General features: G+C 69.2%; 101 protein-coding genes and 3 tRNA genes (1 of these 104 only partly in view). 63 read left to right on the top strand and 41 right to left on the bottom strand.

What is annotated here, in order from left to right:
* The first annotated feature begins 216 nt into the window (after positions 1-216).
* From ABTW65_RS14780 to ABTW65_RS14760, 5 genes are all read left to right on the top strand, one after another.
* Positions 217-753 carry a hypothetical protein gene (locus tag ABTW65_RS14780; protein ID WP_350661242.1) on the top strand — a complete coding sequence of 179 codons (537 nt, stop codon included), beginning with the start codon at positions 217-219 and terminating at the stop codon, positions 751-753.
* 23 nt (positions 754-776) lie between these two features.
* Entirely contained in the window at positions 777-1322 is a 546-nt protein-coding gene (locus ABTW65_RS14775; RefSeq protein WP_350661240.1) for a chloramphenicol phosphotransferase CPT family protein, read from the top strand.
* Between the two features lie 59 nt (positions 1323-1381).
* A complete protein-coding gene (locus ABTW65_RS14770; RefSeq protein ID WP_350661238.1) occupies positions 1382-2449 on the top strand; it encodes a hypothetical protein in 1068 nt (355 codons plus the stop codon).
* Positions 2450-2511: 62 nt separating this feature from the next.
* Positions 2512-3177 carry a hypothetical protein gene (locus ABTW65_RS14765; protein WP_350661235.1) on the top strand — a complete coding sequence of 222 codons (666 nt, stop codon included), beginning with the start codon at positions 2512-2514 and terminating at the stop codon, positions 3175-3177.
* Between the two features lie 122 nt (positions 3178-3299).
* On the top strand, positions 3300-6329 hold the full coding sequence (locus ABTW65_RS14760; RefSeq protein WP_350661233.1) for a 3-keto-alpha-glucoside-1,2-lyase-like domain-containing protein: 3030 nt from the start codon (positions 3300-3302) through the stop codon (positions 6327-6329).
* 21 nt (positions 6330-6350) lie between these two features.
* Here ABTW65_RS14760 and ABTW65_RS14755 read toward each other — a convergent pair whose 3' ends face one another.
* Together ABTW65_RS14755 and pyrE are read right to left on the bottom strand one after the other, a co-directional pair.
* Complete coding sequence (locus ABTW65_RS14755) at positions 6351-7025, bottom strand: DedA family protein (protein ID WP_350661231.1); 675 nt, start codon at positions 7023-7025, stop codon at positions 6351-6353.
* A gap of 44 nt (positions 7026-7069) precedes the next feature.
* A complete protein-coding gene (pyrE, locus tag ABTW65_RS14750; RefSeq protein WP_350661229.1) occupies positions 7070-7606 on the bottom strand; it encodes an orotate phosphoribosyltransferase in 537 nt (178 codons plus the stop codon).
* A gap of 19 nt (positions 7607-7625) precedes the next feature.
* Between pyrE and ABTW65_RS14745 the strand changes: the two genes are divergently transcribed.
* The gene (locus tag ABTW65_RS14745; protein ID WP_350661227.1) at positions 7626-8792 is read left to right on the top strand and encodes an aminotransferase class I/II-fold pyridoxal phosphate-dependent enzyme; all 1167 of its coding nucleotides are present in this window, start codon (positions 7626-7628) and stop codon (positions 8790-8792) included.
* On the opposite strand, the gene ABTW65_RS14740 is transcribed toward ABTW65_RS14745, so the two are convergent.
* Entirely contained in the window at positions 8789-9520 is a 732-nt protein-coding gene (locus tag ABTW65_RS14740; RefSeq protein WP_350661226.1) for a DedA family protein, read from the bottom strand. The genes ABTW65_RS14745 and ABTW65_RS14740 overlap by 4 nt on opposite strands.
* A 104-nt stretch (positions 9521-9624) precedes the next feature.
* Here ABTW65_RS14740 and ABTW65_RS14735 point away from each other — a divergent pair, with 104 nt between their 5' ends.
* Positions 9625-10314 carry a TrmH family RNA methyltransferase gene (locus ABTW65_RS14735; protein ID WP_350661223.1) on the top strand — a complete coding sequence of 230 codons (690 nt, stop codon included), beginning with the start codon at positions 9625-9627 and terminating at the stop codon, positions 10312-10314.
* 72 nt (positions 10315-10386) lie between these two features.
* On the opposite strand, the gene ABTW65_RS14730 is transcribed toward ABTW65_RS14735, so the two are convergent.
* The 4 genes from ABTW65_RS14730 to ABTW65_RS14715 all read right to left on the bottom strand — a co-directional run bounded on the left by ABTW65_RS14730 (position 10387) and on the right by ABTW65_RS14715 (position 13622).
* Entirely contained in the window at positions 10387-11163 is a 777-nt protein-coding gene (locus ABTW65_RS14730) for a septum formation family protein (protein ID WP_350661221.1), read from the bottom strand.
* Positions 11164-11371: 208 nt separating this feature from the next.
* Positions 11372-11935 (bottom strand): dihydrofolate reductase family protein, encoded by a 564-nt coding sequence (locus ABTW65_RS14725; RefSeq protein ID WP_350661219.1) that lies wholly within the window; start codon positions 11933-11935, stop codon positions 11372-11374.
* Between the two features lie 68 nt (positions 11936-12003).
* On the bottom strand, positions 12004-12495 hold the full coding sequence (locus ABTW65_RS14720; protein ID WP_350661217.1) for a SigE family RNA polymerase sigma factor: 492 nt from the start codon (positions 12493-12495) through the stop codon (positions 12004-12006).
* Positions 12495-13622 carry a hypothetical protein gene (locus ABTW65_RS14715; RefSeq protein WP_350661215.1) on the bottom strand — a complete coding sequence of 376 codons (1128 nt, stop codon included), beginning with the start codon at positions 13620-13622 and terminating at the stop codon, positions 12495-12497. The genes ABTW65_RS14720 and ABTW65_RS14715 overlap by 1 nt, the downstream gene beginning before the upstream one ends.
* Here ABTW65_RS14715 and fbaA point away from each other — a divergent pair.
* The 4 genes from fbaA (at position 13621) to ABTW65_RS14695 (ending at position 18603) form a co-directional block, all read left to right on the top strand.
* Positions 13621-14808: a class II fructose-bisphosphate aldolase gene (gene fbaA / locus ABTW65_RS14710; RefSeq protein ID WP_350661213.1), complete on the top strand. Its 1188-nt coding sequence runs from the start codon at positions 13621-13623 to the stop codon at positions 14806-14808. The two genes, ABTW65_RS14715 and fbaA, sit on opposite strands and share 2 nt — an antisense overlap.
* A gap of 264 nt (positions 14809-15072) precedes the next feature.
* Positions 15073-16794, top strand: a complete 1722-nt coding sequence (locus ABTW65_RS14705; protein WP_350661212.1) for a fibronectin type III domain-containing protein — start codon at positions 15073-15075, stop codon at positions 16792-16794.
* Positions 16795-17224: 430 nt separating this feature from the next.
* On the top strand, positions 17225-17947 hold the full coding sequence (locus tag ABTW65_RS14700) for a FadR/GntR family transcriptional regulator (protein WP_350661264.1): 723 nt from the start codon (positions 17225-17227) through the stop codon (positions 17945-17947).
* Complete coding sequence (locus tag ABTW65_RS14695) at positions 17944-18603, top strand: cache domain-containing protein (RefSeq protein WP_350661210.1); 660 nt, start codon at positions 17944-17946, stop codon at positions 18601-18603. Before ABTW65_RS14700 ends, ABTW65_RS14695 begins: the two co-directional genes overlap by 4 nt.
* On the opposite strand, the gene ABTW65_RS14690 is transcribed toward ABTW65_RS14695, so the two are convergent.
* On the bottom strand, positions 18595-20073 hold the full coding sequence (locus ABTW65_RS14690) for a DHA2 family efflux MFS transporter permease subunit (RefSeq protein WP_350661208.1): 1479 nt from the start codon (positions 20071-20073) through the stop codon (positions 18595-18597). The genes ABTW65_RS14695 and ABTW65_RS14690 overlap by 9 nt on opposite strands.
* A gap of 86 nt (positions 20074-20159) precedes the next feature.
* On the opposite strand from ABTW65_RS14690, the gene ABTW65_RS14685 reads away from it, so the two are divergent.
* The 4 genes from ABTW65_RS14685 (at position 20160) to ABTW65_RS14670 (ending at position 24706) form a co-directional block, all read left to right on the top strand.
* The gene (locus ABTW65_RS14685; protein WP_350661206.1) at positions 20160-20573 is read left to right on the top strand and encodes a DUF3151 domain-containing protein; all 414 of its coding nucleotides are present in this window, start codon (positions 20160-20162) and stop codon (positions 20571-20573) included.
* A gap of 80 nt (positions 20574-20653) precedes the next feature.
* Entirely contained in the window at positions 20654-22135 is a 1482-nt protein-coding gene (lysS, locus tag ABTW65_RS14680) for a lysine--tRNA ligase (protein ID WP_350661262.1), read from the top strand.
* 135 nt (positions 22136-22270) lie between these two features.
* Entirely contained in the window at positions 22271-23251 is a 981-nt protein-coding gene (locus ABTW65_RS14675; protein ID WP_350661203.1) for a helix-turn-helix transcriptional regulator, read from the top strand.
* A 171-nt stretch (positions 23252-23422) separates the two neighbouring features.
* Positions 23423-24706, top strand: a complete 1284-nt coding sequence (locus tag ABTW65_RS14670) for an adenylosuccinate synthase (protein WP_350661202.1) — start codon at positions 23423-23425, stop codon at positions 24704-24706.
* Between the two features lie 42 nt (positions 24707-24748).
* Here ABTW65_RS14670 and ABTW65_RS14665 read toward each other — a convergent pair whose 3' ends face one another.
* The 3 genes from ABTW65_RS14665 to ABTW65_RS14655 are packed head-to-tail and all read right to left on the bottom strand — an operon-like array spanning position 24749 to position 27590.
* The gene (locus ABTW65_RS14665; protein WP_350661200.1) at positions 24749-25027 is read right to left on the bottom strand and encodes a hypothetical protein; all 279 of its coding nucleotides are present in this window, start codon (positions 25025-25027) and stop codon (positions 24749-24751) included.
* Positions 25028-25063: 36 nt separating this feature from the next.
* Positions 25064-26350, bottom strand: coding sequence for a phosphoribosylamine--glycine ligase (purD, locus tag ABTW65_RS14660; RefSeq protein ID WP_350661198.1), 1287 nt, complete (start codon positions 26348-26350; stop codon positions 25064-25066).
* Between the two features lie 25 nt (positions 26351-26375).
* The gene (locus ABTW65_RS14655; RefSeq protein WP_350661196.1) at positions 26376-27590 is read right to left on the bottom strand and encodes a DUF4032 domain-containing protein; all 1215 of its coding nucleotides are present in this window, start codon (positions 27588-27590) and stop codon (positions 26376-26378) included.
* 54 nt (positions 27591-27644) lie between these two features.
* Here ABTW65_RS14655 and purB point away from each other — a divergent pair, with 54 nt between their 5' ends.
* The 3 genes from purB to ABTW65_RS14640 are packed head-to-tail and all read left to right on the top strand — an operon-like array spanning position 27645 to position 30428.
* Positions 27645-29060 carry an adenylosuccinate lyase gene (purB, locus tag ABTW65_RS14650; RefSeq protein ID WP_502890584.1) on the top strand — a complete coding sequence of 472 codons (1416 nt, stop codon included), beginning with the start codon at positions 27645-27647 and terminating at the stop codon, positions 29058-29060.
* On the top strand, positions 29057-29470 hold the full coding sequence (locus tag ABTW65_RS14645) for an NUDIX hydrolase (RefSeq protein ID WP_350661257.1): 414 nt from the start codon (positions 29057-29059) through the stop codon (positions 29468-29470). Before purB ends, ABTW65_RS14645 begins: the two co-directional genes overlap by 4 nt.
* Positions 29471-29510: 40 nt before the next feature.
* Positions 29511-30428 carry an oxygenase MpaB family protein gene (locus ABTW65_RS14640; RefSeq protein WP_350661194.1) on the top strand — a complete coding sequence of 306 codons (918 nt, stop codon included), beginning with the start codon at positions 29511-29513 and terminating at the stop codon, positions 30426-30428.
* On the opposite strand, the gene ABTW65_RS14635 is transcribed toward ABTW65_RS14640, so the two are convergent.
* Positions 30415-30732, bottom strand: coding sequence for an antibiotic biosynthesis monooxygenase family protein (locus ABTW65_RS14635; protein ID WP_160026672.1), 318 nt, complete (start codon positions 30730-30732; stop codon positions 30415-30417). The two genes, ABTW65_RS14640 and ABTW65_RS14635, sit on opposite strands and share 14 nt — an antisense overlap.
* Positions 30733-30790: 58 nt before the next feature.
* Here ABTW65_RS14635 and ABTW65_RS14630 point away from each other — a divergent pair, with 58 nt between their 5' ends.
* Positions 30791-31369, top strand: coding sequence for a putative antibiotic biosynthesis monooxygenase (locus ABTW65_RS14630; RefSeq protein WP_350661192.1), 579 nt, complete (start codon positions 30791-30793; stop codon positions 31367-31369).
* On the opposite strand, the gene ABTW65_RS14625 is transcribed toward ABTW65_RS14630, so the two are convergent.
* Positions 31366-31698: an ArsR/SmtB family transcription factor gene (locus ABTW65_RS14625; protein WP_350661190.1), complete on the bottom strand. Its 333-nt coding sequence runs from the start codon at positions 31696-31698 to the stop codon at positions 31366-31368. The genes ABTW65_RS14630 and ABTW65_RS14625 overlap by 4 nt on opposite strands.
* Positions 31699-31783: 85 nt before the next feature.
* Between ABTW65_RS14625 and ABTW65_RS14620 the strand changes: the two genes are divergently transcribed.
* On the top strand, positions 31784-32992 hold the full coding sequence (locus ABTW65_RS14620; protein WP_350661188.1) for an MFS transporter: 1209 nt from the start codon (positions 31784-31786) through the stop codon (positions 32990-32992).
* A gap of 11 nt (positions 32993-33003) precedes the next feature.
* Here the strand turns inward: ABTW65_RS14620 and ABTW65_RS14615 are convergent, their stop codons facing one another.
* Together ABTW65_RS14615 and ABTW65_RS14610 are read right to left on the bottom strand one after the other, a co-directional pair.
* Positions 33004-33603: a nucleoside deaminase gene (locus ABTW65_RS14615; protein ID WP_350661186.1), complete on the bottom strand. Its 600-nt coding sequence runs from the start codon at positions 33601-33603 to the stop codon at positions 33004-33006.
* Complete coding sequence (locus ABTW65_RS14610) at positions 33603-34199, bottom strand: HIT family protein (RefSeq protein ID WP_350661184.1); 597 nt, start codon at positions 34197-34199, stop codon at positions 33603-33605. Before ABTW65_RS14610 ends, ABTW65_RS14615 begins: the two co-directional genes overlap by 1 nt.
* A gap of 133 nt (positions 34200-34332) precedes the next feature.
* Between ABTW65_RS14610 and ABTW65_RS14605 the strand changes: the two genes are divergently transcribed.
* The 3 genes from ABTW65_RS14605 to ABTW65_RS14595 all read left to right on the top strand — a co-directional run bounded on the left by ABTW65_RS14605 (position 34333) and on the right by ABTW65_RS14595 (position 37988).
* Positions 34333-35241: a phosphoribosylaminoimidazolesuccinocarboxamide synthase gene (locus tag ABTW65_RS14605; protein ID WP_350661182.1), complete on the top strand. Its 909-nt coding sequence runs from the start codon at positions 34333-34335 to the stop codon at positions 35239-35241.
* Positions 35242-35357: 116 nt separating this feature from the next.
* Positions 35358-36920, top strand: coding sequence for a long-chain-fatty-acid--CoA ligase (locus tag ABTW65_RS14600; RefSeq protein ID WP_350661180.1), 1563 nt, complete (start codon positions 35358-35360; stop codon positions 36918-36920).
* A 102-nt stretch (positions 36921-37022) separates the two neighbouring features.
* Complete coding sequence (locus ABTW65_RS14595; RefSeq protein ID WP_350661178.1) at positions 37023-37988, top strand: putative endonuclease domain-containing protein; 966 nt, start codon at positions 37023-37025, stop codon at positions 37986-37988.
* Between the two features lie 52 nt (positions 37989-38040).
* On the opposite strand, the gene ABTW65_RS14590 is transcribed toward ABTW65_RS14595, so the two are convergent.
* Positions 38041-38526: a YfbM family protein gene (locus tag ABTW65_RS14590; protein ID WP_350661176.1), complete on the bottom strand. Its 486-nt coding sequence runs from the start codon at positions 38524-38526 to the stop codon at positions 38041-38043.
* A 17-nt stretch (positions 38527-38543) separates the two neighbouring features.
* The gene (locus ABTW65_RS14585; protein WP_350661174.1) at positions 38544-39794 is read right to left on the bottom strand and encodes an MFS transporter; all 1251 of its coding nucleotides are present in this window, start codon (positions 39792-39794) and stop codon (positions 38544-38546) included.
* A gap of 80 nt (positions 39795-39874) precedes the next feature.
* On the opposite strand from ABTW65_RS14585, the gene purS reads away from it, so the two are divergent.
* Entirely contained in the window at positions 39875-40138 is a 264-nt protein-coding gene (gene purS, locus ABTW65_RS14580; protein ID WP_350661172.1) for a phosphoribosylformylglycinamidine synthase subunit PurS, read from the top strand.
* Complete coding sequence (purQ, locus tag ABTW65_RS14575) at positions 40135-40803, top strand: phosphoribosylformylglycinamidine synthase subunit PurQ (protein WP_350661170.1); 669 nt, start codon at positions 40135-40137, stop codon at positions 40801-40803. The genes purS and purQ overlap by 4 nt, the downstream gene beginning before the upstream one ends.
* Before the next feature lie 6 nt (positions 40804-40809).
* On the opposite strand, the gene ABTW65_RS14570 is transcribed toward purQ, so the two are convergent.
* Both ABTW65_RS14570 and ABTW65_RS14565 read right to left on the bottom strand, forming a co-directional pair.
* A complete protein-coding gene (locus tag ABTW65_RS14570) occupies positions 40810-42114 on the bottom strand; it encodes a glycoside hydrolase domain-containing protein (RefSeq protein ID WP_350661168.1) in 1305 nt (434 codons plus the stop codon).
* Positions 42115-42239: 125 nt separating this feature from the next.
* A complete protein-coding gene (locus ABTW65_RS14565) occupies positions 42240-43682 on the bottom strand; it encodes an MFS transporter (RefSeq protein WP_350661167.1) in 1443 nt (480 codons plus the stop codon).
* A 174-nt stretch (positions 43683-43856) separates the two neighbouring features.
* Here ABTW65_RS14565 and ABTW65_RS14560 point away from each other — a divergent pair, with 174 nt between their 5' ends.
* The 5 genes from ABTW65_RS14560 (at position 43857) to ABTW65_RS14540 (ending at position 47870) form a co-directional block, all read left to right on the top strand.
* Entirely contained in the window at positions 43857-44408 is a 552-nt protein-coding gene (locus ABTW65_RS14560; protein ID WP_350661165.1) for a TetR/AcrR family transcriptional regulator, read from the top strand.
* A 24-nt stretch (positions 44409-44432) separates the two neighbouring features.
* Entirely contained in the window at positions 44433-44939 is a 507-nt protein-coding gene (locus ABTW65_RS14555) for a YflT domain-containing protein (protein WP_350661163.1), read from the top strand.
* 102 nt (positions 44940-45041) lie between these two features.
* Positions 45042-45461 (top strand): hypothetical protein, encoded by a 420-nt coding sequence (locus ABTW65_RS14550; RefSeq protein WP_350661161.1) that lies wholly within the window; start codon positions 45042-45044, stop codon positions 45459-45461.
* An 11-nt stretch (positions 45462-45472) separates the two neighbouring features.
* Positions 45473-47269 (top strand): M91 family zinc metallopeptidase, encoded by a 1797-nt coding sequence (locus tag ABTW65_RS14545; RefSeq protein WP_350661159.1) that lies wholly within the window; start codon positions 45473-45475, stop codon positions 47267-47269.
* Positions 47256-47870, top strand: coding sequence for a hypothetical protein (locus ABTW65_RS14540; RefSeq protein WP_350661157.1), 615 nt, complete (start codon positions 47256-47258; stop codon positions 47868-47870). Before ABTW65_RS14545 ends, ABTW65_RS14540 begins: the two co-directional genes overlap by 14 nt.
* Before the next feature lie 38 nt (positions 47871-47908).
* Here ABTW65_RS14540 and ABTW65_RS14535 read toward each other — a convergent pair whose 3' ends face one another.
* On the bottom strand, positions 47909-49261 hold the full coding sequence (locus ABTW65_RS14535; RefSeq protein ID WP_350661155.1) for a glycoside hydrolase domain-containing protein: 1353 nt from the start codon (positions 49259-49261) through the stop codon (positions 47909-47911).
* 59 nt (positions 49262-49320) lie between these two features.
* Positions 49321-50712, bottom strand: a complete 1392-nt coding sequence (locus ABTW65_RS14530; protein WP_350661153.1) for a sulfatase-like hydrolase/transferase — start codon at positions 50710-50712, stop codon at positions 49321-49323.
* Between the two features lie 183 nt (positions 50713-50895).
* Between ABTW65_RS14530 and ABTW65_RS14525 the strand changes: the two genes are divergently transcribed.
* From ABTW65_RS14525 to ABTW65_RS14515, 3 genes are all read left to right on the top strand, one after another.
* Positions 50896-51540 carry a hypothetical protein gene (locus tag ABTW65_RS14525; RefSeq protein ID WP_350661151.1) on the top strand — a complete coding sequence of 215 codons (645 nt, stop codon included), beginning with the start codon at positions 50896-50898 and terminating at the stop codon, positions 51538-51540.
* Between the two features lie 41 nt (positions 51541-51581).
* A complete protein-coding gene (gene purL / locus ABTW65_RS14520; RefSeq protein WP_350661149.1) occupies positions 51582-53870 on the top strand; it encodes a phosphoribosylformylglycinamidine synthase subunit PurL in 2289 nt (762 codons plus the stop codon).
* Between the two features lie 81 nt (positions 53871-53951).
* Positions 53952-54986 (top strand): CAP domain-containing protein, encoded by a 1035-nt coding sequence (locus ABTW65_RS14515; RefSeq protein WP_350661147.1) that lies wholly within the window; start codon positions 53952-53954, stop codon positions 54984-54986.
* Positions 54987-54989: 3 nt separating this feature from the next.
* Here ABTW65_RS14515 and ABTW65_RS14510 read toward each other — a convergent pair whose 3' ends face one another.
* Genes ABTW65_RS14510 through ABTW65_RS14500 form a run of 3 tightly spaced genes read right to left on the bottom strand, consistent with a single transcriptional unit; the run spans position 54990 to position 58361 of the window.
* On the bottom strand, positions 54990-56492 hold the full coding sequence (locus ABTW65_RS14510) for a DHA2 family efflux MFS transporter permease subunit (RefSeq protein ID WP_350661145.1): 1503 nt from the start codon (positions 56490-56492) through the stop codon (positions 54990-54992).
* Between the two features lie 55 nt (positions 56493-56547).
* Positions 56548-57354, bottom strand: coding sequence for an ABC transporter permease (locus ABTW65_RS14505; RefSeq protein WP_350661143.1), 807 nt, complete (start codon positions 57352-57354; stop codon positions 56548-56550).
* Positions 57351-58361 carry an ATP-binding cassette domain-containing protein gene (locus ABTW65_RS14500; protein WP_350661140.1) on the bottom strand — a complete coding sequence of 337 codons (1011 nt, stop codon included), beginning with the start codon at positions 58359-58361 and terminating at the stop codon, positions 57351-57353. Before ABTW65_RS14500 ends, ABTW65_RS14505 begins: the two co-directional genes overlap by 4 nt.
* A 212-nt stretch (positions 58362-58573) precedes the next feature.
* Between ABTW65_RS14500 and ABTW65_RS14495 the strand changes: the two genes are divergently transcribed.
* A complete protein-coding gene (locus tag ABTW65_RS14495; protein ID WP_350661138.1) occupies positions 58574-59530 on the top strand; it encodes a helix-turn-helix transcriptional regulator in 957 nt (318 codons plus the stop codon).
* Here the strand turns inward: ABTW65_RS14495 and ABTW65_RS14490 are convergent.
* From ABTW65_RS14490 to ABTW65_RS14480, 3 genes are read right to left on the bottom strand one after another with little or no spacing between them, the layout of a single operon-like run.
* Complete coding sequence (locus ABTW65_RS14490) at positions 59510-60061, bottom strand: GNAT family N-acetyltransferase (RefSeq protein ID WP_350661136.1); 552 nt, start codon at positions 60059-60061, stop codon at positions 59510-59512. The two genes, ABTW65_RS14495 and ABTW65_RS14490, sit on opposite strands and share 21 nt — an antisense overlap.
* Positions 60062-60069: 8 nt before the next feature.
* Positions 60070-60846 carry a serine hydrolase gene (locus ABTW65_RS14485; protein ID WP_350661134.1) on the bottom strand — a complete coding sequence of 259 codons (777 nt, stop codon included), beginning with the start codon at positions 60844-60846 and terminating at the stop codon, positions 60070-60072.
* A gap of 9 nt (positions 60847-60855) precedes the next feature.
* The gene (locus ABTW65_RS14480) at positions 60856-61584 is read right to left on the bottom strand and encodes a hypothetical protein (protein WP_350661132.1); all 729 of its coding nucleotides are present in this window, start codon (positions 61582-61584) and stop codon (positions 60856-60858) included.
* Between the two features lie 83 nt (positions 61585-61667).
* Here ABTW65_RS14480 and ABTW65_RS14475 point away from each other — a divergent pair, with 83 nt between their 5' ends.
* Entirely contained in the window at positions 61668-62024 is a 357-nt protein-coding gene (locus ABTW65_RS14475; RefSeq protein WP_350661130.1) for a sterol carrier family protein, read from the top strand.
* A 9-nt stretch (positions 62025-62033) separates the two neighbouring features.
* The gene (locus ABTW65_RS14470; protein ID WP_350661128.1) at positions 62034-63395 is read left to right on the top strand and encodes a dipeptidase; all 1362 of its coding nucleotides are present in this window, start codon (positions 62034-62036) and stop codon (positions 63393-63395) included.
* Here ABTW65_RS14470 and ABTW65_RS14465 read toward each other — a convergent pair.
* The 3 genes from ABTW65_RS14465 to ABTW65_RS14455 form a co-directional block, all read right to left on the bottom strand.
* Positions 63392-65125, bottom strand: a complete 1734-nt coding sequence (locus ABTW65_RS14465; protein WP_350661126.1) for a GAF domain-containing sensor histidine kinase — start codon at positions 65123-65125, stop codon at positions 63392-63394. The genes ABTW65_RS14470 and ABTW65_RS14465 overlap by 4 nt on opposite strands.
* 209 nt (positions 65126-65334) lie before the next feature.
* A complete protein-coding gene (locus tag ABTW65_RS14460; RefSeq protein WP_350661124.1) occupies positions 65335-67179 on the bottom strand; it encodes a sensor histidine kinase in 1845 nt (614 codons plus the stop codon).
* Between the two features lie 47 nt (positions 67180-67226).
* On the bottom strand, positions 67227-69116 hold the full coding sequence (locus tag ABTW65_RS14455; protein WP_350661123.1) for a sensor histidine kinase: 1890 nt from the start codon (positions 69114-69116) through the stop codon (positions 67227-67229).
* A 179-nt stretch (positions 69117-69295) separates the two neighbouring features.
* Here ABTW65_RS14455 and purF point away from each other — a divergent pair, with 179 nt between their 5' ends.
* Positions 69296-70813, top strand: a complete 1518-nt coding sequence (gene purF, locus ABTW65_RS14450) for an amidophosphoribosyltransferase (RefSeq protein ID WP_350661121.1) — start codon at positions 69296-69298, stop codon at positions 70811-70813.
* 14 nt (positions 70814-70827) lie between these two features.
* Complete coding sequence (gene purM, locus ABTW65_RS14445; RefSeq protein WP_350661119.1) at positions 70828-71889, top strand: phosphoribosylformylglycinamidine cyclo-ligase; 1062 nt, start codon at positions 70828-70830, stop codon at positions 71887-71889.
* 108 nt (positions 71890-71997) lie between these two features.
* Here the strand turns inward: purM and ABTW65_RS14440 are convergent, their stop codons facing one another.
* Positions 71998-74130 carry a PhoX family protein gene (locus tag ABTW65_RS14440; protein WP_350661117.1) on the bottom strand — a complete coding sequence of 711 codons (2133 nt, stop codon included), beginning with the start codon at positions 74128-74130 and terminating at the stop codon, positions 71998-72000.
* A 288-nt stretch (positions 74131-74418) separates the two neighbouring features.
* Between ABTW65_RS14440 and ABTW65_RS14435 the strand changes: the two genes are divergently transcribed.
* Positions 74419-74610: a DUF3073 domain-containing protein gene (locus ABTW65_RS14435; RefSeq protein ID WP_160026710.1), complete on the top strand. Its 192-nt coding sequence runs from the start codon at positions 74419-74421 to the stop codon at positions 74608-74610.
* A 42-nt stretch (positions 74611-74652) separates the two neighbouring features.
* Here ABTW65_RS14435 and ABTW65_RS14430 read toward each other — a convergent pair whose 3' ends face one another.
* From ABTW65_RS14430 to ABTW65_RS14420, 3 genes are all read right to left on the bottom strand, one after another.
* Positions 74653-75969: a hypothetical protein gene (locus tag ABTW65_RS14430; protein WP_350661114.1), complete on the bottom strand. Its 1317-nt coding sequence runs from the start codon at positions 75967-75969 to the stop codon at positions 74653-74655.
* A gap of 33 nt (positions 75970-76002) precedes the next feature.
* A complete protein-coding gene (locus ABTW65_RS14425) occupies positions 76003-79440 on the bottom strand; it encodes an SCO7613 C-terminal domain-containing membrane protein (protein WP_350661112.1) in 3438 nt (1145 codons plus the stop codon).
* A gap of 125 nt (positions 79441-79565) precedes the next feature.
* Positions 79566-79639 (bottom strand) — tRNA-Phe (locus ABTW65_RS14420).
* A gap of 115 nt (positions 79640-79754) precedes the next feature.
* Between ABTW65_RS14420 and ABTW65_RS14415 the strand changes: the two genes are divergently transcribed.
* The 6 genes from ABTW65_RS14415 (at position 79755) to ABTW65_RS14390 (ending at position 84948) form a co-directional block, all read left to right on the top strand.
* A tRNA-Glu gene (locus tag ABTW65_RS14415) sits at positions 79755-79827 on the top strand.
* A 108-nt stretch (positions 79828-79935) separates the two neighbouring features.
* Positions 79936-81069 carry a MacS family sensor histidine kinase gene (macS, locus tag ABTW65_RS14410; RefSeq protein ID WP_350661110.1) on the top strand — a complete coding sequence of 378 codons (1134 nt, stop codon included), beginning with the start codon at positions 79936-79938 and terminating at the stop codon, positions 81067-81069.
* Positions 81066-81707 carry a response regulator gene (locus ABTW65_RS14405; protein WP_350661109.1) on the top strand — a complete coding sequence of 214 codons (642 nt, stop codon included), beginning with the start codon at positions 81066-81068 and terminating at the stop codon, positions 81705-81707. The genes macS and ABTW65_RS14405 overlap by 4 nt, the downstream gene beginning before the upstream one ends.
* 34 nt (positions 81708-81741) lie before the next feature.
* Positions 81742-83553 (top strand): PGAP1-like alpha/beta domain-containing protein, encoded by a 1812-nt coding sequence (locus tag ABTW65_RS14400; protein ID WP_350661107.1) that lies wholly within the window; start codon positions 81742-81744, stop codon positions 83551-83553.
* Between the two features lie 77 nt (positions 83554-83630).
* Positions 83631-83704 (top strand) — tRNA-Asp (locus ABTW65_RS14395).
* 509 nt (positions 83705-84213) lie between these two features.
* On the top strand, positions 84214-84948 hold the full coding sequence (locus ABTW65_RS14390; protein WP_350661105.1) for a hypothetical protein: 735 nt from the start codon (positions 84214-84216) through the stop codon (positions 84946-84948).
* An 84-nt stretch (positions 84949-85032) separates the two neighbouring features.
* Here ABTW65_RS14390 and ABTW65_RS14385 read toward each other — a convergent pair whose 3' ends face one another.
* Positions 85033-86082, bottom strand: coding sequence for a hypothetical protein (locus ABTW65_RS14385; RefSeq protein ID WP_350661102.1), 1050 nt, complete (start codon positions 86080-86082; stop codon positions 85033-85035).
* A 282-nt stretch (positions 86083-86364) separates the two neighbouring features.
* On the opposite strand from ABTW65_RS14385, the gene ABTW65_RS14380 reads away from it, so the two are divergent.
* Together ABTW65_RS14380 and ABTW65_RS14375 are read left to right on the top strand one after the other, a co-directional pair.
* Entirely contained in the window at positions 86365-86712 is a 348-nt protein-coding gene (locus ABTW65_RS14380; protein WP_350661100.1) for a WhiB family transcriptional regulator, read from the top strand.
* Positions 86713-86737: 25 nt separating this feature from the next.
* Entirely contained in the window at positions 86738-87094 is a 357-nt protein-coding gene (locus ABTW65_RS14375; protein WP_350661098.1) for a metallopeptidase family protein, read from the top strand.
* Here the strand turns inward: ABTW65_RS14375 and crcB are convergent.
* Genes crcB through ABTW65_RS14360 form a run of 3 tightly spaced genes read right to left on the bottom strand, consistent with a single transcriptional unit; the run spans position 87091 to position 88890 of the window.
* Entirely contained in the window at positions 87091-87459 is a 369-nt protein-coding gene (gene crcB, locus ABTW65_RS14370) for a fluoride efflux transporter CrcB (protein WP_350661096.1), read from the bottom strand. The genes ABTW65_RS14375 and crcB overlap by 4 nt on opposite strands.
* On the bottom strand, positions 87456-87932 hold the full coding sequence (locus ABTW65_RS14365) for a fluoride efflux transporter FluC (protein ID WP_350661094.1): 477 nt from the start codon (positions 87930-87932) through the stop codon (positions 87456-87458). The genes crcB and ABTW65_RS14365 overlap by 4 nt, the downstream gene beginning before the upstream one ends.
* A 16-nt stretch (positions 87933-87948) precedes the next feature.
* A complete protein-coding gene (locus ABTW65_RS14360) occupies positions 87949-88890 on the bottom strand; it encodes an ATP-binding protein (RefSeq protein ID WP_350661092.1) in 942 nt (313 codons plus the stop codon).
* A gap of 311 nt (positions 88891-89201) precedes the next feature.
* Here ABTW65_RS14360 and ABTW65_RS14355 point away from each other — a divergent pair, with 311 nt between their 5' ends.
* The 6 genes from ABTW65_RS14355 to ABTW65_RS14330 all read left to right on the top strand — a co-directional run bounded on the left by ABTW65_RS14355 (position 89202) and on the right by ABTW65_RS14330 (position 94600).
* Entirely contained in the window at positions 89202-90644 is a 1443-nt protein-coding gene (locus ABTW65_RS14355) for an NAD(P)/FAD-dependent oxidoreductase (protein WP_350661089.1), read from the top strand.
* A gap of 143 nt (positions 90645-90787) precedes the next feature.
* Positions 90788-91627 carry an alpha/beta fold hydrolase gene (locus tag ABTW65_RS14350; RefSeq protein WP_350661087.1) on the top strand — a complete coding sequence of 280 codons (840 nt, stop codon included), beginning with the start codon at positions 90788-90790 and terminating at the stop codon, positions 91625-91627.
* Entirely contained in the window at positions 91624-92574 is a 951-nt protein-coding gene (locus tag ABTW65_RS14345) for a metal-dependent hydrolase (protein ID WP_350661085.1), read from the top strand. The genes ABTW65_RS14350 and ABTW65_RS14345 overlap by 4 nt, the downstream gene beginning before the upstream one ends.
* Entirely contained in the window at positions 92571-93647 is a 1077-nt protein-coding gene (locus ABTW65_RS14340; RefSeq protein ID WP_350661084.1) for a PDR/VanB family oxidoreductase, read from the top strand. Before ABTW65_RS14345 ends, ABTW65_RS14340 begins: the two co-directional genes overlap by 4 nt.
* A gap of 61 nt (positions 93648-93708) precedes the next feature.
* Entirely contained in the window at positions 93709-94242 is a 534-nt protein-coding gene (locus ABTW65_RS14335) for a GNAT family N-acetyltransferase (RefSeq protein ID WP_350661082.1), read from the top strand.
* Between the two features lie 79 nt (positions 94243-94321).
* Entirely contained in the window at positions 94322-94600 is a 279-nt protein-coding gene (locus tag ABTW65_RS14330; RefSeq protein WP_350661080.1) for a hypothetical protein, read from the top strand.
* A 6-nt stretch (positions 94601-94606) separates the two neighbouring features.
* On the opposite strand, the gene ABTW65_RS14325 is transcribed toward ABTW65_RS14330, so the two are convergent.
* A complete protein-coding gene (locus ABTW65_RS14325; protein WP_350661078.1) occupies positions 94607-95377 on the bottom strand; it encodes an IclR family transcriptional regulator in 771 nt (256 codons plus the stop codon).
* 69 nt (positions 95378-95446) lie between these two features.
* Between ABTW65_RS14325 and ABTW65_RS14320 the strand changes: the two genes are divergently transcribed.
* The 3 genes from ABTW65_RS14320 to dmpG are packed head-to-tail and all read left to right on the top strand — an operon-like array spanning position 95447 to position 98276.
* The gene (locus ABTW65_RS14320) at positions 95447-96250 is read left to right on the top strand and encodes a 2-keto-4-pentenoate hydratase (RefSeq protein ID WP_350661076.1); all 804 of its coding nucleotides are present in this window, start codon (positions 95447-95449) and stop codon (positions 96248-96250) included.
* A gap of 2 nt (positions 96251-96252) precedes the next feature.
* A complete protein-coding gene (locus tag ABTW65_RS14315) occupies positions 96253-97251 on the top strand; it encodes an acetaldehyde dehydrogenase (acetylating) (RefSeq protein WP_350661255.1) in 999 nt (332 codons plus the stop codon).
* The gene (dmpG, locus tag ABTW65_RS14310) at positions 97248-98276 is read left to right on the top strand and encodes a 4-hydroxy-2-oxovalerate aldolase (RefSeq protein ID WP_350661073.1); all 1029 of its coding nucleotides are present in this window, start codon (positions 97248-97250) and stop codon (positions 98274-98276) included. The genes ABTW65_RS14315 and dmpG overlap by 4 nt, the downstream gene beginning before the upstream one ends.
* Positions 98277-98301: 25 nt before the next feature.
* Here dmpG and ABTW65_RS14305 read toward each other — a convergent pair whose 3' ends face one another.
* Positions 98302-99252, bottom strand: coding sequence for a ribonuclease Z (locus ABTW65_RS14305; RefSeq protein WP_350661071.1), 951 nt, complete (start codon positions 99250-99252; stop codon positions 98302-98304).
* Positions 99253-99422: 170 nt separating this feature from the next.
* On the opposite strand from ABTW65_RS14305, the gene ABTW65_RS14300 reads away from it, so the two are divergent.
* From ABTW65_RS14300 to ABTW65_RS14280, 5 genes are all read left to right on the top strand, one after another.
* Positions 99423-99665 carry a helix-turn-helix domain-containing protein gene (locus ABTW65_RS14300; protein WP_350661069.1) on the top strand — a complete coding sequence of 81 codons (243 nt, stop codon included), beginning with the start codon at positions 99423-99425 and terminating at the stop codon, positions 99663-99665.
* Positions 99649-100893 carry a type II toxin-antitoxin system HipA family toxin gene (locus ABTW65_RS14295; protein ID WP_350661067.1) on the top strand — a complete coding sequence of 415 codons (1245 nt, stop codon included), beginning with the start codon at positions 99649-99651 and terminating at the stop codon, positions 100891-100893. The genes ABTW65_RS14300 and ABTW65_RS14295 overlap by 17 nt, the downstream gene beginning before the upstream one ends.
* A 42-nt stretch (positions 100894-100935) precedes the next feature.
* The gene (locus tag ABTW65_RS14290) at positions 100936-101349 is read left to right on the top strand and encodes a DoxX family protein (RefSeq protein ID WP_350661065.1); all 414 of its coding nucleotides are present in this window, start codon (positions 100936-100938) and stop codon (positions 101347-101349) included.
* Positions 101346-102407, top strand: coding sequence for an L-glyceraldehyde 3-phosphate reductase (mgrA, locus tag ABTW65_RS14285; RefSeq protein WP_350661063.1), 1062 nt, complete (start codon positions 101346-101348; stop codon positions 102405-102407). The genes ABTW65_RS14290 and mgrA overlap by 4 nt, the downstream gene beginning before the upstream one ends.
* 106 nt (positions 102408-102513) lie before the next feature.
* Complete coding sequence (locus ABTW65_RS14280) at positions 102514-104124, top strand: AbgT family transporter (protein ID WP_350661061.1); 1611 nt, start codon at positions 102514-102516, stop codon at positions 104122-104124.
* A gap of 18 nt (positions 104125-104142) precedes the next feature.
* On the opposite strand, the gene ABTW65_RS14275 is transcribed toward ABTW65_RS14280, so the two are convergent.
* Positions 104143-104583 (bottom strand): DUF4440 domain-containing protein, encoded by a 441-nt coding sequence (locus ABTW65_RS14275; RefSeq protein WP_350661059.1) that lies wholly within the window; start codon positions 104581-104583, stop codon positions 104143-104145.
* Positions 104584-104681: 98 nt separating this feature from the next.
* On the opposite strand from ABTW65_RS14275, the gene ABTW65_RS14270 reads away from it, so the two are divergent.
* Both ABTW65_RS14270 and ABTW65_RS14265 read left to right on the top strand, forming a co-directional pair.
* Positions 104682-106157, top strand: coding sequence for an amidase (locus tag ABTW65_RS14270; protein ID WP_350661057.1), 1476 nt, complete (start codon positions 104682-104684; stop codon positions 106155-106157).
* Between the two features lie 80 nt (positions 106158-106237).
* Positions 106238-106470, top strand: the beginning of a protein-coding gene (locus ABTW65_RS14265; RefSeq protein WP_350661055.1) for a serine hydrolase domain-containing protein. It continues 1591 nt past the right edge of the window; only the first 233 of its 1824 coding nucleotides appear in the window; the start codon lies at positions 106238-106240; its stop codon lies beyond the right edge, outside the window.

The following is a 106470-nucleotide window of genomic DNA, read 5'->3' as shown; positions in this document are numbered from 1 at the left end:
TGTTCTGGGGGGGGTGGGTCCCCGCGGGGGCCCGGTACCCCTTCCCCCTCACCGGCCCCGCCCCCCCCTTCACCCCCACCCCCCCTCGACCCCCCGGTCGGCCGAGTGGGCACGCAGGCGCCCACTCGGCCGACGTACGTGACGCTTCGGCAATTGGGTTCCGCCGGCGTTGTCGCGCTGGGATGATCGGGCCCGAGTACGAGCCGAGGGAGCGTCATGCTGGACGAGCTGCTGAGCGGATTCGCCAGGGCGTACGACGATGTCGGCTACTTCCTCATCGTGATCTGGATCGGTCCGCCGCTGGTGATCCTGGCGATAGCGGCACGCACAAATTCGTTGATGCGGAAGTTTGTGAATCGGTTCGAGGAGATGTTTCCTGGCACACCGATCATTGCTGGGGACGCCGCTGAGGTGACGGACGACGATCGAGTCGGAAAGGTCGTGAAGTTGAGGTCGGGATGGCTGCAGACCACGGCAGTGATCGTGCTGGCGGACCGGCTGGAAGTGTGGAGCAAGGATGCTGAGGCTGCTGACATCGTCCTGGATCGGAGTCGGTTGGAGGTCGGTCGGGAGGGACTCTGGATCCGTTATCTGGGCGGCGACGGTTTCAGTGCCGGCCTCTGGCTCACGGACGGTGACCAATCGGTCATCATCATCCCGCACGGCCGATCTGCTCGAAGCGCCCGCCGGGCGCTTGCACAGGCGCTTCGTGACCTGGGTGAGAATCCCAAGGATCACCTCGACGCGGCCTGAGCCATGACGAGTAGGTTGGCCGCGTGCGCAACGGTCGGATCATCCTGCTCAACGGGGCATCGAGCTCGGGGAAGAGCAGCATCGGGCAGGAGTTGCTGCCACTGCTCGAGAACCCGTGGTTCCTGGTGCCGGTCGACGGGATCAGCGGGATGCGGTCGACGGTGCACACGCGGGAGCTCGACGACGCCGGAATCGCCGAGATGCTGCGGCGGACAAGGCTTGGCTATCACCGAACGGTCGCGGCGCTGGCCTCGGTCGGCAACGACGTGATCATGGACTACCCGCTCAGCGAGTCCTGGCGGCTCGAGGATCTGCTCGAGGTGCTCGACGGCTACGACGTCACCCTCGTCGAGGTCTGGTGCTCGCCCGAGGAGCTCGAACGCCGGGAGGCCGACCGCGGTGACCGCCCCGCCGGCCTGGCCCGGTCGCAGACCCTGGTCTACTCGCACGCGTACGACATCCGCGTCGACTCCACCACCGCGACTCCGGCCGCGTGCGCGAAGGAGATCGCCGAGGCTCTTCCCACTCTTACCGCGCCCAAAGCCTTCGATCGCCTCCGCGCCGAATAGGCACGTACGTCGCCCTCGCCGCGCGCGGGGTTGGCAGGGATGAGAAAATGATTCCCGACATGTCTGAAACGAAGCTTCCCCGCCCCGGTCAGGCCACCCTCGCCGGGTGGCTCATCGTGCTCGGCTCACTGCTCACCGTGGTGACGGCCTGGGACCAGATCTCCGGGCTGCGCAGCCTGGACACCCGGGAGCGGGTGGAGGAGGTGCTGGCTGAGCCGCCGCTGGCCGGCTCGGGGATCGGCCTCGACAACATCCTCGACCTCATGCACGTGATGGCGCTGGTCACCGGCGCCATGGCGGCCGCGGCGGTGATCCTCGGCTGGCACGTGCTGCAGCGCAACAAGCAGGCCCGGCTCGCGCTCACCGTCATCGCGGCGCCGCTCTTCTTCGCCGGGATGTTCGGCGGAGGGTTCTGGTCCACCCTGTCCGCCGTGGCGGTCGTACTCCTATGGATGTCGCCCACCCGCGACTGGTTCGACGGCGTCTCGCCGACCAAGCGGGAGGCGCTCGGCAGCGGTGACCCCGACCAGGAGTCGTACGTCGCGCCGGCTCCGCCTGCGGCCCCGACCGCTTCGACGGATTCGCCCTCAGCGACAGACTCGACCGCTGGTCCGGCTCGGCTCTCGCAGCAGCAGCCGCCGCCGTGGACCGGTGCGATCGCCCAGCCCGCCAAGGTCGCGCCCAAGCGCCGCCCGGGCGCCGTGATGGCCGCGGCCGTGCTCACCTGGATCGGCTCCGGGTTCACCGCGCTGATGATGCTCGCCTCGGCGGTCACGGCGACCGCCAACCCCGACCTGATCCTCGACCAGGTGCGCAAGCAGGCGGAGAGCGACCCGAACATGCGGGAGGTGGCGGGGCTCTACACCGCCGACGTCATCGTCGCCTCGGTCTGGATCATGGCCGTGCTGGTGGCGCTCGTGTGCGTCGCCGCCGGGGTGTTCGCCGCCTTCGCGATCCGCCGCCACTCGTGGGCCCGGGTCGCGCTGATGATCTCCGCGGGCGTCTCGGCGCTCTCGCTGCTCCTCTTCGCCCTCGCCTTCCCGCCGGCGGTGGTCCTCTTCGGCGCCGCAGTCGCGACCTTCTCGTTCCTGCTGCGACCCGAGGTCGCGGCCTGGTTCCGTGGCTGAAGCGGGGGCCCGCGGAAGTAAAGCAGGGCGCCTGACCCTGCGGGCCGGATAGGCTCCGCGGCATGTCAGATCAGTTCGGCTCCTTCGACAACCCCTACGGCGGCAAGCCGCCGTTCGAGGGGCAGGAGCCGCCGCCCCCGACGCCGTACGCCCCACCCCAGCCGTACGTCGCCCCGCAGCCGACACAGCCGCAGCAGCCCCAGGGATGGGGCCAGGCGCCCCCGGTCTACGGCCAGTACGCGATGGGTCAGCAGCCCCCGGCGTATCTTCGCCCTCACTATCCGCCGCCCGATCCCGACTCCCGCCCGGGGACGGTGGTCGCGGCGTCGATCATGACGATCGTGGGGTCGGTGATCGCCTTGCTGATCTCGGTGTTCATGGTGCCGGCGGGGATCGCCGACTACAACGACCCCGCGTCCACGGACAAGGGCGTGACGATGGCGATGATCATCTGGTTCGCCGTCTGCGGCGTGCTCAGCCTGATCGCGATCCCGCTCGGGATCATGGTGCTGTTCCGCTCCAAGGTGGCCCGGATCCTGCTCACCGTGGTCGGCTCGATCGCCGCCCTGCTCTCGCTCTTCGTGGTGCTCTATCCGGCGCTGATCATCGCCGCGCTGCTGATGCTGTACGTCGGCAGGGCAGGCAACTGGTTCGCCCGGCGCAAGCCCGCCGACCCCTGGCAGCCGCCGATCCCACCCGCCGGACCGCCGACCCACCAGCAGTTCTGACGACCAGCCAAGTCAGGACATTTCAAACTGACTTGCGAAAGTTCCAAAACTTCTTGACGAAGTTCATCGGCGCCTCTACCTTCTGATGTGGCACTCGTCACATCCCCCTCGTGGAGGCCTCGATGACCCGTATCCCCCCGTCCAGGGCCGTGCTCGGCTCACTCGTCGGCCTCTCGGTGGTGGCCGCACTCCTCGGCAGCGGCCCGGCCACCGCCGCTGAAGAGGCGGATCTACCACCGCAGGAGCCCGGCGTCACGCTGCGCACCTACGACATGGCTCGGCCCATCGACCAGCTGTGCACGCTGCGCGCGGGCCAGACGCCCAACGTCGACAAGCTCACCTCGCTGATCGACTACGACTCGCCGGCCGACTTCGGCCTCGCCGACCGATTCATCTCCCATGCCCTGGCCAACCTGAACATCGCGACCGCCGGGTCCTACGACTTCCGGCTGATCAGCGACGACGGTTCCCGACTGGTCATCGACGGCGAAGAGGTCATCGACCACGACGGCCTCCACGGCGAGACCGCCAAGGACGGCACCGTCACCCTGAACGAGGGCTACCACGACCTGCGCGTGGAGCACTTCGAGGACGGCGGCGGCGAGGTGCTGCGCCTGCAGTGGCGACCGCCGGGCGCCACTGACTTCACATTGGTGCCGACCGAGGTCCTGAGCACCGAGGCAGGGGTGGTGCGGGTGACCGCGCCGGGCACGAAGTACTGCGAGGGCCAGAGCGACTCCGCCGGTGACGGGATGCAGCTGGACAGCGTCCACCCGGCGTACGACCTGACCGACCTGCGGCCGGAGGGCTTCGAGCCGATGGTGGCCGCGCTGGACTGGGCGAAGGACGGCCGGCTCGCCGTGGTGACCTCCGGGTCGGTGAGCCCGTCAGGCTGGGTCGAGGACCCCGAGCCGGGCGAGATCTTCCTGCTCAGCAACCCCCGCACCGCCACCGGACCCGAGGACGTCACGGTCGAGAAGGTCGCGACCGACCTGTTCAACCCGATGGGCGTCGCCGTCATCGACGAGTCGATCTTCGTGTCTGAGCGCGACCAGCTCACCGAACTGACCGACCCCGACGGGGACGGCTTCTACGACCAGCACCGGAAGGTCGCCGAGTGGCCCTTCGGCGAGAACTTCCACGAGTTCGCCTTCGGCCTCCTCCACGACGAGGAGAGCTTCTACGTCAACCTGTCCGTCGCCATCAACTTCGGCGGCGCGACCACCGACCCGCAGCCGGCACGCAACCGCGGCACCACGCTGAAGATCGACCGCGACACCGGTGAGGTCACCTACCTCGCCGGCGGGCTGCGTACGCCCAACGGGATGATGCGCGGACCCGACGGCGACCTGTTCGTGATGGACAACCAGGGCGCCTGGCTGCCCAGCTCCAAGCTGGTGCACGTCAAGCCGGGGAGGTTCTTCAACCACTACACGAACCCGTCCGGCCCGTTCGACGACAAGCCGGTCACCGGCCCGGCGCTGTGGGTGCCGCAGGGCGAGATCGGCAACTCCCCGAGCAGCCCCATGATGCTGGAGAAGGGCGCGTACGCCGGTCAGATGATCTTCGGCGACGTCACCTACGGCGGCCTGCAGCGCGGCTTCCTGGAGAAGGTCGAGGGCGAGTACCAGGGCGCCGTCTTCCGCTACTCCGCAGGCCTCGAGGCGGGGGTGAACCGCACCCTGCTGGGTCCCGACGGATCGATCTACGTCGGCGGCATCGGCGAGGCCGGCAACTGGAGCGAGCCGGGCAAGCTCCGCTACGGACTGCAGCGGATGAGCCCCGCCGACGGCAAGGCGTTCGACATGCACCAGATGCGCGCCACCCGGAGCGGTTTCGAGATCCGCTACACCCAGGCGCTGTCCCAGGAGACGGTCGACAAGATCGCCGCGGATCCCAACGCCGCGTTCCGGATGACCCACTGGCGCTACGCCCCGCGGCCGACGTACGGCGGTCCGAAGGTCGACGAGCGACCGCTGTTCGTCTCCGGTGCGGAGGTCTCCGCCGACCGCACCAAGGTGACGCTCACTGTCGACGGCCTGGAGGAGGGCCGGGTCGTGCACCTGCGCTCGCCGCGCCCGTTCACCGGCGTGAGCGGTGAGGAGCTGTGGAACACCGAGGCCTGGTACACCCTCAACGAGATCCCCGGGTACGTCTCGCCCGCCGATCGCAACTACCTCGAGGCGGAGCAGGCGACCCTGCGCGGCAGCGCCAACGTCGCGGTCGAGCACAACGGCTACTCCGGCTCCGGGTTCGTGGACGGCTTCGGCAACGTCGGCGCTTCGGTCACCTTCGACGCGCAGGTCGCTCGCGCCGGGACGTACCCGGTCCGGCTGCGCTACGCCAACGGCCCCGACCCGGCGCCGGGCACCAAGCGGGTCTCGGTCCACCTCAACGGTACCGAGGTCGAGCCGTGGGCGCTGGAGTCCACCGGCGACTGGCAGACCTGGGGCACCGCGACCCGGTCGATGAGGCTGAAGGCCGGCGTCAACCGGATCACCGTGAGCTACGAGCAGGGCGACGAGGGGAACGTCAACCTCGATGCCCTCAAGATCGGCGGCGGCGAGGACATCTGTACGCCGCAGCGACCCGCTCCGGGCTACAAGTCGCTCTTCGACGGCACCCTGAGCTCACTGGCCTCGTGGCGGATGGCCGGGCCGGGCTCGTTCGGCCGGCAGGACGACTGCTCGCTGCGTACGACCAATGGCCTCGGCCTGCTCTGGTACGCCGAGCAGGAGTTCAGCGAGTACAGCCTGAAGCTGGACTGGAAGCTGGTCCGCGACGACAACGGCGGCGTCTTCATCGGGTTCCCCAACCCCGGCAACGACCCGTGGGTCGCGGTCAACCAGGGCTATGAGGTCCAGATCGACGCCAGCGACGCCCCGGACCGCACCACCGGCGCCATCTACACGTTCCAGGGCGCCGATCCGGAGGCCGTCGCTTCAGCTCTCAAGCCGGTCGGGTCGTGGAACTCCTACGACATCCGGGTCGAGGGCTCGACCGTCAAGATCTTCCTCAACGGGAAGCTGGTGAACGACTTCACCAGCACCGATCCCGCCCGCGACCTGGCCGGCTTCGTGGGCATGCAGAACCACGGCGTTGGCGAGACCGTCTACTACCGCAACGTCCAGATGAAGGAGCTCACCGACTGACGTGCGATCCCGACAGCGGGGTCAGGAGACGAGCGAGTCGTCCTTGGCCCCGTTGTCGGATCCGCGGACGATCTTGTAGATGCGCAGGCCGATCCAGGCCACGACGGCGACGGCCACGACCACGATGACGACGTTCTGGAAGCGGCCGACGATCGGCTCGACCTTCTCCCAGTTGTCGCCCAGCTGGTAGCCGGCGACGACGAAGATGGTGTTCCAGATCGCCGAGCCGACGGTGGTGAGGAGCAGGAACTTCCAGATCGGCATCCGAGTGACCCCGGCCGGCACCGAGATCAGCGACCGGAAGATCGGGATGAAGCGGCCGAAGAAGACAGTCCAGGCACCGTACTTCTCGAAGAACGCCTCGGTCTTCTCCAGGTCGGAGGTCTTGACCAGCGGCAGCTTCTCGCCGATCCAGTAGACCCGCTCACGGCCGATGGCGGCACCGATCAGGTAGAGCACCAGCGCGCCGACGACCGAGCCCAGCGTGGTCCAGATCAGCGCCTCGGCGATCGTGAACCGGCCCTGCGCCGCGGTGAACCCGGCCAGCGGCAGGATGATCTCCGAGGGCAGCGGCGGGAAGAGGTTCTCCAGCGCGATGCCGAGCCCCGCACCCACCGGGCCGAGCTTGTCCATCAGGTCGACCGCCCAGCCGGCGACGCCGGTGAGCTCCTCGGGCTGGGTGGCGGTGAGGATCATGATGCTCTCTTCGAAGTATGTGGGTGGGCCAGGCGGCCCGAAGCCTATGAGGCCGCGTTGACCGCGTCCAGATCGGCCCGGGTCAGCACCGACCGGATCTCCAGCTCGACATCACGCAGGGACTCACCGGGTTCGGGCGACCGGTCGATCGCACACACCACAGTGTCCACGACCGCACCAAGCGGACGGAGCGCGTTGACGGCGTCGCGTACGGCACCACCGGAGGTGATCACGTCCTCGATCAGGGTCACGCGCTTCCCGTCGAAGGAGGGACCCTCGGCGAGCTTGGCGGTGCCGTACTCCTTCGCCTTCTTCCGGATGAAGATCGCCGGGATGCCGGTCTTGGCCGACACCATGGTCACGATCGGGATGCCGCCGAGCTCGAGGCCGCCGAGCAGCTCGGTCCCCTCGGGAAGCAGCTCGACCATCTGGGCCGCGACCCGGTCCAGAAGAGCCGGGTTCGCCTCGAAGAGGTACTTGTCGAAGTAGGTGTCGCTGACCTGCCCCGAGCGGAGCGTGAACTCCCCGTGCAGGCGGCAGGTGGCGTCGATGTCGGCAGCAAGGGTCTGGTCCGTGGTCACGGGCCCTAGCCTAAGTCGTATGACGGCACGACGACTCCACGGCATCCCGCCGACGATCTTCTCCGAGATGTCCGCCCTGGCCGCCGCCACCGGCGCGGTCAACCTCGGCCAGGGCTTCCCCGACGTGGACGGCCCCGACGAGATCATCAAGGAAGCCGTCGCTGCGTTGGAGGGCGGGCGAAACCAGTACGCCCCCGGCCCCGGCATCCCGGCGCTGCGCGAGGCGGTCGCGGCTCACCAGGAACGCCACTACGGCCTCACCTTCGACCCGGCTCGCGAGGTCGCGGTGACCACCGGCGCCACCGAAGGGATCGCGGCGGCGATCCTCGCCCTGGTCGACCCGGGCGACGAGGTGGTCCTCGTCGAGCCCTATTACGACAGTTACCCGGCCATGGTGCAGTTCGCAGGAGGCGTACGCCGCCCGGTGACGTTGAGCCTGGACGCGTCCGCGTCCGGCGGGAGACTGCCCCGCGAGGCGCTGGAGGCGGCCGTCTCCTCGAAGACGAACGTGCTCCTGCTCAACTCCCCGCACAACCCGACCGGCACCGTGCTCACCCGCGAGGAGCTCGAGACGGTCGCCGCCTTCGCCCGCGATCATGACCTGACGGTCGTGTCCGACGAGGTCTACGAGCACCTCACCTTCGACGGGGTGGAGCACATCCCGATCGCCACGCTTCCGGGGATGCGTGAGCGCACCCTGACCCTGTCGAGCATCGGCAAGTCCTACTCCTTCACCGGCTGGAAGGTCGGCTGGGCGACCGGCCCCGAGCACCTGGTCCAGGCGCTGCTGGGCGCCAAGCAGTGGCTGACGTTCACCTCCGGGGCGCCGCTGCAGCCTGCCGCTGCGTACGCGCTCGAGCATCTCGACCACTGGCCCAAGGAGCTCGCCCTCGATCTGCAGGGGCGGCGCGACCTGCTCTGTGGCGGGCTGAAGGAGATCGGCCTGGACGTGACGATCCCGGAGGGCACCTACTTCGCCGTCACCGACATCACCGGCCTCGGCTGGAAGGACGGGCTCGAGTTCTGCCGGGCGCTGCCCGAGCGCGCCGGCGTCGTGGCCATCCCGCTGCAGGGGTTCTACGACAGCGATGCCGGGAAGCACCTGGTCAGGTGGACCTTCACCAAGCAGCGCGAGGTGATCGAGGAAGCCCTGGACCGACTCGCCCGAGGGCGACTGGCGCGTTAGCGGTCGGCCCGGGTCTCGGCGTCGTCGTCGGCCGGCGTGCGCGGCGGCACGGCCATCCCGAGGATGTCGCGGTCGGCATGACCGTCGTGGTCGAGGTCCGTAGCCAGTCGCGAGGCCGTACGCCGTCGGCGCCACCACTCCACCATCGCCGGCAGGAACGCGAGCGCGAAGAGCAGCAGGACCAGGTAGTCGATGTTGTCGGCCAGCCAGGGCCAGCGAGATCCGACGAAGAAGCCGAACAACGTCACCGCGAGCACCCACAGCACGCCGCCGACGAGGCTCCAGAAGTAGAACCGTCGCCGGTCCATGTGGGTGACCCCGGCGACGACGGTGACATAGGTGCGTACGAAAGCGATGAACCGGCCGATCACCAGCGCCTTGTTGCCGTGCTTGTCGAAGAACTCACGGGTCTGGTCGAAATGCCTCTTTTTGATGAACCGGCCGTCGCGTTCATAGAGCCGTGGACCGATCTTGCGGCCGATCTCATAGCCGGTCACGTTGCCGGCGAATGCCGCCACGACGAAGAAGAGCATCGCGATGACGATCTCGACGCCGGGAGGCCCGGGAAAGATGTCGATCTTGCCGGTCGCGATGAAGATCCCGAGCGCGATCAGCAGACTGTCACCGGGCAGGAACGGGAAGAAGAGGCCGCACTCGATGAAGATGATGATCAGGCTGATCCAGAAGAGCGGCTCGCCGAAAGTGGCCAGCAGAAAGTCCGGACTCATCCATTCCAAACCGGCCATCATCGGCGCAAAATTCCCCGCACCTGTCACGGCCCCTACGGTACCCATAGGTAACAACTATTGTTATCGAATATTCTGACTCGTCGATGAACGAGACACGACCGTCCGAGGCTGAATCCAGAGCGCCCTACGACCCGATGCCCCATGGGCAGCCGGAGGTCGGACTGGGCCCGTGGCAGGGTGATTGGCCCGCGGGGGAGCAGTGGGATCCTGAGCTGCTGGCCAACGGCGACCGCCGCAACGTGGTCGACCGCTACCGCTACTGGACGCTCGAGGCGATCGTCGCCGACCTCGACCAGCGCCGCCACGGCTTCCACGTCGCCATCGAGAACTGGCAGCACGACTTCAACATCGGCACCATCGTCCGCACCGCCAACGCCTTCCTGGCCGCAGAGGTGCACATCGTCGGCAACCGCCGCTGGAACCGCCGTGGCGCGATGGTCACCGACCGCTACCAGCACGTCCATCACCACCCGGACGTGCCCGCGCTCGCGGCGTACCTCCATGAACGAGACGTACGCCTCCTCGGCATCGACAACCTGCCCGGCTCGCTCCACCTGGAGACCATGGAGCTGCCGAAGTCGGTCTGCTTCCTGTTCGGGCAGGAGGGCCCCGGTCTGTCCGAGCAGGCCCGCGAGAGCGTCGACGGCACCTTCTCGATCGCCCAGTTCGGCTCGACGCGGTCGATCAACGCCTCGGCCGCGGCGGCGATCGCGATGCACTCCTGGGTTGTCCAGCACGCCGATCTGGGTTCCGACGAGGCTTGGCGCGGCTGACCGAATCACCCGAAAACGCGTCGATCCCCGGGGCGCACCCCGGGGATCGACGCGTCGTGACCGATCAGCGGATCAGTTGGTGTTCCGCTCGTAGCAGACGACCCAGTGGTCGCCGGTCTGCCACTCGTACTTGCTCGGCTTGCTGTAGGCCCTGGTCCGGGCCGGGCAGTTGAGGCCGACGGCCCGCTCGAACGAGGCGGTGGTCGGGTAGGTCGTGCCGGCCTTCTTGAAGGCGGAGATCGACTTGTAGGTGTGCGAGCTCAGGCAGGAGTACGGCCCGGCGTAGGTCGAGCTCATGCAGCCACGGGTCCGCTGGGTGAGCGATACGCCCTCGAGGAACCTCGCCCGGTTGGTCGGCAGGTTCTTGAGGGTGTCCTTGCCCGGCAGCACGACGTCGCAACGGAACCAGCGCTGGCCGGCGTTGAACTGCTCGACGTTCGGCACGAAGAACGCGGTGGTGTACGCCGACTGGTTGCGCTTCGAGTAGGTGCTGCCCAGCTTGTCCCGGAGTGCGCGGACGCACGTCTTGACCATATGAGAGTAGTTGGCCTCGCGGGTGAGGGACGCCGCGGTGCGCGTCGTACCGGCGACGAGGGTGCCCAGCGCGATGGTCTTCGCGGTGTGGGCACTGCTGCACGAGACCTTCTTGCCCGTCTGTGACATGGCGTTGTAGGCGGTCCAGCCGTAGTTGTAGCAGGTGCCGACCGTGGGCTTGGGCGGCACTGCCGCGTCGGCCTTGGTGGCGGTGAGTCCGATGAGGGAGAAGACACCGATGACGAGCCCGAGGATGAGGGCGGCCGTCATGGGCTTCTGCGCAGGCGCGAGCGCGCCGGCACGAAGACGAGACATGATCGTGCTTTCGAATGGGTGGGATGTGGCGGGCTGAATCCTCGCAGCGAGATGCCCAGTGGGGCATAGTCAATTCGGGTGGTTGTAAAGCGGTTACGACCCGGTGTCACCAGCGATGACCGGATCCGCTAAAGTTAACTTCCGGGTCGCCCGGATGTGCCCCACTTTCGTGGGTGCGTGGCCTCGGGGCCGGGCGGCAGCGGGGCTTTCAGTGCCTCTCGATCCGGTAGCGGATCTGCACCTGCTCGCCGGTCTGCAGGACGTCGATGACGCGCATCCGCTTGCTGGTGATCCGGCGGGGGAGCAGTGGCGCCCCGGCGCCGAGGGTGACCGGACAGATCCCGGCGACGACCTCGTCGAGCAGACCGGCGTCGTCGAACTGGCCGACCAGGTCCCCACCGCCCACGAGCCAGATCCCGCCGTCGACGGTGGCCGCGATCTCGTCGTAGACGGGCTTCACGTCGCCCTGCACGAAGCGCACCTGCGTGCCCTGGACCTCCGGCAGGTCGGTCGCGTGCGTGAACACCCACACCGGCCGCTCGTCGTAGTACTCCCGCCACTTCTCCGGCCCGGTCAGCATCACCGGATCGTGGTCGATCATCCAGCGGTACGTCGTGCCGCCCATCACCAGTGCCGCCGACTCCGCCATCAGCCGCTCCCAGGAGCTCTCGTCGTCGCCGTGCGGCGTCTCGAAGAGCCAGTCCAGCGAGCTGTTCTCATCGGCGATGTAGCCGTCCAGCGACGTTGCGGTGAAGTAGGTGACCTTGGGCATGCCCCTGACGCTAGGCGCGTCAGGGGCATGCCCGCCCGACCGTTCTTGCTCCGTCTCCTGCTGGTCGGTCACGTCCGGGAGGCGTCCCCCCACTCCAGGCAGGTACGCAGCGCGGCGAGGCCGCGCGAGGAGTGGCTCTTGACGGTTCCCTCGCTGATCCGCAGCTCGCGCGCGGTCTCGGCGACCGACAGCTGCAGCCAGTGGCGCAGGACGACCACCTTGCGCTGCATCTCCGGCAGGGCCTGGAGCGCCGCGAACAGCTCGGACCGCTCCTCGAACCGTGCGGCGGGCATGGGCCGCTCCGGGATGTCGCCCGAGCGTTCCCGCTTCCACCACGGCCGCCGGGTCTGGTCGATGTGGGCGCGGACCAGGATCGTCCGGACGTACGCCTCCTCCGACCCCGACTCCACCCGGCGCCATGAGGCGTACAGCTTCAGCAGGGACGTCTGCACCAGATCGTCCGCCCGGTGCCAGTCGCCGCACAGCGCGTACGCCACCCGTACCAGGTGCGGCCGCCTGGCCGCGACGAACGCGGTGAAGGCCTCGTCGTGCGCGCTCATCACCACAGCCCCGATCCGGGAGTCATGCGACGGTCGACCATTTCCGCGAACTCGTCGAGCGTGAGCGGTCTGCGGTCCTCTGCTCGCGGCGCAGGGAGCACGGAGAAGGAGTAGGCCTGCGTGACGCCGTCCTTCTCGCGGACCAGCACGTATCGCTCCTTGCTGCCGACCGTGATCCGGGCGGCCGCGGTTCGCGATGTCCCCGTGGCGAACGAGTGACCGATGTCCGGGTCGGCGACCTGCTCGACGATCTTCACCCGGTCCTCGGTGGAGACGACCTCGGAGCCTGATCCGAACTCGACCGCCTCGGTCGGTTCGATGCTGAAATCTACGTTGCCGGGACGGTAGTCCTTGCGGTCCGTCGCGACCTGGACGGCCAGCCATTCCTCGATGGTCTGGCCGGGGATGGCATAGACCGCGTCCAGCCCGCTCGACTCACCGCCATCTTTCGGACGGTTGCCGCTGTAGAGGATCCACTGCTCGACGCCCTCCCGCTCGACGACTGCGCCGACCGAGTCCCAGGGTGCTGCGTAGCCGAGCGGGTTGGGAATCTCACGGACGATCTCCCAGCCGTTCTGCTTCACGCGGAGCTTCCCACCTGCGTTCCAGGTTGCACTCAGGTGATGGGTCCGCACGTCGTCGACCCAGGCTCGGAAGCTCGTGGCGCTCGTGCGAGAGGCATCGGTGTAGGAGATCTCGGTCGGATTCATGAAGTGCGCGTAGACGGTCCTGTTGCCCTTGGTCGCCGCGACCGCCAGCGCGTTCCCGGAATCGAGCGGACCGACCTGGTCGGTCTCCTTCCAGCCTTGATAGAGGGTCACCTCGCCAGTGCCGTGGTCGTACGCGACGGGCGCGAGGTCGCTCAACGGGATGTCGGCCTCGGGCGGCCACTCGTCCTCGGCCGTCGACTGGGTCGCGATCGGCGGGTTCGGGGTGGCGCTGTCGCGCGAGGGAACGACGGCCGCACCGATACCGACCACGGCGACCACCGCGGCGGCGGTGCCGGCGACCACGGCGAGCCGCCGGCGGCGTACGAGCTTCTTCCCGTCTGCCACCAGCGCAGCCGGGTCCGAGTGTGTCGGCGGGGGTTGGGGGATCGCCCGCTCGAGGGTTTCCTGCCAGTCCATGATGGCCTCCAAGTTCAGTCTCACCCCTGGATACGGATCTCGCGGCAGATCGGTTGTCCTGCTTGATCGATCCAACTCCGAGCGTTGGCAACGGGTGGTCAGGGGCGCATTACGCTGGCCACCAGCGCACCGGTCGACAACGGATCTCAAGGAGAACCTCCAGATGCCCATCGCCACGCCCGAGAAGTACGCCGAGATGCTCGCGACCGCGAAGGAGAAGGGTTTCGCCTTCCCCGCGATCAACGTCTCCTCGTCGCAGACGCTCAACGCGGCGCTGGCCGGCTTCGCGGAGGCCGGCTCGGACGGCATCATCCAGATCTCGACCGGCGGCGCGGAGTACCTCTCCGGCCCCACGGTCAAGAACATGGTGACCGGCTCGGTGGCCTTCGCCGCGTACGCGACCGAGGTCGCCAAGTCCTACGACGTCAACATCGCGCTGCACACCGACCACTGCCCCAAGGACAAGCTCGACGGCTTCGTACGTCCCCTCCTCGAGCTCTCCGCCGAGCGCGTCCAGCGTGGTGAGGCGCCGCTGTTCCAGAGCCACATGTGGGACGGGTCCGCGGTGCCGCTTGCCGAGAACCTGCAGATCGCCGAGGAGCTGCTGGCAAAGGCCAAGGCCGCCCACATCGTGCTCGAGATCGAGGTCGGCGTGGTCGGGGGCGAGGAAGATGGCATCGTCGGAGCGATCGACGACAAGCTCTACTCGACCCCCGGGGACGCCATCGCGACCGCCGAGGCGCTGGGCGTCGAGGGCTACCTGACCGCGCTCACCTTCGGCAACGTGCACGGCGTCTACAAGCCGGGCAACGTCAAGCTCCGTCCCTCCATCCTGCGTGACGCCCAGGACGCGGTCGTCGCCAAGCTCGGCCTGCCGGCCGGTGCGAAGCCGTTCGACCTCGTCTTCCACGGCGGCTCCGGCTCGAGCGCCGAGGAGATCGCCGAGGCGGTCTCGTACGGCGTAGTCAAGATGAACATCGACACCGACACCCAGTACGCCTACACCCGCGCGGTCGCCGGCCACATGCTCGCCAACTACGACGGCGTTCTGAAGGTCGACGGCGAGGTCGGAAACAAGAAGCAGTACGATCCTCGCGTCTGGGGCAAGCTCGCTGAGGCCGGTATGGCCACTCGGGTCGTCGAGGGTGCCCAGCATCTCGGTTCTGCGGGCAATTCCATCGGCTGAGCGACACGCCGGGGATGGGCCAATGGTCCCGGTTCGGAAAACGTTGTGGCACACGGCATAGCAAACTCGGGCTTATGTCGTTGTGCCGGTCATTGGTAAAGCGATTCAATGCCCTAGCTGGACGGCGACCCTCGGGTAACAAGGTCGGACCGTCCCTTCGGCGTTGATCTTGGGAGGGACATCCTCGGTATGGAAACCACTGCGCGAAACCGCACAATCGGCGGAATCGTCATAGGCGCGATCATTCTGATCCTGCTACTCGTCTTGTTCTCGTGCACCGTAAACAGCGATACACAGAGCTCGCCGAAGAAGGATCCGACCACCGGGGAGTCTTCGCTCCCCAGTGATCCGGACACTCTTGAGCCCGACGACAAGCCCTCGGAGAAGGACTCCGACGAGCCGGAGGTCGTCGACGACGACATCGTCCCGGCCGCCAACACCGGCGTGACCTTCATCCCCGCGGGCAACGTCCCGTCGGGAAGCACGCCCACCTGTGAGCTCGACCCGAGCGCCTGCGAGGACACTCGTCCCCCGGGCGCCGGTGTGGACATCTGCGAGATCCGCCCGGACCTGGCCCAGTGCCAGCCGCCGACTCCGCCGACCACCCCGCCGGGTGACGGTGAGCCGACGACCCCGCCGGACGACTGCCTGCTCCCCTTCGGCCTGCTCTGCCCGGAGGACCCCGGTCCCGAGGACCCGGGCCCGGAGGACCCCGGCCCCGGTGACCCGGAGGACGAGACTGCTCCTGACGCGGTCACGGTCAGCCCCTGCGTGGTGAACAGCAACACCTCCGCGACGATCGACTGGTCGGCGGCGCAGGACAAGAGCGGGATCAAGCACTACTCGGTGACCTCGCGTCCCAACGCCGGCGAGCCGGGTGACACCGACAGGACCTCGGCAACCTTCAACGACCTTCGGGCGGGGGAGACCTACACGTTCTGGGTCACCGCGACCGACAAGGCCGACAACGAGTCCCGGGACAGCAACGAGGTCGACTGCGTCATGGACGTCACGGCGCCTGAGGTGCCTGCGGACCTGACCGTTGAAGAGGGCGACCCGAGCGACAGCACGCTGAACGTGAGCTGGTCCGACTCCGAGGACAACGAGGGCGGCGTCGGCGACGTCTCCTACAACCTCTACCGCGACGGCGACCTCATCGCGTCCGGCAACGACACGTCCTTCGAGGACACCGGCCTGAAGGCTGGCACGGAGTACACCTACTCCGTGGAGGCCGTGGACGGTGCGGGCAACGAGTCCGCGCGCTCCGCCGGGGTCTCGGGTAAGACCACGAAGATCGCGCCGACGGTCCCGACCGGCCTCGACGCGAGCAACGAGGGCCCGCTCGGCTTCACCCTGACCTGGAACCCCTCGAAGGACGAGGACGGCGTCACGCCGCCCGCGGAGATCGACTACCGGATCAGCGTCAACGGTGGACTGTGCTTCGGTGGCACGGTCACCGGTGAGACCACCTTCGAGGCGAGGTGTGTCCTGCTGTGGGACACGACCGAGGTCACGGTGACCGCGATCGACGGTGACGGCAACGAGTCGGCTCGCAGCCGGACACTGACGGTGAACTCCGACGGCAGCGAGGCCCGTGAGCTCAAGGGCAACAGCGCGCTCCGCTCGAACACCCCGGGCGAGGACAAGTCCGACGCTCCGGGTGAGAGCCCGGTTCCGTCCGACGCCCCGGACGTGAAGGCTCCCGACGTGGAGGCTCCGGTCGAGGAGCCGTCCGAGGAGAAATCGCCGCTGCTGCCGGGTCTGGATGACATCCTCCCGGGTGGCGAGGACACCGCTGAGGCTCCTGCTGAGGAGCCGGCCGAGCCGGAGGCGACGCCGAGCGAGTCGGAGTCCCCGGCCGCGCGGCCGACGACCGAGGAGCCTGCTGACGAGGCGACCGAGGAAGCTCCCGCCGAGGAGGACGAGGGTGGCCTGCTGGACAACATCGGTGACGCGCTGACCAGCGCCGTGGCCGCGGTGTTCTAGCCGACACACGCCGAGAAGCAAGAGCGGGGAGAGCCGAGAGGCTCTCCCCGCCCTTCGTCGTATGCGGAGGCAGCTGCGAAGCCGCCGGATGCTGACCGAGGTAACTCGGTCGGCAGTCACTTCCATCGTGGAGTTCCGCGCGGGAAGTGCCCACTCACCGAGTTACCTCGGTGGGCATCCATCCGCACAGACGGCCGAAAACCAAGGAGTCGGATGCCCAGCGCCCCCCACAAGCCCTGGACATCCGACGATCTTGGGTGACCGACACCAGTGTGCGTCAGCCGTGCGCACAGGTTAGGCATAGAAACGCCCATGGATCCAGATGGTTAAGACGAAATTCATGAAGTTTCTGTGCGCATTCGAACAGATTCGAACAGATCTGGGGGCCGAATCATCTAGATCCATACATTACGATTTCGGTGTGCGTGTGATGACCTCCCGAGCTCGCGCGGCGATCTTCGCCCCGATCGGCGACGAAGGCCGGGCTGCCCGCGTCGAGAATCGGCTCGCCGAGGCGATCCGCTCCGGCGTGCTCGCGCACGGCGAGCGGCTCCCGAGCGAACCCGAGCTGGCCCAGATGCTCGGCGTCGCGACGGTCACCGCACGCGAGGCGTTGGTCGCACTGCGCGCCAAAGGTCTGGTCGTGACGACCCGGGGTCGTGGCGGTGGCTCGTTCGTACGTGCCCCGGAGAGCGGCGACCTCGTCGAGGACCGGCTCGCCTCGATGTCGCGGGTCGAGCTGCGCGACCGGGCCACGGTCTACCTGGTGGTGCTCACGGGGTGTGCGGAGATCGCGGCGGAGCGTACGGACCCTGACGAGGTCGAGGACCTGCGAGACCTGCTGATCCCGCTCAACGTCAGCGACGTGGCCCGCTGGCGCAGCGCCGACAGCGAGCTCTACCTGTCGGTGGCCGCGCTGACCCAGTCGGCCCGGATGACCCGCGAGGTGGTGCGCCAGGAGGCCGACTTCGGCGCGCTGCTCCGGATCCCGCTCAACGAGCCGGGCTTCCGGGAGGCCACGGCGACCCGGCATCAGGAGCTTGTCGAAGCCCTCGCAGCAGGAGATGCTGTCAGGGCACGGGAGAGCGTACGTGAGCATGTCGCCCACTCCCTTGAACGCTTGGCTGAGATCCATGAGGCGGTGCGACGATGACGAAGACGATGACTCCCATCGACTGTGTGGCTCAGGTCGAGCAGCATTTCGGGCCGATCGTGACCGAGCTCGAGCGCGTACGCGACGAGGTGGCCGCCCTCTTCGAGGCCGGCCCGGTCACCACCGCATCCCTGCGGGAGCGGCTCGAGCCCGGCTCGCGGGAGTTCCTGCGCAACCCCAACCTCATCGGTGGTGGCTTCGTCGTGGCCCCCGGCGTGCTCAGCGACCGCCGGCTCTACCTCGTCTGGTGGCAGGGCGAGGAGCGTGACTTCCTCGGTGAAGCCGATGCGCCGGGCACCGGAGAGGCGATCGACTACACCCGTCAGCCCTGGTATCGCTCCCCGGAGCGCACCGGCGAGCTGACACTCGTCGGGCCGTACGTCGACTTCGTCTGCACCGACGAGTACGTCATGACCACGACGATGCCGGTCTACGCCGGCGGTCGCATGGTCGGCGTCGCGGGGGCCGACACCTTGGTCGAGACGCTCGAGACGATGCTGCTGCCCGGGCTGCGCGAGGCCGGCGCGACGCTGGTCAACGGCCATGGCAAAGCGATCGTCTCGGCCGACCCGCAGCTGGCCACCGGCGCCCCGCTCACCACTGCCCGGGACATGATCCCGTGCCGCGGGCTGCCGCTCTCCGTCGCCTTAGGCTGACGGCTTCACCATGTGACGCGGGGTGGTGAAGAAGAGCACCGCCACGAAGCCGACCGCCAGCGCGACCGCCGGCAGCAGCATCACCTCCGACATCGCCTCGGCGAACTTCGAGGCCACCTCGGGCGGGATCGAGGAGCCCGCCGCGGTCTCGTGGCCGCCGGCCAGCGATCCGCCGAGGCCGTGGGCGTTGAGGCGGAGGTCGATGAGCACGGCGACGGCGGCGGAGCCGATCACCGAGCCGACCAGGCGGGTGGCGTTGTAGACCCCGGCACCCGCGCCGGCCATCCGCATCGGCACGTTGCGGGTGGCGGTCGCCGCTAGGGGCGCCCACACGGCGGCCGAGCCGAGACCGAAGACGGCCATCGGCACCAGCAGCTGCCACAGCTGGGAGTCGACGGTCATCGGCACCGCGAGCCAGAAGAGCGAGACGGAGCAGAGGAAGAAGGCCACGCCCGTCAGCAGCCGTGGATGCATCCGGTCGCTCAATCGGCCGACAAGCGGCGCGGCGACGAGGGAGACGAGCGCCATCGGAACCATCAGCAGTGACGCCTCGAGCGCGGTGTAACCGCGGACGAGCTGGGCGTAGAGCATCAGCGGGAAGCCCTGCGCGACGGCCGCGAAGCCCATGCAGGAGATCGCCAGGCTGGAGACGGAGAAGTTGCGGTCGGAGAAGATGGACAGCGGCACCAGCGGCTCCTTGCGGTTGCGCGCCTGCCACCAGACGAAGAGCGCCATGATCGCGATGCCGCCGGCGACGAGCGCCCAGGTGAGGGTGTCCCAGCCCCGCTGCTCGCCGTTCTGCAGGCCGAAGACCACGCAGAACATCCCGACGCCGCTGAGCGCCACACCGAGCCAGTCGAAGACGTGCGCGTGGGTCTCCAGCTCGGGAACCATCAGCCAGTTGAGGACGATCGCGATGATGCCGATCGGCACGTTGACGAAGAAGATCCACTCCCAGCCGCCGATCGCGACCAGCGCCCCGCCCGCGAGCGGGCCCACGAGCGTCGCGATGCCCGCCGTCGCGCCCCACAGCGCCATCGCCGAGCCACGCCGCTCGGGCGGGAAGATCCGGGTGATGGTCGCCATCGTCTGCGGCGTCATCATCGCCGCGCCGAGGCCCTGCACCGCCCGCGCGGCCACCAGCGACTCGATGCTGCCGGCGAGCCCGCACCACAGGGACGAGGCCGTGAAGACGGCCAGGCCGGCGATGTAGACCCACTTGGGCCCGAAGCGGTCACCGAGCCTGCCCATGATCAGGATCGGCACTGCGTACGCCAGCAGGTAGGCGCTGGTCACCCACAGCACCGCGTTGGCGCTCGCGTCGAGCTCGGCCATGATGTCCGGCGTCGCGACGGTCACGATCGTCATGTCGACCAGCAGCATGAAGAAGCCGATGCACAGCGCGAACAGCGCCCGCCACGGGTGCTCGGTCGTCGGCGCTGCGGTCGTCTGCGTCACGGGCTGGGTCATGGCCACAGTCAACACCCGCGCGCCGACATCTCCCTGATCGTCTGCCCGGCGAAAGACGGTCGGTGGCTGCGGGCACAATGGTGGGCATGACCCACCAGGACCTGATGGCCGGACCGCCGCCGACCCACCTTCCCGCCGACCCCGCGTCCGACGAGCTGGCCGCCGGCACAGACCCCGCCGAGGTCGTACGCCGCCACCCCGCCTCGCCCTCTGCCTGGGCCGCGCTCGCCACGGCGGCCAAGGAGGCCGGCGCCGAGGACGTGACCATCTACGCCTACGCCCGCGTCGGCTACCACCGCTCGCTCGACATGCTGCGCCGCAACGGCTGGAAGGGCCACGGCCCCGTGCCGTGGGAGCACGAGCCCAACCGTGGCTTCCTGACCAGCCTCGCCCTCCTCGCCGAGCAGGCCAAGGCGATCGGCGAGACCGAGGAGTGGGAGCGCTGCAGCGAGTTCCTGCGTGACAGCAGCCCGACGGCGTACGACACGCTTCTGGGGTGAATACCGAATCGCGTCGGACCAGCGATTTCGCCTAGCCTTGACCCGTGACTGAGCAGACCGCCAACGCGCCAGAGCCCCACCTGAACGAGCCCACTCTCGATGAGCAGAGCATCGTTCGGCGCGAGAAGCGGGAGCGCCTGCTGGCCGAGGGCAAGAAGGCGTACGCCATCGGGATCGGCCGCACCCACACGCTCGCCGAGGTGCGCGAGGCCTACGAGGACAAGCTCGAGGCCGGTGACGAGACCCAGGACGTGGTCACCGTCGCCGGTCGGGTCATGTTCGTCCGCAACACCGGAAAGCTCGCGTTCGCGACGCTGCAGGAGGGCATCGGCACCCGGCTCCAGGTGATGCTCTCGCTCGCCGAGGTGGGGGAGGAGTCGCTCGCGGAGTGGAAGAGCCTGGTCGACCTCGGTGACCACGTCGCCGTCACCGGCCGGGTGATCTCCTCGCGGCGCGGTGAGCTCTCCATCATGGCCTCGAGCTGGGAGATGGCGTCCAAGGCGCTGCGGCCGCTGCCGGTGCTCCACAAGGACCTCTCCGAGGAGGCTCGGGTCCGGCAGCGCTACGCCGACCTGATCGTGCGCCAGGAGGCGCGCGACATGGTGCGTACGCGCGCGAAGATCACCCAGGCGATCCGCCGTCGCCTCGAGGACGACGGCTACCTCGAGGTCGAGACGCCGGTCCTGCAGCTCATCCACGGTGGTGCGCACGCGCGGCCGTTCAACACCCACATGAACGCGTTCGACCAGCCGATGACGCTGCGCATCGCGCTCGAGCTCAACCTCAAGAAGGCGATCGTCGGCGGCGTCGACAAGGTCTACGAGATCGGCCGGATCTTCCGCAACGAGGGCGTCGACTCCACGCACAGCCCCGAGTTCACGATGATCGAGGCCTACCAGGCCTACGGCGACCAGTTCACCATCGCCGAGGAGATGCGCCAGATGTATCTGGCTGCCGCCGACGCGGTCGGCTCGCGCCAGGTCGAGACGGACGCCGGTGTCATCGACCTCGACGGCGAGTGGAAGTGGCTGCCGGTCTACGAGGGTGTCTCCGAGGCCGTCGGTGTCGAGGTCACCCCCGACACCGACGTCGACACGCTCAAGGCGCTCGCAGACAAGCACGACGTCGAGCTCGACCCCGCCTGGGGCGCCGACAAGATCGTCATGGAGCTGTGCGGCGAGCTGGTGGAGCCCCACCTGATCCAGCCGACCTTCCTGTGCGACTTCCCGGCGATCGCCCAGCCGCTGGCGCGGATCAACGACGAGGAGCCGGGCAAGGTGCTCGCCTGGGACCTGATCATCGGCGGTGTCGAGCGCGGCACCGGATTCACCGAGCTGATCGACCCGGTGGTGCAGCGCGAGGTGCTCACCGCCCAGTCCCTCCTCGCCGCCGGCGGCGACCCCGAGGCGATGCAGCTCGACGAGGACTTCCTGCGCGCGCTGGAGTACGGCGCCCCGCCGATGGGTGGCCTCGGGCTCGGCCTGGACCGGGCGATCATGCTCTTCACCGGCGCCGGGATCCGCGAAACGATCCTCTTCCCCTTGCTCAAGCCGGAGGCCTGACGCGGCGGCTCGTTCCTTCGTCAAGGTATGCAGCCGAAGGCACGCTTCCCTTGCGGAACTCCGCAAGAGGAGCGAGACCTCGTCTGCATACCTTGATCAAGGTCCACCTCGATACCTGGCATTAGAGTGCCAGGTATGGAGAACGGCCGGTCGCAGACGTTGATGACCGCGCTCGGGTTCGACCCGGGCGCGGCACAGCTCTACAGTCGCCTCCTCCCGCTCAACGGGTGGCCGTTGGTGGTCGTGGCGGCGACGTTGTCCTCCTCCGAGGAGGAGCTGCTGGAGGAGGCCGCGCCGCTGGTCGAGAGCGGTGTCGTCTCCATCGGCGAGACCTTGACGGTGCTCAGCCCGACGGCGGTGGTCGCCCACATGCTGGAGCGGGCGGCGACCAGGGCTCAGGACGCCCACGACCATCTGCTCAAGATCTCCCAGTCGGTCCCGTACGTCGCAGGCACCGCCGCACGGCTCCCGGCCCAGATCGGCGAGGAACACCCGATCGAGGGCGAGGTGATCGCGACCGAGTTCACGCCGGAGACCTTCGAGCGGCTGGTCTCGGCCACCTCGGGCGACATGATGTGGCTGCGCCCGGCGGTGACCGTGCATCCCTCGGAGATGCGGTTCATCTCGGTCATCGAGTCCACGATCAAGTCGGGTCGCCGGTGCCGTGGCATCTACCCGGTGGCGGCGCTGAAGCACTCACCCGACGTGCTACGGATGCGGGTCGAGATCGGTGAGGAGGTCCGGATCCTGCCGCGCGTGGGCACCCACCTGATGGTGGTCGGCAGCACGCACGCGATGTTCCCGGACCCGCTTGGCCCGGTGGAGCAGCCGATCATCAACGTACGCCAGCGGGGCATCGTCGAGGTGGTGACCAGCTACTTCGAGGAGCTGTGGCGACGCGCCCTCCCGGCGGCCGAGCTCGACGACCTGCCGAACGCCGAGCGCCGCCTGCTGCTGGCCGAGCTGGCCAGCGGAGCCCAGGACGAGCAGATCGCCAGGAGGCTTGGGGTATCGCTGCGTACGGTCCGCCGTCGGGTCGCGGAACTGCTCGAGGAGCTCGGCGCGACCTCACGGTTCGAGGCAGGTGTCGAGGCCGCGCGGCGAGCCTGGCTGTGACGTACGGGCGTGAATTTGCTAGCGTGTGGTCGCAAGAGCCCTGGTCTTGCCAGGGTTTTTTGCGTTCTAGATGGGTCCAGCGTAGGTGGATCCAGAACACACTAGATATTGGTGCGTTGAGCAGCCGCCGCACGGCGGAGGGACTCCGTCCGGAGCGAAGGAGCGACACACATGCCCGCGATCACGATCATCGGTGCCCAATGGGGCGACGAAGGCAAGGGCAAGGCGACCGACCTGCTCGGTGAGCACGTCGATTACGTCGTCAAGTTCAACGGCGGCAACAACGCCGGCCACACGGTTGTCATCGGCAAGGAGAAGTACGCCCTCCACCTGCTGCCCAGCGGCATCCTGACCGCCGGCGTGACGCCGGTGATCGGCAACGGCGTGGTCGTCGACCTCGCGGTCCTCTTCGAGGAGCTGACCGGTCTGGAGGCGCGCGGAGTCGACATCTCCAAGCTGAAGCTGTCCGCCAGCGCGCACGTCATCGCCGACTACAACCGCCAGCTCGACAAGGTCACCGAGCGCTTTCTCGGCTCGCGCAAGATCGGCACCACCGGCCGCGGGATCGGCCCGACCTATGCCGACAAGGTCAACCGCATCGGCATCCGCGTCCAGGACCTCTTCGACGAGTCGATCCTGCGCGGCAAGGTCGAGGGCGCGCTGGAGCTGAAGAACCAGCTGCTCTCGAAGGTCTACAACCGTCGTGGCTTCACCGTCGACGCGGTCGTCGAGGACCTGCTGTCCTACGCGGACCGGATCGCGCCGATGGTCTGCGACACCGGCCTGCTGCTCAACCAGGCACTCGACCGGGGCGAGACCGTGCTGCTCGAGGGTGGCCAGGCGACCCTGCTCGACGTCGACCACGGCACGTACCCCTTCGTGACCTCCTCCAACGCCACCTCGGGCGGCGCCTGCACCGGCTCCGGGATCCCGCCGACCCGGATCGACCGGGTCGTCGCGATCGTGAAGGCCTACACCACCCGCGTGGGAGAGGGGCCGTTCCCGACCGAGCTCTTCGACGTGTCCGGCGACTACCTGCGCGACAACGGCCACGAGTTCGGCACGACCACCGGACGCCCGCGCCGCTGTGGTTGGTACGACGCGGTCATCGCCCGCTACGCCGCCCGCGTCAACGGGGTCACCGACTTCGTCCTCACCAAGCTCGACGTGCTCGACGGACTCGAGGAGATCCCGGTGTGCGTGGCGTACGACGTCGACGGTGTCCGCCACGACGAGATGCCCGTCAACCAGTCCGACTTCCACCACGCCAAGCCGATCTTCGAGATGCTGCCGGGCTGGAAGGAAGACATCTCGGGCGCGCGGTCGTTCGCCGACCTCCCGGCCAACGCTCAGGCGTACGTGAAGTACGTCGAGGAGATCTCCGGCGCCCCGATGTCGGTCATCGGCGTCGGCCCGGCCCGCGACGAGACCGTCATCATCAACTCGCTGACCTGACGTGGTGAGGCTGAGAGTGGCCGATCGGTCACTCTCAGCCTGTCAGGAACGGCGGATGGTGACCCGTCCGGCCTTCAGGTCGACCCCGTACGGCGGGTCATCGCCGTCGGGCGAGGGGACCACGTGACCGATGTTGTCCTGCTCCTTGAGGTCGCGCGCCGCGCGGGCGTTGCCGGGGTCGAAGACGTCGATGAAGTTGCCGAGGCCGTCGCCGATCCCGGCTGAGACGCCACGGCGCGATGAGCGCAGGGCCCTGTTGCACGCCGCGATGATCAGGCCGAGCACGACAACGACGGCGACGCCGAACACGACCCAGGTCATGTTCGGCAGAGTACGCCGATGCTCAAACCATTCGGGTTAAAGCAGCGAGGCGCCCTCGACGACTCCGAGCGGCTCGGCCGCGATGTCGGAGCGCCGCTGGAGCCCGTCGAAGGTGATCAGGTCGGCGGCGGCGTACGCCCGCGAGCGCGCGTCGTCGATGTCGTAGCCCTTGGCGCGGACCGCCAGGACGCGGCCTCCCGCGGTGACCAGGTGACGGTGGTCGGGCTCCTCGGGCGTGGAGGCGTCCACGATCGCCGTGCCCGCGTGGATCACGTCCACGTCGTTGATCGAGTTGGCGTTGCCGGCGCCGGTGATGACGTCGCCCTTCGAAGACGACTCCGGGTAGCCGGCCGAGGCCAGCACGACCGTCACCGAGGCGCCGTCGGAGAAGGTCGGCGCCTCGACCGTGTCCAGCGCGCCCGTGGCCGCCGCGAGGAGCAGGTCGCCGAGGGAGGACTCCAGCAGCGCGAGGACCGGCTGGATGTCGGGATCACCGAAGCGGCAGTTGAACTCGATCACCTTCGGGCCCTTGGCGGTCAGCGAGAGCCCGACGTAGAGGCACCCGACGAACGGGGCGCCGCGCTTCTCCATCTCGACCAGGGTCGGCTGGACGACCGTCGCCAGCACGACGTCGGCCAGGTCCGGCTGCGCCCACGGCAGCGGCGAGTAGGCACCCATCCCGCCGGTGTTGCCGCCCTTGCCGCCGTCGAAGATCCGCTTGAAGTCCTGCGCCGGCTGCAGCGCGTAGGCCCGCGTCCCGTCGCAGATCGCGAACAGCGAGACCTCGGGGCCGTCGAGGAACTCCTCGATGACGACCCGCTCGCACGCAGCCGCGTGGGCCAGCGCCTCCTCGCGATCGCGCGTCACGACGACACCCTTGCCCGCGGCCAGAGCGTCGTCCTTGACCACGTACGGAGCGCCGAACTCGTCCAGCGCGGCGGCAGCCTCCTCGGGGGTGGTCGCGACGCGGGAGCCCGCGGTCGGCACGCCGGCCACGGACATCACGTCCTTGGAGAACGCCTTCGACCCCTCGAGCTGCGCGGCAGCCCGGGACGGTCCGAAGACCGCGATCCCCGCCTCGCGAACGGCGTCGGCGACCCCGGCCACCAGCGGCGCCTCGGGCCCGACGATGACCAGGTCGACGCCGAGCTCGCCCGCCAGGGAGGCGATCGCGGGACCGGACATGATGTCCACGTCCCGGAGCGTGGCGAACTCCGCGATCCCGGGGTTCCCGGGCGCGGCGTACACCTCGTTCCCTTCCTGGGAGAGCTTCAGAGCGAGCGCGTGCTCACGACCACCGGTGCCGACGACGAGGATCTTCACGTGGCCACCTTATGACGAGCCCGGCTCACTCCTCGGCGGGCGGGGTGACGGCCTCGTCGGGGCGGTGCTGGATGACGTCCTCGTAGTAGGACTCGGCGGCGTTGATGAGCTTGACCCACTCGCCGGCGAACTGGGAGAGCACCCAGCGGTGCTCGAGGATCTCGTGGAACATCTGCGCCGGGGTCAGCTTGGCCGCCGCGCCGGGCGGGCGCATCGCGACGATGGGCTCGTAGATCTCGCGCAGCCAGCGGCTCGCGGCGACCTCGATCGGCAGGTCGCCGAGCTCGCGGGTGGCGCGGTAGGCGGAGATGTCGTTGAGGATCCGCCGTGCCTGAGCGTCCTGGACGTCCAGCCCGGTCAGCGTACGCAGCTCGCGGCGGTGGTGGCCGAGCTCGACCACCCGCGGGCGGAGGGCGACGGTGTCGCCGTCCTCGCTGGTGGTGATGTCGAGCTCCTCGACGTCGAAGCCGAGGTCGTGGAGGCGCTCGATGCGCTGCTCGATGTGCCACATCTCCTCGGCGGAGAAGACCTGCTCCTCGGTGAGCTCGCGCCACAGCGCGTCGTAGCGGCTCTGCAGCCGCTCGACGATCGCGTCGATCGGGAAGGCCTCCGGCAGGGACTCGCTCGCCTGCAGGTCGAGCAGCTCGCCGTAGATGTTCTGGTAGGCGACATCGAGGTCGTACTCCCGCAGCCGGTCGGAGAGCTCCGGCTTCAGCTCCCCGGTCTCGGCATCGACCAGGTAGGCGGCGAACCCGGCCGCGTCGCGCACGAACAGGACGTTCGACAAGGACACATCGCCCCAGTAGAAGCCGGCCAGGTGGAGGCGTACGAGCAGGACGACGAGCGCGTCGATCAGGCTCGGGAGCCGGTCGGCGGCCAGGCCCCGCTCGAAGAGTGCGCGGTAGGGGAGCGAGTAGGTGAGGTGCTCGGTCATCAGCGCGGCGCCGAGCTCGTTGCCGTCGCGGTCCGTGCGACCGGTGACGACGCTCTTGGCGACCACTGTCGGCAGGCCGAGGCGCTGCAGCTCGCGCAGCATGTTGTACTCGCGCCGGGCGATGTCGGCCTGGGTCTCCTTGACGGCGTAGATGTTGTTGCGCACCCGCACGATGCGTACGACATGGCGACTGAGCCCGCGGGTCAGTGGCACCACGACATCATCTGGCCACTCCTCCAGGGGGAAGGACCAGGGCAGGGTGTAGATCGCCGGATCGGGCCGGCTGGCGAGGATCCGCAGGGCCATACCGCCACGTTAGTGGGGGTGGGCACGGAGCATGGGAGAATATCCGCCGTGACTGTGGTGCCCAACGTTCTCGCCAACCGCTATGCCGCGGCCGACCTCGCCGGGATCTGGAGTCCCGAGCACAAGATCGTCCTGGAGCGTCAGCTCTGGATCGCGGTGCTCAAGGCTCAGAAGGATCTCGGCATCGACGTCCCCGACGGGGTCGTGGAGGCGTACGAGAAGGTGATCGAGGACGTCGACCTCGACTCGATCGCGGCCCGTGAGCGGGTGACCCGCCACGACGTGAAGGCGCGGATCGAGGAGTTCGCCGCGCTGGCCGGTCACGAGCACATCCACAAGGGCATGACCTCGCGGGACCTGACCGAGAACGTCGAGCAGCTCCAGGTGCTCTCGTCGCTGAAGGTGATCCGCGACCGTGCCGTCGCGACGCTGGCCCGCCTGGCGCGGCTCGCGGCCGAGCACGAGACGACCGTCATGGCCGGCCGTTCGCACAATGTCGCCGCCCAGGCGACAACGCTCGGCAAGCGGTTCGCGACCGTCGCCGACGAGATGCTGGTCGGGCTCCAGCGCGTCGAGGAGCTCATCGCCCGCTACCCGCTGCGCGGCATCAAGGGCCCGATGGGCACCGCGCAGGACATGCTCGACCTGCTCGATGGTGACGCCGGCAAGCTGGCCGCGCTCGAGGAGCGGGTCGCGGCCCACCTCGGGTTCGAGAACGTCTTCACCAGCGTCGGCCAGGTCTACCCGCGCTCACTCGACTTCGACGCCGTCTCCGCGCTGGTCCAGCTGGTCTCCGGCCCCTCCAACCTCTCGACCACGATCCGGCTGATGGCCGGCAACGAGCTGGTCACCGAGGGCTTCAAGGAGGGCCAGGTCGGCTCCTCGGCGATGCCGCACAAGATGAACTCGCGCTCCACCGAGCGGGTCAACGGCCTCTCGGTCGTGCTGCGCGGCTACCTCTCGATGATCTCCGAGCTCGCCGGCGACCAGTGGAACGAGGGGGACGTCTCCGACTCCGTCGTGCGCCGCGTCGCGCTCCCGGACGCGTTCTTCGCCGCCGACGGCCTCTTCCAGACCTTCCTGACCGTGCTCGACGAGTTCGGCGCCTTCCCGGCCGTGATCCAGCGCGAGCTCGACCGCTACCTGCCGTTCCTGGCGACCACCAAGGTGCTGATGGCCGCCGTCCGCAACGGAGTTGGCCGCGAGGAGGCCCACGAGGCGATCAAGGAGGCCGCCGTCGGCACCGCGCTGTCGATGCGCAAGGGGCAAGCCGAGAACGACGTCTTCGCCAAGCTCGGCGCCGACTCCCGTCTCGGTCTGACCGAGGACCAGATCCAGTCGCTGGTCGCCGAGCCGATCGAGTTCACCGGTGCCGCCGTAGCGCAGGTCCAGGAGGTCGTACGCCGCGTGGAGGCCGTCACCGCCCGCCACCCCGGGGCCGCCGCCTACGTGCCGGGAGAGATCCTCTGAGCCCGAACGCCGGGCCGGTCATCACCGTCGCGGCCGTCGTCTTCCGCGACGCTGACGGGCGGATGCTGACCGTCCGCAAGACCGGCACCGCGAAGTTCATGCTGCCCGGCGGAAAGCTGGAGCCGGGGGAGTCGGCCGCGGACGCGGCCGTCCGCGAGGTGGCGGAGGAGCTCGGCGTACGGCTTCGGGTCGAGGAACTCGTGCTGCTCGGTGAGTTCGAGGCCGACGCCGCCAACGAGCCGGGTCACCTGGTGCGCTCGACGGTCTTCACCTGGGCCGGCGAGGTCACCCCGGACGCGGCCGCCGAGATCGCGGAGCTGCGCTGGGCGAGCCTGGGTGAGATCACCGACGGCGCCGACTTCGCCCCACTGACCAGGGAGTACGTCGTCCCGGCTCTCGAGCCCGCCTGAACCCTCGCGGCCGGCCGCCGCGCGGTGGCAGACTGGCGGTATGTCCGGGTACTTCGCCGCAGACTCGATGGTCGTCCGTGCCATGCGTCAGCGGGTCGTCGGGCTGAGCTGGGGACAGCGGGCGCTGGTGATCGGCGGCCTGCACCCGCGGCTCTTCGTCGGCACGGCGCAGCACACGGTGCACCGCGCGACGCCCTACACGCGGCTCGCGCTGACCGCTCGACTGATGGAGACGGTCTTCCTCGGCACCAAGGAGGAGGCCGACCGGGCGCTCGCCTTCACCGCGAAGCGGCACGCGCCCGTCGAGGGGACGATGGAGGTCCCCGGCGGTCCCGCGCACCCCGAGGGCTCGCCCTACTCGGCCGCCGACCCTGGGCTGATGTGGTGGACGGCGGCGTTCGCGCTCGACTCGGTCGAGTTCATGTACGACGCCCTGGTCCGCCCCCTCCGCCCGGACGAGCGCGAGGAGCTCTTCGACGACTTCGTGACCTGGGCCGGTCTCTTCGGCATGCCGGCCTCGGCCGCGCCGGCGTCCTATCCCGACTTCCGGCGCCGCTTCGACGCCTGGCTCACTTCGGACGAGCCGTATCTCGTGGACGAGGCCCGTCTGGTCGGCCGCCACATCGCCGGCACCGCCGGCTACCACCTCCCCGGCGGGCCGCCGACCTCCGAGACGCTCCGGACCGTCGTCCAGGGCAGCCTCCCGGCGCTCGTCCGCGAGCACTACGGCATCCCGTGGTCGGCCGCCGCCGAGAGGAGATGGCGGGCCGTACGCACCGCCAGCCGTCTCGCCCACGGCCGTCTCTCGCTCCTCGGGCCCACGCCGCTGCTGCGCGGGCGGAGCGAGCACTTCTACAAGTTCGTCCAGCAGGGTGAGCAGTCGTTGGTGCGCCGAGGAGGCGTCAGCATCCCCGGCGTCTCGGACGTCTCCGACGTCTCCGACGTCACGCCGGCTTGACGTCCAGCACGACCTCGAACTCCAGCAGGTCGGCTCCGGTGGCGACCGGCTTGCGCGGCGCCTCACCTGGCGGAGTCGCGTGTGCGGCTCGGGCATCCCCGTCGCGCCAGGCCGCGAAGGACTCCTCGGAGTCCCAGTGGGTGACGACGAAGTAGCGGTCGTCGCCGGCAACCGGGCGCAGCAGCTGGAAGCCGAGGAACCCCGGCGACTTCTCGACCGCCCCTGCCCGCGCCGCGAACCGCTTCTCGAGCTCGGCGCCCGCCTCGGCCGGAACCTGGATTGCATTGATCTTCACCACAGACATGCAGCAAACCTATGCGAGGGCTGGGGAGGCGGCGTACGTGCCTGCGACGATGGACGGCATGTCCGAGCCGGTAACCGTGACCATCGCCCGTCGAGTCTCCGTGGAGCGCCGTGACGAGATGGTCGCCTGGATGCAGGCGGGGATTCGGCTGGCCAGCGAGTTCCCCGGCTTCCTCGGCGCGGGCTGGGTGCGGCCGTCACCGGACTCCGACCAGTGGCACCTGCTCTACCGCTTCGACTCCCACGAGACCCTGGGCAGCTGGGACAACAGCCGCCAGCGCGGCTGGTGGCTGGGCGCGGGTGAGCCGTTCGTGGAGGAGACCCGGATCGAGCGGCGTACCGGCATCGAGGGCTGGTTCGACCCGCCGAGCACGTACGACGTCGAGCAGGTCTCCGGGGTCGCGACGGCCCCGCCGCGGTGGAAGCAGACGATCACGATCTTCCTGATGTTCTACCCGGTCAGCCTGCTCGCCAACTGGCTGCTCGGGCCGGTCGTCGTGGACTGGGCGCTGCCGCTGAAGGTGCTGGGCGTGATGGTCGTGACGCTGCCGTTCATGACGTACTTCGGGCTGCCGTGGATCACCCGCAACATGGAGTGGTTCCTGCACGGCCGGCCGGCGCCCTGGCGCCGCAGCTAGGACTTCGAGGCGCCTTCCTCGGCGGAGAGCACGGCGTCCAGGAGCCCGGGGAACCGCGCGTCGAGATCCTCGCGACGCAGCGAGAGGCGCCGGGCGCGGCCGTTGGCCTCGTTGCGGACCACGCCCGCCGTGCGCAGCACCTTCATCAGGTGCGACTTCGTCGACTTCGGTACGTCCGGGTTGCTCAGGTGGCACTCGGCCATGTCGAGAGGCCCGTCGACCAGCTGACGGGCGATCGCGAGCCGCTCGGGGTCGCTGAGCGCGAAGAGCACGGTCGTCAGTGAGAGCTCTGACCGATCAGGATGCGGGAGGTCCGGGGAAGAACTCATGGTTCGATAATAGTTGCACAGTCAGCGGAAGGCACGTACTCTCCATAAAAGGTTCGAAATAATTCGAACGATGGATGGAGTGGTGATGTCGGTACAAACGGTGGGCGCGACGACGACGGACGCCGTCGCCGGGCGGCGACTCGGCGCGGGCGTGGCCCTGGTGGCGGTCGTGCTGATGATGGCCGGGGCCAGTGCGCCCTCGCCCTTCTATCCCGACCTCCAGGTGGGCCTCGGGCTCGAGCCCTGGGTGATGACGGCTGTCTTCGCCGTCTATGCCGTCGCGCTGCTCGCCACCCTGCTCGTCTTCGGCTCGGTCTCCGACCACGTCGGCCGGCGCCCGGTGGTGACCGTCGGGTTCCTCTTGCTGGCGGCCAGCTTCGCGCTCTTCCAGGGCGCCGACACCGCCGCCGTCCTCTTCGAGGCGCGGATCCTGCAGGGGATCGCGAGCGGCCTGCTGCTCTCGACCCTGTCGGCCGCCATCGCAGACTTCGAGCGGCCCTCGCGGCCGGGCTCCGGGGCGGTGGTCAACGCCATCGCTCCGATGGTCGGACTGGCGATCGGCGCCATCGTCGCCGGCGTGGTCCTGCAGGTGGCGGCGGACGCGCAGCTCATCGTCTTCGACGCCCTCGTCGTGCTCTCCCTCCTTCTCGCGGCCGGCGTGTGGCTGGTCCCCGAGACCGCGCCCCGTCACGAGGGTCTGCTCGCCTCGCTGCGTCCGCGGATCGCCGTGCCGCCGGCCATCCGGGGCCTGCTCGCCCGCAGCGCCCCGGCGATCTTCGCCGGTTGGGCGACCGGTGGGCTGTTCCTCTCCCTCGGCGCCGCGATCGTACGCACGGAGCTGGGCGCCACCAGCCACGTCATCCAGGGGCTGGCGATCGGTGCCCTCGCCGGATCCGGTGCGGTGGCGGCGTACGTCTTCCGCAACCGCTCGGCCCGCGCGACGACGCTCTACGGCACGGCCGCGCTGGCCAGTGGGACGGTGCTGAGCCTGCTCGCCCTCCCGACCGGCTCGTCGGCGGCGTACCTCGTCGCCGTGGTCGTCGCGGGCTCCGGCTTCGGGACCGCCTTCTTCGGCATCCTGCGCTCGATCATGCCGCTTCTCCCGGCCCACGAGCGGGCGGAGGTCTTCGCGGTGATCTTCATCGTGTCCTACCTGGCCTTCGGCATCCCGGCCGTCGTCGCTGGGCTGCTGACGCCGCAGATCGGGCTCACGACCACGACGTACGTCTACGGCGTCACCGTCGCGGTGCTCTCCGCCGGGGCCGGGTTGCTGCGCTGGCGCAGCGGCGACTGAACAGGCCCTGGTCAGGGGTGCGCGATCGCGCCGCCACCCTTCCTCTCCTGGTACGTCGCCGAGAGCTCGTCGTAGGTCCGGGTGATCCGGGCGAGCTGCTCGGGGTCGGCGAGCGGGGCCAGGCCGGTGCTCACGAAGTAGGCGTTGGCGCGGTTGTAGAGGTCGCGCCCCGGGGCGACCTCGTCGCGGTCGGGGTCCGGGACGGCGTAGACGCCCTTCAGGATCGCCAGGTCGTAAGGGATCGCGAAGGAGTCGGCCGAGTCCTGGTGGCTGAAGAGGTAGGCGAACTCGGGGAACCCTGACCAGGCGATCCCCGACAGGCACAGCGAGCACGGCTCGTGAGTCGCCAGCAGCAGGCAGTCGGCGGGCGCCGGCCGGTCCTCGGCCGGAAGTTCGAAGAAGCGCTTGATGGCATGGATCTCGCCGTGCCACAGCGGGTTCTCGGTCTCGTTGTTGGTCTCGGCAACCACCGTCGAGAGGTCCGCGCGGCGCACGATCGCGGCGCCGAAGATCTTGTTGCCCGCGGCCACACCGGCACGGGTCAGCGGGACGATCTCCTGCTCGATCACGTCCAGCAGACGGCGTACGTCTGCCTCGTCGGTCAGATCCATCAGACCAGCGCCTCGCCGCCGTGGGTGGCGAGCTTGCGGGCGACCTCGGCGAGGTCGGCGCGCCAGATCTCCTCGGGGCCGGGAGGGAGGATGTCGTCCCAGTCGGGCGAGAAGCTGCCGCGTACGGAGAGCAGGTCCTTCGGGCGGGCCAGGAACCACATGTGCAGGTGCTCGGCGCCGTCGCCGATCCGCATCGCGTGGCAGCGGGCGATGTTGGGCAGGCTCTCCACGATCCTGGCGAGCCGCACGGTGAGGATCCCGAACTCGGCCGCCTGGTGCTCGTCGAGATCCGGCAGGTCGTAGTGCTCGAGCGGCTCGAGGATCAGCACCAGCGGCAGCCCGGACTGCTCGAGGTGCTTCACCCGCCAGCTCTCGTCCTGCCAGATCACGTTGGGCCTGTCGGTGCTGCACAGGTTGCATTCCACGCCGCCCTCGCCGCTGCGGGGTTCCTCGGGGGCCGGGGGAGCGAGCGGCTTGGGGGCGATCTCGCCGTCGCGTACGACCCACGGGAAGACATCCCACTCGGTCACGCTCGGGGCGGGCAGGTCACCGCCGGCCTGGACGCGGGCATAGATCTGATCAGCTGTCTCGGCCATGGCTCGAAACCATGCCACAGCGGGCGGAGGTGTAACACGCTGTTCGTCGGACTACCCGGTCGTTCGCATAGGGCGAGTAGTCCTACGAACGACGTGTTACAGCCTGCGGCCGCCCATCTCTTAGGCTGATCCCGTGGCTGAACTCAACATCCCGCCGGCGCCGGCGATCCCGGGCGCGAAGCACCTCCACTCCGGCAAGGTGCGCGACCTCTACGAGCTGGAGGAAGGTCCGTACGCCGGCCAGCTCCTGATGGTCGCCAGCGACCGCATCTCGGCCTTCGACCATGTCTTCGACACGGTCATCCCGGACAAGGGCGAGATCCTCACCCGGTTGTCGCTGTGGTGGTTCGAGCAGTTCGAGGACCTGGTGCCGACCCATGTGCTCTCGACCGACGTCCCGGAGTCGGTGGCCGGTCGGGCGGTGGTCGCTCAGAAGCTCCACATGCTGCCCGTCGAGTGCGTCGCGCGCGGCTACCTGACCGGCTCGGGCCTGCGTGAGTACGACGCCACCGGCGAGGTCTGCGGCATCCGGCTCCCGGCCGGTCTGGTCGACGGCTCCCGGCTCACCCCGCCGATCTTCACCCCTGCCACGAAGGCGGAGCTCGGCGACCACGACGAGAACGTCACCTACGAGTACATCTCCAAGCTGATCGGCGAGGACGACGCCGCCGCGGTCCGCCGGCTCACCCTGGCGGTCTACCAGCGTGCCGACGAGATCGCCCGCGGCTGCGGCCTCATCCTGGCCGACACGAAGTTCGAGTTCGGCGTACGCCAGGACGACCTGGGCATCCGCACGATCGTGCTCGCCGACGAGGTGCTCACCCCGGACTCCTCCCGTTACTGGGACGCGAGCCAGTGGCACCCCGGCGCCGCGATCCCCAGCTTCGACAAGGACGTGATCCGGCGCTGGCTGCTCTCGCCCGAGTCCGGCTGGGACCGCGCCGCCGGTGGTCCGCCGCCGGAGCTGCCCGAGGAGATCGTCGCGCGCACGCGGGCGAAGTACGTCGAGGCGTACGAGAAGCTCACCGGCCACCGCTTCTGAAGAACAGCAGGCAAAGTTTCAGGGACACGTGTCGCAGTAAAAACCGAGACCGTGTTCCGCGAGAAGCTACGCGCGGGTAGGTTGTGACGGGTAACACGCACACCACTGGAGGCCATGTGTCCACGTACAACCTCGCTTCGCTGCTCGAAGACTCCGCGGCGAACTATCCCGAGCGCACAGCGATCGTGCTGGGAGACATCCGTCTGAACTACGCCCAGATCAACGGTGCCGCCAACCAGGTCGCGAACCTGCTGGCGAGCAAGGGCATCGGCGCGGGCGACCGGGTCGCCCTGATGAGCCCGAACCTGCCCTACTTCACGATGGTCTACTTCGGCATCCTCAAGGCCGGGGCCACCGTCGTGCCGCTCAACGTGCTGCTCAAGGGGCGCGAGGTGGCCTACCACCTCAAGGACTCCGACGCGAAGGCCCTCTTCGCCTTCGAGGGCACCCCGGAGCTCGCCATCGGCGCCGAGGCGCACGCCGGTGCGCAGGAGGCAGGGGTCGAGAACCTCTTCCTGATCACCGCCGACCCGACCGCCGCGTCGCCGATCGAGGGCGTGACCACGCTCGGCCAGGGCATCGGGACCCAGCCGCCGACCTTCGACACCGTGGCCACCGACGAGGACGACACCGCGGTCATCCTCTACACCTCCGGCACCACCGGGCAGCCCAAGGGCGCCGAGCTGCGTCACCGCAACATGCGCGACAACGCGCTGGCCGGCGCCGACCTCTTTGGCGCCTCGGCCGAGCGGCCCGACACCTACCTCGCGGTGCTGCCCCTCTTCCACGCCTTCGGCCAGACCGTGGTGCAGAACGGCGCGATCGCCTTCGGTGGCACCGTCGTGCTGCTGCCCCGCTTCGACGCCGCGGCCGCGCTGGCGACGATGCTCAAGGAGAGCGTCACGTTCTTCGCCGGCGTACCGACGATGTACTGGGGCCTGCTCGGTGCCCTCGCCGAGGACACCGACGTGGACACCCTCGCCAAGAACCTGCGCGTCGCCGCCGCCGGTGGCTCGGCCCTCCCGGTCGAGATCCACAAGGAGTTCGAGAAGCGCTTCGGCGTGACCATTCTCGAGGGCTACGGCCTCTCCGAGACCTCGCCGGTGGCGTCGTTCTCGCTCTACGGCCAGCCGGTGCGCCCGGGCTCGATCGGCGTCCCGATCCCCGGTGTCGAGATGCGCCTGATCGACCCGGCGTCGTGGGACGACATCGAGTGGACCCCCGACGCGATCGGTGAGATCGCGATCAAGGGCCACAGCATCTTCAAGGGCTACTACAACCGTCCCGAGGCCACCGCCGAGGTGCTCACCTCGGAGGGCTGGTTCCGGTCGGGCGACCTCGCCAAGCGTGACGAGGACGGCTGGTACTACATCGTCGACCGCGCCAAGGAGCTCATCATCCGCGGCGGCTTCAACGTCTACCCGCGCGAGATCGAAGAGGTCCTGCTGACCCACCCGGCCGTCTCGCTGGCCGCCGTGATCGGCGTCCCGCACGACTCCCACGGTGAGGAGATCAAGGCGGTCCTCGTGCTCAAGCCCGGCGCCTCCGCGACCTCCGAGGAGATCGTCGCCTGGAGCAAGGAGCAGATGGCGGCCTACAAGTACCCGCGCATCGTCGAGATCGTCGACGCCCTCCCCATGACCGCCACCGGCAAGATCCTCAAGCGCGAGCTCAAGTAGGACATTCCGTACGCCGGCAGCAGCCGTAGCTCGAAGATCGCAGTCACCCGGTGGCTGCGATCTTCGAGTTTACGAAGGTCCGATCTGGGGTAGAACGGTTTCGTGGAGCACTCGGGCGAAGCGAAGAAGCCGTTCGACCATCACGGCATGGTGCGACTGCGTGACGAGATCCAGGGCGGTGTCATCTCGCGGCGACAGTTGCGTGACCTGCATGCGCAGGATCACGACATCCGTCGCCTCGTACGAAACCGCGAGCTCACCGCGATCCACCCGGGGGTCTACGTCGGTCACACCGGCAATCCGACCTGGGGCCAGCGTGCGTGGGCTGCCGTGCTCGCCTGCTGGCCGGCAGCTCTCACGAGTCGCTCTGCGCTGCCGAAGCCGCCGGAGCGTTCGCCGATCGAGGTGATGGTTCCGATAGGCCGTACGGTGCGTGCGCCGAAAGGTGTGCTCGTGCGGCGCCGGGCTCGCTTCGACGGGTATGTCGACTGGGCTGCCTATCCGCCTCGGCAGCTGCTCGCGGAGGCGGCGATCGACGCGTCGGCTGGAGCTGGTGATGCCAGCGAGGCGTTCTCGCTGCTCGCCGACCTGGTCCAGACCAAGGTGGTGCGAGCGTCAGCACTGGTCGAGGCGCTGGGTCGCCGCCCGCGGATGCGCGACCGGCGCCTCCTCGGTGAGCTGCTCGACGACCTCATGGCCGGCGCCTGCTCCGTCCTCGAGCGCGAGTACCTCCGGCGCGTCGAGCGCGCCCACGGACTGCCCGCAGGAGAGCGCCAGGTCGCCGACTCGGTCGCGGGAGTCTCCGTCGAGCGCGACGTCACCTACGCGGCGTACGGCCTGGTCGTCGAGCTGGACGGCCGCGCCTTCCACGGCAGCGCTGCGACTCGGGACGCCGACCATGCTCGTGACCTGGATGCGGCGGCTGTGCGGGGCCTGCGGACCGTCCGGCTCACCTACGGCCAGGTGCTCGGGGGCCCGTGCCGAACGGCCACCCGCATCGGTGAGCTGCTTCGGCTCGGGGGTTGGGAAGGTGAGGTCTGCTCGTGCTCGGTGTGCGCTGATCCATAAGGTCGAAGATTGCAGTCACAGGGTGGCTGCAATCTTCGACCTTATGGATGGGCTAGGTGATCTGCTGGATGACCGAGAGGCCCCTTGCGGCGGCATACGCGTAGAACGCTCGGAGGCCAGCCAGATGGTCGAGCGTGTACTCGTGGCCGTCTTTCTCCCAGATGCCCACTGGATAGAGCTCGGCCGCATTCATAGCGGCGCCGTCGTAGCGAGACATCAGCTCGGCGTCGTCGAGTGCCGATAGGGCCGCATGCACCTTGGCGGTGCAGTCAGCGCAGAGATGACGTGGGCGGCCGTAGCCGTTGTCCTCACCGAACTCCTCTCCGCCGAAGATGGCGTCAGCAAGAGGCCGTTCGCCCTCCCCGACGCTGCCCGTCAGCAACCAGTGGATGCCGTGCCATGCCTTGTCCAGGTCGACAAGGCGTGGGTCGTTCTCTTCGGCGAGCTTCTCTTCGAGGTCCCATAGCACCGCTGGGTCGGTCTTGATGCCCTCAGCCGTGGCCTCGTCGACCGCCAAGGCGATCCAGATCATTCCCATGGCAGGAGCATGCGCCATCAACTCTGGGGGCGCACCAGTTTCTCGGCCGCGTCTGTGCGGAAGGCGAGCATCGGCCGGGAGGTGGCGCCGACAGCGGCCAGGGCGAGCAGGCAGGTGATGCCCCCGCTGACCAGGGCGAACGGACCCGAGGTCAGCTGGGCGACGGCGCCGCCGCGGAGGTTGCCGACCTCAGGACCGCCGGCGCCGACGATCATCTCGATCGCGGCGGTCCGGCCGCGCAGGTCGTCGGGCACGGCGAGCTGGATCAGCGTGCCGCGGGTGACCACGCTGACCGAGTCGGCGGCACCGGCGACGGCGAGCAGGGCGAGGCACAGCCACGGCGAGGTGACCAGCCCGACGGCGCCGAGGCTGGCGCCCCACACGGCGGCGGCGCCGATCGTGATCACGCCGGGCCGGCTGCGTCTGGTGAACGAACCGGAGAAGAGCGAGGCCGCCACGCCGCCGACGGCGATCGCGGTCAGGAACAGTCCGAGGGTGCGTGGGTCGCCGCCGAACCGGGTCTCGTTGACCAGCGGAAACAGGCTCACCGGCATGGCCAGGACGGTGGCCGCCAGGTCGACGAGGAGCACCCCGCGTACGACCGGCTGGGTGGCGGCGAAGCGCAGGCCTTCGAGGACTCCGCCGCCGCTCGTCCGGGTCGCGGGCGCGAGAGCCGGAAGGCCGACGACCCCGATGAATCCGGCGGCGAAGGAGGCTGCGTCGACGGCGTACGCGATCTCGAGACCGGCGTAGCCGATGATCAGCCCGCCCAGTGCGGGGCCGAGGAGCATCGAGCCCTGGAAACTCAGCCGGTTGAGGGCGAGCCCGGCGGCGACCTGGTCGGTGGTGAGGAGGCGCGGGATCACGCCCATGCCGGCAGGGGCGGCGACCGAGCGGGCGGCGGCCATGAGCGCGACCATCACGAGGACGAGTCCGAGCGAGGACGGCGAGGTGCCCAGCCAGAGGGCCTGCGCCATCAGCAGCAGCGCCAGCACGAGCTGGGTGATGTTGGTGACCAGCAGGATCGAGCGCCGGTCCGCGCGGTCCGCCACGGCGCCGCCCCAGAGCCCGATCGTGAGCATCGGGACGAGCTGCGCGAGCGCGACGCTGCCGGACCAGAACGGGCTGTGCGTCGCCTCCCAGACCTGGTACATCACCGCGACCACCGAGATCTGCCCACCGAGCCCCGACACCGCCCGCCCGATGAAGAACCGGCGGAAAGCGGGAGACGTACGCAGCGGGGTGATGTCGATCAGCAGATGGCGCACAAGGAGCGATCGTAAAGACCGGCTCGGGCAGGGTGCCAACGGTTTAGGTGAGCGGCGTATGGCCCACCTAGACTGCAGCCATGCCTCGCGTTGTCGTCGACGTCATGCCCAAGCCCGAGATTCTCGACCCGCAGGGGAAAGCCGTACTCGGCGCCCTGCCGCGGCTCGGGTTCACCGGGGTCACCGAGGTCCGTCAGGGCAAGCGGTTCGAGCTGGAGATCCCCGAGGTCACCGACGACGCGCTCGCCCAGATCGAGAAGCTGGCCGAGACCTTCCTGGCCAACACGGTGATCGAGAACTACGTCGTTCGGGTGGAAGAGCCAGCCCAGGAGACGGCCAAGTGAAGATCGGCGTCATCACCTTCCCGGGCACGCTCGACGACGTCGACGCGCAGCGCGCCGTCCGTGTCGGCGGCAACGAGGCCGTCGCGCTGTGGCACGGCGACCACGATCTGCAGGGCGTCGACGCGGTGATCCTGCCGGGCGGCTTCTCCTACGGCGACTACCTGCGCTGCGGTGCCATCTCCCGCTTCGCGCCGATCATGACCGAGGTCATCGAGGGCGCCCAGAAGGGACTGCCGGTGCTCGGCATCTGCAACGGCTTCCAGATGCTCGTCGAGTCCCACCTGCTTCCCGGCGGCCTGCTGCGCAACGACCACCTCAAGTTCATCTGCCGCGACCAGAAGCTGCGCATCGAGAACATCTCGACCGCCTGGACCTCCGCGTTCACCCAGAACCAGGAGATCGTGGTCCCGCTGAAGAACGGCGAGGGGCAGTACGTCGCCGACGCCGACACCATCAAGCGGCTCGAGGACGAGGGCCGCATCGTGGCGCGCTACCTCGACGTGAACCCCAACGGCTCGGTCAACGACATCGCCGGCATCACCAACGAGGCCGGCAACGTCGTCGGCCTGATGCCCCACCCCGAGCACGCCGTGGAGACGCTCACCGGCTCCGGCACGGACGGGCTCGGCTTCTTCACCTCGCTGGCCGAGAAGGCTTTCGCCTGACCTCTCTCAGCGCGCGTGGGCGAGGTCGTACCAGGTGGTGGCCGTCGCCATGCCGTTGGTCGTGCGCCCGAGCCGCCGCTGATAGGCGACCAGGCCGACGTGGGTGGTCCAGTCGAGCACCCCGGTGACCTTGACCCGCTCCTCGGTACGGGTGGTGGAGTTGAGGGCCCGCTGAAGGTCGCGGACCTGGTCCCCGGCGGAGCCGCGCTTCAGGATCGGGTGCCGGTTGGCGGCCCACAGGGTCTTCCAGGCGCCCCTGGTCCACAGGTCGCGTACCGCCAGCCCGTGCGTGCGCTGCCAGTCGTGGACCGCGGCCCGTAGCCCGGAGCCGTACGTCCCGCTCATCACGCCGTCGAAGGTGCCGCGGGTACTGAGCATGCACTTGAGTGCCTTCACGTACGCCGCCGGCGGTGTGTAGGTCGTGGTCGCCGGCTTGAGGTCGGGGTAGTAGTCGAAGTCGACGCGTACGCCACCGCACCGGACCACCGCCGGGGCGTAGGAGCCGCGGCCGACGTCGAGATAGTCGGAGTCGATGTTGATCGTGACGCCACCGTGGGTCTCGTCGTGGCCGCCGCGGTACTGCTTGACGCGGTCGTGGTCGCTCCATACCGAGTCCGGGATGTACGTCGTCGAGGTGTTCGCCTTGCCGTCCCAGTCCGCGATCCACAGGTCGGAGGGATAGGTGAACCCGCTCGGCTGGGCTCGCCAGACGTCGTAGATCGCCTTGATCCCCGATGCCGCGCTGGAGTACATCGCCGAGCGGTAGCCGAGCACCTTGATCCGATAGCTCCACGCGGAGATGAACCACATCGCCGACTCGCGGCAGACCCGGTTGGTGAGGTCGAAGGCCTCGAGGTCGTAGAACATGGTGCTGCCGGCGGAGATCCCGTAGCCCTTGGCGGCGGTGACCGCCGTGTTGGCCTCGTTGATCGCCTGGCGCCTCGCCGCCGCATAGCCGTCGGCCGGGTCGGGGTTGATCCGCGTGTCGTCGCCATAGCGCGGGTAGCGCGGGTTGCACGACGCCTGCGGGCCGAGCGTGATCGGCAGCAGCCGCCAGCCACGCGCCTGCTGGTTGCGCACCCAGGTGGCCGAGAGGTGCGTCTGGATGCGGCAGGCACGTGACCTGCCGGAGATGTAGATGCCCACGCCGGTGAAGTTCGAGGCCTTCCACCATTGGTCCATCGCGGTCTGTGACGGTGCCTGGCACTGGTCGAAGCCGAAGCCGGTGAAGTTGCCCGGAGTGACCGGGTTTGCAGCCGTCGCGGGGCGGGCCGAAGCCAGCCCCGCGACGACCAGGATGCTTGCGATCACGCCGGCGCCGAGTGCGCGCCGGGTGCGCCTGAAACTGATACCCCCCATGGTTCAGTGGAGCACCGGGCATCCCCTTGCGCCATAGCCCAGGTGACTCATCCCGAGGGGCCTCTGTACGCGTTGATTCAGTCGATCTCGACCGCTGCCCGTCCGGGGGTGAACGACCGCGTTCCGGAGGGTCGGCGGAGCACCACGGTGAGCGAGGCGATGACGCCGAGCGCGCCCAGTGCGGCCGCGGCGTAGAAGGCCTCGCGCATCCCCGGGACGACCTCGCCCGGGGTGCCGTTGGCGACGTAGACCGAGGCGATCACGGCCAGTCCGATCGAGCCGCCGAGCTGCTGCATGGTCTGCACCAGACCCGAGGCCGAGCCGGCGTGGGCGGCGTCGACACCCTCCAGGCCGAGGGCCGTGGTGGAGGTGAAGACGAGCGAGGCGAAGGCGCCGTTGAGGAGGAACGGGGCCAGGACGGCGCCGGCGTACGTGCTGGTCTCCGTGAGCGTGCTCAGCCACAGGAACGACACCGTGAGGCCGGTGGCGCCCAGGACCAGCACCCGCGACATCCCGATCCGGGCCGCGATCCGAGGCGCCACCCGCGACATCGCGAAAATCATCAGGGTGAGCGGCAGGAACGCCAGCCCGGAAGCGAGCGGCCCCATGCCCAGGACACCCTGCAGGTAGATCACGGTCAGGTAGAAGGTCGCGAACTGAGCCCCGACCAGCCCGACCGCGGCGATGAAAGCGGCGACGCGGCGGTGGCTGTTGAAGAGGTGGAGCTGCAGCAGCGGGTGGGCCACCCGGCGCTCGGCGAGCACGAGGGCGACCAGCAGGAGCAGGCCGACCGCGATCCCACCGATGGTGCGCGCGGACGTCCAGCCGTGCTCCGGTGCGCCGATCAGCGACCAGACGATCGCGGCCGCACCACCGGTGGCGGTCACGGCGCCGACGATGTCGAAGCGTCCCGGCCGCGGCGCGGTCTCGGCGACGAGGCGGCCGACGAGGGCGAGCACGACGAGCCCGATCGGTACGTTGATGAACAGCGTCCAGCGCCACGACGCGATGTCGGTCAGGATGCCGCCGAGGATCAGACCGATCGAGGCACCGCTGGAGGAGACGGCGGAGAAGAGCGCGATCGCCCGGGCACGGCCGGCCTCGTCCTTCGCCGACGTGGTCAGCAGGGCGAGCACCTGAGGCGCGGCGATCGCGGCACCGAAGCCCTGCAGGGCGCGGGCGATGACGAGCAGGTCGTCGGTCGGCGCGAACCCGCCGGCCAGGGAGAAGAGGGTGAAGACGGAGAGGCCGGCGACGAACATGCGCCGCCTGCCGAACACGTCGCCGAGGCGGCCGCCGAGCAGCAGCAGGCCGCCGAAGGCGAGGGTGTAGCCGTTGAGCACCCAGGTGAGTGCTGCCGGGGTGAACTCGAGGTCGTCGGCGATCCGGGGGAGCGCGACGTTCACGACTGCCGCGTCGAGCACGATCATCAGCTGGGCGACCAGGACCAGGGCGATCCCGGCGCCGGCGGCGGCCTTGGTGGCCGCGGGTGGCTTGGGTGGTGCCACGGTGGATGTCATTCGAGAGCTCCTGTTGGAGACGGAAGAGGAGTACAGTGAAGCGGAGGAAGCCTCCGCTTGATGAAGACACTACCGGAGGGTGTCTCCGGTTAGCAATGCATTTAGCTGCCGCGGCGGGGGCTGCTGTTAACCTGAGGCGCCCGCAGCGAGGCGGGAGCCACTGAGGAGGTCCGGATGAGAGCCGACGCGCAGCGCAACCGCGAGCGGCTGATCGAGGTCGCCCATGCGGTGTTCAAGGAGCGCGGTCTCGACGCACCTCTGGACGAGGTGGCTCGACGTGCGGGCGTCGGTCCCGGCACCCTCTACCGCCACTTCCCGACCCGCGAGGCGCTCCACGAGGCGATCATGGCCACCTGGATCGAGGAGGTCGCCGCCCACGTCGAGAAGGCGATGGCGACAGAGGGCGGGTGCCGGGAGAAGCTGCTCGCCTGGTTCGAGGAGTACGTCTCGCTGCTGACCCGCCACCAGGGCGCCGCCGCCAAGATCACCGCCTCCCTGGGCTGCCAGGACTCCCCGCTGCGCACCAAGTGCCAGACCTACGCCGACGCCAACGAGAGCGTCCTGACGGAGATGGCCGAGCACGGCGTGCTCCGCGAGGGTGTCGACAACCTCGACGTGTGCCGCCTCCTCGGCGGCGTCGCGACCATGGCCGACCACTCCTCGCTCGAGGCCAAGGACGTACGTCCCATGCTCGACGTCATCGCGAACGGCGTCCTCAAGAACTGACCCCGGCTGGGGCACACTGGGCGTATGTCCTTCACCTCGCCGGTCAGCGGCCCGCAGAGCCCGCTGAAGCTGGAGTTTCCCCAGTCGCTCGCGACCTATGACGACTACGCCGCCGCGCAGAAGACGGTCGACTTCCTCTCCGACAAGGAGTTCCCGGTCGAGAACTGCATGATCGTCGGCACCGAGCTGAAGCAGATCGAGCGGATCACCGGCCGCCTCACCTGGAGCAAGGTCGCTCTCGCCGGCGTGCTCTCCGGCGCCTGGCTCGGTGTCTTCGTCGGCCTGATCATGTCGCTCTTCGGCAACGAGAACTTCCTCTTCATCCTGCTGTCGACAGTGCTCCTCGGCGTCGTCTTCGGCCTCATCTGGTCGCTGATCGGCTACGCCGCCACCCGCGGCACCCGCGACTTCTCGAGCGTCAAGGTCATCGTGCCGACCAAGTACGAGGTCCTGGTCGAGCACAAGGTCGCCGGCCGCGCCCGCGAGCTCCTCGCCGACCTACCGGGTGCCCTCCCCAACCCCTTCTCCTGACGGTCCGCCACTCACCGGCGTCTCGGATGGTGAGATAGGCGCGGCGTTCGCGTGTAGCCACGCGTCTTCCGGGGAAGAACTCCGTTGGAGAGGGAGGCCCCGATGTCATCTCAGATCAACGTACGTCCTGACGAGCTCGTCAAGCTCGCCGACCGCTGCATCGACTGGGCGATGGACCTGACCGGCGCGACCACGGACAACGCCGGCGCACTCGTGGTCGCCTCACGCGATGCCGGCAACACCCAGGGCGGCTACGACACCACGGCTGCCCACGGGCCGCTGGTCGAGGCCGCGTCCAGTGCGCTCGAGTCGTTCGCGGCCGTCTTCGAGGCGGACGCCGACGCCCTCATGCTGTGTGCGTTCGACATCTCCGCGACCGACGAGGAGATCGCCCGGGCCGCACAGTCCAGCAACTCGCTGGAGCCGGGTCCGACGCCGCGGCCCCCGGAGCCGACTCCGGGACCGCCGCCGCCCTCGCCCACTCCGAGCCCGTCTCCGGGCCCGTCCCCGACCCCGCGCTGAGAGGCACCGAGATGTCCGAAGGCACCTGGAAGCTGTGGGACGACGCGTCGTCGATCGACGACGCGTCGCGTGGCTGGACGTCGATCGCCAAGGCGCTCGACAGCGTCACCGAGTCGTTCATCAGCGGCTCCAAGGACGTGGTCGCCGACTGGGAGGGCCAGACGGCCGAGTCCTACGAAGGGCATCGCAAGACGCTTCTGACCGACCTCGACAAGGCGCGTGACCTCGCCGACAAGGCAGCCTCGGCTACGGCCCGGATCGCCGGCACCGTACGCATCGCCCAGGGCCACCTCGACCAGTCCTGGGCGACGGTGGCGCACATCCCGCACCAGGGCAGCCCCTCGGGCGACATCCGGTTCCAGCCCGAGACCCCCGAGGACAGCAAGCTGGTCACCGACGCCATCGCGCGTGCCTCCGAGATCAGGACCGGACTCGACCGCGACCTCAACGCCGACCGACAGGTGCTGGTCGACACCACCGCCGCCTGGCAGGACCTGTCGACGAGCATGGCGGCGATCGCCGAGGCCGGACAGGACCCGTTCCACCTCCCCGCCGACGTGGACTCGGTCGGCATGATCAACGTCGACGGCAAGACCTACATCAACACCGGCAGCGGCGACGACGTGGTCACGGTCGGGATCAACCCGTTGACCGGAAGGCAGGTCGTCACCGTCAACGGTCAGATGTACGACGTACCTCCCGGCAACGAGATCGTCATCCGCGCCGGCGAGGGCAACGACGAGATCAACGTACCGCAGGGCACCAACGTCAACCTCTCGCTGCTCGGTGGCAGAGGCGACGACCGGCTCAACGGCGGCAGCGGGAGCGACCGCATCCTCGGTGGCCAGGACCGCGACCACATCTTCGCCGGCGACGGCGACGACCGGGTCTCGGGCGGCACCGACCGCGACTACATCGACGCCCAGGGTGGCAACGACCTCGCCACCGGAGCGGGCGGCGACGACACCGTCTACGGCATGGCCGGAAACGACCGGATCAGCGGTGGTCGCGGCCAGGACTACCTCGAAGGCGCCGATGGCGACGACCTGCTCGTCGGCGGCGACGGCAACGACATCGCCTCCGGCGGTGATGACAACGACCGGATCCATGGCGGCGCCGGCGCCGACGTGACTTACGCCGGCCGGGGGACCGACACCACCTACGGTGGCTCGGGTGACGACAAGGCCCACAGCGAGTCCGGCGACACCGACGAGGACGTCGAGCAGCACGTGACGGTCCAGATCACCGAGGTCCCGGAGTGGATCAAGATCGAGGGTTCGCCGGAGTTCGTCGCCCGGACCCGCGCCGACCTCGAGATGCTGGCCGCGTCGCCGACGGGCCAGCAGATGCTCGCCGCGTTGGACCGGAGACACGACGACTCGGGTGTATTCGGGATCGGGCAGGAGAACCTGACCATCCGCGAGTACGTCGGTGACACCCCGAACAGCTCGGCGTCCAACGGGCCGATGGGCGGCAACGAGATCGAGTACATGCCGGACATCGACACGATGAACACCGGCAACCGTGCTCCTCAGACGCCCGTCGACGGCCCGCCGGTTGCGGTGCTCTACCACGAGATGGCGCACGTCTACGACTACATGCACGACACGCTCGAGCCCGGCGAGTATCACGGTGACGACCCCGAGAACCAGGGGACGAACAACCGTGAGCGCGAGGCTGCCGGTCTTCCCGTCGATCACGACAACGACCCCAGCACCCCGGAGCAGATCGACCCGGACCATCCGTACGTCTACACCGAGAACGGGCTCCGCGACGAGATGGGAGCTCCGCACCGTGACCACTACTAGGTTGATGCTCCTGGCATCGCTGCTGACGGCGGGAGGTCTGGTGATGAGCGGCTGCGCGAAGGTCCCGGAGGGGGAGCGCGAGATCGAAGGGGTCCGGTTCGATTCCGAGATCACCCAGGCGGGCGGAGCGCTCGAGGTCAGCTATCGGGTGATCAACGACGCGGACACCGACGTCTACGTGGTCGACTCGGTGCCGACGTACGCCAACGGGGCGCTGCAGCCCGCGTCGGCGGACACCGTCTACGTCCTGGGCAGCGGCGGGAGCCGGGCCGAGGTCAGCAAGCGGGTCTTCGCGCTGCCGGAGGACAAGTCGTTCGCGCAGATGCCGGCGGTCGGTTGGGTCAAGCTGGCGGCGGGCGAGGAAATGAGTCGGGACGTACGCGTGCCGTTGCCGCTCGAGGAATACCGACCGTTCGACGACGACTCCGTCCCGGAGCTTCCGGACCCGGTCGAGGAGGTCATCTTCTGCGTCGGTGTCCTCGACCTCCGCGACCTCTACCCCAAGGGCGTCCCGGCAGAGGTGACCGGTCTCGCCCACTCCGACTCGGCCGCGGAGTCGCAGCAGATCCTCTGCTCAGAGCCCATGGAGTTGCGAAGCTGAGCGTGGTTCATGGGCCACGCTCAGCTTCACGACCTCGATCAGCGGCCGTGGGCCAGGTCGTACCAGGTGACCTCGGTGGCCATGCCGTTCGCGGTGCGGCCGAGGCGCTTCTGGTAGGCGACGAGGGCGACATGGGTGTTCCAGTCCATGACGCCGGTGATCTTCGGGCGCTCCGGCGCGGAGGTGGCGCTGAGGGCGCGCTGGAGGTCGCGGACGCTCTCGCCTGCGGAGCCACGCTTCAGGAGTGGGCGGCTGTTGGCCGCCCACAGCGTCTTCCAGGCACCCTGGGTCCAGGTCTTGCGCACCGTCAGGCCGTGCGAGCGCTGCCAGGCGTTGACCGAGCTCACCAACCCCCGGTCGTACGTCCCGTCGATGGGGCCGCCGAAGTTCCCGCGCTCGCGGAGCATGCACTCGAGCGCCTTGGTGTAGATCGGCGAGGGGGTGTAGGAGCTGGTGCGCGGCTTGAGGGCGGGATAGCTGGTGAAGCTGACCGGCACGCCGCCGCAATGCGTCACCGGCCGCGCGTAGGAGCCCCGGCCGAGGTCGACGAAGTTGGAGTCGATCTCGATGGTGGTGCCGCCGTGGGTCTCCTTGTGCGGGCCGCGGTACTGCTTGACGCGGCGGTGCGGGTTCCATGGCTTGTCCGGGATGTAGCGGGTCGAGGTGCCGGCGCGGCCGTCCCAGTCGGCGATCCACAGGTCAGCGGGGTAGACGAACCCGCGCGGCTGGGCGTGCCAGACGGCGTACATCGCCTTGATCCCGGACGACGCGCTCGAGTACAGCGCCGGGCGGTAGCCCAGCTTCTTGATCCGGTAGCTCCAGGCCGAGACGAACCACATCGCCGACTCACGACAGCGCTTGTTGCCGATGTCGAAACCCTCGAGGTCGTAGAACATCGTGCTTCCGGCGGCGATGCCGTAGCGCTTGGCTGCCTCCACGGTCGCGCCGGCCTGGGCGACGCCCTGGCGCTTTGCCGTGGCGTACTGGTCGGTCGAGCGGGCGCTGATCCGCGGGTCGTCGCGGTAGCGCGGGAAGTGCGGGTTGCACGAGGCCTGCGGGCCGAGCGTGATCGGCAGCAGCCGCCAGCCACGGGCCTGCTGGGTGCGCACCCACGTCGCGCTCAGGTTGGTCTGCGTGCGGCAGCCGCGCGAGTTGCCGGCGATGTAGATGCCGACCGCGCCGAAGTTGGAGTGCTTCCACCAGCGGTCCATCGCCGCCTGTGACGGCGCCTGGCACTGGTCGAAGCCATAGCCGGTGAAGTTGCCCGGAGTGACCGGGTTCGCGGCCGCCGCGGGGCTGGGTGTTGCCAGCCCCGCGACGCCGACGACGCCCGAGATCAAGCCCGCGCCGAGTGCCCGTCTGACGTACTTGAGCCTGGTGAAGTCCCCCATATTTCGTCACGGTAGTCACAACCGTCACTCAGTTACCAGTGGACTCGCCCAGCCGCGGGTCAGGAGTACGCGAGCAGGGTCTTGTCGATCTTCTCCCAGGCCGCACGGAGCTCCGCCAGGTCCTCGGGCCGCTTCCGGGCCAGGTCGGCCTGCTCGCGTACGTCCTCGCTCAGGTCGTAGAGGTGGTCGGTGCCATCGAGCTGCAGGTACTTCAACGAGCCGCGGCGCAGCGCCCGCTGTCCGCGCATGCGCCAGAACAGGTCCTGGGTCTCGCGCGGCCGGCCGCCGAAGAGGAGCGGAACCAGGCTGGTGCCGTCCAGCGGATAGTCCGCCGACGGCGTCGCGCCGGCGAGCTCCAGGAAGGTCGCGGTCCAGTCGGTCGTGACCGCGGGCTCGTCGCTGACCTGGCGGCCGGGCAGGGTGCCGGGCCAGCTCAGGATGGTGGGCACCCGGATGCCGCCCTCGTTGAGGCCCGACTTCGCTCCGGTGAACGGCCACACGTTGGAGAACCGCTCGCCGCCGTTGTCGCTGGCGAAGAAGACGACGGTGTCGCGGAGCTGGCCGGTGCGCTCGAGTGCCTTGATGACCTGGCCGATCGACTGGTCGAGATCCTCGACCATGGTCTTGTACGTCGCCAGCGAGCCGCCGTCGTTGTGGAAGAGCACGCCCTTCTCGCCGCTCTCGATGCGGGCGGTCAGCTCATCGCTCACCGCCTTGTCCTCGGGGCCCTCCCAGGGCCAGTGCGGGGTGGTGAAGTTGAGGTTCAGGAGCCACGGGGCATCGTGGTCGCGCTCGATGAAGCTGACGGCCTTCTCGGTGACGATCTCGGTGTAGTAGCGAAGGTCCTCGACCTCCACCTCGTCCTCGTAGAGGTCGTACGCCCCGTTGTGGCTGAACTTCGAGAAGTAGTCGATCCCGCCGGAGAAGTTGCCGAAGAACTCGTCCCAGCCGACCCGGGTCGGGCTGTACCAGGGCAGGAAGCCGCAGTGCCACTTGCCGAAGAGGGCCGTCGCGTAGCCCTGCTCCTTGAGCAGCGAGGCCAGTGTCGGGTGGTCGACCGGGATCCCGTGCAGCTCGTTGGGAGACGAGATCGGCTCCGGCAGTCCGCCCGCGAGGCGACCGGGGTAGCGCCCGGTGTAGAGGCCGAAGCGGGTCGGAGAGCAGACCGAGGAGGCGGAGTACGCATCGGTGAACCGCACGCCCGAGGCCGCGAGCCGGTCCAGGTTGGGCGTCTCGATGTCGGGGGAGCCGTAGGCGGACAGATCGGCCCAGCCGAGGTCGTCGCCCAGGATGACCAGGAGGTTGGGCTTGCGCTTGGGCCGGTTGACCTTGCGGGCCTTGAACGGCACCTCGGTGGCTGCGTTGGCGGGGCTGGCGAGGCCGGTGGCGGCGACCGCGCCGGCCCCGCTGGCGAGGAGGCTGCGTCGGCTGAACGTGCTGGGGGAGGACACCGAATGCCCTTTCTTTAGTGAATAACTACGAATAGAAGACTAGGCGCTGGTCCAGCCCGCGGGCAGAGGTCTCGGTCGGCGGGCGCGACGGGACGTTGGTCCCGGTATATATGGGCCCTAACCAAACCCGCCTGGCGGCGTTACCTTGGTAAAGGAATGGTTTCGCCGAGGGGGTGGGGGCCTGTGCAGAAGCGACGCGATCGGGTGACGCCGGTCCTCTTCGCGATCACGGTCATGCTCGCCCTGACGGTCGCCGGGATCATCCACGTCGCACACGGCGGCGAGGTGACCGGGCCGTTCGCGGTCGCCGACCAGGTCAGCTCGACCACCAAGCAGACCAACACGCCCTACGTCTGCTGGGACGGCAACGGCTCCGGCTCCCTGACCCGGTGCCCGGACCCGCGCGGCGCGGACGGCATGAGATGGGTCTTCCCCGGCTACGAGGACGCCGCCCGGAGCGCTGAGTGCGCCCCCGGCGAGACCGGCCCGCGCGACCTCTTCGTGGAGTGCTCGATGTCCTGGCGCGGCAGCCACGTCCACCTCCACTACGCCTACTGGAGCGAGTGGCACACCGGCCAGAGGAAGTACGCCGCCATCGGCTCGACCCCGAGGATCGAGCAGCGTCTCGACGGCGCGATGTCACTCTCCTGGCGCCCGCGCCGGTTGCCCACCCCGCACGGCGAGGCCTCGTGGGTCACCGCCGAGATGGTGGAGGGTCACGGCTGGAGCGTCGCCGCCTACGCCGGGGACGGTGAGGTCGCCCGGCAGGCACTCGAAGAGTTCGGTGAGATCCGCGACCTGCGGGAGTGGCGCGGGCTGCCCCGCTGACGACTAAGGGGATTGGGCACTTCTGACGTAGATTTCTGCCCGTGACCGAGACTTCGTCCGCTGCCGTTGCGTCCGATCTTCCGCTCCTGGACACCGTGCACCACGCTGCCGGTGACCCCGACCGCGAGCAGCCCTGGGCCGAGCTCGGCCTGAAGGAGGACGAGTACGCCGAGATCAAGCGCATCCTCGGCCGCCGGCCGACCGGCGCGGAGCTCGCGATGTACTCGGTGATGTGGTCGGAGCACTGCTCCTACAAGTCCTCCAAGGTGCACCTGAAGCAGTTCGGCGAGATCCCGCAGGAGACCCCGGCCGGCAAGATGCTCGCCGGCATCGGTGAGAACGCGGGCGTGCTCGACGTCGGGCAGGGCTACGCGGTCACCTTCAAGGTCGAGTCGCACAACCACCCCTCCTACGTCGAGCCCCACCAGGGCGCCGCGACCGGCGTCGGCGGCATCGTCCGCGACATCCTCGCGATGGGCGCGCGGCCGGTCGCCGTCATGGACCCGCTCCGCTTCGGCCCGCTGTCCGAGAAGGACACCCACCGGGTGCTGCCCGGGATCGTGTCCGGCATCGGTCACTACGGCAACTGCCTGGGCCTGCCCAACATCGGTGGTGAGGCCGTCTTCGACGCCTCCTACCTCGGCAACCCGCTGGTCAACGCGCTCTGCGTCGGCGTACTGCGCCACGAGGACCTCCACCTCGCCAAGGCGTCCGGCGCCGGCAACCTGGTGATCATGTACGGCGCGCGCACCGGTGGCGACGGCATCGGCGGCGCCTCCATCCTCGCGAGCGTCGAGTTCGACGAGGACGGTCCGGCCAAGCGCCCGAGCGTCCAGGTCGGCGACCCGTTCATGGAGAAGCTGCTGATCGAGTGCACCCTCGAGCTCTTCGCCGCCGGCATCGTCCGCGGCATCCAGGACTTCGGCGCGGCCGGCATCTCGTGTGCCACCTCCGAGCTCGCCGCTGCCGGTGACGGCGGCATGCACGTGCACCTCGAGCGGGTGCCGCTGCGCGACTCGACGCTCGCTCCGGAGGAGATCCTGATGAGCGAGTCCCAGGAGCGGATGATGGCCGTCATCGCGCCCGAGGACGAGGCGACCTTCATGGACATCTGCGCCAAGTGGGACGTCGAGGCGGCCGCGATCGGCACCGTGACCGGCGAGGGCCGGCTGCGCGTCGACTGGCACGGCGAGACCATCGTCGACGTCGACCCGACCACCGTGGCCCACGACGGCCCGGTCTACGAGCGCCCCTACGCCCGCCCGTCGTGGCAGGACGCGCTGCAGGCCGACGTGGCCGAGAAGCTCCCGCGCGCGGCCTCGGCCGACGAGCTCCGCTCGACCGTGCTCCAGCTGGTCGCCTCGGAGAACCTGTGCGACAAGTCCTGGATCACCGAGCAGTACGACCGCTACGTCCGCGGCAACACCGTGCTCTCCCAGCCCGCCGACGGCGGCATGATCCGCGTCGACGAGTCGACCAACCTCGGTGTCGCGCTCGCCACCGACGCCAACGGTCGCTTCGCCAAGCTGGACCCGTACGCCGGTGCCCAGCTCGCGCTGTCCGAGTCCTACCGCAACGTGGCCTCCGTCGGCGCCAAGCCGCTGGCCATCTCCGACTGCCTCAACTTCGGCTCCCCGGAGGACCCGGACGTGATGTGGCAGTTCGCCGAGGCCACCCGTGGTCTGAAGGACGCCTGCCTCGAGCTCGGCATCCCGGTCACCGGCGGCAACGTCTCCCTCTACAACCAGACCGGCGAGACCGCCATCCACCCCACGCCGGTGGTCGCGACGCTCGGTGTGATCGAGGACGTCACCACGCGTACGCCTTCGGACTTCCAGGCTGCCGACGAGGTCGTCGTCCTGCTCGGTGAGACCCACGAGGAGCTCTCCGGCTCGGAGTGGGCCCACGTGGTCCACGGCCACCTCGGCGGGCTGCCGCCCAAGGTGAACCTGGCGGCCGAGAAGGCGCTGGCCGAGCTGCTGCTGGAGGCGCGTTTCGTCACCTCCGCCCACGACCTCTCCGACGGCGGCCTGATGCAGGCGCTGGCCGAGCCGGCGATGTCGTCGGGGATCGGCGTCTCGGTGACGCTCGCCGGCGACCCGTTCGTCGCGCTCTTCTCGGAGTCGGTCGCCCGCGCGATCGTCACCGTGAAGTCCGCCGACGTCGAGCGGCTCACCTCGCTGGCCGAGCGCCACGGGGTCGCGGCCACGCAGCTCGGTGTGACGGGTGGTGCTGCGTACTCGATCTCCTACGACGGTGGCAGCGTCGAGATCCCGCTCGAGGAGCTCACCGGCGTCTGGCGCGCGACCCTGCGGGACGCGCTGGCCTGACGCTCGGTGCGCCGGCGAGGCCCACATCGAGCGCCACCTCGGGCGCAGCACTCCCAAGTAAAGGTCGATACCCTGGCGGGGATGTTCCCCCACCTGCATCGCCCCGTGTCCTATGTCCTCGCCCTTTTGTTGGCGGTTGCCGCGCTGCTCGTCAGCGCTGGTCCGGCCTCCGCGGGGGAGGGCGGAACGATCAAGCGGATGGCGAACTCCGCTCGTGCCGACGCGGGCCTGGACGCGCTGACGCGCGACTCCGCCCTCGACGGCCTGGCGCGGAAGTGGGCCTACAAGATCGCCGCCGACGGGCAGCTCTCGCACAACCCGGACCTCGCCGAGCAGGTGCCGGAGGGATGGCAGGGGGTCGGGGAGAACGTCGCCATGGGCTACCCGACCGGCGCGGAGATGCACCGGGGCTGGATGAACTCCGACGGGCACCGGGCCAACATCCTGGGCGACTACACCCACATCGGGATCGCCTTCGTGGATGTCGACGGCACCACCTGGGGCGTCCAGGTATTCGCGAAGTACCCGCCGGGCACGCGGCCGACCGAGAAGCCGAAGGCCACCGCCGAGCCTGCGCCGACCGCGCCGGCCTCGACCAAGGCCGCGACTCCTCGTCAGGCCCCGAAGCCCAAGAAGTCGGCGACGGCGTCGCCGGCACCGTCGCGTACGCCTTCTGCTTCCGCATCGCCGTCGACGTCGCCCTCGGCGTCACCGTCCGAGTCGGAGTCTTCGTCCGCCGCGCCCATGGGCGACTCGGAGACGGCGGGCCCGGTGACGTTCACCGACGCCTCGGGCGGTCCGGCTCCTGCCTCGAGCGGGCTGTTCGGGATCGGCTTCGTCGAGATCGCCGTCGGCCTGCTCGCGCTGTCGGGTCTGGGGCTCCTCATCGCCCTGCTCCTGGCCCGGCACCGGCGCCGCGAACCGCCTCGGCGCGACCTGCAGGGCCCGCGGCACGTCCGGCCCGTCGGTCCGTACCCCGGCGGCGGGCCGGTCTATCGGGGCCAGGTCCATCCCGCCGCACCCGGCCCCGGTCACCCCAACCCTGGTCCTCCCAACATGGGCCGCCCCGGCCCGGGCCGTCCCAACCCGTACCCCGGCGACCGCCGCCCCTGGTAGGACCTAGTCGGCAACCGCCGCGGCGACCGGCCGCGGGGTGTCGGTGGAGATGCGCCCGGCCGACGGCGTACGCCGGAAGACGAGGAACGCGACCACGGCCGAGATCGCCATCATCGTGACCGGCAGCCAGAACGCGACCTGCAGGGCCTCAGCGGCCAGCGGCGCGACGGCCACCCGCTCGGCGGGCGAGAGGGCGCTGAGCGCTCCGATGCCGTCGCTGCCCAGTCCGGGTAGGCGGGCGGAGAGTGCGGCGGCCAGGAGCACCGAGACGCCGGCCGTGCACAGGGCGGTGGCAACCTGGTTCAGCACGTTGATCATCGTCGAGCCGGCCGGGATGGCGCTGTCCTCGAGGAAGCGGGTGGCGATGGTCATCGTCGGCAGCATCACGAACCCGGCCCCCGCGGTCGCGATGGCGTGGGTGGTGGCCAGGGCCAGCATCGGCGCGTCCGCGCTCAGCTGGAGTGCCAGGGCGCCGAAGCCCAGTGTGGAGATCACGATGCCGGAGCCGATCACCGGCAGCGGCGGGAAGCGGTCGATGAGGCGGCCGGAGACCTGGATCATGATCCCGGCCGCGATGCCGGCGGGAGCCATCAGCAGTCCTGCGGTGGTCGCGGACTCGCCGCGTACGACCTGCCAGTAGAGCGGCACCAGGATCATCGAGCCGAAGTAGCCGCCGGCGAAGCAGACCAGGAGCGCGGCACTGCCGCCGGTCAGGGGCCGGGCGAGGAGCCGGATGTCCAGCAGGGGAGCGGCGGCGCGGAGCGCGTGCCGGACGAAGAGCGCCACCAGGACGATCCCGGCCCCGATCGGAACCAGCACCTGGGCGGCGAGCAGCGTGCCCTCGGCGAACGAGGTGCCCAGCACGAGAAGCGCCATCGCGGGCGGAAGCAGGAGCAGGCCGCGTACGTCCAGACGGGCGCTCGGCCCGCGCTCCAGGCGTGGAAGGTTCCGCATCCCGAGGAAGAGGCCGAGCAGGCCTAGCGGCAGGTTGATCAGGAACATCCACCGCCACGACATCGTGTCGAGCAGCCAGCCGCCGAGCACTGGTCCGAAGACGGGGCCGACCAGCACCGGCAGGCCCATCAGGGCCATCAGGCGGCCGCGCTGCTCGGGCGGTGCCGAGCGCAGCGTCAGGGTCATTGCGGCCGGCATCACGAAGCCGCCGCCGAGCCCCTGCAGCACCCGGAACGCGATCAGCGACTCGACGTTCCACGAGGCCGCGACCAGGCCGGACCCGATGGTGAAGACGCCGATCGCGGTCAGGAAGACCTGGCGGGCGCCGAACCGGCTGATCGCCCAGGCCGCGGCCGGGATGACCGTTGCCAGGGCGAGCGTGTAGCCGGTGGCGACCCACTGGATCACCGGCAGCGAAGCGCCCGTCTCCTGGGAGAGACGGGCGATCGCTACCGCGACGATCGTGATGTCGATCGGGATCATCACCGTGCCGGCGATGACGGTGAGCACGATCGTTGTCGGGCTCGGGGCCGTGCGGAGTCGGGGTGTCATGCGTCCAGTGTGGAAGTTGAAGTGAACTTGAGGTCAAGCGGGTTCTGGCCCGACTTCAGCTCGACCTCTCCATGGTCCGTACGCCGACGAGCACCCCGCCCACCGCGACGACAGCTGCCGCGACGAAGCCCCCGATGACGACATCGGCCGGGAACTGACCGGCGAAGAGCGCCCGCTCCGCCTCCACGACGTACGTCATCGGGTTGATGTCGCTGAGGAACCGCAGCCAGCCGGGAGCGCCGTCGAGGGGGAGGAGGACGCCGGAGAGGAGCAGCAGCGGGAATATCAGCATCTGCTGGACCGTCCAGAAGACCCAGTCCTGCTCCTTCGCGGCGGTGGCCAGGGCGAAGCTGAGCGCACCCAGGCCGATCGCGAAGAGCGAGACGATGACGGCCCCGACCAGGACCCCGCCGAGGTGGAGGTCGAAGCTGAACGGGGTCACCACGGCGAGGATGACGGCCGTCTGGAACAGCACCGGCACGACCTCCTTCAGGGCCCGTCCGACCAGGAGGGACGGCCGCGACAGGGGTGAGACCAGCAGCCGTTCGTGGGAGCCGGAGCGGATCTCGGCGGTCAGGTCCGCGCCGGTCATCGAGGCGCCCATCAGTGCGGTCATGACGACGATGCCCGGCACGAACCACTGCAGTGCGCTGCCGCTCTCGACTGCCGGCAGGAGCGGCGCGAAGAGGCCCAGGAAGACCAGCGGCTGCATCATCGCGAAGAGCATCGAGGCGGGCTGGCGCAGCTTGGGCGTGAGCTCGCGGAGCAGCACGGTCCAGGTGTCGGTGAGGAAGCCGGTCGGGCGGCTCGGCACCGGGGTGGTGCGCCGGACCTGTGCGGTCGGGACGGTGAGGGTGGTCATGCTGCTGCTCCTTCGGTCTGGGTGGCGGACTGGGCCGACTCGCGCAGGCTGCGGCCGGTCAGGTCGAGGAAGACGTCGTCGAGGGTGGGGGTGCGGACCTCCATGCGGATCGCGGGAGTGCCGTGGGCGACCAGGTCGATGGCCATCGCCGGCGCGCTGTCGGCGCCGCGCGGAGTGCGGATCGAGACCTGTGTCCCGGTGCGCTCGATGACGGTCGGACCGGACAGCGCCGACTCGGCGCGAGCCGCGGCGGCCGTGGCATCCGCCTCGCTGCCGAAGCCGAGGAGCACCAGGTCGCCGAGCCTCTCCTTGAGCCGGGTGGCGGTGTCGTCGGCGATCACCACGCCGTGGTCGATGACGATGACCCGTCCGGCGAGTGCGTCCGCCTCCTCGAGGTAGTGGGTGGTGAGCACGATCGTGGTGCCGTCCTCGTGGAGCCGGCGGATCTGCTCCTGCAGGTTGGCGCGGTTCTGCGGATCGAGGCCGGTCGACGGCTCGTCGAGGAACAGCACCTCGGGGTGGTTGAGCAGCCCGATCGCGATGTCGAGCCGGCGCCGCTGGCCCCCGCTGAGCGTCTGGACCGGGCGGTCGGCGTACTCCTGGAGGTCGAAGGCCACGAGCAGCTCCTCGATGCGCGCCTTCGCGGCGGCTCGCGGGATGCCGTGGGCGCGGGCCTGGGACATCAGCTCGTCACGGCCACGCTGGATGAACGCGGCGGCGTTGCCCTGACCGACGTAGCCGATCGAGCGCCGCACGGCGCCGCGTGAGCGGACGACGTCATGGCCGGCGACCTCGGCGGTGCCGGAGGTGGGCGGGATGAGGGTGGTCAGCATCCGCAAGGTGGTCGACTTGCCGGCTCCGTTCGGGCCGAGGAAGGCGACGAGCTCACCTTGGTGGATCTCGAGATCGAGCCCGCGTACGGCCTCGACGGTCTTCTTGCTTCGGGTGAAGTGCCTGGTCAGCGCCTGAGTGCGGATCACCGGCCGCTGGTTGCTGTGGTTCGTCATGTCTCCAGCCTCTGACCTCTTCCGGTCAGCTTCTGTCCGCTTTTGAAAGTTTCTTCCGAGATGCGGTTTAGAAGTCTGGCGAATGGGTAAGAGAGAGGTAGCGCGGCGACGGTCGGCTCGAGGAGGGGGCGAGCCGACCGTCGCGCGGGCTCGATCCAGGTTCACCGGAATCAGGCCACGAACTGACCGCAATGGCGCCTAGGGTCAGTGTCATGAGCACGAGCGCCCGGATGCTGCAGCTTCTCTCCCTGCTGCAGACCCATCGTTTCTGGCCAGGCACGGAGCTGTCCGTACGCCTCGAGGTCAGCGACCGTACGCTGCGGCGCGACATCGAGCGGCTGCGCGATCTCGGCTATGACGTGGACGCCACCCGAGGGGTGGCCGGCGGCTACCAGCTCCGGGCCGGCAACGCGCTGCCGCCGTTGCTGCTCGACGACGAGGAGGCGGTCGCGATCGCCGTCGGGCTGCGCACCGCGGCTGCCGGCATGGTCGCGGGGATGGGGGACATCTCCGCCCAGGCGCTGGGGAAGGTCGTCGCGCTGATGCCGCCGCGACTGCGACGGCGGATGGACGCGGTGACCTCGCAGACCGACTCCATCCCCTGGGGCGGCCGGGTGCCGCTGGACGCCGGCGTGCTCGGGATCTTGGCGCAGGCCTGCCGCGACGACGAGGCGCTGACGTTCACCTATCAGGCGCCCGAGGCCGAGCCGACCCGGCGCCGCGTCGAGCCCCACCGGCTGGTGACGCTCGGCAACCGCTGGTACCTCCTCGCCTACGACCGGGTCCGCCAGGACTGGCGCTCCTTCCGCGTCGACCGGGTCAGCGACCCGGCGACCACCGGACAGATGTTCCGCCCGCGGGAGATCCCGGGCGGGGATGCGGCGACGTACGTGCAGGCGGGGATCCGCGCCCGCCCGGCGGCCCACGACGTCTGCGTGCTCTTCGGCGTCGAGCCCGACGTGGTCGCGCAGCGGGTGGGGCGCTGGGGCGAGGTCGAGCCCGCCGAGGGTGGCTGCCGACTGCGGATGCAGGTCGACGATCTGGGCTGGCCGATGATGATCCTGGCCGGTGTGGAGGCGGACTTCACCGTCGAGCAGCCCGCCGAGCTGGCCGAGCTGGTCAAGCAGGCGGGGGAGCGGTTCGTCCGCTCAGGCGCGGTCGCGCCCTAGCCACTCCTCGCGCAGGAGCCCGTAGACCACCAGGTCCCGGCGCTCGCCGGGGTAGGCCTGCGCGCCGCGCATGGTGCCCTCGTGGGTGAAGCCGAGACGCTCGGCGACCGCACGGCTGCGCTTGTTCATGACCGAGGTGTCGATGATCGCCCGGGCGATGTCGTACTCGTTGAAGAGCGTGTCCAGCATCGCCGAGACGGCCCGGGTGATGAGGCCCCGGCCCTCGTACGCCTCGCCCAGCCAGTAGCCGATCGTGGCCGACTTCTCGTAGAGGTTGATCCGCGCGGTCGTGGCGCCGGCGACCTGGCCGTCCTGGCGGATGACGCAGGGGACCGCCTCGCCCTTGACCCACTGGCCCAGCAGGTAGGTGCCGAACCCGGCGACGCTGAGCATGGTCTGCTGCCCGTGAGCCCACGGCTCCCACTCGCGGAGGTGGTCGAGGTTGGCGTTGATGAGCTTGTGGACGGCGAAGTCGGTCGATCGGTCACGCAGGACCATCTCCGCGCCGTACCCGAGGTCGATGCTGAACAACTGATCTCCTACCGTGCCGGACCGGGGCCTGAAGCGTCGCCGTCCTGCAACGCATCCAGGATCAGGGTGCCGTACGCCCTCATCTGAGCCAGCACCGGGATGACCTCACCCTGGAAACGGCAGATGACCGCGTACGCAGCCTGCCGGCCACCGACGTCGAGCAGCCCGACCTCGGCGCGGACCCCGTCGTCGGTGCCGGTCTTGCTCCAGACCCGCAGGTCCGTGTCCTGTTCGATGTGGGCCAGCGGGTCTAGGCCGAAGGCGGCGGAGACCATCGACAGGTCGGTGGACGGGGCCAGCCAGGACAGGACGGTGGGGTGCGGCGTACGGAAGTAGGCGACCCAGTCGGCCGCACAGCCGATGGAGAGCATCGGCGGGTCCTCGGGCCTGCGTACGTCCCGGACCGAGTCGTTCAGCATCGACCCGCCCGCGGCCAGCCGCCGCGCGACGGCCTGGACCGGAGCGAGCCCGACATGGTCGAGGAGCACGTTGGTGGCCAGGTTGTCCGAGACCGCGCCGACCAGCCGGGCACAGTCGTTCATGGTCAGCGCGGGGACGTCGAGGTATTGCCACAGGCCGCTGTCGGCGACCGGTGCGACGCTGTCCTTGCGCAGCATCAGCTCTCCCAGCGATGGGTCCTCGTCGAGCAGCTCGGCGAGGTGGTGCAGCAGGAAGATCTTGGCGACGCTGGCCGTCGGCAGCAGCAGGTCCGGGGCGGACTCGACGAGGGTCTCACCGGAGCCGGTGTCGACCGCGAGGATCGACCATTCCGTCCGTGAACTCATACAACGGACCTAAACAGATGAGGAGGACTGGTCCTCACGCAGCTCGCCGACGACCTGGATCTTCTGCCAGATCTTGCGGGAGAGGTCGACGGTGAGGCCCTCGACGGTGCTGACCGTGTCCAGGACGACGTTGTCCTGGGAGTCCTCGGCACACAGCGCGGCCGTCTTGCCGACGAGGCTGAGCAGCTCGGAGCAGTACTCCAGGTAGTGGATCAGCTGGTCGGCATCGAGGGTGAACTTCACGCTGGCCGAGGTCTCCTTGAACCCCGTACGCAGCCGCTCGGGGTCCTTGGTGAGCTGGTGCATGTCGATGATGTGGGCCAGCGAGCGCAGCCGGTGCAGCAGCTTCAGCGCCCGCGACCGCAGCAGCCGCTCCGGGATCGTGTAGAGGAAGAAGACCGCGACCGCGGCGAAGATGAGGTCGTTGACGGTGCTCTCCATCAGCGGCAGCCACTGGACGCCGGTGAGCGTCTCGTCGCCGAACGCCGTCGCGAGGCCCCAGATGATGGCGACCAGCGTCAGCGCGAGGACGGCCAGGATCAGCACGCGGGAGACCGCGCGCGTCCACACCAACCGTTGCCGGAGCCGGTCCCCGGCACCCGAGGACTCCCGGATCAGGCCGGCCAGCTCCTCGGCGACCTTCACCAGGCCCCGGTCGGGGAAGCGTGCCGCGATCCGTCCGTGCAGCGTCTCGACAGTCTTCAGCACCATCTCCGACTCGAGTCTCTCCAGTCCCACGTCAACGGAGCGTAGTGGTCGCGCGCCGCCGAGGTGGGCAACTGCCGAAGATGGTGGGCAACTGCCGAAGATAGGGTGAGGACGTGCCAGCTCGACTCAAGCCCGCGGCCGCCGCCGACGTGGCCGAAGCTCTTGGTCGCGTACGCGCCGAGGAGCCCGCCAAGGCCGACCTGCGGCTGCTGACCAAGCACTTCCTCGCCGTGCTCGAGGAGCGCGCGCCGGGCAGGAGCGTGGAGGTCCGCGTCCCGCCGTACGCCGCGGTGCAGTGCGTCGAAGGTGTCAGGCACACCCGCGGCACTCCGCCGGCGGTGATCGAGACCGACGCGGTCACCTGGATCGCCCTCGCCACCGGGGCGATGACCTGGTCAGATGCCGTCGATCAGGCCCGGGTCAGGGCCTCGGGGGAACGCACCGACCTGTCGGCTTATCTACCCTTGTAATCTCACCCTATGAGCCACTCCACCGAAGACATCAAGGCCCGTGTAGACGACCTCTTCCCTGCGATCCGCAAGGACCTCGAGGACCTGGTGCGGATCGAGTCCGTGAGTGCGGACCCGGAGCGCCTGAGCGAGGTCGAGAAGAGCGCGGAGATGACCCGCGACCTCTTCGCGGCCGAGGGCTTCGACGTGGAGATCGTGCGCGCCTTCGACGGCGCCCCGCCGGCCATCGTCGGTGAGAAGAAGGGCCCCGAAGGTGCCCCGACGGTGCTGCTCTACGCCCACCACGACGTCCAGCCGGAGAACGACCACGCCGACTGGAACACCCCGCCGTTCGAGCCCACCGAGGTCGGCGACCGGCTCTACGGGCGCGGTGCGGCCGACGACAAGGCCGGCATCGCGGCCCACATCGGTGCGGTCCGGGCTCTTGCCAGCCTCGACGAGAACGGTGAACTCCCCGTCACCGTCCGCCTCTTCATCGAGGGCGAGGAGGAGGTCGCCTCCGCGACGCTCCCCGAGCTGCTCGGGAAGTACCAGGACAAGCTGCGCGCCGACGTCATCGTCATCGCCGACTCCGGCAACTGGGACATCGGCGTCCCCGCGCTGACGACGTCGCTGCGTGGTCTGATCCGCGTCGACGTCGAGCTCCGCACCCTGGGTCACGCGGTCCACTCCGGCATGTGGGGCGGTCTCGCTCCCGACGCGATCATGGCTCTCGTACGCCTCCTCAACTCCCTCTGGGACGAGGACGGCGCTCCTGCGGTGGACGGGCTCGTCTCCGGCCCGGCGGCCGACGTCGACTACCCCGAGGAGCGGCTCCGTGCCGAGTCCGGCGCTCTCGCCGGCCTGCAGTGGGTCGGCAAGGGCAGCGCCGTCGAGCGGATGTGGACGCAGCCGGCGATCACGATCACCGGTCTGGACGCACCCAAGGTCGACGGCGCCTCCAACACGCTGTCCCCGACCGCACGCGCCAAGGTCACCATCCGGATCGCCCCCGGCGACACCGGCGAGAACGCCGTCGCCGCCCTGACCCAGCACCTGGAGAAGCACGTCCCGTGGGGCGCCGAGCTGACCACCAAGGTCGTCGACACCGGTGAGCCGATCGCCCTGGACGCGACCGGCCCGGCTTACGACGCCGCCCGTGCCGCCTTCACCGAGGCCTGGGACGGCACCGCCCCGATCGACATGGGCGTAGGCGGCTCGATCCCGTTCATCGCGGAGTTCCTCGAGGCGTTCCCGCAGGCCAGCGTGCTGGTCACGGGCGTCGAGGACCCCGACACCCGCGCCCACGGCGCCAACGAGGGCCTCCACCTGGCCGAGTTCCGGAGGGTCGTCGTCGCCGAGGCGTTGCTGCTCCAGAAGCTGGGAAGCTAGACACCGAAGAGCGTCACTGCCACCTGGGTGCCTCCACCCGGGGGTGAGCCGATCTCGAGAGCTCCATGGTGGCGCTTGATGATCTGGTCGACCAGCGTCAGCCCGAGCCCAGCTCCGCGCGAACCACCCAGCGCGGAGTTGGTGCCTCGGAAGAATGGCTGGCAGACCTCAGACAGCTCCTCCTCGGCGATGCCGACACCGGCGTCGGCGACGACGATCGTGACCTCGCTGCCGGCGCTGTAGAGCATCACCTGCACCCGCGAGCCGCGGTAGCTGTAGGTCAGTGCGTTCTTCACCAGATGCAGGAAGGCCGCGCGCAGCTCGCGCGGGTCACCGACGACGTACGCAGGCCCGGTCGGGGTCGTCAGGACGCACTCGATGTCCTTCTGAGCTGCGTCGGGATCGAGCTCGTCGAGCACGTCGTCGAGCATCTCGGAGACCTCGATCGTGGTCTCGCCGGGAGCGTTGGCTGGGTCGCGGATCCGGGAGAGGAGCAGCAGGTCGCTGACGATGCCCTCGATCTGGGCGCTGCGTACGGTCAGCGTCTCCACCTGGACGATCCACGGCAGGGTGTTCACGTGCTCGCTGGCCAGCGCGTTCAGCGAGGTGCCGAGCGCGTTCACCGGGATCCGGAGCTCGCGGGCGACGGCCTCGATCAGCCGGTTGCGCTCGCGGTCGGCGTAGGCGAGCTGCTGGGCGAGGTCGCGCTCCTGCGTGTAGGCGTTGGCGGTGAGCACGATGCGTCCGAAGTCGCGGCCCAGCTCCATCGCGAGCCGGCCCTCGGCGTCGGTCCAGGTGGGCCGTCCGGGTGAGCGGAGCAGGACGATGTGGCCGAGCCACTCGTGGTCGGCGCCGACCGGTACGACCAGAGCGCTCTCGGCTCCCAGGGTCTCGAAGAACTTGTTGGCGATGTCGGCCTGCTCGCTCCACTCCGAGGAGCTGGGGATCCGCTCGCGGCACAGGATCGAGTAGGTGCCCTCCGCCCAGTAGCGGGAGGTGTTCCTCGAGGTGAGCGCGGCCAGGCCCGGGTCGGGGTCCCAGTTGAGGCCCGGGGTCGCGTGCACGACCATCTCGTTGTGGGGGCCCTTGGTCGCCATCCAGATCCCGTCGGCGCCCAGGCCGCGGATCAGCGCGTCGTGGCTGGCGTCGAGCACGTCGGCGAGGCTGAGCTTGGAGCTGGCGTCGCGCAGGAACTCCTTGGCGGTCTCGAGGTTCGCGGCGCGCTCGTAGAGCCGCTCGCGCTCGAGGTAGCCGCGTACGACTCGCTGGGCACGTTTCGCGAACCGGTTGAGCACTCGACGCTGGGTGAAGTCGGGCCGGCGGCCGCTGACCGGCATGTCGACCGAGAGGCAGCCCTGGATGGAGCCGTCGTCGCCGAGGATCGGCGCGATCAGCATGTCGTGGGGGTGCCAGGCGTCGTCGGCGTCGATCATGTTGGTGGTGGAGACCCAGCTGCCCTCGTGAAGGTTCACCCGCTCCTGGGGGATGAATCGCCAGGCGCCCCAGTTCTCGCCGCGGGAGAGGTTGTCACGCAGGTCGGAGAGGGCCCACCGGGTGCCGAGGATCTCCTCGGCCGTCTGCCGTCGCCCGTGCGCGTTCAGGCCGCTGGTGAAGCCGTGGACCGCGACCACCTCGAGCTCGTCGCCACGGACCACGTTGATCGCGGAGATCCCGAAGCCGAGCAGCTCGCAGATGCCCTCGGAGATCATCTGGAGAGCGGGATCTGCCACCGGCAGCGACGTCCTGCTCGGCGTGCTCGTAGGCACGTCGAGGGCATCGACTGACTGTGGTGGGGGCATCCTTGCTCTCGGGTAGGTCGGTCAGGGAGGGTGTTGCAACTGCGTGGCAGTCCTGAGGACCTGGGCACCACGGAGTGTTGCACGAAACGCGCGCGCTGTGCAGCCGTAGGCGTCCGTCTCGACCAGATTGTGACCGTTGGTTAACCAAGCGAGGTGGCGTCGTTGGCCAGCGGAAGGACGAGGGAGACGCGGGTGCCGGTGCCGGGCTCCGAGCGCAGCGTGACGCGGCCGTCGTGGCGGCGCGCGACCCGGTCGACGATGCTGAGACCGAGGCCGACGCCCTTCCGGCCGCCGATCGCCTGGCTGGACCCGCGGTAGAACTCGGTGAAGACCTGGATCTGCTCGGCCGCGGGGATGCCGACGCCGTTGTCGGTCACCGAGATGGCCGCCTCGCTCGCGCTCTCCACGATGTAGAGCCGCACGTGGCCGCCGCGGTGGGTGTAGACCAGCGCGTTGTCGACCAAGCGGAGGATCGCCGCCTTGATCTCGCTGCGGTCGCCCAGCACATAGACGCTGCGCGGGGGCACGTCGATGCTGACCTCGATGCCACGCTTCTCGGACTCGTACGTCCTCTGCTCGAAGATCTCCTGCAGGAGAGAGGTCAGGTCGACGTGGGTCAGGGACGGCCGCGACGACGGGTCGGAGAAGCGGGAGAACAGCAGCAGGTCGTCGACCATCGAGACCAGCTGGTCGGACCGGCTGATCAGGTTGCCGACCTGCTGGAACCAGGTCGGCGATCCGCGGTCCTCGTGACGCATCGCGTCGATGCCGGTGGTCAGGGCGGTGAGCGGGTTGTGCAGCTCCTGCGCGACGGCCTCGATGAGCCGGCTGTGCACCTTGTCGGCGGTGGCGAGCCGCTGGGCGAGGTCACGCTCCTGGGTGTAGGCGTTGGAGGTGAGCACGATGCGCCCGAAGTCGCGGCCGAACTCCATCGCGAGGCGCCCCTCGGCGTCGGTCCAGCGCGGCCGTCCCGAACCTCGCAGTAGCACCAGGTGGCCGAGCGCGGTGGTCTCGACGCCGATCGGCACGACCAGGAGCGAGTCGGCGTCGACCGCGTCCAGGAACTCGAGGCCGATCTTGGCGAACTTCTTCTGCTCCGCATCGCCGTGGTGCAGCGTATGCCGGAGCAGCTCGCGGTTGACGATCGCGTGCTGGGCCTCGTTCCACAGCCGGGTGGCCTGGTAGGCCTGTCCTGCCGCGATGTTGCCGGTCTCGGTGGCGTTCCAGCTGAGGCCGGGGGAGGCATAGACCACGGACCCGCCCTCGCCGTCCTGGGCCTGCACGTAGAGACCGTCGGCGTCGAGACCGCGGCTCATCGCCTCCTGGGTGGCCTCGAGCACCCCGGTCAGACCGAGCTGGGAGTTGGCCTCGCGCAGGAAGCTCTGGGCCTCGAGCAGGTTGTTGGCCCGCTCCTCGAGGTATTCGCGCTGCAGGCTCAGCAGCACCGCGCGCCGCGCCTGGCGGGCGAACCGGTTGAGGATCCGCTGCTGCCGCCGACCGGGCCTGCGGCCGTTGGTCGGGCGGTCGATCGACAGTACGCCGACGAGCTCGCCGTTCTCGTCGTAGAACGGCGCCAGCAGCTCGTCGAGCCGGTGCCAGTCCTGCGGGTCCTTCAGGATGTCCTCGTCGGTGTCGGGGACCCAGTAGCCCTCCGCCTCACCGATGGTGTTCTTCTCGTGGGGGACGAACTTGATGTCGCCCCAGTCCACGGACATGTCCAGCAGGTCGGTGACCACCGAGACCGGGAACCGGGTGCCGAGCATCTCGGCGACGGTCATCTCGCCCTCGACGGTGTGGCCCGTCTCGTCGCCGTAGGCGGCGACGATCTCGAACTCGTCCCCGCGGCGGATGTTGATGACGGCGGCGCCGAAGCCGACGAGCTCGGTGACCCCCTCGGCGATCAGCTGCAGACCGGGATCAGGGCTCGGGTACGCCTCGGAGGCGCCGCTTGGCGCGTCCGGACCCTCTGAGGGCGTACTGGTCATGAGTTCTCCGCCGAGATGGAAATGCAACCCGTTACCGGTGCGTAAGGTTAAACAATGGGAAGCGTCACACGGAATGTGCTTCCCACACCAGGGGTCGAGTCGACGGATATCAGTCCGCCGCGGCGACTGACGATTCGGGACACGATCGTCAGGCCGAGGCCTGTGCCCGGCTGCTTGAGGGCTGTGGGGTTGGTCGAACGGAAGAACTCGGTGAAGAGCCGGTCCTGGTCCTCCGGGGAGATCCCGAGGCCGTGGTCGGTCACCCGGAGCTCGAACCAGCCGGGGCTGGTGCGCGTGCTCACGATGACCTGACCACCCTCGGGGCTGTATTTGATCGCGTTGGTGACCAGGTTGATCACCACCCGGTCCAGATCGCCCGGAGCCAGAGTCACGTAGACGTCGTTGGAGGGCATCTCGAAGACGAGCTCGTGGGCGTCGCTGGTGGGCATCTCGGCGTTGAGCTGGCTGTGGATCTCCTCGAGCACGGGCGCGACCTGGATCGGCACGGTGGTCGGCAGGTGGTCGGGGTCGGAGACCTTCGACAGCATCGCCAGGTCGGCCACGATCTTCTCGGTGCGGTCGCGGTTGCGCGTCAGTGCGGTCAGCACCTCGGCGTACTCCTCCTCGGACTCCGCGTAGGGCAGCGACTCGATGTTCCACCGGAACGCGGAGAGGGGGTTCTTCAGCTCGTGGGCGACCGTCGCGATCAGCCGGCTCTTGTGGGCCTCGAGCTCACGCAGGGAGTCGACCGCCGCCTTCTGGCGCAGGTAGGCCCTGGAGTTGTGGACCACACGGCCGAAGTCGCGGCCGAGGTCGGCGGCGGTGATCAGCTCGAGCTCGCTCCAGTGGGGCTTTTCGGGACCGCGGCCGAGGAGCATCGCGCCGTACCACGTCTGGCCGGAGCCGATCGGGACCCCGACGATCGAGCCGACCTTGTAGTGGCGGATCCACTCGGTGATCAGCCGCTGCGCCTCCGCGTCGGGGTGGGGGAGCCGCTCGGCGCCGTCGGGGGTCTGCACGGTGATGCTGCGCTGGTCCCAGAGGTATTGCCCGTAGTCGACCATGAACGGGCTGGTCAGGTCATCGATCGGGAGCTTGAAGTCCTCCCGGTAGACCTTGGTGCGGATGCCGCGGCCGCCCGGCTTGGACATGTGCAGCCAGAAGTCGGTCAGGTCGAGCACGTCGACCAGCCCGGTGCTCAGCGAGTTGAGGATCTCGTCGGGATCCAGCTCGCGCCCGGCGCGGCGGATCACGTCGCGAGCGGCCTCGGCGAGGCGTACCTGCTCGGAGAGCTCCTCACGCTCCAGGGCGAGCAGGATGGCGCGCTGCGCCTGCACCGCGTGGCGGCCGAGCACGGCGCGCTTCTCCGGGTTGGGGCGGAGGCCGTCGGTCGGTACGTCGACGATCAGGGTCCCGCGGAGCTTGCCGTCGTCGTCGCGCAGCGGTGCGACCAGCAGGTCGAGCGGGTTCCAGGCGCCGGCGGCGTCGACCGTCGTCATCGTCGGGATCCAGCCGTACACATCCGCGGTCGGGTCCAGCCGCTCCGCCGGCACGAACTTGAAGATGCCCCAGTCGTCGGCCCGGGCGAGCTCAGCCTCGAGCCGCTCGATCGGGGTCACGGTGCCGAGCAGGTCAGCGCGGGCGGAGTCCTGGCCCGAGACGACCACCATGTGGAGGTGGCCATCGGCCCGCGCAACGCTGATCGTGGCCATCTCGAAGCCCGCCAGCGCGGTCAGGCTGTCGGCGATCAGCTGGAGGTCGGAGAGATCCTCACCGGGGGTGAGCAGACCACCGATCTCGGCCAGATCGGTCGTGATCGTGGTCATCGTCGTGGTGAGGTCGCTTCTGGCGCGTTTCCCGCCCAACGGTGGTGGGGCGAATCCCGGTGGCACCGTCAGTCGGTGACCGCCGGCGGGCTTGGGCGCTGGAGAAGTCATCGGATCGATTATCCGGGATGTCGGTCCCGGGCGGTAGGGCAGACGTGGATCGTTCTTTACATTCATGATTCCGAGACGTTCATGTGACCACCCTTACAGGACTGTCAAGGGTTCGGTGATCGCCTGCGTACGCCCTTACACTCGATGCCGTGGTCAACCTCACCAGCTCAGGTAGGCACGTGTCCCGACGCAAGGGTGGCGACGGCCGGCTCACCGCCGCCCTCGACCCCCACGACCAGGGTCCCCAGGACCACTGCGGTGTCTTCGGTGTGTGGGCGCCGGGCGAGGACGTCGCGAAGCTGACGTACTTCGGCCTGTACGCGCTGCAGCACCGCGGCCAGGAGTCGGCGGGTATCGCGGTCAGCAACGGACGCCAGATCCTCGTCTACAAGGACATGGGCCTGGTCAGCCAGGTCTTCGACGAGCCGACCCTCGAGTCGCTCAAGGGCCACGTCGCCATCGGCCACGCCCGCTACTCCACCACCGGTGCCTCGGTGTGGGAGAACGCGCAGCCGATCTTCAAGCCGACGCCGGACGGCTCCGTCGCCCTCGGCCACAACGGCAACCTGATCAACGTCGCCGAGATGCGCTCCGCCGTCGAGGCGCTGCCCGAGCACTCCGAAGGCCGCCACGCCCCGGTCTCGACCAACGACACCTCGCTGCTCACCGAGCTGCTCGCCTTCCACCCCGACTCCTCGCTGGAGGCGCGCGCGCTGGAGGTGCTGCCGACGATCAACGGCGCCTTCTCGCTGGTGTGGATGAACGAGGACACCCTGTTCGCCGCGCGTGACCCGCAGGGCATCCGCCCGCTCGTGCTCGGCCGCCTCGACCGCGGCTGGGTGATCGCGTCCGAGGACGCCGCGCTGGCCACCGTCGGCGCGAGCGTGGTCCGCGAGGTCGAGCCCGGCGAGATGATCATCATCGACGAGTCCGGCCTGCGCTCGGTGCGGTTCGCCGAGGCCGACCGCAAGGGCTGCGTCTTCGAGTACGTCTACCTGGCCCGCCCCGACGCCAACATCGCCGGCCGCAACGTCCACGAGTCCCGCGTCGAGATGGGCCGCGAGCTGGCTCGCGAGTTCCCGGTCGACGCCGACCTGGTCATCCCGGTGCCCGAGTCCGGCATCCCCGCCGCGACCGGCTACGCGCTGGAGAGCGGCCTGCCCTTCGGCCAGGCGTTCGTGAAGAATGGCTACGTGGGGCGGACCTTCATCCAGCCTTCCCAGACCCTGCGCCAGCTCGGCATCCGGCTCAAGCTGAACGTGCTCGAGCACATGGTGCGCGGCAAGAAGGTCGTCGTGGTCGACGACTCGATCGTGCGCGGCAACACCCAGCGCGCCCAGGTGCGGATGCTGCGTGAGGCCGGCGCCCTGGAGGTCCACGTGCGGATCTCGTCGCCGCCCGTCAAGTGGCCGTGCTTCTACGGCATCGACTTCGCCACCCGCGCCGAGCTGATCGCCAACGGTCTCTCCGTCGACGAGATCGCCGCCTCGGTCGGTGCGGACTCGCTCGGATACATCTCCCTCGACGGGATGATCTCCGCGACCCGCCAGGAGCGCACCTCGCTCTGCACGGCCTGCTTCACCGGCGAATACCCCGTAGAGCTGCCCGACGAGAGCATGCTCGGCAAGCACCTCCTCGAGGTCTCGCTGCAGTCCCCGACCGAGGGCAAGGCCCTTCCGGTCCTGAACAACCCGTGATCGGAGATCTTGACGTGACCCAGAGCCATAACGCGTACGCCGCAGCAGGTGTCGACATCCACGCCGGCGACCGCGCCGTGGATCTGATGAAGGTCTGGATCGAGAAGTCCCGGCGCCCCGAGGTGCTCGGCGGGGTCGGTGGGTTCGCCGGTCTCTTCGACGCGAGTGCCCTGAAGGCGTACGAGCGCCCGCTGCTGGCCACCTCCACCGACGGTGTCGGCACCAAGGTCGCGATCGCGCAGGCGCTGGACAAGCACGACACGATCGGGTTCGACCTGGTCGGCATGGTCGTCGACGACCTGGTCGTCTGCGGCGCCGAGCCGCTGTTCATGACCGACTACATCGCCACCGGCAAGGTCGTCCCGGAGCGGGTCGCGGCGATCGTCAAGGGCATCGCGGAGGCCTGTGTCGAGGCCGGCTGCGCGCTGGTCGGCGGCGAGACCGCCGAGCACCCGGGGCTGCTCGGGGCTGACGAGTACGACGTGGCCGGCGCGGCCACGGGCGTCGTCGAGGCCGACAACCTGCTCGGCGCGAACCTGGTCAAGGAGGGCGACGTCGTCCTCGCCATGGAGGCCTCCGGCCTGCACTCCAACGGCTTCTCCCTGGTCCGCCACGTGCTGCTCAACTCCGGCGCCTACACGCTCGATGCGGAGGTCGCCGAGTTCGGCCGTACGCTCGGCGAGGAGCTCCTCACCCCGACCCGCGTCTACGCCAAGGCCTGCCTGGATCTCGCTCGTGGGACCAAGACCCACGCCATGTCCCACGTCACCGGGGGCGGGCTCGCCGCCAACCTGGAGCGGGTCATGCCGCCGGAGCTCTCCGCGCGCATCGACCGCACCACCTGGACCCCGGCCCCCGTCTTCGACCTCGTCCGCCGCACCGGCTCCGTGGCCCTGCAGGACCTGGAGATGACCCTCAACTGCGGCGTCGGCATGGTCGCGCTGATCGACCCCGAGGACGTCGACGAAGCCGTACGCATCCTCGCCGGCTACGACATCCGCGCCTGGGCCGCCGGTGAGGTCACCGCCACGCCTGGCGGCAAGGTCGAGCTCACCGGGTCGTACGCGGGCTGGTGAGCTCGTAGGGATACCCGGTTAACCGGGTATTCCTGCACTTCTCTGGCATTGCATCACCTGAGAAGTGCAGGTTTCACCGGTTAACCGGGTATCCCGTCCCGAGGACGATCAGGCCTTGAGCACCTGCACGACAGACGGCCGCGGGCCGGCGAACTCGCCCTCGCCGGCGGTGCCCTCGACGTAGTCGGGGAAGAGGGAGTTCGGCGCGTCCCAGGTCCCCTCCTCGCCCGGGTGCTGGACGGCGACGAAGACCGAACCGTCGCGGTCATGGATGACCGGGCCGCAGGTCTCGGCGTCGCGAGGCACCGCGAGGAACTGCTGTACGTGGCCGCGCTCGCGACCCTCCAGCGGAACCTTGAACAGCCCGTCGAGCTTCTGGATCGAGCTCGGCTGGCCGTCGGTGGAGATCCACAGGTTGCCCTCGGAGTCGAAGGCCAGGTTGTCCGGGCAGGAGATCGGCGAGACCTTGTCCTTCGGGTAGCCCGCGAAGTAGGTGGACGCGTTGGTGGCCGGGTCGCCGGCGACGATCATGAGGTTCCACCGGAAGACGCGCGAGGTGTGGTCGCCGTCGTCCTCGGTGATCTCGATGACGTGGCCGTCGCGGTTGGTGTTGCGCGGGTTGGCCTCGTCCACGCCGGCCTTGCCGGTGGTGCCTCGCTGCGAGTTGTTGGTGCAGGCGACGTACACCTTGCCGGTCTTCGGCGAGGGCTCGACGTCCTCGCAGCGGTCCATCTTGGTGGCGCCGGCCTTGTCGGCGGCCAGGCGCGTGTGGACGAGGACCTCCTCGACGCTCATCCCGGAGACCTTGCTGCGGCCGTTGACCACGAGCGGGATCCACTGGCCGTAGCCGTCGAACTTGCCGTCGCTGGGCAGCTTGCCGGTGCCGTCGATCTCGGTGGCCGGGGAGTCGCCGTGGAAGCGGGCGACGTAGAGGCTGCCCTCGGTGAGGAGCTCGAGGTTCTTACGACGGTTGTTCTTGTCGTAGCGGCCCTTGGAGACGAACTTGTAGAGGTAGTCGAACCGCTCGTCGTCGCCGGTGTAGGCCACCACGTGACCGTTGTCGGCGATGACGATGTTCGCGCCCTCGTGCTTGAGGCGGCCGAGCATGGTGTGCTTGCGCGGGGTCGAGGTCGGGTCGGTCGGGTCGATCTCGACGATGTAGCCGAACCGGTTCGGCTCGTTGGCGTAGTCGGCCGAGCGCGCGTCGAAGCGCGGCTCGATGGCCTCCCAGCCGTACGTCGAGGCAGCATCGGTCAGGCCGTAGCGCTTCTCCGCCGCCGAGGTGCCGGTGGCCCGGAAGTAGCCGTTGAAGTTCTCCTCGCCCGACAGGATCGTGCCCCAGGGCGTGGTGCCGCCGGCGCAGTTGCCGATCGTGCCCAGCGCGACGGTGCCGGTCGGGTCGGCCGCGGTCTTGAGCAGGTCGCTGCCGGCCGCGGGACCGGTGAACTCGAACGGGGTCGAGGCCGTGATGCGACGGTTCTTCGGAGCCGACGGCACGTAGTTCCACTTCTTGCCCGGCCCGGAGCGCTCGAGCTCGACGATCCCGAAGCCGTGGGCGGCCATCGCGATCTCGAGCTGCTCGGTGGCGTCGAGGTCCGGCGGGAACATGATGTCGGCGTTGACGTACTCGTGGTTGCAGCACAGCAGGCCCTTGGTGCCGGCCTTGTTGGTCACGATGACGTCGGTGTAGTCGTTGTTGTAGCCCCAGGCGAGCGCCTGCTTCTCGGCGGTCTGGCTGTTGACGTCGAAGGGGACGCCGCCGGGCAGGATCGGGTCGCCCCAGCGGATGATCGGCTCCCAGGTGTAGCCCTGCGGCACCACGAAGGTGTCCTCGGTGGCCGCGACCGGGGTGATCGCCTTGAACGGCAGGTTCGTACGCCCGCCGTGGCCGCGGCCGGCGGCGAGACCCGCCTGGACGGGGCTGGCGGCGGCCGCCAGGCCGCTGCTGCCGACGGCGAGGGCGACCGCGCCCGCACCGGCGAGGCCGAGCGCGTGGCGGCGGCTGAGCGCCTTGCCGGCGATGTCGCGGAAGTAGCCGTTGTCTGAGGTGTTGGGCGCGGGCTTGGCGCAAGCGCTGTCGCACTTGAGGGCGCAGGTCACCGCGCTGCGCTTGCCGCGCGTGTGCCCGGCCATGGGAAGCAGGGACAACATGGAGCGCCGGCCGTCGGTGGCGGCGGGCGCAGCCTCGTCGCTGCACGAGGGACAGGCGGTGTCGGTCTGGATGTCGCTCAGTTCGGTCACTGCATTTCCGTTCAAGACGCGTTGTTGTCAGGTCTCCCAAGAATCGGAAGGGAGGCTATGCGCGGCGAGACAACCGTCTGACCCCGCAATCTGTCGTCAGGGTGAACGGCGAATGACGAGTCGTCAGGCTCAGATTCGTGTGACCTCAGTAACATTCGCTCCTAGCGAACGGATTTTCGACACCCCGGCGTGCGGTTTCTTGGCATGAACCGGTAGCGTTATCCCTACGAGAAACCTGTGAACAGCCCGGGACTATCCCGGCCAAGTGCGACGAGGGGGCTGGACCCTATGGGGCGCGGCCGAGCGAAAGCCAAGCAGACGAAGGTCGCACGCGACCTGAAGTACCGGACCTATGAGACGGACTTCGGGGCCCTTGCGCGCGAACTTCACGGTGATGAAGACACCAGTCAGAAGTCCGATCCGAAGCCGGACGACTACGACGACTGGTCGGATTACGACGCGGGATCCTCGCGCGACTAGGGCTTGTCGGCCAACGGCGGCAACGTCCTGGTCGACATCCCCTCAGACCGATCGGTCCCTGATCGATCGGCTCAGGACAACCTCCCCGTGAGTGCCGTAGCCGGTTAGCCGGCCGCCGTGAGGCGTGCCGTCGAAGGCGACGTGCAACCACTCGTCCCCCACCGGGATCAGAGTGGGCCACGGAAGGTTCGAGACGTACTCCGACCGGAGCTCTGCGACCTCGTTGAGGTCCAGGTCGAAGATCGGGTAGTGAGCACGGACGCGACGCGGGTTGTCGCGACCGTCGCTGGCGCCGACGACGACTGTGCCGCCCAGCGGGACAAGCGTGGTGCCCTCGGTGGCTGTCCGGTCGGGTCGCGCTGCCCGCAGGCTGAGCGCGTCCAGACTCGGTCCGCTGGCGAGCACGGTATGGAAGTCGAAGTACTTCCTGGCGCTGACGTAGCCGACCAGCCACTCGCCGTCGCGGCGTAGGACGTGGGGATCCCAGACTCCGACGGACGCGAGCCCGTCGGTCGGCAGCGCGAGCGGGGTCGCGTCGAGGACGTGTTCCCCTCGGGTCAGATCCGTACGTGAGCGGGCGATCGTGACCCCGACCGGGTTCCACGGCTTGCTGGGGTCGGTCTTGTCGGGCGCCTTGAAGCCGCCCCACGTGCTCGTCGTGACCAGCCACTCGTCGCCGTCGCGCACCACGTGGGTGGCGTGGTCGCCGTAGACCAGGCCGTCCCGGCGGAAGTAGAGCGCGCCGCGATGGACGAGGTCGTACGTCACCGGGTCCAGCGCCCACACCGAGGTGTGCGCCGTGGGGAAGAAGCCCGGCCCGGCGCTGGTGGCGGTGAGTAGCAGGGTGCCGTCGTCCTCACGGAACGGCGAGCCGTCGGCGTACGTCACCACCCGGATGTCGCGCAGGCCGAGCTGCCCGAAGGCGCCGGTGCGGACGTCCTCGGCCGAGCCCTCGTGGCCGGCGGTCAGGCCGCGGAGCCACGACTCGTCACGCGGCTCGATCCCGACCTCGGTGAGATCGACCCGTGCTCTGGCCACCCACGCGCCGTCTTCACAGGTCAGCGCGGTCAGCATCGTCCCGGTCAGTGTCAGTGCGAACCTGCCGACCCCACGTCCGGCCCTGCCGTGGCGCCGGCTCGCGTGAGAGGTACGTCCCGACCCGGCGGTCGTCTCCAGCCACACCCGCCGCCCGTCGTAGCTCCCGGTGAGCACATCCCCACCCGAGGTGAAGCTCAGCGAGACCGGGCCGTCGCAGGCCGCCTCGATCGCGGCGTTGGCCGCGGGCCGGGAGAAGGTGCTGGACTCGACCGCGATCGTGACGGGGCGCTGGCGACGTACGATCTTGAATTCGGGGAACATCGGCTCCAGTCTTCCGGGCACGTGGGCAACCGCCTAACGCAGCCCCCGCACATAGGCGGTGGCCCGGCGCAGGTCGTGGAGACGTGCCTCCCAGGTGATGCCGAGGAAGAGCAGCAGGAGTCCGGCTGCACCGAGCACCCACCACTGCTGCAGCGTCTGCGCCGACGGCATCTGCGCCAGGGCGAGGACCGAGGCGACCAGGGCGCCACCGATCAGCGGTGCTGACCACCGCAGCCAGGCGCCGCCGAGGATGAAGACCAGGCAGGCGATGCCGAGCAGGGCGGTCCGCATCGAGACCGGATCCTGGAGGGCTGCCGGGACGGACGGGATGAGCGCGAGGAAGACACCCGGCCCGAGCACCGGCAGCGAGGCGACTTCCCGGTCAAGGCGGAGCTTGACCACGCCGTAGATGACCAGCGCGATCGCGGGCGGCAGGGTGTAGTACTCCCAGGTCGTGGCCGAGGTGTCGGCCAGCCGGATCCACAGCGCGATGGTGGCCAGGCTGGCGCCGGCCCAACCCAGCCAGCGTCGCTCGTGATGGGCGATCGCGTGCGCGGAGACCGCGGCGCCGGCGAGGGTCAGCAGGATGCTCAGCCAGGGGAGATCGACTCCGCGCGATCCGACCGCGGTCGGCCCGTCCGGGGTCAGGACGATCTCGGGACCGAGGGTGACCGTGCCGACGACGATGGTGACGGCCGCGGCGACCGCCGCGGTGATCTCGGCGGAGGGCAGCAGCCGGAAGATGGTGACGACGGTCAGGATGACGATGATCCCGGCCGCGGCGTACGGCTTGGGGATGTCGTTGAGGTTGGCGAACATCCAGCAGAACGCGGTCAGCGTGATGATCCAGTAGGGCGCGGTGACGGCCTTGGTCTGCAGCTCCTGGGTGAGCCGGTCGACGGCGACCGCCGCGGCGGTGAGCACACCGGCGACCACGAGTGCCAGCAGCTCGTTGCTGAAGGCCGCACCGAGCGATCCCAGGCCGAGCAGACCGGCGATCGTGAGCCGCGGTCCGGACTGCTGCGGCTCGTGGCGCAGGATCGTCGCGATGCACATGACACCGGCGATCAGCAGCAGGATCGCCAGCCAGTCGGTGTCGAGCCCTCCGGCCTCGCTGAAGGAACCCAGGCCGATCGATACCGCGGCACCGGTGGCGGCCGCGGCCTCGATGGCGGGGCTGCGGCGTACGAGCACGATCACGCCCATCGCGACGACCACCACCACCGCGGTGTAGGGACGCTCGATGTCGGCCAGCCGGGCCGCCTGCCAGACGGCGGCGGTCAGGGCGAGGATCCAGTAGGCGGTCGCGACCTCCCTGGTCGTGCCGGACTGGACGCGGTCGACGATGAGGGCGAGGGCGGTGAGGATGACGGTCACGGCCAGCGCGAGCACGTCGTTCGAGAGGACTGCGGCGGTGGCAGCGCCGAGCCCGACGGTGCCCGCCACCGCCAGCGCGGCAGGCTGGCGGTGGTGCAGGCCGATGGCGGCGGCGAGGACGGTGGCGATGCTCAGCATGACCGCCGCCCAAGTGACGTCGACCGCCCCGATGCCGATCGAGATCGCGGCACAGCCCACGGCCGCCCACCAGCCCGAACCACGGAAGCGGAAGAGCGTGATCAGTCCGAGGACCGTCACGATCACGCACGCGGCCCACTGGCGCTCCACGTCGACCAGCGGCGCGAGGGACCACAGACCGAGGGTGAGCGTCGTGACCGAGTAGCTGGCGACGACCTCGCGGTCGGGGCCGAGCAGACCCTGACCCGCGTACGCAGCCACCGCCGCCAGCGCGAGCGCGACGACCACGGTGAGCAGGTCGCTAGGCAGTGCGGCGGCCAGCGCGACCAGCCCGAAGATGCCGGCGGCTAGCAGCCGCGGCCACCGCTCCGCCCACCAGGCCAGCGCGACGGCGACACCGAGCAGCAGCAGGGCCGGGAACAGCAGCGGGGCGCCGTAGCAGGCGGCCGTGATCGCGAAGCCGGAGACACCGCCGGCTAAGGTGATCCAGCCGACCGTGGGCCGGTAGGTGCGGAACGCGGGCGGGTTGAATCGGTAGAGCCAGGCGGTGCCGAGGGCGAGGATCGCGAGCAGCGACGGCAGGGTCAGCCAGCCTGGCAGCAACGGCTCCGGACCGGTGACCGGGGAGAACGCGGACTCGGTCCACGGCACGGCCGCGAGCCGTACGGCGGCCGAGACCGTCAGGATGAGGACGGTGATGCCGAGGCCCACGGCGTACGGCGTCAACGCGGTGGCGGCCCAGCGCCAGGGCCGGGGGAGTGTCATGAGCGCGCCGGCGGCGACCAGGGTGACCACCACGGCCACGACCGTCAGGGTGACGGCGCCGTCATCGAGGGCGGGCTGGGTGAAGGTGTAGGCCGCGATCAGGAGGGACACCCCGACCATCGCGACCTTCGCGTCCTTGGGCAGCGGGAACAGCAGCGCCACGACCGTCAGCACCGCGGCGGCGCCGAGCAGCAGGGGCAGGGTGCCGCCTCGCAGCAGCTCGGAGCCGGTCAGCGCGGGATCGGCCAGGCCGCGGACGAGCAGCATCAACCAGAAGCCCGCCATCACGACCATCGAGCCGAGGGTCAGCGCCTGCAGGTCGGTCTTGCTCGCCACGATCACCACGACGAGGGCGATGACCGCTGCGACCAGCGGGAACCAGATGAGGTCGGAGATGAGCTCGAGGCCGATCAGGGCGGTGAGTACGCCGCCGGCGGCCGCCACCTGTGGCCCGATCACCGCGGTGAGCTTCTCGCTGCGCGCGCCGATCAGGGACATCGCGAGGCCGGCCAGGAAGACGACCAGACCGACGATGACCAGGAAGCCACGGTCCCAGTCGACTCCATCGAGCCAACCGGCGTACTTCATCCCGGCTATGTCCAGGGCGAGCAGTCCCAGTGCGAGTGTCCAGACGCCTTCGGTGCCGGCGCGCAGCTCGAGATGCATCAGCACCGCGCCACCGATCGTGAAGAGCGCGGTGAAGACGACCAGCATCGTGGTGCGGCCGCCGACGCCCATCGTGGCCCAGGCGACCGCGAGGAAGACGACGCCGGCAACCAGCAGGAAGAGCACGCCGACGCCGACCAGGATCAGCGGCACCGTGATCGGCGCCCGCCGGGCGACCGGAGCGCCGGGGAACGGCGCCGGTCCGGCCATGGCAGTTGCGGCCGGGGCCGGTGCAGGGGCCGCGAGCGGTGTGGCGTCGGGCTCGGGCTGGATATGCGCCGGCGGCGCCGCGGGCGGCGCGCCGACCAGCAGGGGAGCGGGCGGCGGGGTCGGGCGAGCGGCCCGGCTCGCCTCCTCCCGGATCGACCGCAACCGGGTCATGAGTACGTCGGCCCGCAACAGGGTGCCGTAGAGCTCTTGCGCGACGGCGTTCTCCAGCGGCAGCCCGCAGTGCGGGCAGGGGCTGGTGCCGGGCTCGAAAGCCTCCCGGCAGTCGGGGCAGCGACCAGGATCGGCGTACTTCACAGCCAACCATCCTTGCGTAGATCCGCCGAAGCGCGTGCGGGAAACGCAGGGTGTGCGCTGAGACTTGATCCAGAATGACAACCGGCTTCGACCCATAACAGCAGGTCGAAGCCGGTTGTTGCTTGTGGGCAGGGGCGGGGTCGAACCGCCGACCTATCACTTTTCAGGCGATCGCTCGTACCAACTGAGCTACCTGCCCAAGCGAGGTGAAACATTACCGGAAGCGACCGCGACGTTCCGAATCGGGACCCGAACCCGGACGTGTGGCCTCGCTTTGGCGGCCTCGGACGCAGGCCTCTAGGATGTCCCGGCAGGCCCCCTTCGTCTAGCGGCCCAGGACCCCGCCCTTTCACGGCGGTAGCGCCGGTTCGAATCCGGTAGGGGGTACACAGTCTTTCCATGTCTCGAGTCTCGCCGGGCGACAGCCCGGCCGGCATCCGCACGGATACTCATATCCAGGACGCACCGGGTCGCGCGGATGCAACACTTCCGACTGTGAGTGCGTGGACGTCGCCAGCGGCGATCGAGGTCGAGAGCCGGCTCTTCCGGGCTCTCGCGGTGTTGCGAGTGGTCGTGCTCATCAACGCGCTCGGGCTGACCATCTACCGAGCCGCCAACTTCGACCCACCCGCGGCCGCGCTGGTCTGCGCGCTGGTCATGGTGGGGTGGACGGCCTTCGCCCTCTGGGCGTACGCAGCACCCGCCCGCCGCACGGCGGTGCTCGTCGGCGCCGACCTGGCGATCGCGCTCGGACTCCTGCTCGTGACCCCGCTGGTGAAGGGGCCGGGATTCCAGGCGAGCGTGCCGGGGTTCTGGGTGAGCGGCGCGCTGCTCGCGTGCGCGATCCACTACCGCTGGATCGGCGGCTTGCTGGCCGGGTTGGCGTTGGCGGCCGTCGACCTGGGGCTGCGTCAGGAGATCGACCAGTCGATCTACGGCAATGCGTTCCTGCTGGTCATCGGGGGCCCGGTGGTCGGCTACATGTGCGAGTCGGTGCAGCGGATGGCGCAGGAACGGGACGAGGCCGAGCGCGCCGCGGCCCGGGCCGAGGAGCGGGCACGACTCGCCCGGGCGGTCCACGACGGGGTGCTCCAGGTCCTCGCGCTGGTCCAGCGCCGCGGTGGCGAGCTGGGTGGTGACGCCGCCGAGCTCGGCAGGCTGGCGGGGGAGCAGGAGCGAGAGCTGCGCGCGCTGATCCGTGGCGAGCAGCCCGGCCGGGGACCCGCTGTCGGGATGATCGACCTGGCCGCCGCTCTCGCCGAGCTCGAGACCGGCACCGTGACCGTGTCCGGACCCGCGACCGCCGTCGAGATGCCCGCACGCCCGGCCGAGGAGATCGTCGCTGCGACCCGCGCGGCCCTGGACAACGTACGCCGCCACGTCGGTGAGGACGCCCGCGCCTGGGTGCTCCTGCAGGCCTTCCCCGACCACGTCGAGGTCTCGGTGCGGGACGACGGGCCGGGCATCGCGAACGGCCGGGTCGTCGAGGCCGGGGCACAGGGCAGGCTCGGCATCAGCGAGTCGATCCGTGGCCGGATCGAGGACCTCGGCGGCAAGGCAGAACTGATCACCGGAGCAACCGGGACCGAGTGGGAGCTCACGGTCCCCCGAACAGGAGTGGATGTATGAGCACAGTGATGGTGGTCGACGACCACCCGATGTGGCGCGACGCGGTCGAGCGAGACCTTGCCGGTGCGGGCTTCGAGGTCGTCGCCACCGCCAGCACCGGGCGTGAGGCGATCACCCGGTTCGCCGCGACCCGGCCGGAGGTGGTGGTGCTCGACCTGCACATCCCCGAGCCCGACGGTGTCCAGGTCACCACCGAGATCATCGCGCTGCACCCGGTGGCCAAGGTCCTCATCCTCTCCGCCTCGGGCGAGCAGAACGACGTGCTCGCCGCGGTCAAGGCCGGCGCGACCGGCTACCTGGTCAAGTCCGCCTCCCGCGACGAGCTCCTGGAGGCCGTACGCCGCGTCGCCGCCGGCGACCCGGTCTTCACGCCCGGCCTGGCCGGTCTGGTCCTGGGCGAGTTCCAGCACAGCGCCGCCACGGAGGTGCGCGGCGACAAGCCCACGCTCACCGACCGCGAGACCGAGATCCTCAAGCTCGTCGCCAAGGGGCTGAGCTACCGCCAGATCGCCGACCGCCTCGTGCTCTCCCACCGCACGGTCCAGAACCACGTACAGAACACCCTGCGCAAGCTCCAGATGCACAACCGCGTCGAGCTCACCCGCTACGCCATCGAGCAGGGCCTGGACGCCGACTGATACCGCCATCCAAATAGGCGGAGTGGCGCCCGGCATGGGGGAGAATCGAGAGGTGGTCTCGCTCCTCTACCTTCACGGCGTCGGCAACGGCGACCCCCGCGACGCCTGGCGCCGCGCGCTGGACAGCTCGCTGCGGGCTGCCGGCTACCCGGGGCTCGACGAGGTCGAGGTGATCGCGCCGAAGTATCCCGACGTGCTCCGCACCGACGACGGCGACAAGACCATCAAGATCCCGCCGGTCACCGCGCCGAGGCTGAGTGCCGCCGACCAGCGGGACGTACGCCGCAGGGTCGAGCGCGCGACCGCCGAGCTCGAGTCGATCCTCGGCGAGCCCGTCCCCGCCTCGCCGGTCGGCGTCACCGACTCGCTGGCACCGATCGTGCTGCGCGTGCTCCGCCAGGCCCACAACTACGTGACCAAGCCAGGCATCCGGGCACGGACGCTGCGGATGGTCCTCGACGAGCTCCCCGAGGAGGGGGAGATCGTCATCGTCGGCCACAGTCTCGGCTCGATCATCGCGATCGACCTGCTGCGCCGGCTCCCGCCGAAGCTGACGGTCACCGGGCTGGTGACGATCGGCAGCCCGGCCGCCCATCCGAACCTCCACGAGGACTCCGATCGTCTCGAGATGAAGGCGCCGGTCGACCACGTCGGCTGGTGGGTCAACGTATGGAGCAACGGCGACGCGGTGACGGGGCTGCGCGGCATCTGGCGCCACTTCCCGTGGGCGCTCGACCTCCAGGTCGGGCTCGGCCTCGACCACCGCACCACCACCTATCTCCGCTCCAAGCCGGTCGCCACCGCGATCGGGCGCGGCCTGTTCGGCTCCCTCACCAAGGAGCTCGCGATCGTCGAGGGCACTCCCGACGTCGCCCTGAACTCGCTCGAGGTGCGCCTGGCGCTGTGGCTCGCCTATGCCCAGTTCCTCCGCGACCACCTCAAGGGCGCCACCCAGGAGCGCTTCGGCGCCGCCCTGCGCGTCGTCCAGCACGAGGTCCTCGAGCGTCTGCTCGAGAACTACCGCAACGACGGCGTACGCATCCCGCAACAGCTCCTCGACCTGCGCGTCTCACCAGACACACCCAGCGACCGGGATCTGCCCCGGCCCAAGCCGCTGACCCAGCTCTCCAAGGAGGAGGCCGTCCTCGCCCTGGTGGCGCTGGCGACCGCCAACCCGGTCCGGCCCTATGAGATCGACGTGCCCGACGACGTACGCCGCCAGGCATTCCACGACCTGACAGTGTGGATGGGGCTCGGGGGTGGGCTCGGCGAGAACCTGCACATCGCGATGCAGTCCGCTTCGAAGGCCGTCTACCCGGTCGACCAGTGGAAGCTGTGGGTCGGCATCGGCATCGGCGCGGCCGTGCTGGTCGCCGGACCGATCGGGCTCGCCCTCGCCGCCCCCGCCGGGCTCGCCGGGGGAGCGGCGATCATCGGCGCGCTCTCCGCCTTCGGCCCCGGCGGGATGGTCGGCGGACTCGTCACCGCCGGTGCGATCACCACCACCGGCGCCGGCACCATCGCCGCCACCCTCGTCTCCAGCTCGTCCACCGCCGAGGACGTCGAGGTCACCGTCATCCAGCTCCTCACCGCCGCGATCCTGCGCTCCCGCGAAGGCCTCGAGCAGGACCTCGGGGTCTGGCTCGCGATGTCCGAGATCCAGCGTCAGACCGGGCGCGAGGTCGCCCGGCTCGCGGCGTACAGCGACGAGAAGGCCCCCGGCGTCGAGGCTCTCCGGCGCAAGGCCCGCGCGGCCGAACGGGCCATGGCCTACATGGTCAAGAACCGGCTCGTCGCGGGCCTCACCGACGAGGAACCCAAGGGCGAGGAGCCCTTCGAGGAGTAGGACCCCTCCCCGATTGTGAATCCCCCTCACCCATGGGCTATGTTTTTCCCGTTGCCGCACACAGCGGAAACAAACAAGGCCCTGTAGCGCAGTTGGTTAGCGCGCCGCCCTGTCACGGCGGAGGTCGCGAGTTCAAGTCTCGTCAGGGTCGCGGAACGAATCAGAGAGGGCGTGTGTCGCAGAAATGCGACCACGTCCTCTTCGTTATTTACATGGCGCGCTCCGCGCGCGGCGGGGGATATCCCCCGCGCCCCCTTAGGTTTTTTCGGGGGAGCGTTCGCTCTTGCGGGGGCCGATCTCGTGGAGATCCTTCGGCTTGCGCTGGCTTGGGGCTGTGGCTGGAGAGGCTTGTTTCTTCCGGTGTGACTTGTGGGTCGGGTGTTGTTCCCGGAGCGGGGGACACGCCGGGGTGTGGCGAGCGCGGGGGGCCTCGAGCGTGGGAGGGTGGTCGTCCTGCTTCGGCAGGAGTCTCGGGCCAGAGGTCGTTTGATCTCACCCCCGGTTCGGGCCGTTCGTCCCTGTGGGATATAAGCCGATTTGGCGGTAACGTGCGGGCTGCTGTCCTCTCGTGAGAGGATTCTGCCGCTTGTGTCGACGTCGCAATTCGGCAGGGCACGGGGGAACGACTAAGACGTTCGGTATTCAGGAGGCAACACCACCATGTCGTCGTACTACCCGCATCGGCCGCCCCATGCGGCGAGTGCGGACGAGCTTGCGTCACGGATGCAGACGAACGGTGCCTACCGCACCCCGGCCGCCCCCGCGCAGCAGCAGCCCCCCGCCCTTGGTTGGGACCAGCGTCCGCAGCAGTCTCAGGCCCAGCCTCAGTACCAGGAGCCGGCGATCCAGCAGCCGGCCGTGATGGCGCAGACCACCGGAACGCACTGGCCGCAGTTCGTCAACAACAACCGCCTCATCGGCGCGCTCGTTGCCGGCTTCGGTGCCACCCAGCTCGCCACGATGTTCGGCTACTGGATCTACGGCCTCGGCATCATGGAAGGCCCGCTGGACTTCGCGTTCTTCAACGGCGTCATCCTGACCCCGAACGCCACCGCCAACGAGGCCGGCTTCGCCGTCTCGCAGTGGTTCGCCGGTATGGGCTTCCACTACTTCAACGGCATGGTCTTCGCGCTCGCCTACGCTCTGGTGATCTTCCCGTGGCTCGGCAAGACCCACACCACCTCGAGCAACCTCGCGCGTTCGCTCGGCATGGGCATGTTCCTCGCCACCGCTTCCTGCGGCTGGTGGATCCCGGCCCTGCACCCGGAGGACGTCATCGGCGTCGACCCGGGCTTCTTCTCGATCAACCTCGGATGGGGCACCGTCCTGGGTGTCTACCTGTGGCACCTCGTCTGGGCGGTCGCACTCGGCCTGTTCTTCAACCCGCAGGACTGATACCCCGCTTCACGCACGAGAGCCCCAGCCGATCGGCTGGGGCTCTCGTCGTATGTAGAAGCAGATCTCGTACGCCGCGACCGACTACTCGGGCCAGGCGTCGAAGACCTGGCCACCGTTGGTGGTCAGGTGGTTGTGCAGCTGCTCGCCGGCAGCGGCGTCGCGCAGCGTACGAAGCACGAGGCGGCGCCGGTCGGACGGGTTGGCCGTCGGCGGTCCCGGGGTCAGCGCCATGGTCTCGGTGACCCGGTCGGCCAGCAGGCGCAGGTGGCTGCGCTCGCCACCGGCGTAGATGACGTGGGTGTGCTCCAGCGGGGAGGCCCACAGGATGTTGCCCTCGACGACGATCAGGCGTGACTCGGTGGCCATCACCTTCATCTCGACGTCGGTCATGTTCTGGATCATGTCGGCCCCGGCGAGGATCGACTCGCCCTCGTGCAGGAAGGCGGGGAGCGCGTGGGCGAGGTTGGCCTCGATCATCGCGGCCTCCTCGCGGGCACGCTGCTGAGCTCCCTGCTGACCGACGTACGGGCCGTTGCCGACGGTGCGCTGGGCACCCGTGTTCGGCGCCTGGCCGTAGGAACCGGTGTTGGTGCCGTACGCGCCCTGGTTGGGGTAGTAGGAGCCTGTGTTCGGGTAGGAGCCCGGGTTCGGGTAGGACCCCGGGGCCGGCGCGACGCCGTAGTTGTTGGGCGGCGCGGTCTGGCCGTAGGGGGTGCCGGTGCCGTACTCACCACCCCAGCTGGCGTCGACGTTCACCTGCGCGCCGGCGGCTCGCGCGGCGTAGTCGAGGGTCGGGAAGAAGTCGTGGAAGGCGTCCTTGTCCCGGATCTTCATCGTCGTGGAGTAGGACGATCCGGGGACCAGTGCCTCGATGATGAAGTCGCCCAGGCTGGGCGGGGGAGGGACGCCGATGAAGGTGAGGACGGCCAGGTTGACGGAGAAGACGCGCTCGTGGAACTCGAACATCACCCGGCGGTCGGTCAGGAAGGCGTGACCCGAGGCGTTCCCCTCGTGGGGGAACTTGACCGCGACCCGCGCCCACTGGACCTCACCGGGCTGCAGCAGGGACTTCACCAGAAGCCAGTCGCGGGTCTCCGAGGCGATGGCCCGGCTGTTGGGATCATGCGCCATCCGTCGGTGAAAATCCTCCACCGGTCGGTGGCCCACGGTGATGGACGCCGAGGCCCTTTTCATTGAGCGCATGTTCGCAAACCCTAGCCCTTCCTCCCTCTAGTGTGGACAGTTTGTACCAGCAGGGTCGCGATGTTGTGGAATCCCCTGATGTAGATGACAGCTCAACTCTGCGTGGCGGCTCCAAGCACCTACCTATTGACAGAAAACTGACAGGCCATCAGACCACCCTCTTCGGTGGGTATCCCTGACGACGGGGATCAGCGAGGGGATGGGGCTGTGATGACTGGTTCGCCTGTGGCGACGGCAAGAGAGACGACCGGCGTGCACTGGAGCGAGCTGCCGTGCGCGATCGAGGACGGCGACCTGTGGTTCGCCGCGACCAGCACGGATGCGGACCGCGCCAAGGAGCTGTGTCGTACGTGTCCGCTGCAGCGCTCCTGCCTGCAGGGCGCGATCGCCCGGCAGGAGCCGCACGGCGTGTGGGGTGGCGAGGTCTTCTACGAGGGGATCGTCGTCGCTCGCAAGCGCACCCGCGGCCGCCCGCGCAACGGCGAACTCCACCAGCGGGACATGGAGCGCCAAGCTCGTGCAAATCTGCGGAAAAACACGTCAGTGGGAGCGGCGTAGCCTGTCACCCGGCAGAATGTCCCCTGTGGGGATTGAGATAAGCCCAGAGCGCTTCGACGAACTAGTGGAACAGGCGCTCGACGCCATTCCGGATGAGCTCGCCGCTCAGGTGCACAACCTCGTCGTGCTCGTCGAGGAGTGGCCGCCCGAGGGCGAGCCTCGAGACACCCTCGGTCTCTACGACGGCGTTGCGCTGACCGACCGCAACGACCTCTACGGCCTCACGCTGCCGGACCGGATCTTCATCTTCCGCCAGCCTCTCCAGCAGATGTGCGTGGACGAGATCGACCTGGCCGCCGAGATCCGCATCACCGTCGTCCACGAGATCGCCCACCACTTCGGCATCGACGACGAGAAGCTCCACCAGCTCGGCTGGGCCTAGAACGTAGATCCGATCAGCCAACCGAGGCTGACCGCGGCGGTCCCGACGGCGAGGGAGCCGAGGACGTTCAGCGCGGCTGATCGCCACCGGCCGTTCTCGGCCAGGCGGACGGTCTCGTAGGAGAAGGTCGAGAACGTCGTCAGGGCCCCGCAGAAGCCGGTGCCGGCCACGGTGAGCACCCACCCGGGAAGTACGCCGCTCGCGGCCGCCCCGGCCAGCAGGCCGAGCACGAGCGAGCCGACGGCGTTGACCACCATCGTCCCCCACGGGAAGTCCGCGCCGGTCCACTCCTTGACGTAGAGGTCGGTCAGGTAGCGAGCCGGAGCGCCGATCGCGCCGCCGAGCACCACCAGGAGCGCGGTCATCGGTCCCCTCCTCGGCCCTGATCGGGGGCAGGGTCGGGTTCGAGGTCGGGGTCGATGCCGTCGACCACGACCTCTCGGCCACTGTCGAGCACGACCACCCGGCCGAGCGTCAGCCCGAGCCAGGCGGCTCCGATCCCGGCGACGACCGAGGCGAGCAGGTAGAGCATCGCGAGTGCGGGCGCATGCCCGACCAGGACGTACGTCTCGAGCTCATAGGTCGAGAAGGTGGTGTAGCCGCCGAGCATGCCGACCCCGAGGAACGGGCGGAGGTAGCGGGTCTGGGACCACGGGCCCAGGACGAAGGCCATCAGCACGCCCAGCAGCAGGCAGCCGGAGACGTTGGTGAGGAAGGTCGCCCAGGGCCAGGAGTGGCCGCCGTGGGGGAGGACCGTGGTGAGGCCCCAGCGGGCCAGCGAGCCGAGCGCTCCGCCGGCAGCGATGGGGGCGAGCAGGTCGCCATGCTCACGCAGCACGCGGACAGCGTACGGGTTAGCGAAGCCCGGTCATGTGAGCCGCGCTCCACCTGGTGGGGCGGCCGCCGGCGGCCTGGGTGAGGTATTCGCCGAGGAACCAGCGCTGGAAGGTGACCTGCTCGGGCGAGCGGGCCAGGACCAGCAGCCGCTCCTGGCGGCAGAACTCGTCGATGAGGTCGAGCATGTCGAGGAAGCGGCGCATCGTCTCGGCCGCGGACCGCGGCATGCGTACGTGCAGGTCCGCCGTCTCCCGGTCGCGGCCCGAGCTCGACCCGATCACCCCGGAGAGCTGGCCGTGGCCGAGGCCGTCGAGGAGCTGGCGCTCCAGCGAGCCGAACAGGGCCGAGAGGCTGGCGGCGAGGGGGTAGTCATTGGCGTGGGCGAGCGAGAGGAGGCGTACTTCGCGCCGCAGCTCGCGGAAGTGATGCTGGAAGCCCTTGTAGAGGGCGAGAGGTACGCCGAGGATGCTGACCTCGACCGCCTCGGAGCCGAGGCGCTCGGGCCTCGGGGGTGCGCCGGGAGGTCCGGTGATCACGCCCTCGACGCCGTCACCCTCGTCGATCTCGGCTGCCGGGGTGAACCAGACGGTCTTGCCGGACACGTCGATGTCGGCGCCCCAGGCCTCCGAGACGCTGGCCACGATCGAGAGGCCGCGCCCGACCGTCAGCAGGACCTCGTCCTCGTCGTCGAGGGCGAGCGGGACCGGCAGCAGTGGCGGCTCGGTCGAGCCGTCACGGATCTCGACGCGGGGGTGGTCGACGGTGCCGCGCATCCGGATCGTGACCGGTGCCGTGCCGTGGAACAGCGCGTTGGAGACCAGCTCGGAGACCCCGTACTCGGCGCAGTCGACGAGGTCGGTGCGCTCGATCTCCTCGCAAGCCGCTCGGACCCAGACGCGGGCGTCCTGAACGGCGCGGGAACCGGTGCGGAGCAGGAGAGCTGGCCGGCTCAACGGCATGTTCTCCTCCTCCGATCTCGCGGGTCGGGACACACGGTCTCGTTGTGTGGTGTTCGTTGAAAGAATTTTCCGCACTTGAAGGTGTCTGATCCGGGCCATGGACCACTAGGGCACAAGGTCCCGGTCGCCCTCACAGATTAAAGTCAAGGGGTTCCGGCGGGGCGACGGACACGCGGTCGGAACGCATACTCGGCGGCCGTCCGGCAACTGTGACGAAGTAGTCGCGCCCGGGAATGAACAGATCCGCCGGAATGGTTCAGAATATGAGGTGGAACGTTCAAAAGGTCTCGTTTGAGGTAGGGGATTAGTCAATGTCAGCGGACCAGGCAAAGCACCGGGTCGTCATCATCGGTTCCGGCTTCGGGGGTCTTTTCTCCGCGAAGGCGTTCAAGGGCCGCGACGACGTCGAGGTGACCTTGATCGCGAAGACGACCCATCACCTGTTCCAGCCGCTGCTCTACCAGGTGGCGACCGGGATCCTCTCGCAGGGCGAGATCGCCCCGCCGACCCGAGACATCCTGCACCGGCAGAAGAACGCCACGGTGCTGCTCGGCGAGGTGACCGAGATCGACACCGAGGCCAAGAACGTCTCGGCGCAGGTGCTCAACCAAGAGATCAATGTCGAGTACGACTCGCTGATCGTCGCTGCCGGCGCCGGCCAGTCCTACTTCGGCAACGACCACTTCGCCGAGTTCGCCCCCGGCATGAAGTCGATCGACGACGCGCTCGAGCTGCGTGGCCGCATCTTCGGTGCCTTCGAGATCGCCGAGCTGACCGCCTCGCGCGGCGAGCCGATCGGCGACCTGCTCACCTTCGTCGTCGTGGGTGCCGGCCCGACCGGTGTGGAGATGGCCGGCCAGATCGCCGAGCTGTCCAACCGGGTGCTGAAGAACGACTTCACCCACATCTCCTCGGAGAAGGCGCGAGTCGTGCTCGTCGACGCGGCCCCGCAGGTGCTGCCGCCGTTCGGGGAGAAGCTCGGTGCCAAGGCGGAGCAGGCGCTGGAGAAGGCCGGTGTCGAGGTCGTCCTCGGTGCGATGGTCACTCACGTCGACGAGTTCGGCATCGAGATGAAGTTCAAGGACGGCAGGACCGAGCGGATCGGATCGATCGCGAAGATCTGGGCCGCCGGCGTCCAGGCCTCCGAGCTGGGCAAGACGCTCTCGAAGCAGACCGGCGCCGAGCTCGACCGCGCAGGTCGGATCGCCGTCAACCCCGACCTGACCTTGCCGGGTCACCCCGAGATCTTCGTGGTCGGCGACATGATCAGCCTCGACCACCTTCCCGGTGTCGCGCAGGTCGCGATCCAGGGCGGCAAGCACTCGGCCAAGACGATCAAGGCCCGTCTGAAGAACAAGCCGGAGCCCGGCAACTTCAAGTACTTCGACAAGGGCTCGATGGCCACCATCTCCCGCTTCAACGCGGTCCTGATGATGGGCAACTTCAAGCTGACCGGCATCCTCGCCTGGTTCGGCTGGCTGGTCGTCCACCTGGCCTACATGACCGGGTTCCGCAACCGGCTCACCGCGACGCTGCACTGGATGATGTCGTTCATCGGCAAGGACCGCTCCGAGCGCACCACAACCATGCAGCAGATCTTCGCCCGGGAGGCGCTCGAACGTGTCCCAGGCGGCATGGCCGCTCTCATCGACGACCCTGCCGATGTCGCTCTGCAGGTCGAACGCCGCCGCAAGGAGCTCGAGGAGCAAGCCGCCGAGGAGTCGCGCCTGGCCGACTCCCACAGCGCCTCGTAGTCACCGCTTCCTGACCGACCCGCCGCAGACCTTGTCTGCGGCGGGTCGGTCCATTTCCGGGATCCAAGACCGGTGCTTGCTATTGTTCGCGGACACGGTGTCTCATTAAACTGTTGGTGAGCGCCTGCGACGGAGGAGGACACGTGACCGAGGTGACCAAACGGCTGGTCGAGACCACCGACGGGCTTACGCTCGCGGTCTACGAGCAGGGATCGGCCGATGCCGAGACCGTGGTACTCATCCACGGCTACCCCGACAACCACTCCGTCTGGGACGGGGTCGCGAAGGTGCTTGCTGAGCGCTTCCACGTCGTCGCCTATGACGTACGCGGCACGGGGGAGTCGGGGGTTCCCGACTCGACCGCCGGCTACCGGCTGGCGCAGCTCTCCGCGGACTTCAAGGCGGTCATCGACGCCGTCTCGCCCGACGCGCCGGTGCACGTCGCGGCGCACGACTGGGGCTCGATCCAGACCTGGGAGTCGGTGACCGACCCGGCCCTGAGCAGCCGGATCGCGACGTACGTGTCGATCTCCGGGCCTGACCTCGGGATGGCGACCACGTGGCTGCGTGAGCGGTCGCACCCCAAGAGCTCCCTGCGACAGTTGGCCCACTCCTGGTACGTCTTCGCCTTCCAGCTGCCGCTGCTGCCCGAGGCGATGGTGCGCTCGGGGCTGCTCGCCAAGTTCGTCGGCGGCGAGGAGCGACCGACGAAGGACCAGGTCAACGGGGTCGAGCTCTACCGGGCCAACTTCCTCGGCAAGCTGCTCCGCCCGGAGCCGCGGCCGACCGACGTGCCGGTGCTGGTGATCGCCCCGCGCGACGACGCCTACGTGACGGTGCCGCTGCAGACCGAGGCACCCCGGGCGTACGCGACATCGCTGGTCACACAGGTCATCGACGGCGGACACTGGGTGGTGGCCGCGGATCCGGAGCTGGTCGCGGGCGAGATCGCGGCCTTCATCGAGAAGGAGCGTGTGCGATGAGCAAGGAGACGAAGGAGAGCAAGCGCGGGCACGAGCCGGCCAAGGTGGCCCTCCACCCGCGGAACGTGAAGTTCGACTGGAGCAAGCTGCCGCTGGTCTGGATCCCGGGCGAGGTCTTCGCCTCCCACTACGTCAACGTGCTGCACCTGCTGCTTCCCGAGGGCGAGCGCTGGTTCGTCAAGGTGTTCTCCGAGATCCTGCCGCTGATCGAGGACGACCAGCTGCGCGAGGACGTGATCGGCTTCATCGGCCAGGAGGGCGTGCACGCCGCCGCCCACCAAGAGGTGCAGGACTACTTCACCGACAACGGGCTCGACGTACGTCCGTTCGCGGCCGAGATCGAGGCGCTGTTCCGCAAGATCCTGGGCGACCGTGACCTGACCGGCCGGGCCAAGGAGGAGTGGCTGATCGAGCGTGCCGCGATCATTGCCGGCCTCGAGCACCTCACCGCGGTCCTCGGCAACTGGGTGCTCAATTCGCCGGCGCTCGACGAGGCCGGTGCCGACGAGACGATGCTCGACCTGCTGCGCTGGCACGGTGCCGAGGAGGTCGAGCACCGCAACGTGGCCTACGACGTCTTCCAGCACGTCGACGGGCGCTACCTGCGCCGGGTCCGCTCCTACCTGCTCGGCGGCACCGCGTTGCTCGTCCTGTGGTGGCGAGGCGCGGGCTACCTGATGGACAACGACCCCACCCCGCTCGATCCTGCACAGCCTGATCCGGCGAAGCGGCCGAAGGCAGGGTTGTTCCAGCTGATCGACGCCGAGCGCCGTGGGCTGGTGCCCGGTGTCGTACGCATCGGATGGGCGACCTGGAAGTTCTTCCTGCCCAACTACGACCCGTCCAAGGAGGGCTCGACCGCCCAAGCGGTGAGCTACCTGGCCAAGTCTCCGGCGGCGCTGCGGGCCGACGCCATCGCGGAGGCACAGATCGCGGAGGGCCAGTGAGCAAACCGGCGCACTACACGGTCCCGGACATCCCCGGCTCGCGGCTCTACCGGGGCTTCGAGGCGATCGTCGGGGGCTACTGGACCAAGGCCGCCTACCGTTCCTGGCGGCGCCGCAAGCCGCTCGGCCGGATCGACCGCGACCTGCACGTACGCGTCAGCCGGATCGACGAGGAGGGCCTCGACGTCAGGGCGATCTGGTTCGAGCGCGAGGATGGCAGCGAACTGCCTGCCTGGGACCCGGGCGCGCACGTCGACGTGGTGCTGCCCAGCGGCCGGCTGCGGCAGTACTCGCTCAACTCCGACCCCGACGACCTGTCCGCCTACCGGATCAGTGTGCGCCGGATCGATCCGTCGGCCGGTGGGGGTCTCGGGTCCGTGGAGGCTCACCACCTCTCGGTCGGTGACCGGCTCGTCCTGAAGGGGCCGCGCAACGCCTTCCCATTCGTCGACTCGCCCGCCGGCTACCTCTTCGTCGCCGGTGGCATCGGGATCACCCCTATCCTGCCGATGCTGCGCGACGTGGTGCGGCGAGGCGTGCCGTACGAGTTCGTCTACACCGGCCGCTCGCGCGAGACGATGCCGTTCCTCGCGGAGATCCGAGAGATCGTCGGCGACCACGAGATCCAGCTGTGGCCTGACGACGAGATGGGCATCCCGGATGCCGCCAAGATCATCGCGCTGGCGCCGGAGGGCGCCGCGCTCTACTGCTGCGGGCCGATGCCGATGATCGACGCGATCCGCGCGCAGATCCCCGACCCGCAGATCGACACGCTGCACTACGAGCGGTTCTCGCCGCCGCCGGTGCTCGGCGGCCGCCCGTTCCGGGTACGCCTCGAGGACTCCGACGTCGAGGTGCAGGTCGGCGCCGAGGAGTCGGCGCTGACCGCCGTGCGCCGGGTGCGGCCGACCCAGGCGTACTCCTGTCAGCAGGGCTTCTGCGGCACCTGCCGGGTGCGGGTCCTGGAGGGCGAGGTCGAGCATCGCGACCACGCGCTGGCCGACTACGAGCGTGACGGCCACATGATCCTGTGCGTCTCACGCGCGAAGGGGACCGTGGTCATCGACGGCTGAAGCCCGGTCGTCCGGAGTTAACGGTTTGTCCCGGTGGGCCGTGGGCTGGTCTGCTTGCGCCATGACAGCACTTGCCTCCCCCTCGCTCGATCTCTACGACTCCTGGGCGGCCACCGTCGTCGAGTTCGACGGGGCGCACCTGGACGGCGCCTCGATCCCCGACGAGGAGGCCTCCGACGTGAGCCGGGAGGCGTGTGAGCGGGTGGTCGCGAGGACTTCGCGGGACCGGGACGTCTCGTTGCCGCCGGCTGCCGGACGGGTGCATGCCTCGGCCTTCTGGATCACCGACGACGGCGACGTCGTGGGGTTCATCCAGCTGCGGCACGCGCTCAACGAGTTCCTCGAGAACGTGGGCGGGCACATCGGCTACTCGGTGCGGCCCTCGTCCCGTCGCCAGGGGCACGCCCGGCGAGCGCTGGGCCTGGTGCTCGACGAGGCCCGGGCGCTGGGCATCGAGCGCGTCCTGATCACCTGCGACGAGGACAACGGTGCCTCGGCGCGCACCATCGAGTCCCAGGGCGGCGAGCTCCAGGACGTCATCGACGCTGCTGCGTACGGCTACGGGCTCACCCGGCGCTACTGGATCAAGCTGTGAGCGAGCGCCAGCGAGCGACCATCGAGTACGTCACGCGGCCGCCTTCGTATTCTGGCGCTTGCGCTACGGAGGTGGCCGCGTGAGCGAAGACAGTGTCGCCACTGAGGGTGAGGTGGAGTGGGCGCTGGCGGGTGATCCCGCCGCGCCCGCCACGCTGGTCGAGGAGGTGCTGACGGCGCTGCGCACCACCGGACGAACGCCCGAGGTGGGCGTCGACGTGCTGCGGGCCGCTGCCTTCAAGCTGGTCTCCGAGGACAGGCTCGACGAGGTCGGGCGGGGTTGGCTGGAGCTTCTCGACGCGGTCCGGGCACATCCCGACGCTTCGTTGGCCGACCTCCCGCCGGCCCGCACCGACTGATCCGCCTCAGCTCGACAGGGAGCGGCGGCGGGAGACGAGGCTGGAGAGGCCCTGGGCAGCGGCCCGGACGATGGTCACCTGAGCCTCGGGGCGGAAGCGGCTGACCGGGCCGGTGATGCTGATCGCGGCCAGCGCCTTGTCGCCGCCCTCGGCGAGGACCGGGGCCGCGATGCACTGCAGCCCGATGGCCGACTCCTCGCGCTCGAAGGCGACGCCGTTCTCGAGCACGGCGCCGAGCTGTCGCTCCAGCAGTCCGGGCGCGACGATCGTGTGGGGCGTACGTCGTTCGAGCGGGCTGCTGAGGACCTCCTGCTGCACCTCCGGGTCGGAGAAGGCGAGCAGGACCTTGCCGATGGCGGTGCAGTGGACAGGCATCCGCCCGCCCGGCCGGGAGGGTGACTTCGCCTGGCGGTGGCCGCCGATCTTGGCGACGTAGACGACGTCGTGCCCCTCGCGTACGCCCAGGTGGACGGTCTCGTGGGTGCGCTCGTAGAGGTCCTGGAGGAACGGCATAGCCAGCTCCAGGAGCGAGCGCTCGACCGAGGCGCGCATGCCGAGCTCGAAGAGGCCGCCGGAGAGGCGGTAACCGAGGTTGGTGCGGTCCAGGAGCCGATTGGTGACCAGGTCGCCGGCGACGCGGTGGGTGGTCGCCTTGGGGAGTCCGGTGCGGCGGACCAGCTCGGCCAGCGAGAGCACCTGGTCGTCGACCGTGAAGGCTCGCAGGATGGTCACCGCCTTGCCGAGCACGGTGTCGAGATCGGCAGGCTCGTGTGGCATGAGATCACCGTACCGGTCAGCGGGACGCCTACCCCGCTTCTTTCGCCCATGTGCTGAGACCGTGGGGATATGAACGAAGTGACCTCTCCGTCCGATGCTGCAGTCGATGCCGCGGCAGATCGGCTGCTGACCGCCTCGGTGACCGGCACCCCCGTGCCGCCGATGCGGGACCTGCTGGACGCGACCGACCTGAAGACTGCGTACGCGATCCAGGAGCGCCTCACCGCCACCCGGCTCGCAGGCGGGGCGAAGATCGTGGGCCGCAAGATCGGGCTCACCTCCAAGGCGGTGCAGGAGCAGATCGGCGTGGACACCCCCGACTTCGGCGTGCTCTTCGACGACATGGCGTACGCGTCCGGGGACGTGATCCCTGACGGCGCCATCCTGCAGCCGCGGGCCGAGGCCGAGATCGCCTTCGTGCTGGCCGCTGACCTGGCCGACGGTGACCTCTCCTATGACCAGGTCAGGGAGGCCATCGACTACGCCGTCGCCGCGATCGAGATCTGCGGCAGCCGGATCGCGGACTGGAAGATCGCCTTCGGCGACACCGTCGCGGACAACGCCTCCGCGGGGGCCTACGTCCTCGGGACCGAGCGCAGGGGGCTGGACGAGTTCGAGCCCAAGGACGTCTCGATGTCGATGTCGATCGACGACGAGGAGGTCTCGACCGGCACAGGTGTCGCCTGCCTGGGTGACCCGGTCAACGCCGTCCAGTGGCTGGCTCGCTATGCCCGCGACTTCGGTGAGCCGCTGCGCGCCGGCCAGCTCATCCTCTCCGGCGCGCTCGGCCCGATGCGGCCGATCGCCCCGGGCAACACCGTTCGTTCCACCGTGTCGGGCCTCGGCTCGGTGGCCTTCAGCGTAGGGAAGTGACCATGCCAGTGGAAAGCACAGCCAAGACCAAAGTGGCGATCATCGGGTCGGGCAACATCGGCACCGACCTGATGATCAAGGTGATGCGTACGTCGCAGCACCTGGAGATGGGCGCGATGGTCGGCATCGACCCGTCCTCCGACGGGCTCGCCCGGGCGGAGCGGTTCGGCTTCGCGACGACCGCCGACGGGGTCGAGGGCCTGATCGGGCTGCCCGGGTTCGACGACATCGAGATCGTCTTCGACGCGACCTCGGCCAAGGCACACGTCGCCAACGCGGCCGCGCTGGAGCCCTACGGCAAGCGGCTGATCGACCTCACCCCCGCGGCGATCGGGCCGTACGTCATCCCGGCCGTCAACATCGACGAGCACATCGACGCACCGAACGTGAACATGGTGACCTGCGGCGGGCAGGCGACGATCCCGATCGTGGCCGCGGTCGCGCGGGTCGTGCCGGTCGCCTACGGCGAGATCGTCGCCTCGATCTCGTCGCGCTCCGCCGGTCCCGGCACCCGGGCCAACATCGACGAGTTCACCGAGACCACCTCGGGAGCGATCGTGCAGGTCGGCGGTGCCAAGCGCGGCAAGGCGATCATCATCCTGAACCCGGCCGAGCCGCCGCTGATCATGCGCGACACCGTGTATGCGCTGGTCGAGGGCGGGTCGCGCTCCCTGGAGGAGCTGACCGCGGAGATCACCGAGTCGGTCGAGAAGATGGTCGGTGACGTCGCTGCGTACGTCCCCGGCTACCGGCTCAAGCAGAAGGTGCAGGTGCAGGAGATCCCCTCGGATCAGCCGGTCGAGACCTTGCTGGCCGAGGGCGAGACGACCCGGCCCACCCATCAGGTGTCGGTGTTCCTCGAGGTCGAGGGCGCCGCGCACTACCTCCCTGCGTACGCGGGGAACCTCGACATCATGACCTCGGCCGCGCTGCAGATGGCCGAGCTCGTTGCGGTAGCGACAAAATCGCAGAGCGCCGCTTCCAAGGAGGCCACCAAGTGAGCACGCCCATCTACGTCCAAGAGGTCTCGCTGCGCGACGGCATGCATGCCGTACGTCACCGGATCACGCCAGAGGACGTCAAGCGGATCGTCATCGCCGCCGACGAGGCCGGCGTCGACGCCATCGAGGTCGCCCACGGCGACGGCCTGACCGGCGGCTCGGTCAACTACGGCCCCGGCTCCAACAGCGACTGGGAGTGGATCGAGGCCGCGGCCTCGGTCATCAAGAACGCCCGCCTGACGACCTTGCTGCTTCCCGGTGTCGGCACCATCCACGACCTCAAGCGGGCCTACGACCTCGGCGTCCGGTCGGTGCGGGTCGCGACCCACTGCACCGAGGCCGACGTGTCGGCCCAGCACATCGCCGCCGCGCGCGAGATGGGGATGGACGTCTCGGGCTTCCTGATGCTCTCGCACATGGCCCCGGCCGAGCAGCTCGCCGAGCAGGCGAAGCTGATGGAGTCCTACGGCGCGCACTGCGTCTATGTCACCGACTCCGGCGGCCGGCTGACGATGAACGACGTACGCGACCGGGTCCGCGCCTACCGATCCGTGCTCGATGACGAGACCGAGATCGGCATCCACGCCCACGAGAACCTCTCGCTGTCGGTTGCCAACTCGGTCGTCGCGGTCGAGAACGGCGTCTACCGCGTCGACGCCTCGCTCGCCGGTCACGGCGCCGGTGCCGGCAACTGCCCGATCGAGGCGTTCATCGCGGTCGCCAACCTGTCGGACTTCAAGCACAACTGCGACCTGTTCAAGCTCCAGGACGCCGCCGACGACATCGTCCGCCCGCTCCAGGACCGCCCCGTCCGCGTCGACCGCGAGACCCTCACCATGGGCTACGCCGGTGTCTACTCGTCCTTCCTTCGCCACGCCGAGAACGCGAGCGCCCGCTACGGCGTCGACACCCGCGACATCCTCATGGAGTGCGGCCGCCGGGGCCTGGTGGGCGGCCAGGAGGACATGATCGTCGACATCTGCCTGACCAAGCTCGCGGAGCAGGAGGCGACGGCCGGCGCCTGACCGGCTCGGCCGACGAACGTGGGAGCTATCTCCGGGGAGGAACAGGCACCTGGTCGAGGTCGCGCGCGATGGTGAGCTGACCGTCGTACGCCTTGCGCGCCTCGGCCTCGAAGACCCGCTCGAACTCGCCGTCGCCGGAATCGGGGTAGCGCTGCGAGAAATGAGTGAGGACGAGGTGGCGTACGCCGGCAGCAGCCGCGATCTCGGCTGCCTGTAGCGCGGTGAGGTGACCGTACTCGGCAGCAAGGTGGCGATCGGTATCGAGGAAGGTGGACTCGATGACCAGCAGATCGACGCCGTCCGCGAGCTCGCCGGCGGCGTCGCAGGACCGGGTGTCCATCACAAAGGCCATCGACTGTCCCGGGCGCGGAACGGTCACATCTGCCAGCCGTACGACGCGGCCGTCCAGCTCGATCACGCCGTCCCGTTGCAGTCGGCCGACGGCAGGTCCGCTCAGACCCGCCTCGGTGAGCTTCGTGGTGTCGAAGGAGCGGGCATCGGGCTCGTCGAGTCGATAGCCATAAGCCTCGATGGTGTGGTCGAGACGTCGTGCGGTGAGCGTCGTGCCGGACTCGCCGGGGAGCCGGTCCAGGGTTCCATCAGCCACGAGACCTTGAAGCGCCAACTGCTCACGGTGGTGGAAGGCGGTCGAGTCGCACAGGTTCCGCACCCATTGCTCCCCGGAAGCCGGGAAGGAGATCGGCACCACGCGAGGTGAACCGTCGAGGCTGATCCGTTGCACCACACCGGCCAGACCGAGGCTGTGGTCACCATGAAGATGGGTGATCGCGATCCGGGTGAGATCCGAGGCGGCGACGCCGGCATGCGTCATCTGCCGTTGAGTGCCCTCGCCGGGGTCGAACAGGATCGTCTCGTCGTCCCAGTGGAGTACGTAGCCGTTGTGGTTTCGGCGCTTGGTCGGCACCTGGCTCGCCGTGCCGAGAACGACCAGCTCGCGGGCAGAGGTGCGTGGCAAGATTGGGATCCTTTGTCGTGGTGAAGCCGTTGCGGACAACACTAGGTCGCTCGCCGCTCGCGGTGCGATGGGTTTCGGGCGACGGAAGTATCGCGATTTCACGATAAGCCGCGTGTATCGTGAAATCGCGATACAGTGGTGCTATCGCGATTTCACGATAGGAGACCGGCGTGACGAGGACGAGCCTGCGGGTACCGGCCGACTTCGGGCTTGCTCTTCAGCAGGCTCGGTTGGCGCGTGGAATGACTCAAGCCGATCTTGCCGGTGAGGTCGATGTCCCGCAGAGCACCATCAGCGAGATCGAGGCCGGGAAGTCGACGATCTTCATGCGCCGTCTTCTGGACCTGATGCAGGCGACCGGAGTCGAGCTCACCGCGACCTGGGAGGACGAGGCAGATGCGCCTCGCCGTTGAGCTCTACGGGACCGTCGTGGGCGGCCTGACCGGTCAGCCCGCGACGTACGACTTCGTCCCGAGCGCCGAAGGGATCGATCGCTTCGGCGCCAACAGCCTGATCCTGTCGGTCGTTGCACCGCTGGTCGGCATCTCGCGCAAGCACCAGGCCGCCCGCCGCCGCAACTGGTTCGGCGAGCTGCTCCCGGAGGGCGACCAGTACGACTACATGCTGCGGCAGGCTGGGTTGCGACGCGGGGACACGCTCGGATTCCTTGCCCGCTACGGACGTGACGTCGCCGGTGCGCTGCAGATCTGGGATCTCGACGACCCGACCGAGCCGAAGACGCCATCGCGTCGACCGGTCGATGACGTGCAGATCAGGCGTCTGCTCGAGGACCCGGTGGGGTCACCGCTCGCCAACGAGTCGTTGCTCGGCAAGTCTTCGTTGGCAGGTGTGCAGCCGAAGGTGGTTCTCGTGCGCGACGGTGCCGGATGGGCGCAATCGCTGGGTGGATACCCGACCACACACATCATCAAGCCGATGCTGGAGCGACGTCCGAGCGTGGTCTTCGATGAGGAGTACGGCGCCCGAATCTCGCGTGCCTTGGGTCTCGCCGAGCACAGTGCATGGATCGACGACTTCGACGGTCTGTCGGCACTCGTCATCGAACGCTTCGACCGGGCTGCTGGAGCACGGGTTCATCAGGAGGACTTCAGCCAGGCACTCGGTGCCTCGGGCGACCAGAAGTATCAGGAGTACGGCGGCCTCGTGAGCCTGCGACGGATCGCCGACACCTTGCAGCGGACCACTCGGTCCTCCGACCTGGTCAACCTGGCGCGGATGGTCGTTCTCGCCGTCGCGATCGGCAATCTCGACATGCACGCCAAGAACCTCGGCATCCTCCACCCGCTCGACGACGAACCTCGGCTCGCGCCGGCGTACGACGTCGTGCCGCAGTCTCACCTGTCAGGGATCGACGGGAGGATGGCGCTCGCTGTGAACGGAAGCTACCGGCACGCCGGCCTAGCGGCCTCGGACCTCAAGGCCGAGATCGCGAAGTGGGGCGTACGTCGTGCCGACCGCATCGTCGATGACTGTCTTGCCGAGATCGCTGAGGTGGTCGCGAAGGAGACTCCGTTGTCCGGTGCTCACCTCGCGCTTCAGGAGGACATCGCAACCTTCACGGAGAACCTGCGGGAGGGAAGGCCGGTAGGGCGACCGGGGAGTTCTGAGGCCACTGGGTGACTCGGCGGCTCCCACGTTGGGCGAGCGTGACAGAGTCGTCCCGTGAGCACTGAATCTTCTTCCTCGCGGCTCGATCTGCCGCTGGCCGGGTTGGCCGCACTGTTCCTCGGGTCGGGGACCCTGCATCTGGTGAGGCCGCAGGTGTTCGAGCCGATCGTGCCGTCGGCGCTGCCGGATGCGCGCAAGGTGGTCGAGGTCTCCGGGGTCGCGGAGATCGTCTGCGGTCTGGGGCTGCTGCACCCGAAGACCCGCCGGATCGCGGGGCTCGCGAGTGCCGCGCTGCTGGTGGGTGTGTTCCCGGCGAACGTGCAGATGAGTGTCGACGCGGGGAAGCGGGCGAACCGGAAGCGGACCCCGAAGTCGGCCGGTTTCTTCGCCGGTACGGTCGCGCGGCTGCCGCTGCAGTGGCCGATGATCAAGGTGGCGCTGCGCGCCGGAAAGGGGACCGGGGCATGACGTACGTTCCTGCGGAGTCCCGTTACGACGCGATGCAGTATCGGCGGACCGGCAACAGTGGCCTGGATCTGCCGGCGGTCAGCCTCGGGCTGTGGCACAACTTCGGTGACGACCTGGCGTTCGAGCGGCAGCGGGCGATCCTGCGTACGGCCTTCGACGCGGGCATCACCCACTTCGACCTGGCCAACAACTACGGTCCGCCCTACGGCTCCGCCGAGGAGAACTTCGGCCGCCACCTGCGCGAGGACTTCGCCGGGCTGCGCGACGAGCTGGTGATCTCGACCAAGGCCGGCTGGGACATGTGGCCGGGGCCGTACGGCAAGATCGGCGGCTCGCGGAAGTACCTCATCTGCAGCCTCGACCAGTCGCTGAAGCGGATGGGGCTCGACTATGTCGACATCTACTACCACCACCGCCCCGACCCCAGCACGCCGCTGGAGGAGACGATGGGCGCCCTCGACCAGATCGTGCGGTCCGGCAAGGCGCTCTACGTCGGGCTCAGCTCCTACTCCTCGGCGCTGACCCGTGAGGCGGCGGCGATCCTGCGCGATCTCGGTACGCCGCTGCTGATCCACCAGCCGTCCTACTCCATCCTCAACCGCTGGCTCGAGACCGACGGCCTGTTGGACACGCTCGACGAGGTCGGGGCCGGTGCGATCTCCTTCTCGCCGCTGGCGCAGGGCATGCTGACGAACAAGTACCTCGGTGGTGGCGGCATCCCGGAGGACTCGCGCGCCGCCAAGGCCCGCTTCCTGACCCCGGAGGCGCTCACCCCCGAGACGCTCGCCGGCATCGAGTCGCTCAACGCCCTCGCCGTCGACCGCGGCCAGACCCTCGCCCAGATGGCGCTCGCCTGGGCGCTACGTGATCCGCGGATGACCTCGGTCGTCATCGGCGCCTCCCGCCCCGAGCAGGTGACCGACTGCGTCGGCGCGCTCTCCGGCCCGGAGTTCACCACCGAGGAGCTGGCCAGGATCGACGAGTACGCCGCTTCCACCGGCATCGACCTGTGGAAGCGCGACCGCGTCGAGGGCGACCACCGCGAGATCTTCAACTGACCAACGGCCCCACCACATCGCGCCGGCCCGCGACGCTGATTTGCTAGCGTCGCGGGGCCTTCGTTGTTGCAGGCGACCCCACGCTCCGACTCGGTAGGAGAGCTGTATGTCCGCAACCACTGAACAGAACGCATCGACGCGAGGCGACCGGGTGCTCGCCTGGGTCGAGAGGACCGGCAACAAGCTGCCGGACCCGTTCATCCTGTTCCTGATCCTGTTCCTGGTCGTCGGGGTGATCTCGACGCTCCTGGCCGCCATGGACACCCAGGTGACCCTCCCCGGCGCCGACGAGCCGCTCGTGATCAACGGGCTCTTCACTGCCGAAGGGTTGACCTGGCTCACGGTCAACATCGGCGCGAACTTCATCGGGTTCCCGCCGCTGCTGACCGTGGTGACGATCCTGCTCGCCGTGACGGTCGCGGAGCGGACGGGGCTCCTGGCGGCGGCGATCCGCCTCACCCTGGCCTCCGCGCCGCGGTGGCTGCTGCCGTACGCCCTCGGGGTCGTCGGCGTCACCGCGAGCGTGATGGCGGACGCGTCGATGATCGTCATCCCGCCGCTGGCCGCCGCGGTGTTCAAGGCCGCCGGGAGGCACCCGATGGCGGGGCTCGTCGGTGGGTTCGCCGCCACCGGCGCCGGTTACTCGACCAGCCTCGTGGTGACCAGCCTGGACGCGCTCTTCTCCGGGATCACCAACTCCGTGACCGCGACGCTCCCCGACCCGGGTGCCGCGGTGACGCCGGTCTCCAACTACTACTTCAACGTCGCCTCGGCGATCGTGCTCGCGCTGGTCGCGGGCTTCATCATCGACCGGGTCCTCGAGCCTAGGATGGTCCGCCAGAACGTACCGACCGACGAGGTCGACGGCGACGCGGACGACAGCTTCCAGAGCAACGACGAAGAGGTCGCTGCGGCCCTGAGGAGCCACCGTCAGCCGCTGGATGCCCAGCTCACGCCGCAGGAGCGCAAGGCGCTCCGGGCCGCGATCGCGACCGGCACTGTCATGGCGGTCGCGATGGTCCTGGCAGTGCTCCCACAGGGCTCGCCCTGGCGCAACGACGACGGGAACTTCCTGCCGGAGTCCGCGCTGATGGACTCGATCGTCTTCATCACCTTCGTGCTCTTCCTCGCCCCGGGGATCGTCTACGGATTCGTCGCGGGCACCCTGAAGACCGCCGCCGACGTGCCGAAGGTGATGGGTGAGGGGATCAAGGAGATGGCACCGTTCCTGGTGCTGGCGTTCATGCTCGGGCAGTTCATCGCGCTGTTCAACTGGTCCAACGTCGGTCCCGCGCTCGCGAAGGTCGGCGCCGACGGGCTGCAGGCCACCGGCCTGACCGGCTTCCCGGTGATCATCGGCTTCATCATCCTGTGCTCGATCCTGAACCTGTTCATCATCAGCGGATCGTCGATGTACACGATCATGGGCGCGGTCTTCGTGCCGATGTTCGCGCTGATCGGCTTCGAGCCCGGCTTCACCCAGGCCGCCTTCCGCATCGGCGACAGCGCGACCCAGGTGATCACTCCGATGAACCCCTACATGTTCGTCGTGCTGATGATGATCAGGAAGTACGAACCGGCAGCAGGTCTCGGCACCCTGATCTCCCGCACCCTTCCGTTCGTGGTCCCGTTCTGGGTCGCCTGGCTGCTGGTGCTGGTGGTCTTCTACTTCGCCGGGCTCGACGTCGGGCCGGGAGTCAGCCCACGGATGGACTGAAATGCCCTAGCCTGGCGATCAACCGTCACGCTCGTCGTCCCAGGCGGCAGAGCTGATCCGCCAGCCGTCGTCGGTGCGTACGAACGACATCGTCTTCATGCCCCGGCCGGTGTGGATCTCGCCTCCCGCGCGCCAGCGTTTGCCGTAGGCGCCCCACCAGTGGGCAACGTCGCCGAAGACATCGATGCGGCCGGGCTCCGGCCACTCCTCGAACTCGGCGATCTCGCCGCTGGTCAGTAGCGCGAGGCGCGGGGCGATGAAGGACTCGACGTCGTAGACCTCGACCGGCAGCCCGCACGTGCGCACCACGGTCGCGCCGGGAAGCATGATCCGGCGCAGATCGTCCAGGCGTGCGGCCGCGTCCGGTCCTGAGGTGAAGGCGGAGAAGAACGCTTGCACCAGGGCCTCGATCGCGGTCGCGTCCGCCTTCGAGGCGGCTTCGCCGATAGTGATGGCCATGCCCGGAAACATAGCCACGCACCCCGGAAGTGGCACCTCATTTGGATCGACTGACTCACATCGGCCCGCATGGCCCGTCTGACGGCTAACCTGCGCTCATGCGGGTCGATGAGTATCTGACGTACGACGCCACCGGGCTGGCGCAGCTGATCGCTGCCAAGGAGGTGACCGCGGCCGAAGTGCTGGCCGCGGCGCGGGAGCGGGCAGAGGCAGTGAATCCGCGGATCAACGCGATCGTCGCGGACATCCCCGAGGCCGACGCCCAGGTCGCCGGCGACGGCCCGAGCGGGCCGTTCGCCGGGGTGCCGTTCCTGGTGAAGGACCTGGCTCAGGAGTACCAGGGGCACCCGACGACCTACGGCTCGCGGTCACTCGTCGGCGACGTCGCCGAGGAGCACTCCTACTTCACCCAGAGCGCCCTGGACGCCGGCCTGGTGATCTTCGGCAAGACGAACACCCCGGAGTTCGGGTCGAAGGGGATCACCGAGCCGGAGCTGTTCGGCGCCGCGCGCAACCCGTGGAACACCGACCACACGCCCGGCGGCTCCTCGGGCGGCTCCGGTGCGGCCGTCGGCGCCGGGATCGTCCCAGCCGCCGGCGCCAACGACGGCGGCGGCTCGATCCGGATCCCGGCGGCCTGCAACGGCCTGGTCGGGCTCAAGACCACCCGCGGTCTGCTGCCTTTGGGCCCGCAGAGCCTGGATGCCTCCAACGGCTTCGTCGTCCAGGGCGTGGTGACCCGCACGGTCCGCGACGCGGCCGGGCTCTACGACGCACTCGTCGGTGACCAGCCGATGGCGATGATCCACGCACCGCACCCCGGTGCGGCCTTCTCCGAGGCCATCGCGAGCCCGCCGCGCAAGCTCCGGATCGGGTTCACCTCGACGTCCTCCATCACCGCCCCCGACCCGGAGGCGATCGCGGCCGTCGAGGATGCGGCCAAGGCGCTGGAGGCGCTCGGCCACGACGTCGAGGAGGTCGAGGCGCCCTACGACGCCGCCGAGCTCGGCCGCGACTTCCTCACCATCTGGTTCGCCTCCGCCGCTGCCGAGGTCGCCGAGGCCAAGCTCCGCGTCGGAGCCAAGAACGCCGACTTCGAGGCCGACACCCTGGCCGTGGCCGAGCTCGGCCGGGCCGGGGGAGTGGTCGCCGTCGAGCTCGCGCACATCAACCGCCGCAACCACGTACGCCGCCTGAGCGGGTTCCACGAGACGTACGACCTGCTGCTCACCCCGACGCTGGCGAAGCCGCCGCTGAAGGTCGGCCAGCTGACCACGCCCAAGGCGCTCCAGACCGCGGCACGGGTGCTGCACAAGGTGCACGGCGGGAAGGTCATGCGCGCGACCGGGATGATCGACCAGCTGGTCGACGAGAACCTCGGCTGGGTGCCCTACACCCAGCTCGCCAACATCACCGGACGCCCGGCGATCTCGGTGCCGACCTATCGGACCGCCGCCGGTCTGACGCTGGGCATCCAGCTCTCCGGGCAGCTCGGTGACGACGGCCTGCTGCTGCAGGTCGCTGCTCAGCTGGAGCAGGCGAAGCCGTGGGCGGAGCACTGGCCGACGCTCTGAGACCGGAGCTGAGTCCGGCGACGTGAAAGAAAATTTCCTTTCACGCACGAAGACGGGTCCCGGAGCGGCAGTATCGGGGTATGACACCGTCTCCGGACATGCTCATGACCTCTCGGCGCATGCTTCTCGGCAGCACCCTGGGTGGAGTCGCGATGACTCTCCTCGGTGGTGCCGCGGTGGCCTCGACCCCGGAGGATCCGACCAAGGCAGCCAGGACGCTCGCCTCGCTGGCCGGCCAGCCGCCGACGATCACGCCCGAGGAGCTCACCTTCACCCCGGGCACCGTCCTCCGGCCGGGTCACGCCCGCCAGGT

Source organism: Nocardioides sp. NPDC127503 (genome assembly GCF_040302165.1).
In the GTDB taxonomy this organism is placed as follows: Bacteria; Actinomycetota; Actinomycetes; order Propionibacteriales; family Nocardioidaceae; genus Nocardioides.
The sequence above is the reverse complement of the archived record's forward strand: the minus strand, read 5'-3'. Positions and strand labels throughout refer to the sequence as shown.

Excerpts from the sequence above, each read along its gene's own strand:
- ABTW65_RS14435 (WP_160026710.1), top strand. The coding sequence starts at position 74,419 with ATGGGGCGCGGCCGAGCGAAAGCCAAGCAGACGAAGGTCGCACGCGAC.
- ABTW65_RS14275 (WP_350661059.1), bottom strand. The coding sequence starts at position 104,583 with ATGGCCATCACTATCGGCGAAGCCGCCTCGAAGGCGGACGCGACCGCG.
- ABTW65_RS14690 (WP_350661208.1), bottom strand. The coding sequence starts at position 20,073 with ATGACCCAGCCCGTGACGCAGACGACCGCAGCGCCGACGACCGAGCAC.
- ABTW65_RS14590 (WP_350661176.1), bottom strand. The coding sequence starts at position 38,526 with ATGGGAATGATCTGGATCGCCTTGGCGGTCGACGAGGCCACGGCTGAG.
- ABTW65_RS14360 (WP_350661092.1), bottom strand. The coding sequence starts at position 88,890 with ATGCCGTTGAGCCGGCCAGCTCTCCTGCTCCGCACCGGTTCCCGCGCC.
- ABTW65_RS14270 (WP_350661057.1), top strand. The coding sequence starts at position 104,682 with ATGCGGGTCGATGAGTATCTGACGTACGACGCCACCGGGCTGGCGCAG.
- ABTW65_RS14610 (WP_350661184.1), bottom strand. The coding sequence starts at position 34,199 with ATGGCCGAGACAGCTGATCAGATCTATGCCCGCGTCCAGGCCGGCGGT.
- ABTW65_RS14715 (WP_350661215.1), bottom strand. The coding sequence starts at position 13,622 with ATGGACTGGCAGGAAACCCTCGAGCGGGCGATCCCCCAACCCCCGCCG.
- ABTW65_RS14655 (WP_350661196.1), bottom strand. The coding sequence starts at position 27,590 with ATGGCCCTGCGGATCCTCGCCAGCCGGCCCGATCCGGCGATCTACACC.
- purS (WP_350661172.1), top strand. The coding sequence starts at position 39,875 with ATGCCTCGCGTTGTCGTCGACGTCATGCCCAAGCCCGAGATTCTCGAC.
- ABTW65_RS14385 (WP_350661102.1), bottom strand. The coding sequence starts at position 86,082 with ATGGCGCATGATCCCAACAGCCGGGCCATCGCCTCGGAGACCCGCGAC.
- ABTW65_RS14625 (WP_350661190.1), bottom strand. The coding sequence starts at position 31,698 with ATGAGTTCTTCCCCGGACCTCCCGCATCCTGATCGGTCAGAGCTCTCA.
- ABTW65_RS14745 (WP_350661227.1), top strand. The coding sequence starts at position 7,626 with ATGACGGCACGACGACTCCACGGCATCCCGCCGACGATCTTCTCCGAG.
- ABTW65_RS14740 (WP_350661226.1), bottom strand. The coding sequence starts at position 9,520 with ATGAGTCCGGACTTTCTGCTGGCCACTTTCGGCGAGCCGCTCTTCTGG.
- ABTW65_RS14565 (WP_350661167.1), bottom strand. The coding sequence starts at position 43,682 with ATGACATCCACCGTGGCACCACCCAAGCCACCCGCGGCCACCAAGGCC.
- ABTW65_RS14295 (WP_350661067.1), top strand. The coding sequence starts at position 99,649 with ATGCGCCTCGCCGTTGAGCTCTACGGGACCGTCGTGGGCGGCCTGACC.
- ABTW65_RS14535 (WP_350661155.1), bottom strand. The coding sequence starts at position 49,261 with ATGGGGGACTTCACCAGGCTCAAGTACGTCAGACGGGCACTCGGCGCG.
- ABTW65_RS14460 (WP_350661124.1), bottom strand. The coding sequence starts at position 67,179 with ATGACCAGTACGCCCTCAGAGGGTCCGGACGCGCCAAGCGGCGCCTCC.
- ABTW65_RS14780 (WP_350661242.1), top strand. The coding sequence starts at position 217 with ATGCTGGACGAGCTGCTGAGCGGATTCGCCAGGGCGTACGACGATGTC.
- mgrA (WP_350661063.1), top strand. The coding sequence starts at position 101,346 with ATGACGTACGTTCCTGCGGAGTCCCGTTACGACGCGATGCAGTATCGG.
- ABTW65_RS14550 (WP_350661161.1), top strand. The coding sequence starts at position 45,042 with ATGTCATCTCAGATCAACGTACGTCCTGACGAGCTCGTCAAGCTCGCC.
- ABTW65_RS14755 (WP_350661231.1), bottom strand. The coding sequence starts at position 7,025 with ATGATCCTCACCGCCACCCAGCCCGAGGAGCTCACCGGCGTCGCCGGC.
- ABTW65_RS14665 (WP_350661200.1), bottom strand. The coding sequence starts at position 25,027 with ATGACCTGGGTCGTGTTCGGCGTCGCCGTCGTTGTCGTGCTCGGCCTG.
- fbaA (WP_350661213.1), top strand. The coding sequence starts at position 13,621 with ATGATGGCCTCCAAGTTCAGTCTCACCCCTGGATACGGATCTCGCGGC.
- ABTW65_RS14635 (WP_160026672.1), bottom strand. The coding sequence starts at position 30,732 with ATGTCTGTGGTGAAGATCAATGCAATCCAGGTTCCGGCCGAGGCGGGC.
- ABTW65_RS14485 (WP_350661134.1), bottom strand. The coding sequence starts at position 60,846 with ATGAGTTCACGGACGGAATGGTCGATCCTCGCGGTCGACACCGGCTCC.
- ABTW65_RS14630 (WP_350661192.1), top strand. The coding sequence starts at position 30,791 with ATGTCCGAGCCGGTAACCGTGACCATCGCCCGTCGAGTCTCCGTGGAG.
- ABTW65_RS14345 (WP_350661085.1), top strand. The coding sequence starts at position 91,624 with ATGAGCAAGGAGACGAAGGAGAGCAAGCGCGGGCACGAGCCGGCCAAG.
- ABTW65_RS14315 (WP_350661255.1), top strand. The coding sequence starts at position 96,253 with ATGCCAGTGGAAAGCACAGCCAAGACCAAAGTGGCGATCATCGGGTCG.
- ABTW65_RS14685 (WP_350661206.1), top strand. The coding sequence starts at position 20,160 with ATGACCCACCAGGACCTGATGGCCGGACCGCCGCCGACCCACCTTCCC.
- crcB (WP_350661096.1), bottom strand. The coding sequence starts at position 87,459 with ATGACCGCGCTCCTGGTGGTGCTCGGCGGCGCGATCGGCGCTCCGGCT.
- ABTW65_RS14390 (WP_350661105.1), top strand. The coding sequence starts at position 84,214 with ATGTCGTCGTACTACCCGCATCGGCCGCCCCATGCGGCGAGTGCGGAC.
- ABTW65_RS14470 (WP_350661128.1), top strand. The coding sequence starts at position 62,034 with ATGAGCCACTCCACCGAAGACATCAAGGCCCGTGTAGACGACCTCTTC.
- ABTW65_RS14720 (WP_350661217.1), bottom strand. The coding sequence starts at position 12,495 with ATGAGCGCGCACGACGAGGCCTTCACCGCGTTCGTCGCGGCCAGGCGG.
- ABTW65_RS14735 (WP_350661223.1), top strand. The coding sequence starts at position 9,625 with ATGAACGAGACACGACCGTCCGAGGCTGAATCCAGAGCGCCCTACGAC.
- ABTW65_RS14675 (WP_350661203.1), top strand. The coding sequence starts at position 22,271 with ATGGAGAACGGCCGGTCGCAGACGTTGATGACCGCGCTCGGGTTCGAC.
- ABTW65_RS14400 (WP_350661107.1), top strand. The coding sequence starts at position 81,742 with ATGGGGGAGAATCGAGAGGTGGTCTCGCTCCTCTACCTTCACGGCGTC.
- ABTW65_RS14615 (WP_350661186.1), bottom strand. The coding sequence starts at position 33,603 with ATGGATCTGACCGACGAGGCAGACGTACGCCGTCTGCTGGACGTGATC.
- ABTW65_RS14500 (WP_350661140.1), bottom strand. The coding sequence starts at position 58,361 with ATGACGAACCACAGCAACCAGCGGCCGGTGATCCGCACTCAGGCGCTG.
- ABTW65_RS14355 (WP_350661089.1), top strand. The coding sequence starts at position 89,202 with ATGTCAGCGGACCAGGCAAAGCACCGGGTCGTCATCATCGGTTCCGGC.
- ABTW65_RS14765 (WP_350661235.1), top strand. The coding sequence starts at position 2,512 with ATGTCAGATCAGTTCGGCTCCTTCGACAACCCCTACGGCGGCAAGCCG.
- ABTW65_RS14760 (WP_350661233.1), top strand. The coding sequence starts at position 3,300 with ATGACCCGTATCCCCCCGTCCAGGGCCGTGCTCGGCTCACTCGTCGGC.
- ABTW65_RS14560 (WP_350661165.1), top strand. The coding sequence starts at position 43,857 with ATGAGAGCCGACGCGCAGCGCAACCGCGAGCGGCTGATCGAGGTCGCC.
- ABTW65_RS14555 (WP_350661163.1), top strand. The coding sequence starts at position 44,433 with ATGTCCTTCACCTCGCCGGTCAGCGGCCCGCAGAGCCCGCTGAAGCTG.
- ABTW65_RS14430 (WP_350661114.1), bottom strand. The coding sequence starts at position 75,969 with ATGTTCCCCGAATTCAAGATCGTACGTCGCCAGCGCCCCGTCACGATC.
- ABTW65_RS14505 (WP_350661143.1), bottom strand. The coding sequence starts at position 57,354 with ATGACCACCCTCACCGTCCCGACCGCACAGGTCCGGCGCACCACCCCG.
- ABTW65_RS14455 (WP_350661123.1), bottom strand. The coding sequence starts at position 69,116 with ATGACTTCTCCAGCGCCCAAGCCCGCCGGCGGTCACCGACTGACGGTG.
- ABTW65_RS14640 (WP_350661194.1), top strand. The coding sequence starts at position 29,511 with ATGTCCGGGTACTTCGCCGCAGACTCGATGGTCGTCCGTGCCATGCGT.
- ABTW65_RS14510 (WP_350661145.1), bottom strand. The coding sequence starts at position 56,492 with ATGACACCCCGACTCCGCACGGCCCCGAGCCCGACAACGATCGTGCTC.
- ABTW65_RS14280 (WP_350661061.1), top strand. The coding sequence starts at position 102,514 with ATGTCCGCAACCACTGAACAGAACGCATCGACGCGAGGCGACCGGGTG.
- ABTW65_RS14495 (WP_350661138.1), top strand. The coding sequence starts at position 58,574 with ATGAGCACGAGCGCCCGGATGCTGCAGCTTCTCTCCCTGCTGCAGACC.
- ABTW65_RS14670 (WP_350661202.1), top strand. The coding sequence starts at position 23,423 with ATGCCCGCGATCACGATCATCGGTGCCCAATGGGGCGACGAAGGCAAG.
- ABTW65_RS14380 (WP_350661100.1), top strand. The coding sequence starts at position 86,365 with ATGACTGGTTCGCCTGTGGCGACGGCAAGAGAGACGACCGGCGTGCAC.
- ABTW65_RS14325 (WP_350661078.1), bottom strand. The coding sequence starts at position 95,377 with ATGCCACACGAGCCTGCCGATCTCGACACCGTGCTCGGCAAGGCGGTG.
- ABTW65_RS14335 (WP_350661082.1), top strand. The coding sequence starts at position 93,709 with ATGACAGCACTTGCCTCCCCCTCGCTCGATCTCTACGACTCCTGGGCG.
- ABTW65_RS14725 (WP_350661219.1), bottom strand. The coding sequence starts at position 11,935 with ATGCCCAAGGTCACCTACTTCACCGCAACGTCGCTGGACGGCTACATC.
- ABTW65_RS14405 (WP_350661109.1), top strand. The coding sequence starts at position 81,066 with ATGAGCACAGTGATGGTGGTCGACGACCACCCGATGTGGCGCGACGCG.
- ABTW65_RS14730 (WP_350661221.1), bottom strand. The coding sequence starts at position 11,163 with ATGTCTCGTCTTCGTGCCGGCGCGCTCGCGCCTGCGCAGAAGCCCATG.
- ABTW65_RS14770 (WP_350661238.1), top strand. The coding sequence starts at position 1,382 with ATGTCTGAAACGAAGCTTCCCCGCCCCGGTCAGGCCACCCTCGCCGGG.
- ABTW65_RS14695 (WP_350661210.1), top strand. The coding sequence starts at position 17,944 with ATGACGAAGACGATGACTCCCATCGACTGTGTGGCTCAGGTCGAGCAG.
- ABTW65_RS14515 (WP_350661147.1), top strand. The coding sequence starts at position 53,952 with ATGTTCCCCCACCTGCATCGCCCCGTGTCCTATGTCCTCGCCCTTTTG.
- ABTW65_RS14700 (WP_350661264.1), top strand. The coding sequence starts at position 17,225 with ATGACCTCCCGAGCTCGCGCGGCGATCTTCGCCCCGATCGGCGACGAA.
- ABTW65_RS14320 (WP_350661076.1), top strand. The coding sequence starts at position 95,447 with ATGAACGAAGTGACCTCTCCGTCCGATGCTGCAGTCGATGCCGCGGCA.
- ABTW65_RS14545 (WP_350661159.1), top strand. The coding sequence starts at position 45,473 with ATGTCCGAAGGCACCTGGAAGCTGTGGGACGACGCGTCGTCGATCGAC.
- ABTW65_RS14620 (WP_350661188.1), top strand. The coding sequence starts at position 31,784 with ATGTCGGTACAAACGGTGGGCGCGACGACGACGGACGCCGTCGCCGGG.